This window comes from Bdellovibrionales bacterium, assembly GCA_016714165.1.
Taxonomy (GTDB): Bacteria; Bdellovibrionota; Bdellovibrionia; order Bdellovibrionales; family UBA1609; genus JADJVA01.
Genome location: JADJNU010000001.1, coordinates 1 through 115,343 on the forward strand (window position 1 = coordinate 1; position 115,343 = coordinate 115,343).

At 45.6% G+C, this 115,343-nt stretch carries 105 protein-coding genes (1 of these 105 running past the window's edge); 60 read left to right on the top strand and 45 right to left on the bottom strand.

The annotated features are described in order from the left end of the window. From IPJ71_00005 to IPJ71_00015, 3 genes are all read left to right on the top strand, one after another. Positions 1-613 (top strand): Fic family protein (locus IPJ71_00005; GenBank protein ID MBK7842066.1); only part of this gene is annotated, 613 nt, incomplete at its 5' end. A 663-nt stretch (positions 614-1,276) separates the two neighbouring features. After that, positions 1,277-1,714 carry a hypothetical protein gene (locus tag IPJ71_00010; GenBank protein ID MBK7842067.1) on the top strand — a complete coding sequence of 146 codons (438 nt, stop codon included), beginning with the start codon at positions 1,277-1,279 and terminating at the stop codon, positions 1,712-1,714. A gap of 292 nt (positions 1,715-2,006) precedes the next feature. After that, positions 2,007-2,408 (top strand): DUF393 domain-containing protein, encoded by a 402-nt coding sequence (locus IPJ71_00015; protein MBK7842068.1) that lies wholly within the window; start codon positions 2,007-2,009, stop codon positions 2,406-2,408. A 321-nt stretch (positions 2,409-2,729) separates the two neighbouring features. Here the strand turns inward: IPJ71_00015 and IPJ71_00020 are convergent, their stop codons facing one another. Beyond that, a complete protein-coding gene (locus tag IPJ71_00020) occupies positions 2,730-4,793 on the bottom strand; it encodes a hypothetical protein (protein MBK7842069.1) in 2,064 nt (687 codons plus the stop codon). 65 nt (positions 4,794-4,858) lie between these two features. After that, positions 4,859-5,377: a hypothetical protein gene (locus IPJ71_00025; protein MBK7842070.1), complete on the bottom strand. Its 519-nt coding sequence runs from the start codon at positions 5,375-5,377 to the stop codon at positions 4,859-4,861. Between the two features lie 333 nt (positions 5,378-5,710). On the opposite strand from IPJ71_00025, the gene IPJ71_00030 reads away from it, so the two are divergent. The 8 genes from IPJ71_00030 to IPJ71_00065 all read left to right on the top strand — a co-directional run bounded on the left by IPJ71_00030 (position 5,711) and on the right by IPJ71_00065 (position 13,388). Next, complete coding sequence (locus IPJ71_00030; GenBank protein MBK7842071.1) at positions 5,711-6,961, top strand: hypothetical protein; 1,251 nt, start codon at positions 5,711-5,713, stop codon at positions 6,959-6,961. Positions 6,962-7,084: 123 nt separating this feature from the next. Beyond that, entirely contained in the window at positions 7,085-8,491 is a 1,407-nt protein-coding gene (locus IPJ71_00035; GenBank protein ID MBK7842072.1) for an amidohydrolase family protein, read from the top strand. Then, positions 8,488-9,018, top strand: a complete 531-nt coding sequence (locus IPJ71_00040; protein ID MBK7842073.1) for an LOG family protein — start codon at positions 8,488-8,490, stop codon at positions 9,016-9,018. The genes IPJ71_00035 and IPJ71_00040 overlap by 4 nt, the downstream gene beginning before the upstream one ends. A 10-nt stretch (positions 9,019-9,028) precedes the next feature. Beyond that, positions 9,029-9,664, top strand: coding sequence for a GTP cyclohydrolase I (locus IPJ71_00045; GenBank protein MBK7842074.1), 636 nt, complete (start codon positions 9,029-9,031; stop codon positions 9,662-9,664). Further along, on the top strand, positions 9,661-9,927 hold the full coding sequence (locus tag IPJ71_00050; protein ID MBK7842075.1) for a hypothetical protein: 267 nt from the start codon (positions 9,661-9,663) through the stop codon (positions 9,925-9,927). Before IPJ71_00045 ends, IPJ71_00050 begins: the two co-directional genes overlap by 4 nt. Positions 9,928-9,955: 28 nt before the next feature. Further along, positions 9,956-11,107: a cupin domain-containing protein gene (locus IPJ71_00055; GenBank protein ID MBK7842076.1), complete on the top strand. Its 1,152-nt coding sequence runs from the start codon at positions 9,956-9,958 to the stop codon at positions 11,105-11,107. After that, positions 11,104-11,721 carry a cysteine hydrolase gene (locus IPJ71_00060; GenBank protein MBK7842077.1) on the top strand — a complete coding sequence of 206 codons (618 nt, stop codon included), beginning with the start codon at positions 11,104-11,106 and terminating at the stop codon, positions 11,719-11,721. The genes IPJ71_00055 and IPJ71_00060 overlap by 4 nt, the downstream gene beginning before the upstream one ends. Further along, positions 11,718-13,388: a hypothetical protein gene (locus tag IPJ71_00065; GenBank protein MBK7842078.1), complete on the top strand. Its 1,671-nt coding sequence runs from the start codon at positions 11,718-11,720 to the stop codon at positions 13,386-13,388. Before IPJ71_00060 ends, IPJ71_00065 begins: the two co-directional genes overlap by 4 nt. On the opposite strand, the gene IPJ71_00070 is transcribed toward IPJ71_00065, so the two are convergent. Beyond that, on the bottom strand, positions 13,385-14,041 hold the full coding sequence (locus IPJ71_00070) for a Crp/Fnr family transcriptional regulator (GenBank protein MBK7842079.1): 657 nt from the start codon (positions 14,039-14,041) through the stop codon (positions 13,385-13,387). The two genes, IPJ71_00065 and IPJ71_00070, sit on opposite strands and share 4 nt — an antisense overlap. A 396-nt stretch (positions 14,042-14,437) precedes the next feature. On the opposite strand from IPJ71_00070, the gene IPJ71_00075 reads away from it, so the two are divergent. Next, positions 14,438-15,784: a hypothetical protein gene (locus IPJ71_00075; GenBank protein MBK7842080.1), complete on the top strand. Its 1,347-nt coding sequence runs from the start codon at positions 14,438-14,440 to the stop codon at positions 15,782-15,784. Positions 15,785-15,860: 76 nt separating this feature from the next. On the opposite strand, the gene IPJ71_00080 is transcribed toward IPJ71_00075, so the two are convergent. Beyond that, positions 15,861-16,304, bottom strand: a complete 444-nt coding sequence (locus tag IPJ71_00080) for a hypothetical protein (protein MBK7842081.1) — start codon at positions 16,302-16,304, stop codon at positions 15,861-15,863. A gap of 288 nt (positions 16,305-16,592) precedes the next feature. On the opposite strand from IPJ71_00080, the gene IPJ71_00085 reads away from it, so the two are divergent. Continuing rightward, a complete protein-coding gene (locus IPJ71_00085) occupies positions 16,593-17,468 on the top strand; it encodes a hypothetical protein (protein ID MBK7842082.1) in 876 nt (291 codons plus the stop codon). Further along, entirely contained in the window at positions 17,465-17,911 is a 447-nt protein-coding gene (locus IPJ71_00090; protein MBK7842083.1) for a hypothetical protein, read from the top strand. Before IPJ71_00085 ends, IPJ71_00090 begins: the two co-directional genes overlap by 4 nt. Here the strand turns inward: IPJ71_00090 and IPJ71_00095 are convergent. Further along, complete coding sequence (locus tag IPJ71_00095) at positions 17,860-18,648, bottom strand: tellurite resistance TerB family protein (protein MBK7842084.1); 789 nt, start codon at positions 18,646-18,648, stop codon at positions 17,860-17,862. The genes IPJ71_00090 and IPJ71_00095 overlap by 52 nt on opposite strands. Before the next feature lie 93 nt (positions 18,649-18,741). Next, positions 18,742-20,097 carry an MATE family efflux transporter gene (locus IPJ71_00100; GenBank protein ID MBK7842085.1) on the bottom strand — a complete coding sequence of 452 codons (1,356 nt, stop codon included), beginning with the start codon at positions 20,095-20,097 and terminating at the stop codon, positions 18,742-18,744. Between the two features lie 224 nt (positions 20,098-20,321). On the opposite strand from IPJ71_00100, the gene IPJ71_00105 reads away from it, so the two are divergent. The 3 genes from IPJ71_00105 (at position 20,322) to phnE (ending at position 23,051) form a co-directional block, all read left to right on the top strand. Continuing rightward, positions 20,322-21,224: a phosphate/phosphite/phosphonate ABC transporter substrate-binding protein gene (locus IPJ71_00105; protein ID MBK7842086.1), complete on the top strand. Its 903-nt coding sequence runs from the start codon at positions 20,322-20,324 to the stop codon at positions 21,222-21,224. Next, entirely contained in the window at positions 21,224-21,991 is a 768-nt protein-coding gene (phnC, locus tag IPJ71_00110; GenBank protein MBK7842087.1) for a phosphonate ABC transporter ATP-binding protein, read from the top strand. The genes IPJ71_00105 and phnC overlap by 1 nt, the downstream gene beginning before the upstream one ends. 94 nt (positions 21,992-22,085) lie before the next feature. Next, on the top strand, positions 22,086-23,051 hold the full coding sequence (gene phnE / locus IPJ71_00115) for a phosphonate ABC transporter, permease protein PhnE (GenBank protein MBK7842088.1): 966 nt from the start codon (positions 22,086-22,088) through the stop codon (positions 23,049-23,051). 9 nt (positions 23,052-23,060) lie between these two features. On the opposite strand, the gene IPJ71_00120 is transcribed toward phnE, so the two are convergent. Then, a complete protein-coding gene (locus IPJ71_00120) occupies positions 23,061-24,062 on the bottom strand; it encodes a hypothetical protein (protein MBK7842089.1) in 1,002 nt (333 codons plus the stop codon). A 342-nt stretch (positions 24,063-24,404) separates the two neighbouring features. Between IPJ71_00120 and IPJ71_00125 the strand changes: the two genes are divergently transcribed. Then, complete coding sequence (locus IPJ71_00125) at positions 24,405-25,535, top strand: hypothetical protein (protein ID MBK7842090.1); 1,131 nt, start codon at positions 24,405-24,407, stop codon at positions 25,533-25,535. A gap of 51 nt (positions 25,536-25,586) precedes the next feature. On the opposite strand, the gene IPJ71_00130 is transcribed toward IPJ71_00125, so the two are convergent. The 5 genes from IPJ71_00130 to IPJ71_00150 all read right to left on the bottom strand — a co-directional run bounded on the left by IPJ71_00130 (position 25,587) and on the right by IPJ71_00150 (position 32,380). Continuing rightward, positions 25,587-26,621: a metallophosphoesterase gene (locus tag IPJ71_00130; protein MBK7842091.1), complete on the bottom strand. Its 1,035-nt coding sequence runs from the start codon at positions 26,619-26,621 to the stop codon at positions 25,587-25,589. A gap of 180 nt (positions 26,622-26,801) precedes the next feature. Next, complete coding sequence (locus IPJ71_00135) at positions 26,802-30,494, bottom strand: DEAD/DEAH box helicase (GenBank protein MBK7842092.1); 3,693 nt, start codon at positions 30,492-30,494, stop codon at positions 26,802-26,804. A gap of 72 nt (positions 30,495-30,566) precedes the next feature. After that, entirely contained in the window at positions 30,567-31,211 is a 645-nt protein-coding gene (locus IPJ71_00140) for a hypothetical protein (protein ID MBK7842093.1), read from the bottom strand. A 257-nt stretch (positions 31,212-31,468) separates the two neighbouring features. After that, complete coding sequence (locus IPJ71_00145; GenBank protein ID MBK7842094.1) at positions 31,469-31,837, bottom strand: hypothetical protein; 369 nt, start codon at positions 31,835-31,837, stop codon at positions 31,469-31,471. A 120-nt stretch (positions 31,838-31,957) separates the two neighbouring features. Next, a complete protein-coding gene (locus tag IPJ71_00150; GenBank protein ID MBK7842095.1) occupies positions 31,958-32,380 on the bottom strand; it encodes a hypothetical protein in 423 nt (140 codons plus the stop codon). A 23-nt stretch (positions 32,381-32,403) separates the two neighbouring features. Between IPJ71_00150 and IPJ71_00155 the strand changes: the two genes are divergently transcribed. Continuing rightward, positions 32,404-32,577 (top strand): hypothetical protein, encoded by a 174-nt coding sequence (locus tag IPJ71_00155; GenBank protein ID MBK7842096.1) that lies wholly within the window; start codon positions 32,404-32,406, stop codon positions 32,575-32,577. Next, the gene (locus IPJ71_00160) at positions 32,577-33,425 is read left to right on the top strand and encodes a hypothetical protein (GenBank protein MBK7842097.1); all 849 of its coding nucleotides are present in this window, start codon (positions 32,577-32,579) and stop codon (positions 33,423-33,425) included. The genes IPJ71_00155 and IPJ71_00160 overlap by 1 nt, the downstream gene beginning before the upstream one ends. A gap of 34 nt (positions 33,426-33,459) precedes the next feature. On the opposite strand, the gene IPJ71_00165 is transcribed toward IPJ71_00160, so the two are convergent. Then, on the bottom strand, positions 33,460-34,005 hold the full coding sequence (locus IPJ71_00165) for a hypothetical protein (protein ID MBK7842098.1): 546 nt from the start codon (positions 34,003-34,005) through the stop codon (positions 33,460-33,462). Positions 34,006-34,259: 254 nt separating this feature from the next. Here IPJ71_00165 and IPJ71_00170 point away from each other — a divergent pair, with 254 nt between their 5' ends. From IPJ71_00170 to ftsH, 3 genes are all read left to right on the top strand, one after another. Continuing rightward, on the top strand, positions 34,260-34,658 hold the full coding sequence (locus tag IPJ71_00170) for a CBS domain-containing protein (GenBank protein ID MBK7842099.1): 399 nt from the start codon (positions 34,260-34,262) through the stop codon (positions 34,656-34,658). A 46-nt stretch (positions 34,659-34,704) separates the two neighbouring features. Further along, on the top strand, positions 34,705-35,331 hold the full coding sequence (locus tag IPJ71_00175) for a hypothetical protein (protein ID MBK7842100.1): 627 nt from the start codon (positions 34,705-34,707) through the stop codon (positions 35,329-35,331). Between the two features lie 91 nt (positions 35,332-35,422). After that, positions 35,423-37,282, top strand: coding sequence for an ATP-dependent zinc metalloprotease FtsH (gene ftsH, locus IPJ71_00180; protein ID MBK7842101.1), 1,860 nt, complete (start codon positions 35,423-35,425; stop codon positions 37,280-37,282). 20 nt (positions 37,283-37,302) lie between these two features. On the opposite strand, the gene IPJ71_00185 is transcribed toward ftsH, so the two are convergent. Then, positions 37,303-38,442, bottom strand: coding sequence for a hypothetical protein (locus IPJ71_00185; protein ID MBK7842102.1), 1,140 nt, complete (start codon positions 38,440-38,442; stop codon positions 37,303-37,305). A 176-nt stretch (positions 38,443-38,618) separates the two neighbouring features. On the opposite strand from IPJ71_00185, the gene IPJ71_00190 reads away from it, so the two are divergent. The 4 genes from IPJ71_00190 to IPJ71_00205 all read left to right on the top strand — a co-directional run bounded on the left by IPJ71_00190 (position 38,619) and on the right by IPJ71_00205 (position 42,844). Then, positions 38,619-39,116, top strand: a complete 498-nt coding sequence (locus tag IPJ71_00190) for a hypothetical protein (protein ID MBK7842103.1) — start codon at positions 38,619-38,621, stop codon at positions 39,114-39,116. 109 nt (positions 39,117-39,225) lie between these two features. Beyond that, a complete protein-coding gene (locus IPJ71_00195; protein MBK7842104.1) occupies positions 39,226-39,999 on the top strand; it encodes a hypothetical protein in 774 nt (257 codons plus the stop codon). A 118-nt stretch (positions 40,000-40,117) separates the two neighbouring features. After that, positions 40,118-41,377, top strand: a complete 1,260-nt coding sequence (gene tadA, locus IPJ71_00200) for a Flp pilus assembly complex ATPase component TadA (GenBank protein MBK7842105.1) — start codon at positions 40,118-40,120, stop codon at positions 41,375-41,377. 210 nt (positions 41,378-41,587) lie between these two features. Next, positions 41,588-42,844, top strand: a complete 1,257-nt coding sequence (locus IPJ71_00205; protein ID MBK7842106.1) for a S8 family serine peptidase — start codon at positions 41,588-41,590, stop codon at positions 42,842-42,844. A 28-nt stretch (positions 42,845-42,872) separates the two neighbouring features. Here the strand turns inward: IPJ71_00205 and IPJ71_00210 are convergent, their stop codons facing one another. The 4 genes from IPJ71_00210 to IPJ71_00225 form a co-directional block, all read right to left on the bottom strand. Then, positions 42,873-43,628, bottom strand: coding sequence for a pentapeptide repeat-containing protein (locus tag IPJ71_00210; GenBank protein MBK7842107.1), 756 nt, complete (start codon positions 43,626-43,628; stop codon positions 42,873-42,875). Between the two features lie 94 nt (positions 43,629-43,722). Beyond that, a complete protein-coding gene (locus IPJ71_00215; protein MBK7842108.1) occupies positions 43,723-46,245 on the bottom strand; it encodes a hypothetical protein in 2,523 nt (840 codons plus the stop codon). A 209-nt stretch (positions 46,246-46,454) separates the two neighbouring features. Next, a complete protein-coding gene (locus IPJ71_00220; protein ID MBK7842109.1) occupies positions 46,455-47,051 on the bottom strand; it encodes a hypothetical protein in 597 nt (198 codons plus the stop codon). Beyond that, the gene (locus IPJ71_00225) at positions 46,975-47,883 is read right to left on the bottom strand and encodes a hypothetical protein (GenBank protein ID MBK7842110.1); all 909 of its coding nucleotides are present in this window, start codon (positions 47,881-47,883) and stop codon (positions 46,975-46,977) included. Before IPJ71_00225 ends, IPJ71_00220 begins: the two co-directional genes overlap by 77 nt. 300 nt (positions 47,884-48,183) lie before the next feature. Between IPJ71_00225 and IPJ71_00230 the strand changes: the two genes are divergently transcribed. The 4 genes from IPJ71_00230 to IPJ71_00245 all read left to right on the top strand — a co-directional run bounded on the left by IPJ71_00230 (position 48,184) and on the right by IPJ71_00245 (position 51,814). Continuing rightward, positions 48,184-48,471, top strand: a complete 288-nt coding sequence (locus tag IPJ71_00230; protein ID MBK7842111.1) for an RNA-binding protein — start codon at positions 48,184-48,186, stop codon at positions 48,469-48,471. Between the two features lie 198 nt (positions 48,472-48,669). Beyond that, complete coding sequence (locus IPJ71_00235) at positions 48,670-49,749, top strand: universal stress protein (GenBank protein MBK7842112.1); 1,080 nt, start codon at positions 48,670-48,672, stop codon at positions 49,747-49,749. A 29-nt stretch (positions 49,750-49,778) separates the two neighbouring features. Then, complete coding sequence (locus IPJ71_00240) at positions 49,779-51,191, top strand: MBL fold metallo-hydrolase (GenBank protein ID MBK7842113.1); 1,413 nt, start codon at positions 49,779-49,781, stop codon at positions 51,189-51,191. After that, positions 51,188-51,814, top strand: a complete 627-nt coding sequence (locus IPJ71_00245) for an ATP-binding protein (GenBank protein ID MBK7842114.1) — start codon at positions 51,188-51,190, stop codon at positions 51,812-51,814. The genes IPJ71_00240 and IPJ71_00245 overlap by 4 nt, the downstream gene beginning before the upstream one ends. A gap of 28 nt (positions 51,815-51,842) precedes the next feature. Here IPJ71_00245 and IPJ71_00250 read toward each other — a convergent pair whose 3' ends face one another. After that, a complete protein-coding gene (locus IPJ71_00250) occupies positions 51,843-52,976 on the bottom strand; it encodes a hypothetical protein (protein ID MBK7842115.1) in 1,134 nt (377 codons plus the stop codon). A gap of 169 nt (positions 52,977-53,145) precedes the next feature. On the opposite strand from IPJ71_00250, the gene IPJ71_00255 reads away from it, so the two are divergent. The 5 genes from IPJ71_00255 (at position 53,146) to IPJ71_00275 (ending at position 57,611) form a co-directional block, all read left to right on the top strand. Continuing rightward, positions 53,146-54,144: a hypothetical protein gene (locus tag IPJ71_00255; protein ID MBK7842116.1), complete on the top strand. Its 999-nt coding sequence runs from the start codon at positions 53,146-53,148 to the stop codon at positions 54,142-54,144. Positions 54,145-54,146: 2 nt separating this feature from the next. Next, a complete protein-coding gene (locus IPJ71_00260; GenBank protein MBK7842117.1) occupies positions 54,147-55,313 on the top strand; it encodes a hypothetical protein in 1,167 nt (388 codons plus the stop codon). Positions 55,314-55,441: 128 nt separating this feature from the next. After that, a complete protein-coding gene (locus IPJ71_00265; GenBank protein MBK7842118.1) occupies positions 55,442-55,717 on the top strand; it encodes a hypothetical protein in 276 nt (91 codons plus the stop codon). A 139-nt stretch (positions 55,718-55,856) separates the two neighbouring features. After that, the gene (locus IPJ71_00270) at positions 55,857-56,963 is read left to right on the top strand and encodes a tetratricopeptide repeat protein (protein ID MBK7842119.1); all 1,107 of its coding nucleotides are present in this window, start codon (positions 55,857-55,859) and stop codon (positions 56,961-56,963) included. Positions 56,964-57,032: 69 nt separating this feature from the next. Next, complete coding sequence (locus IPJ71_00275; protein ID MBK7842120.1) at positions 57,033-57,611, top strand: chalcone isomerase family protein; 579 nt, start codon at positions 57,033-57,035, stop codon at positions 57,609-57,611. 35 nt (positions 57,612-57,646) lie between these two features. Here IPJ71_00275 and IPJ71_00280 read toward each other — a convergent pair whose 3' ends face one another. Next, positions 57,647-58,282: a hypothetical protein gene (locus tag IPJ71_00280; protein MBK7842121.1), complete on the bottom strand. Its 636-nt coding sequence runs from the start codon at positions 58,280-58,282 to the stop codon at positions 57,647-57,649. Between the two features lie 180 nt (positions 58,283-58,462). On the opposite strand from IPJ71_00280, the gene IPJ71_00285 reads away from it, so the two are divergent. Both IPJ71_00285 and IPJ71_00290 read left to right on the top strand, forming a co-directional pair. Continuing rightward, entirely contained in the window at positions 58,463-59,173 is a 711-nt protein-coding gene (locus IPJ71_00285; protein MBK7842122.1) for a hypothetical protein, read from the top strand. Positions 59,174-59,414: 241 nt separating this feature from the next. Continuing rightward, entirely contained in the window at positions 59,415-60,341 is a 927-nt protein-coding gene (locus tag IPJ71_00290; protein ID MBK7842123.1) for a hypothetical protein, read from the top strand. A 259-nt stretch (positions 60,342-60,600) separates the two neighbouring features. On the opposite strand, the gene IPJ71_00295 is transcribed toward IPJ71_00290, so the two are convergent. Beyond that, on the bottom strand, positions 60,601-60,783 hold the full coding sequence (locus IPJ71_00295) for a hypothetical protein (GenBank protein MBK7842124.1): 183 nt from the start codon (positions 60,781-60,783) through the stop codon (positions 60,601-60,603). A 36-nt stretch (positions 60,784-60,819) separates the two neighbouring features. On the opposite strand from IPJ71_00295, the gene IPJ71_00300 reads away from it, so the two are divergent. Then, entirely contained in the window at positions 60,820-61,248 is a 429-nt protein-coding gene (locus IPJ71_00300) for a hypothetical protein (protein ID MBK7842125.1), read from the top strand. Positions 61,249-61,349: 101 nt separating this feature from the next. Further along, positions 61,350-61,880 carry a hypothetical protein gene (locus IPJ71_00305; GenBank protein ID MBK7842126.1) on the top strand — a complete coding sequence of 177 codons (531 nt, stop codon included), beginning with the start codon at positions 61,350-61,352 and terminating at the stop codon, positions 61,878-61,880. Positions 61,881-61,956: 76 nt separating this feature from the next. Here IPJ71_00305 and IPJ71_00310 read toward each other — a convergent pair whose 3' ends face one another. The 6 genes from IPJ71_00310 to rpsD form a co-directional block, all read right to left on the bottom strand. After that, positions 61,957-63,036 carry a hypothetical protein gene (locus IPJ71_00310; protein MBK7842127.1) on the bottom strand — a complete coding sequence of 360 codons (1,080 nt, stop codon included), beginning with the start codon at positions 63,034-63,036 and terminating at the stop codon, positions 61,957-61,959. Positions 63,037-63,094: 58 nt separating this feature from the next. Continuing rightward, on the bottom strand, positions 63,095-64,177 hold the full coding sequence (locus tag IPJ71_00315; GenBank protein MBK7842128.1) for a hypothetical protein: 1,083 nt from the start codon (positions 64,175-64,177) through the stop codon (positions 63,095-63,097). 52 nt (positions 64,178-64,229) lie between these two features. Further along, positions 64,230-64,376: a hypothetical protein gene (locus IPJ71_00320; protein MBK7842129.1), complete on the bottom strand. Its 147-nt coding sequence runs from the start codon at positions 64,374-64,376 to the stop codon at positions 64,230-64,232. Positions 64,377-64,473: 97 nt separating this feature from the next. Continuing rightward, positions 64,474-65,718: a hypothetical protein gene (locus tag IPJ71_00325; protein MBK7842130.1), complete on the bottom strand. Its 1,245-nt coding sequence runs from the start codon at positions 65,716-65,718 to the stop codon at positions 64,474-64,476. Between the two features lie 18 nt (positions 65,719-65,736). Next, positions 65,737-68,502: a hypothetical protein gene (locus tag IPJ71_00330; protein ID MBK7842131.1), complete on the bottom strand. Its 2,766-nt coding sequence runs from the start codon at positions 68,500-68,502 to the stop codon at positions 65,737-65,739. Positions 68,503-68,710: 208 nt separating this feature from the next. Beyond that, positions 68,711-69,343, bottom strand: a complete 633-nt coding sequence (gene rpsD, locus IPJ71_00335; GenBank protein MBK7842132.1) for a 30S ribosomal protein S4 — start codon at positions 69,341-69,343, stop codon at positions 68,711-68,713. 371 nt (positions 69,344-69,714) lie between these two features. On the opposite strand from rpsD, the gene IPJ71_00340 reads away from it, so the two are divergent. Then, entirely contained in the window at positions 69,715-70,860 is a 1,146-nt protein-coding gene (locus IPJ71_00340; protein ID MBK7842133.1) for a hypothetical protein, read from the top strand. 224 nt (positions 70,861-71,084) lie between these two features. Here the strand turns inward: IPJ71_00340 and amrB are convergent, their stop codons facing one another. From amrB to IPJ71_00355, 3 genes are read right to left on the bottom strand one after another with little or no spacing between them, the layout of a single operon-like run. Next, entirely contained in the window at positions 71,085-71,960 is an 876-nt protein-coding gene (amrB, locus tag IPJ71_00345) for an AmmeMemoRadiSam system protein B (GenBank protein MBK7842134.1), read from the bottom strand. Next, the gene (locus IPJ71_00350) at positions 71,933-74,707 is read right to left on the bottom strand and encodes a DUF3160 domain-containing protein (GenBank protein ID MBK7842135.1); all 2,775 of its coding nucleotides are present in this window, start codon (positions 74,705-74,707) and stop codon (positions 71,933-71,935) included. Before IPJ71_00350 ends, amrB begins: the two co-directional genes overlap by 28 nt. Positions 74,708-74,740: 33 nt before the next feature. After that, entirely contained in the window at positions 74,741-75,769 is a 1,029-nt protein-coding gene (locus IPJ71_00355; protein ID MBK7842136.1) for a CapA family protein, read from the bottom strand. A gap of 199 nt (positions 75,770-75,968) precedes the next feature. Between IPJ71_00355 and IPJ71_00360 the strand changes: the two genes are divergently transcribed. From IPJ71_00360 to IPJ71_00375, 4 genes are read left to right on the top strand one after another with little or no spacing between them, the layout of a single operon-like run. Beyond that, positions 75,969-78,071 (top strand): HAMP domain-containing protein, encoded by a 2,103-nt coding sequence (locus IPJ71_00360; protein ID MBK7842137.1) that lies wholly within the window; start codon positions 75,969-75,971, stop codon positions 78,069-78,071. Continuing rightward, positions 78,068-79,351, top strand: a complete 1,284-nt coding sequence (locus tag IPJ71_00365; GenBank protein ID MBK7842138.1) for a hypothetical protein — start codon at positions 78,068-78,070, stop codon at positions 79,349-79,351. The genes IPJ71_00360 and IPJ71_00365 overlap by 4 nt, the downstream gene beginning before the upstream one ends. Continuing rightward, positions 79,344-79,772: a response regulator gene (locus tag IPJ71_00370; GenBank protein ID MBK7842139.1), complete on the top strand. Its 429-nt coding sequence runs from the start codon at positions 79,344-79,346 to the stop codon at positions 79,770-79,772. The genes IPJ71_00365 and IPJ71_00370 overlap by 8 nt, the downstream gene beginning before the upstream one ends. Beyond that, positions 79,750-81,468: a hypothetical protein gene (locus IPJ71_00375; GenBank protein MBK7842140.1), complete on the top strand. Its 1,719-nt coding sequence runs from the start codon at positions 79,750-79,752 to the stop codon at positions 81,466-81,468. Before IPJ71_00370 ends, IPJ71_00375 begins: the two co-directional genes overlap by 23 nt. Here IPJ71_00375 and IPJ71_00380 read toward each other — a convergent pair. Next, positions 81,427-83,934 carry a hypothetical protein gene (locus IPJ71_00380; GenBank protein MBK7842141.1) on the bottom strand — a complete coding sequence of 836 codons (2,508 nt, stop codon included), beginning with the start codon at positions 83,932-83,934 and terminating at the stop codon, positions 81,427-81,429. The genes IPJ71_00375 and IPJ71_00380 overlap by 42 nt on opposite strands. A gap of 143 nt (positions 83,935-84,077) precedes the next feature. Between IPJ71_00380 and IPJ71_00385 the strand changes: the two genes are divergently transcribed. Continuing rightward, a complete protein-coding gene (locus IPJ71_00385; GenBank protein ID MBK7842142.1) occupies positions 84,078-85,004 on the top strand; it encodes a diguanylate cyclase in 927 nt (308 codons plus the stop codon). Positions 85,005-85,028: 24 nt separating this feature from the next. Here the strand turns inward: IPJ71_00385 and IPJ71_00390 are convergent, their stop codons facing one another. From IPJ71_00390 to IPJ71_00400, 3 genes are all read right to left on the bottom strand, one after another. After that, positions 85,029-85,460, bottom strand: coding sequence for a hypothetical protein (locus IPJ71_00390; protein MBK7842143.1), 432 nt, complete (start codon positions 85,458-85,460; stop codon positions 85,029-85,031). Positions 85,461-85,566: 106 nt separating this feature from the next. Then, a complete protein-coding gene (locus IPJ71_00395) occupies positions 85,567-86,184 on the bottom strand; it encodes a hypothetical protein (protein ID MBK7842144.1) in 618 nt (205 codons plus the stop codon). 64 nt (positions 86,185-86,248) lie between these two features. Beyond that, the gene (locus tag IPJ71_00400; GenBank protein MBK7842145.1) at positions 86,249-86,923 is read right to left on the bottom strand and encodes a TetR family transcriptional regulator; all 675 of its coding nucleotides are present in this window, start codon (positions 86,921-86,923) and stop codon (positions 86,249-86,251) included. Between the two features lie 211 nt (positions 86,924-87,134). Here IPJ71_00400 and IPJ71_00405 point away from each other — a divergent pair, with 211 nt between their 5' ends. The 3 genes from IPJ71_00405 (at position 87,135) to IPJ71_00415 (ending at position 91,207) form a co-directional block, all read left to right on the top strand. Then, entirely contained in the window at positions 87,135-89,729 is a 2,595-nt protein-coding gene (locus IPJ71_00405; protein ID MBK7842146.1) for an acyl-CoA dehydrogenase, read from the top strand. A 139-nt stretch (positions 89,730-89,868) separates the two neighbouring features. Continuing rightward, the gene (locus tag IPJ71_00410) at positions 89,869-90,354 is read left to right on the top strand and encodes a hypothetical protein (GenBank protein ID MBK7842147.1); all 486 of its coding nucleotides are present in this window, start codon (positions 89,869-89,871) and stop codon (positions 90,352-90,354) included. Between the two features lie 184 nt (positions 90,355-90,538). After that, a complete protein-coding gene (locus IPJ71_00415; GenBank protein ID MBK7842148.1) occupies positions 90,539-91,207 on the top strand; it encodes a PilZ domain-containing protein in 669 nt (222 codons plus the stop codon). A gap of 48 nt (positions 91,208-91,255) precedes the next feature. On the opposite strand, the gene IPJ71_00420 is transcribed toward IPJ71_00415, so the two are convergent. Next, positions 91,256-92,503, bottom strand: coding sequence for an alkaline phosphatase (locus tag IPJ71_00420; protein ID MBK7842149.1), 1,248 nt, complete (start codon positions 92,501-92,503; stop codon positions 91,256-91,258). 146 nt (positions 92,504-92,649) lie between these two features. Then, positions 92,650-94,482: a DUF885 domain-containing protein gene (locus IPJ71_00425; protein MBK7842150.1), complete on the bottom strand. Its 1,833-nt coding sequence runs from the start codon at positions 94,480-94,482 to the stop codon at positions 92,650-92,652. A 370-nt stretch (positions 94,483-94,852) separates the two neighbouring features. Here IPJ71_00425 and IPJ71_00430 point away from each other — a divergent pair, with 370 nt between their 5' ends. Further along, positions 94,853-95,896, top strand: coding sequence for a patatin-like phospholipase family protein (locus IPJ71_00430; GenBank protein ID MBK7842151.1), 1,044 nt, complete (start codon positions 94,853-94,855; stop codon positions 95,894-95,896). Positions 95,897-95,935: 39 nt separating this feature from the next. On the opposite strand, the gene IPJ71_00435 is transcribed toward IPJ71_00430, so the two are convergent. From IPJ71_00435 to IPJ71_00455, 5 genes are all read right to left on the bottom strand, one after another. Further along, positions 95,936-96,487, bottom strand: coding sequence for a hypothetical protein (locus IPJ71_00435; GenBank protein ID MBK7842152.1), 552 nt, complete (start codon positions 96,485-96,487; stop codon positions 95,936-95,938). An 88-nt stretch (positions 96,488-96,575) separates the two neighbouring features. Next, positions 96,576-97,940 (bottom strand): aldehyde dehydrogenase family protein, encoded by a 1,365-nt coding sequence (locus IPJ71_00440; GenBank protein MBK7842153.1) that lies wholly within the window; start codon positions 97,938-97,940, stop codon positions 96,576-96,578. 15 nt (positions 97,941-97,955) lie between these two features. Next, on the bottom strand, positions 97,956-98,765 hold the full coding sequence (locus tag IPJ71_00445; GenBank protein ID MBK7842154.1) for a type 1 glutamine amidotransferase: 810 nt from the start codon (positions 98,763-98,765) through the stop codon (positions 97,956-97,958). Further along, the gene (locus IPJ71_00450) at positions 98,762-99,955 is read right to left on the bottom strand and encodes an iron-containing alcohol dehydrogenase (GenBank protein ID MBK7842155.1); all 1,194 of its coding nucleotides are present in this window, start codon (positions 99,953-99,955) and stop codon (positions 98,762-98,764) included. The genes IPJ71_00445 and IPJ71_00450 overlap by 4 nt, the downstream gene beginning before the upstream one ends. 20 nt (positions 99,956-99,975) lie before the next feature. Next, positions 99,976-101,340: a glutamine synthetase gene (locus IPJ71_00455; protein ID MBK7842156.1), complete on the bottom strand. Its 1,365-nt coding sequence runs from the start codon at positions 101,338-101,340 to the stop codon at positions 99,976-99,978. 313 nt (positions 101,341-101,653) lie between these two features. On the opposite strand from IPJ71_00455, the gene IPJ71_00460 reads away from it, so the two are divergent. The 6 genes from IPJ71_00460 to IPJ71_00485 all read left to right on the top strand — a co-directional run bounded on the left by IPJ71_00460 (position 101,654) and on the right by IPJ71_00485 (position 105,976). Beyond that, on the top strand, positions 101,654-102,463 hold the full coding sequence (locus tag IPJ71_00460; protein MBK7842157.1) for a cyclic nucleotide-binding domain-containing protein: 810 nt from the start codon (positions 101,654-101,656) through the stop codon (positions 102,461-102,463). A gap of 56 nt (positions 102,464-102,519) precedes the next feature. Beyond that, on the top strand, positions 102,520-103,470 hold the full coding sequence (locus IPJ71_00465) for a hypothetical protein (GenBank protein ID MBK7842158.1): 951 nt from the start codon (positions 102,520-102,522) through the stop codon (positions 103,468-103,470). A 176-nt stretch (positions 103,471-103,646) separates the two neighbouring features. Beyond that, the gene (locus tag IPJ71_00470; GenBank protein ID MBK7842159.1) at positions 103,647-103,913 is read left to right on the top strand and encodes a type B 50S ribosomal protein L31; all 267 of its coding nucleotides are present in this window, start codon (positions 103,647-103,649) and stop codon (positions 103,911-103,913) included. A 268-nt stretch (positions 103,914-104,181) separates the two neighbouring features. Beyond that, positions 104,182-104,883, top strand: coding sequence for a hypothetical protein (locus IPJ71_00475; GenBank protein ID MBK7842160.1), 702 nt, complete (start codon positions 104,182-104,184; stop codon positions 104,881-104,883). After that, positions 104,834-105,301, top strand: a complete 468-nt coding sequence (locus tag IPJ71_00480; GenBank protein ID MBK7842161.1) for a GHKL domain-containing protein — start codon at positions 104,834-104,836, stop codon at positions 105,299-105,301. Before IPJ71_00475 ends, IPJ71_00480 begins: the two co-directional genes overlap by 50 nt. A gap of 114 nt (positions 105,302-105,415) precedes the next feature. Next, a complete protein-coding gene (locus IPJ71_00485; GenBank protein MBK7842162.1) occupies positions 105,416-105,976 on the top strand; it encodes a hypothetical protein in 561 nt (186 codons plus the stop codon). 24 nt (positions 105,977-106,000) lie between these two features. Here the strand turns inward: IPJ71_00485 and IPJ71_00490 are convergent, their stop codons facing one another. Both IPJ71_00490 and IPJ71_00495 read right to left on the bottom strand, forming a co-directional pair. Then, positions 106,001-107,044, bottom strand: a complete 1,044-nt coding sequence (locus IPJ71_00490) for a hypothetical protein (GenBank protein MBK7842163.1) — start codon at positions 107,042-107,044, stop codon at positions 106,001-106,003. Further along, the gene (locus IPJ71_00495) at positions 107,041-108,342 is read right to left on the bottom strand and encodes a NupC/NupG family nucleoside CNT transporter (GenBank protein ID MBK7842164.1); all 1,302 of its coding nucleotides are present in this window, start codon (positions 108,340-108,342) and stop codon (positions 107,041-107,043) included. Before IPJ71_00495 ends, IPJ71_00490 begins: the two co-directional genes overlap by 4 nt. A 378-nt stretch (positions 108,343-108,720) precedes the next feature. Here IPJ71_00495 and IPJ71_00500 point away from each other — a divergent pair, with 378 nt between their 5' ends. From IPJ71_00500 to IPJ71_00515, 4 genes are all read left to right on the top strand, one after another. Further along, a complete protein-coding gene (locus IPJ71_00500) occupies positions 108,721-110,385 on the top strand; it encodes a hypothetical protein (GenBank protein ID MBK7842165.1) in 1,665 nt (554 codons plus the stop codon). Positions 110,386-110,431: 46 nt separating this feature from the next. After that, positions 110,432-110,908 (top strand): hypothetical protein, encoded by a 477-nt coding sequence (locus IPJ71_00505; GenBank protein MBK7842166.1) that lies wholly within the window; start codon positions 110,432-110,434, stop codon positions 110,906-110,908. Between the two features lie 76 nt (positions 110,909-110,984). Continuing rightward, complete coding sequence (locus tag IPJ71_00510; protein ID MBK7842167.1) at positions 110,985-111,470, top strand: sigma-70 family RNA polymerase sigma factor; 486 nt, start codon at positions 110,985-110,987, stop codon at positions 111,468-111,470. Next, entirely contained in the window at positions 111,463-111,729 is a 267-nt protein-coding gene (locus IPJ71_00515) for a hypothetical protein (protein ID MBK7842168.1), read from the top strand. Before IPJ71_00510 ends, IPJ71_00515 begins: the two co-directional genes overlap by 8 nt. On the opposite strand, the gene IPJ71_00520 is transcribed toward IPJ71_00515, so the two are convergent. Together IPJ71_00520 and IPJ71_00525 are read right to left on the bottom strand one after the other, a co-directional pair. Then, positions 111,712-113,328: a protein kinase gene (locus IPJ71_00520; protein ID MBK7842169.1), complete on the bottom strand. Its 1,617-nt coding sequence runs from the start codon at positions 113,326-113,328 to the stop codon at positions 111,712-111,714. The two genes, IPJ71_00515 and IPJ71_00520, sit on opposite strands and share 18 nt — an antisense overlap. Before the next feature lie 135 nt (positions 113,329-113,463). Next, a protein-coding gene (locus IPJ71_00525) for a serine hydrolase (protein MBK7842170.1) crosses the window boundary here: on the bottom strand, positions 113,464-115,343 show its 3' portion. The gene runs 265 nt beyond the window's last position; only the last 1,880 of its 2,145 coding nucleotides appear in the window; the start codon falls outside the window, past its right edge; the stop codon is at positions 113,464-113,466.

Consider the following 115,343-nt stretch of genomic DNA (forward strand, 5'->3'; position numbering starts at 1 on the left):
CTTCGATACGCCAGCCCTAATGACGGAACTCATCGAATGGACAAACACACAAATCACCCGCAAAGAGCTGCACCCGCTGCTTATCGTCGCCGTGTTTGTAGTGGTGTTTCTGCACATTCACCCATTTCAAGACGGCAATGGGCGGCTTTCGCGAGCTCTCACCACGTTGCTATTTTTGCAGTTGGGGTACGGCTATGTGCCCTACAGTTCTTTCGAGCGAGTCATTGAAGAAAACAAAGATTCGTATTATCTGGCACTGCGCCGGGGGCAGGCAGAGCTCGAAGAAATCAATGCCAAGAAGCAAGCGAAATCCAAAATCAAGCCTGGCGGCGTGAACGATTGGATCACGTTCTTTCTGAAGTCCATGCAGAAGCAGAAGATTGCGCTTGAGGCGAAGATGAAAGATGAATTGGCGGCAACAAAGCTGCCGCGCTTGTCTTTGCAAATTGTGGAACTTATCAAGAGCCGTGGCGAAACCTCTCTTGGCGAAGCGGCAGCTATATTGGGTGCCAACCGCAACACCATAAAGGTACATTTCAAGAACCTAGTACATGACGGGCACCTAGAGAAAATAGGCGTTGGGCGCGGCATGAGATACCGGATAAGGTCCTAAATCGGACCGCAATGCGGCGATTCTGCAGCCAAGGATGACCTCTGTCTGGATGGCGGCTAAGTTCATGTTTTAGCGGTGTTCACTACGAACGCCCCACTATCGACCAGAAAGTGGCTGATATGAACCAAATAATGGTAGATAATATCCTTGCGTTAGAACGGATATTTGGAAACAAAATAGCAGAAAAGGTTTTATTTCTAGAGAATTAATCGAAAGGGCCTATAATCGATTCCGCTCAAAGAACGGCAGAAACTTTTTGAAATACGCGAGCGCCCACGAAATTTTATGAGACTGGGCAACCGAAGACATTGCTGGTTTTAGTCATTACCCAAATTCGAAAATCGATCTGCGTCAACTGGTCCATTTTTTCCATATGTGCATCCTTTTCCGAAGAAACAATCATTGAGGAGGGCTCAGTCATGATAGAACAAGCCATAACCACTCAAAGCACGGAAAAGTCCAAAATATTTTTGATGGCGCCTGCATTGTCTGTGACATGGAAATCAGCCATTACAAACGCAAAAATCCTGAGATTAAGGATGTAGTCAGCAATATAGCGCACTTCGAGACAGAGCTGCGGTACCACATGATTGGGTTTTGGATGACAGGAATTATGAAATGATATAATTATCAGGAAATTTACCAAATGAAAGGGTATGCCAAATGAAATTAAAAGTTTTTACACTTATGGTTGTTGCTTTTTGCGCTGTACGTAGTTTTGCTGAGGTTAGTATTATTGATAAAAAGGGCGCTGAGTTAAGACTGACGAAAGGCGAGGCGCAGTACATGACCCAAATAATTTTGGAGCGGCCGGTACTGGTTACGCAAGATCATTTCGAACTGGTTGTTCAAACCTACGGCCGAGACTTCAACCATAATGAAAAATATCTTACGACTGGAAAAGTGACCTGCAAGAAGGACGGTAGTGAGTGTATTGTTAAAGGCAGTGAGCTTAGAGAAGCTGGCGACGGTACTTGGTTTGTCCCTTCCCCTGGTTACGTTAGACTCTTTGGAATGGGAACTGTGGCAGAGCTAGACAAAAGGTCGTATTTTAAATGTGACCAAGTTTACGCAAATATTGCCTGCGACTTTAAATTATAAGTTTAATTCCCGTATGGCTGAATCTGTTGCTGTCCAGTTCACGGATTGTGAGGTTGGACAGCACGTTAACACTTGATACCCGAGCAAATCATTGAACCTAAACGCGCTGGCTTATAAAAAGCTGGCGCTTTTATTTTTAAAATCAAAAGTTGACGCATAAAAATTCTTGAAACAGCCGAAAATCGGGGCGGTTGGCCCAAGATTTTGCGAGTCAAGAGTCCTGAGTCCTGAGTCAAGTGGCGTTAACTTGCTATCATATTCCGAAGAAACAATCATTGAGGAGGGCTCAGTCATGATAGAACAAGCCATGACCACTCAAAGCACGGAAAAGTCCAAAATATTTTTTGATGGCGCCTGCATTGTCTGTGACATGGAAATCAGCCATTACAAACGCAAAAATCCTGAGATTTTTGAACTGGTGGATATCTCTTCGCCGATTTTTGATGCCAAGCCCTACGGTCTTACGCACGAGGAGGTCCAGCTCCACATACACGTACTTACCCCCGACGGTAGGATTGAGAAAGGGGTCGACGCATTTGCTCATACTTGGAGTCGTATGCCGATGTACAAACCTGTGGCGTTTCTGATCAGGCTGCCTGGGATTTATACGCTAGCAAGAATTTACTATAGGATTTTTGCATCCTATATCAGACCCCTGCTTCAGAAAAAAAGCAAGCAAGCGCCGAGAGCTTAGAACATGCCATCGACAAAGAAACACAGCTAGGTATCGTAGCACACGAAAAGGCGCATATTCTATTTTGGCATCAAGATGTTGGCGGAAAATCATTGCGCCCAGTTCTTAGGTTCGGCCAGTCTGTTAAAGGTTCCGACTACAGATTCGGCCCGATGCCGGGCCGACATCAACTCCAACACTGAGGCTCCCTATGGAGATTTTTCCGATCCCCACCTTCGAACTGCTAGCGATCGTGCGATCGTGGAGGATTATTAACTTTGGGAATCAGAATACGTGGCTACCCTACCGACATGAAGAATACCAAACTCAATTGCAATTCCGTTAATCCAAGAACCTATCAATGATGCGGAAGAATAGTGGGTCCCTCTTTTCATTTAAAAGATCTAAGCAACTGCGTGTGGTCAGACTTGGAAGAACATCTTCTTTTAATAAATTCCGGCTTCTGTGTTCCACAACTTGAGAAAAACGCTCTGGATCGTAGTTCGGCGCTGAAGAATCCTTCCTGGGATGCAGGCGGAGATACGCCCGAGCCGCTTCAACAACACTCAAAGTCCACTGACCTTGACAAAGAAGTGTATCGTTGAGCTTTTCGAAAGTCCAAGAAGGTAAGTCTTCACGTTTAAGAACACTGGGTATGAGACTCCAAACCTCTCTCGGCCATTTTTTGGCAGTTATTGCTTGAAATGCGGCTCTCGTAGTATTCTTGTCACCGATTAAAGCTGGGATTTTTTGCCAAATTTCTAGCGGCCAAACCTTTTGAGTTCGAAGACCACTCAACACGTTTGTTCTAACTTCCAACGATGGATCTGAAAGTAATTTTTCAATGATGCGCCAAACTTGGGGGGGATACTCTTTCATATACTCACTTTGCCAAACATGGCTGACTGCCTTACGAACCTCTGGATCAGAATCATCCGATGCCGTCACTAGGCTGTTCCAAAAGTGTCGACTGCGATGACTGCGATAATGCATTTCATTTAGAGCCGCGATACGAACACGAATATCAGGGTCGCTAACAAAGTGCCTGAATTGCTTCCAATAAATATTGGTTTTCTCAGTACCACTGTTATCCCAAGCAAGCACGGCCAGGAGACGCTTCCACAAGGGCTGTTGATAATTGTAGTTTGCGACGAGCCGATTGAGCATCGGAGGCCAATTTTTCAGGCGCTCTCTGATAATCTTGCTCATATAAAATGCACCCCGACCATTTTCAGAAACTAGATCTGCCAGAAAGCGATCCGAATCATCCGTCGTAGGCAGACTAAATAGTAGCACGGAATCAGTCAGGTTCACTCTCTCGCTTTTCTCAAGATTTGAAACCAATCGAGTGCGAAGATCTTCCAGTAATTTTCTTAATTTGCCCTTATCGAATAGGGCTACACGATCGAACTCTGACATCGTGGCCAACTGCCGGGCAGCGGTTTGAGTGTTCCAGTATTTAAAAACATCGAGAGGCTTCAGACCAAAGGTGGTATTCAAATCAGCAAACTGTTGCCGACTTAATACCTTTTCCCGGGGCATGAGCTTAAAAGAGTCAATTTCCTTTCCACCAATTTCTTTCAGATCGATCGCTAATCGTGCCTGAACCTCCGTGATACTCAGGGCCTCCAGATCCTCTGGATAGAATGTCGGTTCATCTTGATCAACCATATCGCTGTATAAAATGGCGCGATCGATGGGCTTGAGTTGGCCTACATCTGGTTTTGAGTAATATCCAAATTTCCCAGTCCGCTGAACTTCACTAATTCCCCGCAACTCATTTTCATTTAGGCTTACTAAAAGAGCTGGAGCTAGACGGGAAGATTGATAAAATGGCTCATAGCGGTACTGAGTCGCCTGATCAATTGTGTCCCAGCCCTCGGGCATTTGAACCACAATCGGCTGACCGCGATTTTCCTTTTGAAACAGTGCTTTTTCCATATCATCGCGGTTCACGACACTCGTCGCAGCTGCAGAATGCACGAGAACTCTCCGCGTTTTGTACTGGGAGACAGCCGCGAGCAAGGCGGTGCGACCATCCTGCGCACTTAGAGTTACACCATTGATCGTAATGATATAAGGGACTACTTCATTTCCTACCACGATTTCTGCTAATAAGAGATAGCCTCGGGGCGGATCCTTAGCATTCACATTTTTCCGAATCCAATAGACGTGAACTGAATCAAGTAAAGGATAAAATGGAACTGACATCATTGAGCAATCAAAACCGATTCCGCCACGTAGAAGCGCCATCGCCTTTGGAACTTCCTCTAAATAAATTTGAGAAGCCTTTGCAGTTCCGCTTTCGATTTTTGTGAACCCAGCAAGAACAGTCTTATCGATGAAGTCACGTTCGACTTCATCCGCCAGTTTGGAATAAATCGAGGATTTCAGCGGTACTCCCAAGTGGTTTTTAAAAAGATCTGAAAAAAGGCTTTCCAGTTCGCCGGGGGGAAGGTTGCTAACATTTTCTATAGCCGCAGAGAAAGGGCGAGAGGATGAAAGGTCCAAGGCCCGACCATTCTCTCTGTAAAGTAGCGAGAAACTTCAAGCAGAAGTCGCTGGTCGGTCACCTTTTGCAGGTCTTCATAGAGCGAAGTTAAAATTAAAGTGGGGTAAGTTTCTTCGAGTTTAAGCAGGCGGGTTCGAATCTCTATTTTAACTTTCTCAATGGCCTGCAAATCGTACTCGGAAGTACCACGCCCATCGCTCCAAGAAAGTCCGAAAATAGGGGCTGCGCGAACTTCATTGGCCTTACTTGCCAACGGACCAAGCTGGGCAGCGAGTTGTCCCGCGTCTTTGAAAAGGCGAAATACATTGGCCTTGTAGCGCACCTGCGATCTTAGAAAACCCGGATGACGAATGTTGACGGAAGAAACAGTCTGAACTAAGCCTTGTTTGGTAACCAAATCGGTGCGCCAATCCTGCAACTCGACTGCCCAACTGCTTACGCTCAATACAACTAAGAAAAATATACCTAATCGCCGCATCAGACATAGGCTCCAGATTCGTTTATTGAATTTAGCTCGGGTACAGCAAGAAATTAGCCAGATCAGACGTTCGAAAGTGAAGGTAGCGGGAATTCCAAAGCTGTTCCAAATCGGTGCTTATTCGGCATTAATCTTGCAATTCAATTCGAGGAATTTTGAATCCGTTTGTCTGTGGTTTCACTGCTCCAATCTAGCGTTACTGAAGGGTAGATTTTGCCATGTTTATACGGTAAAGCTGCGGTTTTTTGTCATTTTGTTCGTCATCTTGACGTTTATTGAGCAGTTTGCCTCTGGTAGCTCTTGCAGAGATTTTTACGAAAACCTGCTAATTTAGTGAAATTTTTGACTGAGCCCATTCGTGGTGATGATCCTTACTTTTTCCTTCCCCCTGTGAGTGCTGATTTCGTGAATTTTCCGATTGATCGGGCTGTTACAGTGAGTGGCTTTAATCCTGTTGGGGAGAGTGGAGATGGCTATTATTTGCTGAAAAGAATAGGTGACACCTGGCGAACAACGAAAGGGCCAAAAGAAAATTTTTTCGCGGTTGAAAGCGATCCGACTTGGATATTTTCGGCATTAGGAGCTAAGTTAGCTGGATTTTTGGGATTTCGTTTTGTCGATGCTTCAACCATACTTGTACCGAACGCTAGCTTATTTAATAAAAGGATCGCGATATTAAATAGGAAACTAGCGAAGAAGGGTTTTGAACGAATTCCCATCAAGTGGCTCTCTAAAATTCAAAAGCCCCCAGTTTCAAAATCAGACGAAGTTATAACCTATGCTGAACAATATGTTCGATCCTTTTATTTTGACCGCTCATCGCCTTTTGAAGAAGCAGAACTCACCCACGATGTGGCTCATCATTCGCTGGAAATACTTCTGACTGAGTCTCAGTTAAAGCCACACCTGGCTCGACTCGAGATGGCCATTGAATATTCAAAATTTTTAAGAAACTTCTTTTCTAACAAAACGAGGAAGGCTTATCCGCTTTTATCTCAACCACAGAATCGAGAAGCCATCATTGCCTTGGTATTTCAGCTTTTAGCTCGCGATAAGGACAATCTTTCAGGATTGCTACCAGTCAACTTATTGAAGCAGTTGCAAGTTTCTCAGGCTGAGGCCCCCCCTAATATTACTTACTTCAGGATCGCCGATGTGCATTTGGGCAGCGGCTATGGCAAACCTTTCAGGGGATCAATAGGTTTTCTTCCGGCGTTTGATTACACCTTGAATGGATGGTTCCAGTCGTTCCTAATTTATCATCTTATTCCGCTGTTGAACCCATACAGAGAGCCAGCTCCACCTGGAGCGGTTGATGAAGCGGGAATTAATGTCCTTTTAAAGTACACTCGGAGAGCATTTGGATCCGCTATTCAAGATTTAGGCAATAATTTTTTGAATTTTGATGAGGAAATCAGAGGGATTTCAAAAGTATTCCTAAATTCAATGAGAAATGGCTTGGGTTCCACTGTTTTGGTTAGATACGATGAAAATCTTGATATTATCGGCGGGATTGCATCTCCGGAACATCCCATCACGTCTTTTCGTCGACGAATAGAAGAGATGCAATCTGTTCTTCCATAAAATTGAGATTAAGGCGGTTGATTCGACTCCCTCAAAAGCATGATTTAAATCATATTTCACAATCACGTTAGCTCTTGTCTGCGAGCTGACAGTGAGTTTTCATTCTTGTTTGTGGGGGATTCAGTGTTTGATTTGGTTCTTAAAAATGCACAGGTGGTTACGCCGGTCGGTTTGATTTGCAACGGATCAGTTGGCGTAAAAAATGAGAAAATTGTTGCTGTGGCCGAGGGCGCAAGCAGCATTGGGGCCTCTCGTCGGGAAATCGACCTTGGTGGCAAAACGCTCTTTCCAGGACTGTTTGATCCTCATTGTCACCTTGGGAGTGGAGACGAGCGGACTTATGAGTACATGTCTGAGAGCTTTGGTAAAGACACGCGTGACTTTCTGATCGGCGGTGTGACCGCGATGGCCACAACAACTGTTCTGACTCGCGAGCCGCTTCTAGATAATATCAACAAAACAAAAAGAGCTGGTCAGGGAAATTCTTGGTGTGATTTCAGAGTGACGAGCGTTGTGCTGACAGATGAACATGTGGAACAAATCCCGGGAGCAATTCGAGAGGGTGTTCTCTCCTTCAAATTTTATTGCGGATATTGTCTTGATCAAGCCGAGAAAATGGGCATGAATCGAGAAGGTGTTCCACCTGATATGTTCTATCGGGCTTGCGAACAAGTGGCAAAAACGGATCCTAGGGCTCTCCTTATGATTCATGCCGAAGAACCACATGTGCGAAGGATGCTTGCACAGCGCTTGAAAGATTCAGGACGGGAGGACTTGATCGCCTGGGCCGAGCACAGTCCTCAGTGGTCGGAAGCTGTTCAAGTTTCCCTTTACGGAGAAATTGCGAACGAACTCAAAGTTCCTCTCTATGTTGTTCATATCTCGCGGGCACCAACGGTAGATATGATTGAATATTTGCGGTCCCGTGGTCATTTTATCTTAGGGGAAACGCTCGCTTGTTTTCTGTCGACCACAGCGCAAGATCGACACGAGTGTGGTTGTGGACTCAAAGCCAAAATCCAACCTCCAATTCGGTTTCAAGAAGATCAAGATCGCCTTTGGCGGGCGCTGAGAGAGGGATCCGTTACTTCCATAGGAACCGACACCATTCCTTACACCTCGAAATACAAAGGAGATCAGTCCTTTTGGAATTCAAGGCCGGGTTTAAATATCCAGACTATTGATACTCTTCCGCTCCTTCTTACCGAGGGCTTTCAAAAAGGGAAGATCGATCTCGTCACTTTGGCTAAGGCGCTTTCTGAGAATCCAGCAAAGTACTTTGGGGCCGGCCATAGAAAAGGACGGATCAGTCCAGGTTACGATGCCGATTTTGTCGTGATAGATTTGGAAAAGGAAGCTGATCTTGGGCTTGAAAGAATGCGCGGCCGCTCTGACTACTCGATCTGGGAGGGAAAGAGAGTTCGTGGTTTACCGGTCATGACAATTCTTCGCGGGCAAGTTTTTGCTGAAAATGGCGAAATCGTCGCGGAGAGGCCGCAAGGCGGATTTCTAGAGAGAGAGGATCGATGATGGTTCCTCTTCGATTTGGCAGTCGCAAACTGGTTATTGCGATAACGGGGCGCAAGGAGTCCAGTCCTCGCTATACCTTAGAACTTGCCAATGCTGCCATGGTGGCGGGGCGAATTGCTGCCGAGATGGGCTTGATTGTTTTAACAGGAGGGCTTGGCGGCGTCATGGAGCGGGCGGCGGAGGGCGCTAAAATTGCGGGTGGAGAAACAATTGGAATTCTTCCGAGCAATCATCACGATGATGGCAATCGTTTTTTGGATTTAGTGCTTCCGTCGGGGATTGGGATTGCGCGAAATGTTCTGATGGCCAGCGCCTGTGATTTTATGTTGGCACTTCCCGGTGGAACGGGAACGCTTGAAGAACTCTGCTTTGCTCTTGATTTTGATCGTCCGGTCGTCTCGTGGGGAAGCTGGGAGATTGAGGGAGTACGGACGGTCCCTTTTCCCAACGAGGATTTTCTGTTTCGAGAACTCAAGAATCTCGTTAATGAAAAAATGAAATCAAATCCGAATCACAAACAAAAGTGAGGAAAGCGCTATGACGGAATACTCCGCGGGAGAGTCCTTGCCCCCAAAACCTGTGGCTTTAAACGAAATAGAAGATGGAATACGGCGTCTCCTCATTGGTCTCGGGCAAGAGCATAAAAAGGAGATCATGGAAAACACACCAAGGCGGATTGCAGAAATGTATCAAGACGTCATCAATGCTCCTTGGTGTGATATCGAAATACCGTGGAAGTGTTTTCCCAATCGAGACAGCGACGGAAATAAACTCATGGACGATTTGATAGTTGTGACGGATTGCCATTATGTGAGCCTTTGTGAGCATCACTTGGCTCCAGCTTTTGGAGTTGCTCATTTTTCTTACGTACCAAATGAAAAGATCACGGGTTATTCAAAAATTAAAAAGGGACTCAACTACTTGGCTCGGCAGCCGCAGTTGAACGAAAGACTTTTAAAACAGACTCTTGATGTGGTGGAGAAAGTTTTGGAGCCCAAAGGCTGCGCCTTGATCTTGCAGTCAACGCACACTTGTCTGGCTTGCAAAGCAAACGCTCCATCCCAGGAAATAGTGACAGTCCAAGGATTTCGAGGATGTCTAAAGGAAGACCCGTTTCGCCGCGAATTCTTGTCTACGGCCTACGGGAAACGACCCGTGCTTGGAGCCGTATGAGTCAGAGGGATTTGCTTGCAGCGCGACTTCGTCAGGCGGTTCAGGGTTGCACGGTTCATTTGCATGGACCCATTCAAGCTTGGGCAGCTATTGAACAGGCCTGTGTTGATGGAACCGTTCAAAGAGATGAAGTGGCGATGCTGGCGATCGAGGCCTGCACAAATCGTATCAAGGACCTTCGGCAGGCCGGGGTTGATTCAAGCGATCTGAGAATAAAGAAGGAAGAGCTAACCCGAACCTTTATAGAGAAGTTACTACTATAAGCTAGGCACGAAGAAGGGAGACCTGGATATGGAAAAGAGTGAAATTCACTCGAGAAGGGAAGAGTTCCACAAAAAACTCCGAAGCAAAGAACTGCTTGAGGGGTATTCGTATGATGATGGAAAGGATTTTGTCACTAGGCCCTACTGGCCCTATGAGCCGAAGAATCGAATGAAGCCTCATCTCTGGCGCTGGGAGGAAGTTCGTCCCTTGATCATCCAGTGTGGAGAAATGATTGGACTCGGCCATGGTTCCACAAAATATGACCGTCGCGTGCTGGCACTTTCAAATCCCGGAGCAAATGGGGAGTTTACCATGTCTGGGACCCTATTCGGTGACTTTCAGCTGATCCGCCCTGGCGAGTCAGCTCCGAGTCATCGCCATACACCTTGCGCAACTCGATTCATTTTAGAGGGCAGCGGGGGGTGGACCACAGTTGCTGGAGAGCGAGTGCACGTAAAGCCTGGCGATATTGTTCACACGGGTCAGTTCCCCTGGCATGACCACTGTAACGAAGGAAAAGATGATTTTATTTTTCTAGATGTTCTCGATATTCCTCTGCTCTTGTTCACGGGCACTTCTTGTTGGGATTTTGATTATGAGACAGTGACAGGGAGTCAGGATAAGCCAAGCCAACCGCCACTTCCTCCACATCTCCAAAATGAAGTTTACACAGATTCGAAACTGAAGCTTTCGTTTAAATCACAATTGCAGCGAAATCCAAACGATTTTGCCCACCTCTCTTGGAAAGAAGCAAAAGGCTCTTTGCTGTCTCTGGCGGAAGAAAGAGGTTCCAGTTACGACGGAATCCGTCTTGAGCTACAGAGCAGAGACAGGAGTCGTGCGGTGGGACAAACAGTTTCTGTGCACACACAGTGGATTCGCCCCGATGAACACACGCTCAGTCATCGCCACACGGGGGCTTTCATTTATGTTTGTGCAGAGGGAGAGGGAAAAGTTTGTATTGATGACAAAGCGTTTGAGTTTGGGCCAAAGGATATTTTCGTGATTCCGAGCTGGCATTGGCATTCCTTTGAAAATGAAAAGGGCTGTTTTCTTCACTCGATCAGTGATCTTCCGTTAATTCAAAAGATGAATCTCTTCCGGGAGCAGCGAAAGAACAAAGAAGGAGAAATTCTTGATAGTGGCTGGACGAACTTATTGGATCCATTCGATCGATGACCACTTTAACGATACCAAAGTTGGAGGCGGCTCTTCTGATCGTTGATATGCAGAATGGCTTCGTGCACTCTGAGAGCAAAATGGGACAAAGTTTTTCGGGAACGGAAAAGCAGCGAGCAATTGTCCCTTCGATCCTCGGTCTGATTGATCTTTTTGCATCAGCAGGTATTCCGATCATTTGGAGCCAGCAAGAACATTTTTCGGATGACAAGACTCGGGAGAAGAGACTCATACGTCCGCACTCAATCAAACAAGGATTCTTGCCTTGTCTTCGAGGGACTTGGGAAACCGAAATTTTTGCTCCCTTAAGGGCGGCGATGAGACACGAAGATCATGTTGTACAGAAGCATAGGGCCTCCGTTTTCTACAATACAAATCTTGAAACGAAGTTGAGGATGCTTGGTACGAGGTTCTTATTTATCTGCGGTTGCAACACTGAGTTTTGCATCGAGAGCACTGTTCGCGATGCCTACGCCCGAGATTTTGAGATCGTTGTTGTCAGGGATTGCGTGGCGGGAATAAAACCAGAGTTTCACGAGAGCTCTCTTGCGGTCATTGAGTCCTATTTTGGCGAAGTCCTGACGCTCGAACAGATTCGGAGCCTCTTTCAATGAATCAGAGAAATGTGGGAGAAGCCCTGTTAAGGAGACTCAAACAACTTGGGGTTGATTACTTCTTTGCCAATCCTGGAACAGAGTTTGTTTCGGTGATTCGAGGATTTCAAGAAATGTCAAAGGAGTCGATTCCTACACCTATGCTGGCGCCTCACGAATTTCTGGCTGTCAGCATGGCCTATGGATATTATCTTGCTACGAAGAAGCCTCAGGCGGTCATGACCCACGCCAATGTTGGCGCAGCCAATGCCTTGATTGGGCTAATTGGAGCTTCTCGAATGAATATACCAATTCTCTTCATTTCGGGAATGACTTCGCAGAGCGAGCGCAAAACCTTTGGACATCGAGATAAACTCATTCACTGGTCACAGGATACCAAAGATCAGGGATCGATGTTTCGGGAATATGTAAAATGGGAAGCTGAAATTTCTGATTCTTCCTCTGTTTGTGATGTACTGGATCGAGCCTACGCAATTGCAATGTCAGCACCTCGTGGACCAGTAGCCATTAAGGTCTCTCGTGATATTTTAGTGAGCGATGAGGTCAAGTCATTCTCTGATCAGCTATCCGTTAGAAGTCATGCTCCCCCCATGCCTGACTCAGAGGTCATGGACCAAATCAAAAATGCGTTGGCGACAGCAACAAAGCCACTATTTGTGACAAACCGACTTGGAGCTGAAGAGTCTGCGGTAGCTCTTCTTCGCAATTGCTCAGAGAAACATGAAATAGGTGTGCTGACACCCGAAGATTTCTATTTGAGTTTTCCGTCTGATCACCCCAATCATTTAGGTTATCGGCAAAGTGAGGCGCTGAAGGAATCTGACCTTGTCTTTGTACTTGACACAGAGTCACCATGGTATCCCCTGGAGAATGGGCCCACAGGAGGGGCAAAAGTCATTCATGTTGGGCCAGATCCGCTCTTTGAGGCGATCCCACTGAGGAGCCACAGGGGGGATCTCTTTCTTCAATCCTGTTTAAAAACTTTTCTGACTGGTCTCAGCGAATTTGCTGCCACTGATTCTTTAATTGGCGCAAGACGGGATTGGATTTCGTTGAAGAAAAATGCAACAGCCAGAAAAACTCCCGAGGGCTCGACGCTCAATGCCGAGTCCGTTTCTTTTGTTCTTTCGGGAGTTCTCAATTCAGATACTGTTTTGATTAACGAGTTAGGGCTTGCACCAGATTATTTGCAGTGTCGGTATCCGGGAACCTACTTTCGATCTGGCTCTGCATCTCCACTTGGATGGGGGGTCGGTTGCGCGTTGGGACTTTGTCTGGCAGATCGAAGAAAGACGGTGATCGCATCAATTGGGGATGGCGTGTTTTTTCACTCTCCCATTTTGCCGACTCTTCTTCTGTCTGCCCGGTTGGGAGTCCCATTTATCATATTGGTTCTGAACAATGGTGGTATGCAATCAATTGCAAAAAGCGTCAGGGACCTTTATCCAAATAATTCAGGCGATTTGCCCCTCACTTCATTCTATGGGAACGAGACCGAATTTGAAAAATGCGCGGCGATGGTATCTGGGCTCGGGCTTCGTGCCACAACGCCGTATGAGTTGCGTCGGGCCCTTGCAGAGGGCATTGATTTTTGCCGGGAGCAGCGTCGACCTGTGATTATCAATGCTATTTTTTCTGAAGTTGGCAAGCCAAATCGATTTGTCTAGCGAGTGACACGACTTAACAGGCGATCAGAAAGAAAAATCTTCTTCCCCTGTTCTCTGAGAAGGTTCTCCTTTTTCCACTTTGATAGTTGACGGCTAACGACTTCTTGGGATGCTCCAACCATTTCAGCTAGCTCAACTTTTGAGATCTTGGCCGATAACGAGCGTCCGTCCTTGCATTCAATGCCAAACTTTTTGTCTAGCACACGAAACAAGGAGATCAATCGAGTTGGCACATTCAATTTCTGCTGTTCCAGGAGTCGCCGTTCTGCATTTTCTAGATCATGAGCGATCAGGCGGATCAGGCGGTAGGCAAAATCCTTGTTTGAACTGAAGAGGTGAAGAAGCGTTTCTGTGGAGATCAGGCAGACACGACTTAGTTCTTTGACCTGAGCTGAACCTCGGTAGGTTGGACTTGTAAAAATGGAGCGATGTCCGACCCAATCCCCATCAGTCACCAGGCGCACGACAACCTCTCGTGTTCCCTGAGTCTGTGTGACTTTTGCTATGCCAGAAGAAATACAGAAAATCCCTAGGACGGGGTCTCCAGACTGGAAGAGAAATTCACCTTTTTTAAAATTGTATTGTTTGATTCTAGAGCTGAGCTCGCAGAGTTCTGCTTTCGACAAAGCAGAAAGCGGATTTGATTCGTTCATGGGGCAAGTTAGGCAGTCATTTTCGCAAGGCTGAAAATTCTTTGTAGACATGGTGAAAAACTAGCATGATTGACAGCAATATCAACCCCTTGACTGTAGCCATTTTCGAATTTCTTAGAAATTTGCAGGTGTCCCGGTTTGAGACGCAACTTTGAGAAGCTCTATGTGATTCTTGCTGTGATCGATCCGGTTGACAGAGAAGAATTGGGTCGATCGAAGTTTCTAAAGTAGAATAGTATATTTCGGAGATTCAGTGGGGGAGCCATGAGAACTCAAGACCGTAAAAATTTAAGATTACAAAGTATCATAAGTCTTCGGGGTATTATCTTGTGTCTTGCGATTCTTGGAGGCCTCGTTTTATTTCAAAATTGTGGAGAATTTTTGAGGAAAGTGGGCATGAGTGGAAATTCAGAAGCTGAGAATCATGGACCTAACGGATCAGATCCACAGTCTCCGCCTGAGTCGGAGCCTACAACACCACCGACCCCGCCAGCTATTCCAGTCCGTTCTTCCACTTTTTCATTTATCGGAAAGAGCATTGCGGATTGCCCGCGCTCCGCCTCTTGGTGTGCTGATTATTGGCCACCAGCAGAGGAAGGAACTGTTTATCTTTACAGTATAAGCGAAATTCGCACTGACAGCGGCGATGAAATCATTCGCACAGCCTATCTCTACCGTCCGATAATTGTAACGAAGCCCTCTCCAGTGCTGTTCTTTCTTCACGGTGGGACGAGTTCTGGGGACGATATGTTTGAGAAAATCCCTTTTTCAAGTATTGCTGACGGTCGCGGACAATCAAATGGAGTGGCCTGGCTTAAGAATTCAGCGAATTGCAAATGGAATGCGGAAGGGACTGGGTTTGAGAATTCGACTGGACAAGCTTGCACCGGCCGACCTTCGATTTTTCGAAATTCACTTCCTTTCTTGGTCGTGTTTCCCAATGGTGTTTTAGACAAGGACTCAAATAGGGATCGTCATTGGCAGGATGGACGAGTGCCTTCTCCGGGATTTGGAGACACAGCTGAAAATCGTGACGATGTCGGATTCATTGATTCACTTATCGGAGTGGTGAGGAAAGAAGAAGCCGATGTGGTGGACTCGGAGCGAATTTATATCGGAGGCGCCTCCAATGGTGGCTTAATGACTTTGCGATTGGCCTGCAACACGTCCACTCCAGGTCTAACGGAGCTGTCTCGGGTTGCCGCTTTTGGCAGTTTGGTGGCGACAATGTCAGAGGCCGGATTTCGTGGGATAGAGGGACGAGAAAAATGCAGCAATGGGTTTAGTCCTTACCCAATTGCCCTGATGGTGGGGAAGGATGTCCCTACTCCCAATTGTCTGGTATATGGATGCGCGGAACCCAATGTTTCAGGCGATGAAAGAATGCCTTTTGGAGAATTGGGTGGGGTTTACTCCCCAAATTCGCCCGATTTGGGCTCGCTCATTTCATTTCCAGATGTAGAATTAAGCGTGAGACAGTATTTTAAGAATGGGGGAGCTGGCGTCGAAAATACCACATTATCAGAGGTTGGATATTTTACAAAAAGGCGCACTTATACCTACTCGCAGACCCTAGCTCGAATAGAGGTTTGGGAGACAGAGAGGGGGTATCACAATCTCTTGAGCACTCGGATGGATTTTGTGCCACCAGCGCGAATATGGGAATTTCTCAGTTCATACCGGCGATTATCGGATGGCTCGTTTGTAATTACTGAGCCGAGCCATTTGAGCGGTTCCTTCTGATTCTTGAGAGGCGGCTGCTAAATGCAGTTGCAGTTGTAGTTGCAGTTTCAGTCTCAAGATCTTTGCGTTTTGATATCTACCAAAGAGGAATAGGATGTTGTCTCTTTAGCCCAGACCGTGGAGTCATCACAATATTGATCCCGATCGAGTTCTTCTTTATTTGGGCCGATTGAAATCCTTGATAGGTCGTCCTGTTTTGAATCTTTGGTGTGTTTCGAAACCCGCGGATCCCAATCATGAAATTGCTGACTGAGGGCGGGCAGTCTGCTCTCAAGTTGAAAAAGACCTCTGAGTCGGAACCCCTGCCGGCCACGGCCGCATGAATTTGCACGTTTTGGCATTTGTAAGTAATTCCGAGAACCTGTTCCAGAGAAGCCATTATTTTCGGTACAATAAACTCCTGGAGAAAACTTCGATCTAGATTCGATAAAATGTAGAATTTCTGAGTTAACGGCTGCGCATGCCCGCGTGGGCCCATTGTCCAAGAGACGAGGAATACAAGTAGGACCATCAACTTCATTGCAATCTCCAGATAAGATAGCGGGTGTTGAAGAGCACGAGAAAGGTGAGATGCAAGAATCAGGGATCACGTAGTTTCAATATTTTTTGGCTTTGAATTGAGCAGAGGCAATAAAACTGTCACAAGATCAAGGTTTTCGCTGACCAATCCTTTGACAGGTTTGTCAGATATTCAGACGTAATGGAAAAATAGGAAGGCGGAAAGTGAGAAAATGAAAATTCGTTGAATTCTTGCTCTTTAAGACATACCAATCAGCCCAAATCTCTTGTTCCAGCGAAAGGGACCCTTGTGAATTTCCAAAATCCCAGAAAGTCTCTCCCTCTTATTATTTTGTTTGCGGTTTTTCAATTCACGGCTTTGGCGAGTTCGCCAGGCCGAAGTGGCTGCCGCAATTTGATCGTGTCACCAGGTATGGATCCTCAAGCTGTGGTGGAGTTGAGGCAGCTACACAATCGTTTGGCCCGTGAGTACAATGGACTTGAAAAGAAAAGTGAAGACGAAGACGAAGCAGTCGCTGAGTTCAACTCCCGGCTTGGTTTTCCGGAACAAAACCGAGATGCAATGGCCGGTCGAGCTGGCGCAGGCAATTCAAAAATTATTTCAGTGAGTCTTGATTCACCCGAAGGCCCTATTGGCTATGGTCTCAGAACGCATGGGGATCGCTCTCTTGAAAAATCCAGGCGCTCCGAGGTGCTTGGTCGCACAGGGGAGTTATACGATCAACTCAAAGGCAGAAAAGGCAAGGGAGACAGCAGGGCTCAGTTTGCACAAGTATATGTTGGTAAGGATCAGATTCGAAGCTTTCTTGTCACGATGGCCCGGGCCCTCAATAGGCATGTGAAAAATTCTCCCTCGGGAGGAGGTCTTGAATCTCGTCACTACGGGACGGACCAAGAGGGTGAAAATGCATTTGACTTTGATCTTGGATTTTTTGAAATCAAGACCTGTAGACAGGGCGGTCGTAACTTGTGTTCGATCAGATTGTTTTCAGATGAGCCATTCGTCACCTTTCCTCTGTCGGAACATTTGGTTGAGCCCTTTGCAGAATTATTTTCAATCTGGGTTTTCCCGGGGGAGCTGATGCTTGAGATCGCAAATGACATAATTCATTTTCAGTCTTTGGTAAACGGGGTCTGTCTTGGCTCTTTACAAATACGGGATTGACCTGGCTCGTCTCTTCTCCCGTCCATCTATCAGTCCAGGAAGCCGCTACAGTTCTGGTTGGCGGTCATGTTGCAGTCAACGCCCTGAGATATTTGGTCAATAAGTTCAGCTCTGCCTCTTCTGCATCTGCGAGTTCTCCTCAACCTGGTGAGATTGATGTCCCCAAGATCGCGAAGATATCCTTGGAGAAGAAACGGGCCCCTGTCATCCCCATTACTGCCCAGTATAAAATAATGATTGCGATGCTTGCTGACGTTGCAAGGGGAAAACGAATAATTGGTCCCACGGATCTCATCTATTGGAAGAACCAATATGTGTATCGCCCAAGGGGCTCAGGCTCTTCTGAAGATGAGAGCGAGGAGGATCATGATATGTCCATCGATATGATTCTTTACTCTCGCGATGGTGAGCCAGTTCTCATGGTAGTCAATAGTGAGGAGTGAGAGCATGAGGACCTGGAGATTATTATTCTATTTTGTGCCCCTGTGTTTTGGGGGCCCCCGGGGGCCGGGGGGGCGGGGGGGGCGCGGGGGGCCGGCGGGGGGGCGGGGGGGCCGGGGGGCGGGGGGGGGGGGCCCGGGGGGGGGGCGGGGGGGGGGCGGGGGGGCCGGTGGGGGGGCCGTGGGCCGGGGGGGGGGGGGGGGGGGGGCGGGGGGGGGGGGGGGGGGGGGGCGGGGGGGGGGGGGGGGGGGGGGGGGGGGGGGGGCGGGGGGGGGGGGGGGGGGGGGGGGCGGGGGGGGGGGGGGGGGGGGGGGGGGGGGGGGGGGGGCGGGGGGGGGGGGGGGGGGGGGGGGGGGTTAAAATCGGACTTAATCCCTAGAGCCTGAGCGATCTCACTCAGAACGACATCCTCTGAATCAACCAGTTTTCCGTCGCCCACAGCTGCGGCTCGACAGATTCTTACCACTTCTCGCGCCAAGTGATCTTGCCCGCATATTTCATTCAATCTCATTTTAGTTACCCTGACTCCGGCTTCAAAATCATCGGCAAACAAGGTGACCATATCTCTGAAGTATCGCATTATATCGTCAGCTTCAAATTGGGTTACAAATGGAGATTGCATCATCGCATGTTCGTACTTGAGCGCTTCGGTCATATCGACACCTTTGTCCGTGCTGGCCACCCACACATAGGCGCTGGCTAAAACCTTTAAATATTCGTCGGCTTTATTTTTATCCACAGTTTATTTCCTCTGGAGTTTCAGTTTCATTGCTGATTTACTGCTGAACGGATCGAAACAGACAAAATGAAATATCTGCCCGTAAATTCAAACTCAATGAATGACGCTCATCGTCTTCCAGCGACCCTGCTTAAATCGCAAAACAAGGATGGCCGTACTAATTATCGAGTACAAGGCAACAAAACACCATGCCCAAATCACCGCGTTATTCCAAGATTTGACTAAATAAGCAGGCAGGACCATAAGTGGCCAGGGAACTATGAAAGCGACAATCGACACGAATCTCGTGTCACCCGCTCCTTTCAGGGCAAGTGAAATATTCAGGTACATGCTATCTAGCAAAGTGAAAAATGCCATGATTTTTAAAAGGCTCGGAGTTATCGATTTTACTTCCATCCACAGGCCCGGATTTTCATGGTTTGTAAACCATGAAAGATAAAACTCAGGGACGGCAAAAAAAGTAAACGCGATGAGGGTCATGTACATGAGGGAGACACGAACTCCCGCCCAAGCGAAAGCCTCTGCCTCTTCTGGGTGTTTATCACCAAGATTTTGTCCCACCAAGGACATCACGGCCTGTGCCACCCCCATACATGGAAGCACCGACAGCATCATGACTGTCATCGTAATGCTGCTGCTTGCAAGGGCAGCTTCTCCGTTTGGCAATTGACCCATGATTATTAAGAAAACGGTGAAAGCGAGTCCTTCCAGTGCCCACTGCAAGCCGCTGGGGAGACTGAACTTTAGAAACTTCCTTAGAAGTTTCAAATTGATACGCATAGAAGTGGGGGCCTGAAATTTCAGGTTTTGATCGGACTTCCATATCTGATAAAACCCAGAGAGAGCGGCTCCCCAAGCAGCGATGGCTGTCGCATAACCTGCGCCGGCGATTCCCATAGCCGGAAACCCAAATCGTCCGAAAATCATCAGGTAGTCGAGGAGAGCATTGAGAATCAATCCAACCATGTTGATACCAATTATTTTTTTGGTTTGACCAAGCCCCGTAAAGAATCCGTTCGCCACGGCGACCAAGGCGGTTGGGAGAGCGGAGTAAGCGACCGATTTGAAATACTCAACTTCAAGACGTTGCATGTTGGCAGAATGTCCAATAAGGGAAAAAAACCAAGGAGAGAGCCTATTGAGAAATAGAAAGGCGAGTCCCCCACAGAGAGCGACATAAATCGCCTGCCACGCCACTTCTCCAATTTTTTCTGTTTCATCTGCTCCAAAATACTGGGCAATAAAGCTTGTCACATAAGCCGAAGTCCCCTGCAAAAGTGCCATTGGAACCCAGAATACTCCCATAACGGCCAAGGCCGCACCCAAGGATTCTGTCGATAGCAACCCCAAATAGATTCGGTCAATCGTGAGCTGGAGGTTCCAAAAACCATTGGCAATAATCAAAGGCCAAGCAATTCGAATGACTTGTTTCCAGCGATTTGTCTTCACTTCAGCTCCGGCCCAATCATTCCTTCCAACCAGGATCATAAATTAGAAAAATGTCAATTACAGTTCATTAAAAGTTTTGTTGGTATTAAGTTGGTACTAAGTTATCAATTTTGGATTTCGGTACAGCTTAATATCCGTGCAGCTTATAAACAAATAAATAAATAATAGTTTTGGATATTCGTTTTTTAATAGACCTTGGTTTGAGAATCTTGGAATATGCGTTCATGCGCTATCTTCTACTCTTTTCCTTAGTCTTTGGAATCCTGGCTTCAGGTTGCACCCGGAAGCGGGCTGAGCTCGGATCAAGTGAAAATCCAGTTAAGTTTTTCTTCGTCCCATCTGTGGACGTAAAAGTGATCGAAGATACTTCAAATGTTCTCAAGAAGTACCTGGAGTCAAATACCCCCTATAAATTTAAGATCTTGATTCCCCCGAGCTACATTGCCGTGGTTGAGGCTTTTGGAACAAACCGAGCAGATGTGGCTGTTGTTAATACGTTCGGATACATTTTGGCCCACGATCGATACGGTGCCAGGGCCCGATTGACGACAATTCGTTACGGAGAGTCAACCTACAGAGGACAGTTTTTGGCCAGATCGGATAGTAAAATTAAAAAGTTAGAGGACTTGGAAGGGAAGAAAATAGCCTTCGTCGATCCGGCCTCAACTTCTGGGTATCTTTTGCCCCTCAAGTATTTAAAAGACAGAAAGATCAAGCCCAAGGAAACGATGTTTGCTATGCGCCATGACAATGTGGTTTCTATGATTTACCAGGGCCAAGTCGACGCCGGGGCGACTTTTTATTCCCCCCCTGCCGAGGGTCGAATTCAAGATGCTCGTCGCCTCGTGGTGTCGCAATATCCAGATGTCGAAGAAAAGGTAAAAATAATTGAGCTGACTTCTTCCATACCCAATGATCCTGTTATTTTTCGTAAAGAGTTAAATGAGGAGATGGTTGAAAAAATCGTCACAGCTTTGCAAAACTTTACCAAGACTGCCGAGGGAAAGGATGCACTGGAGAAATTATCTTCAGTTAATGGGCTGATCCCATCCGTAGATAAGGACTACGATCAGACAAGGGAGATCCTCAGAGCTTTGGGCAAATCTGCATCCGAGCTTGTCAAGTGATGAAGCCCATTCTTTCAATCAAGAATTTATCGAAGAACTATCCCAACGGAGTTGCTGCGCTTAAGAATATTTCGTTTGACGTCTATCCTGGAGAGTTTCTCATTGTGATCGGCCTGAGTGGTTCGGGGAAATCGACTTTGCTTCGTTGTATCAATCGACTGCACGATCCTTCTTCAGGTGAAATTTGGTTCGGCGGTGAGCGAATTGATTCTGTTAAGGGGACCCGATTGAGAAACTTGAGGCGGGAGATCGCCATGATCTTTCAGCAATTCAACTTGATACCACGACACACGGTCATGGGCAATGTACTGATGGGTCGATTGGGCTCGTCCTCGACCATATCGAGTTTATTTGGAAATTTTAGCAGTCAGGATAAGTCCGACGCAGTCAAGTATTTGAAGCTTGTTGGCATCGAAGAGAAAGCCAATGTTCGTGCCGATCAGTTATCAGGTGGGCAACAACAGCGAGTTGCCATTGCCAGGGCCCTCTGTCAGAACCCGAAAGTGCTTCTGGCTGATGAACCGGTGGCAAGCCTTGATCCGGCCACTTGTCACCTTGTGATGGATTATCTGAGAAAAGTAAATCGGGAACTTGGAATCACAATTATTTGTAATCTGCACTTTTTGAGCTTGGTACGTGAATATGGAACTCGCGTGATTGCCTTGCGCGCGGGAGAGCTCGTCTATCAAGGTTCACCTAAAGAAATTGATGACCAGTGGTTTTCTCGTATTTATGGTGAAGGAGCAAAAGAGGTTCATGTTAATTAAATCGGAGAGTGTGAAACGTCTTGTTTTCGATTCGACGTTTTTTACCTATTCAGTTTGGGTGCTCATTTATTCGGTTCTTATGATTGTCCGGTGGATGGGTTTTACTGATGTAGAGCTTGACCAAGAATGGGCGATCTCTCACATGAGAAGCTTGACTCTTGCAACTGTTTTGGTTGGTAGTTTGATGTTTGGGATTTCCTCTTTGATGGCTCAAAGGAATTACGTGACCTTGGGTGAGTTTCTATTTGCCGACCCAAGAAGGAAGCAGATTGTAAATGATATCCCGTTTTTTCGCTCTTTCTGGGGACCTCATCTTTTAGCAACACTCCTACTCACCTTTTTGGTGAGTTTTAATGTCACTGAAGTATCAGTGTATGAACTGACTGATCCCGACGGCTTGGCCGGAGCCTGGCGTCTTTTTAGGGGGCTTGCAGATGCAAATCTCGAACTTCTACCCACTGCCATCGTTGAAGTGATCGAAACCGTATTCATTGCTTTTCTCGGTACGGCTATTGCGATTCCGATTTCTTTTTTCCTTTCGTTTATTTGTGCTAAGAATATCATGATCCATCCAGTGGCTTTTTTTCTCTATTTTACTTTGCGTACGATTCTCAATGTTATGCGCTCAGTTGAACCATTGATTTGGGCGATTATTTTTACCGTCTGGGTCGGGGTGGGCCCATTTGCTGGAATGCTGGCTCTCATGATTCATTCCATCGCGTCTCTGACAAAGCAGTATTCGGAGATTGTTGAGGGAGTTGCCGAGGGTCCGATAGATGGAATACGTTCCACGGGAGCAAATGCGATTCAAGTGATTTGGTTTGCGGTCGTCCCTCAGATTGTTCTTCCGTATATCGCATTCACCATTTATCGTTGGGATATCAACGTTCGAATGGCAACGGTGATTGGGCTGGTTGGAGGTGGAGGAATTGGCACTCTCCTCATTAAGTACCAAGGGCAAGCAATGTGGCGCGAGGTCGGCTGTATCATTGCCGTTATTGCCGCCGTTGTCTGGCTTATGGACACAGCTTCTGCCTATATTCGCGAAGCACTTAAATAAACTGGCAACTCAGAAGTATCTTTTCATCTTTGAGATATCAACATCAGCATTACTTTCCATTCTCTCTCGGATCACACTTTTTCGAAATCTGACAAATTCTTGATAAAATCCGTTGGCATCGATTGCAAAATTGAACCTGGTTTCTTTGTCAAAATCTCCCTTCTCGCTGGAGGTAACCTGACCGGCCGCAATTGCCACCAGTTCAGGATTACCCGTTTCGTTTAGAAGTGTAATCGCAGAACCAGATGAATTTTCCACTAGATCTCCATCGTGCATCAATAAATTTCTTCTCTGTGCGGGGTGGACGAATGGGTGGTTTTTATCAAATTCGTAAAGACGAAATGGGGAACAGTTTTTTTGTGGGACCCAATCTTTATCCCAATGAAATCCAACTGACATGGCTATGTTGGATAAGGTTTTCCAATGATTTCCTCGAAATGAGAGAGGTTGAATCCATTGTTCTTCTGGAATCGAAATCCCTTCGACCTGCTCAGATACGGACGAGGACAGTTGAATGAAAGCGTAGTCCATGCCATGCCCTGTGAAACCGCTCTCTGTTCCAAAATAAATATTTCTAATTTCGTAGCCTCTAAACTCATATGCTTCAGTAGGGATTTTTCGGAGTTTTTCAGGAATCCATATTTTGATATAGAAGACAAAGTCTTTCCATGAATCGTTCCTTTTTGATCGAAAATCACGAAATATGTGGGCAGCGGTGACGACCAAATCTCTATCAACAACGAGATGTCCTGTTCCCTGGCAGCGAGAGTGACTTTCAGTTCGACAGCTGCCAGAAGTGTTTAATATAATCCCCACTCCGTAGAACATCCGGTCAAGTTTGCTAGCTTTTGAGTCGTAAGGCAGGGGACAGCGACTGTCTTCACCCAAAATCGATGTATTGAGAAACTGCCAACCAGCGCCTTGTGCCTTTGTCTCTAATGAGGGGATGAACGAATTCACAAACATAAAGCAAATACTAAGCAGAAAAAATATTCTCCAAAATTGGGGCATGGACGCCTTTCTTTCACTGGAAGCGCATTGGGCAAGTTTACCAATTGGTTTTCCCTGGCTGCGACAATTATGCCATGAATATTCTCCGCATAAAGCAAGGAGAACACCAAGCTGACGAACCAGTGATACTGGATACACGGCAAAAGAATCGACAACAATGCAATAAACACAATCAATCGGATTCTCCCAACCATTAGAATCAAGCTCTCGGGTCGAAAGTCTTGAGACTTAAGTTGTGAAGAAACCTAAAAAAGAAGAACCTGTTGCGAACATCAAAATTGTGTCTAAGATTGGAACCAGGTTTAGTGTTCATCTCACTCGCAAGACACGGAAGAGATTGCAATGAAAAAATTGGGTTATATTTCTTTGGTGCTAATAGGTATCTTTGCTTGCAACGCCTCTCAGGCTCAGAAAAATGCAACAAAGGAGCATGTTCAAATGGCTGGGGTGCTCTCCCAAGTTGTTGAAAAATACAATAAGAATAGAAAAATTGAGATTGTCTTGAAAGATCTGGACAAGCACTTTTTTAGTTCCAGTGACCGGCAGTTTTTTAGACAGTATGTTTCAACAAATAAAATTGTTGAACTGCCTGAAATGAATTTGGATGGAAGGGTTCTTTCGTACAAAATAAAGAACAAGGTTGTGGCCAAATTGGAACTCGATGAGTTGTACCCAGCCCAATACCGTCTCAATGACTATCCATTGGATCGGTCGAAAATGACTTCTTTGAAAGAGGAAGTATCCTATTTGGAGAAGGTACTTGAGATGAGATCCTTGAAGTCTGAGGCCAGCTTTAATCCATTTTTTGAAGAAGCCTACGCCGGTGAAGTGGGGATCTGGCGCTCCATAAGTGTCGGCATAGGGTTGACGAAGGCTTATGTGGATGAAGATAAGCCCGGAGGAACTGAGGCTATCTCCTTCTTTCAAAGTCTTGAAGAATGGGAAAAGAAAACATTCGGTTCCAGGTCGAATTCCAGTCAAACAGTTGTTGATCTCCAGTGTTCGGGAGATGAAGTGATCATGACGGCTGTTACTCCTGATCATCTCGGCCTAGATAAGGAAGAAGTTACATATCGGTATCCATTGAATACGGGAAGCAGAGGGGTCATGGGTGAAATAGGTGTCGAATTTAAAAGTCAAGATAGGATGAGTTCATGCAAGGAGATTACAAAGGCAGAATCGGAACCCTGCAGATGGCGGACAATCATATCAACTGATCAATTGTTTAAACATTCAATGTATAACAGTCACTTTGATACCCTGCTGTCAGGCAGCAACCAGAAAGACATATCTGAAAAGTATTTTGGTCGTATTTTGCCGATGAATGTTTTACAGGCTGCAAAGTCTTGTTGCTTCAGGGATATAAGAGAAAGCGCCCGCTGCGCCTCGATAGTCGCCGACAATCGTGGATATAAAACTCAGTTTGCTGCTGATCCTTCTAAAACTAACGTCAAAGCCACAGGAGCCAAATAGAGATTTTTGGTTGCCGTTCAGATTTGGTTGCCGGAAAAGGGACTTTTTCGTTCAATCAGTATTTTCAAGTTGCGGGCTAACGAGATGAGTTTTTCTTGTCTTTAGATCATAGCGAAGCATGGCAACACATTGAGATTTAGTGCAAATTTCTCCCATTGGCGGAAGATTACCAACAGCGATTGTTCGAGTTGATCCCAATCTTGTCGTTCGATTCAAAGCATAATGAGAGTGTCCATGAAAATGAAATTGAGGTTGCAATGTCAAGATCAGATTTTCAATCCAAGAATGGCCTTTGACTTCAAAAGTGGGCCCTTGGTGAGTGAGGAGAATGGTACTTTGAGGCAGTTTGAATGAGGAATTAAGCTTGGCATTAGGCGGCGTTCCAGGTTCGCCATTGCTTGCTCTCGTTCGGAACTGACTTTCTGCCTGGGCCATCCTGGAACCAATTTCCCGACCAAAACTGTCGGTTTCGTTAATTCCTCCTACAGCTCCAACGAAAATTCTTTCATTAGAGATAAGCTCAAGCTCTTGCATGACTCCATCTGGAAGGATGAAAAAATGGTTTGCAAAAGACGAGGCTTTCGAAGCATAAAGAAATTCATCAAGGTAAAAATCGTGATTGCCACGGACAACAAAAATATTGCCCTCGATTCGATCGAGCTCACTTGAAGTTCCAAAGTATTTATTAAAAATACGATTGTCCCCAAGAGAAAATTCATTTATTTCGGTTCCATTTTTCTGATGCCATCTCGTATATCGAACGGGATCCTGATTAATCCCAAGATCGCCCAGTTGAAAAATAATTGGAAATTTGACCTTATATTCAATCTGCAGCTGCGATATGAGAGACAGAAAGCGATCGAGTTCTCCGTGAACATCTCCAATAAGGGGGATGTAGATAGAGCCATTGAGAATAAACTTCTGATCTCTAGGTGAAAACCTTCTTTCTCGGGATCGCTGAAACGGTCTTGTCAATTTTTCCCAGAGTTGAGGCAGGCATTTGCCCTCTTCGGCCCCAGCAAAAATGGAACAGGTAAGATGAGCGGAAAGCAAAAGGAAAGTTATTGATTGGAAAATGCTAGCCATAGAGACAAGCCATATCATGTTTTAATTTTCAAATCTCGCGTTGTGAAAAACATTTATGATTGGAAAGAATTTGTCCACTTCACACGGACTTAGCCCCCGTTTTTCCTTTCCAGCATTTGCCAGCAATCACTATTAGCCCCCAAATTAGATTCCATCAGACAAGCTTTTCTCAAGGGAGCTCTATTTGGCAATTGAAGTGGCTGATTTTGTCGCTACAAGTTCACTGCATTTGATTGAGTTAGCTGGAAGCTTCGCCTCGCTTGTTTGGTCCCTTCGTATTGTCGCTTCAAGGATTTCTCCGAGGTCGAGAGTTTCTGCGAGAGAGGTTTGTATTGCCCTGACCATCTCATCAACATTTCCACCGAGGTTCATTATCATCTCAACGATATATTTTCCCGCACTTAGTTTAGAGAGCAGGTGTTCAATGATCGTTCCTCTCTTTAAAAAATCCAAGATTTCTTTGCTGCCAGGCTGACCTCGTGCCGCGAGTTCTTCATATTCGGCCAGGATCGAGGGCGAGAATTTAGGAACCATTGCAAGACTGTAAACAAAGGGCTTGGCGTGTTGAATTTGTTGGAGACCAATTGAACGTTGGATTCGTCCCTGCACCTGGGTGTAATGAGGCGGACTTTCTGGTAATTGCACAAATATACTTCTCGTCGCGGCTGAGAAGTTCTGCCCCTCCTTTGCCGAGTAAATATTTGCTACCAAAATCCGTGTCTCGCTATCGTTTTGAAACTTCTCCTCCGCTATCTGCTTTTTTGCTGGAGAGGTTTTTCCATAGTAAGTTTGGACCCCAAATTTAGAATATCGCTCAGACAACTGCTCAATCATAGAAACATTTACGGCCCAGAGAATTATTTTTTCGTCATTATGCATGGACGTCTCTACAAGTCCATCTAACTTTCCTAAGAGGTCCTGGTTTTCAGCCAAGCCTACTGCCGTGGGGTCGTAGATGATCCTTCTGATAGAGGCGATTTTTTTAAAGAAATTATTGTCGCCAGAGACCGAAGGAGTTGAAACTTCATCCACGACAGCCCTTGTCTGTTCGTCTGTCAATTGGTAAGCGCCCAATTCGGGATTCTGCTCGCTGAGATCAATCAGGCGCGGCATCCGACTGAGTGGAGTGAATGGAGCAGAGTCAGCTGAGTGAGCAAGGTGAGATTCATCCTGCTTTTCTACAGTATTTGCGGATGAGGCTTGTCGTCCCAATTGCATAGAATAAAATTTTGATTTTGAGTCCTTATCGTAGGTGATGTCTCTTGCGTCATCCTCGCTAGGAGGTTCGAAAAATGGAAGAATATTTTTTGTTCGGCGAAGAGTGAAATCCATCATCGTCGAATGCAAAAGCTCCAATCCAATCTCATCCTGTAAGTAATTGGAATTAAATTCCTGAGCGGACGGAAAACGCTCAGGAAAGAGAAAATTCATTACAACCCACAGTTTTTTGACGTCGCTCTGGTACGGAGTGGCTGTTACAACCCATTTCCATTTTGGATTTATCAACTGCATTGCTTGGCTTCGAATTGTTGGTGAGTTGTCCATTAGCTGAGCCTCGTCAACAATGACGAGATCAACTTGATCTATCAGATGGGAAAATAGATCTGGTTGAGATATTGCCATCCTGCCCAAAATATCATAGTTGGCCACAATATATTTAACCGAAGAGCCTGAATCAATTGGACTATCTTGTTGGTCTTCTTCAACCAAAAGTCGGATTTGGGTTTTTCTCATTTCGGGAGCGTTTTTGCGTGTTGCCAGCATCAATACTTGTTCTGGATTGGTATAGGTATGGCCAAGAATGTGCCTTGCGACACCGCTCTTGACGTTGACCGTCGTCACATAGAGCACCCGTCGAATCTCATTTTTTTCAAAAAGTTTCTCAGATGCTGCAAGGACTTCAACAGTTTTTCCAAGGCCCACGTCATCTGCTAAAAAAGCTCGGGGGTGATTTGTCAAAAAGACAACGGGTTCCTTTTGATGGGGATAAAGAGGTTTCCTCATTCTTGGCAAAGCAGACTCTTCTATTGAGCGAAAATGATTTTCAACTTCCTGATAAACATCTTCCAAATAGCGCAGTATTTGAATTGGGCGACTCACTTTTCCTTCTCTAAAGTGTGTTTTTTCCTCTCGATCCTGACTTGATTCAGGAGAGCTGCGTAAAGCGTGCAATTCATCTGCGATTTGTTTCTGTGCCAATTCTACCAGTCTCAATGGAGTTGTATTTTTGCCGGAACTGCCCTGACGCCGAAACAGATGGATAAAGAGTCCGATTTGTTCTCTTTTTCTGAGATCACTTAAGTCGAGACGTTGGAGATCGTTCTGTGTTCGTAAATACTCAAGATACTTACCGATCGGAGCCAATCCTGTTTCGATGACCTTCTTAGCAGGTAGATACTTTTGATCTTGGCTGCCGAGAGCATCCTCATTTACGGGATCAATATTTCTGGCTGGGGTCATGTTAACTAATCTAAATCTTGTGTAATATCGCCCAACGAGTCCAATAAGATTTCCTCCTCCCATGATGTTTCTGTGCGAAAATCGAATTGCATTTACGAGCTGACGAGGGTCATCGGCAAAAATCTCAAACAGTGGCTCCAAATGGTGGGCTTGGACAAAATCCCTTATTTGGATGTCTGACATTTTCTGTACGTCAACAAACCCGTGACGCTGAGAACGCCACATTTCCAAAAGTCTATCGCGGGTAAAATCTCCATTTTCACTTTTGTGAGCGATCGGTGACTTTAGGAGAGCCTCATATCTTTTTAATAAGCTTTCGAGTGTGATGACATCGCTCCCCTTGAAAGCGTATAAATGGCTGGGTGATTGCATCGACATGTGCCAACGGGTCATTTTGTTGAGCTTTGGCTTTCCTTCCCCATCAGCAAAAAAGGAATCGTTCTGCCAAATCCATGTCAGAGCATCAAAAAGATTGTTCAAGATGGCCTCTGTGCCCAATCGGCTACTCGCCGATCGGCTCACCAGTTCGAGCGGAACAGAAATGAGGGGTCTTGAGACCACTCCATGTCGTTTCCCTTGCCAAAGTTCGATGACATCTTTTCGCGAGTATCTTTTTGAGCTGGGATCTTTCTTTGACAGGAGTTGAGATAAATTGAAAAGAAGAGTCTCAATTGTAAACACAACACCCGAAGTGAACTTGTAGTAAACTAAGATTCCCTTTGGGCTATACGTGACAAAATTGCTGAGATTTGGACGACCTTGGCTGTCACGAAACCTCGGATCGGTCCTCCATACAGAATCAAGAATGTCAAAAATGTCCTTCTGGACCTGATCCCAATCATTGTCTATATTTGGAAAGGCCAGTGCCCCCGGGACCTCGACGATAGTTTGATTTTTGGAAATAAGGGGGGGCCTCCCAAGACGCTTTTCTCTCCAGAGGTCAATGAGCTCACCGAAAGTTGGCTCATATTTGTTCCCAGAATGGCTTTCGGACGCTTTGGCAAACCTTCTTAACAAGCCAGCGAGACTGATCTCCTCAATCTTTATTCGATCAATTCTGTTCGGAGAATTCATAGGCGCATTCTTCTGAGCTTCCTTCGAAATGACGAGAAATTTTCTTTGTCTCAGTTCGTTGGTAAGAGTCAGTTCTTCGGGGCTCGTCGGTGCACTTTCGAGCTGAGAAGTGTGATTTTGTTGATTGATGGTCCGAATTGAGTCCAAGATATCGTACAAGGGTTCAAATCCGTGTTCTGCAAAATCCTCATTTGTTGGTGTGGCATTCCGGAAAGCGACAAGAGGCCATTTTTCAGGCAGTCGTCCCTCTTGAACCCATAAGCTAAGGAGGTCATCCCATCTTAGTTTTTTGCCTCGCCCACGAGCTGATTTGAACAAAATATCAGAATATTTATTCAAAATCTCTTCAAACCTAAAAGGAACACGCTGATAATTAAACCCCACCAAATAGGTTCTTTCTCTGAGTGGTTCTTAAAGACTGATCGCATTTAAGAGTGGATTTGTTTTTTGAGATTTTAACCAAGGATCTAAGTCCCAAATTCGATCGAGGTTGTCATATAAGTGTTTCATGATGTTCACTTCATCTGTCGTATCGGGAAAGGCCAATTCGATATCTAAACCGACAAGATTTTTAATTCGACCAGTGAGGCCGCTCCAAATAAATAGCAGCTCTGAATTTCTAGGTTCATCAGAAAAATAAAAGCCAGAGAATGCCTCTCGGAATATTTTAAATATCTGCCCCAATTGCAAAATTTGACCCGTGAACGAATATTTCTTTGAAAAAGCCTGCGACCTGTCGAGATTTCTCTCAATGATTTGTTGAGCGGCTATTTCAAAATTTGGATCTGAGGCGGCGACGGCATTGAGGATGTCACAAAAGTACTTCTCGATTGACAAGCGAAGCTTAACAAAATTTTCCGGACTTGATGGATTCCCGTATCTCGCTCTAATGTTTAAACGTATTGATGACTCGAGGTCGCGGTCAAACTGAATTCCGGTCTCAGGCGGCATTCTTTCGTCCAAAGCGAAAGAATGTGATTCGGTCAATACATTGAGTCCCAAAGCAGTTATCAAAGAAATGGTAGAATAAAGAAACAAACATCTAATTCCTGACACCCGCGACTCCATTCTGGCAACTTGTATTGATCCTCCCCCAGAGTTGGAAGGCCGAATAGTCTCCATTGCCACGGGGGGTCAGTTGCTGTCAAGCTGAGTTCTATGCCAGGTTTCCTGGTTATTGATGTTTACTTTTATTCAGCGAGAAATATGGAGCGATGTTGGAGAGATGTTGAGGAGGCTTTTGCCTCCTCAATGATTGGACATGGCGTCTGTTAGGTGACCCTGAATTTATCTATCTCGATGTCTGCTCAAGCTTAGTTTCCCTTGAAACACCTGGGGAATCTACCGCCAGAGACCGTGTAGACATTCTCACCAGTCGCTGACCAGCTTTCAATCTTTTTAATGCTGAATTCTTCTTGGCAGCGAGTTTCTCCCGTCCCGTATAGGACCGACACTTTTGCGGTATAGGTCATTTCCTCTGGACACATGGGTGTGGGTTTGCTCTCGTAGTAAGAGAATTCTGTTGTTACGGCAGAGACCTTTGTGACTCCCTTTAATCCAGCTGCGACAACGGTTTCGAGCTCCTTTTTCATTGCGGCCTGATCAATCGTATATGAGCAGGCATCTGCTGCGTGTGATCCAAAAATCACACCTAGGCTTAGAATAGCTAGAATTCTTGTCATAATCCCTCCCTTAAAGTTATAAATGTTTAGTATCAATCGTCCTCTACCTTGGAATTTTAGAAGATAATTGGACAAAGTAAACAGAAGTGGGTACTTTGCAAAGCTTACAGCATTCCTCTTTTAGTTGATTCCCTCTATTTCAAAATCCACTCCTGAGAAGGTCGGCCCTCCATCCACAGTGATGGGTCGCAGATCTGACGTGCAGGGAAGCAAGAGAAATTCCGAGACCAAACCTCCAACAAGAATAGTCACTTTGCCTGTTGTGGGGTCTTTTTTATCGTAACGAACAAGGGATATAAACTCTTGATAACAGGTTAATGAAAAGTCGACAGAAAGACGGGGAGGTAGCTCATCTGTAAGTGCAAACTGGTCAAAGGGAATGACTCGATATTGGATGGCTGCATCCACTGGATCCTGTTGGTCAGATCCTAAGGACTTAATTCTGTTCACACTCGTGCCGCCACCAGACCCAAAGCACATATCTGACCACACCGCGATAACAAGGACAAATGATAAAAAAAGAACAAATCTACTTTTTGACATAATGATTTTCCCCCTTTGAAGTCGTGTTTCCCTTATCAAAACAAAATATTTTGAAAGAGTTTGAGCATTCTCTGCTCGCACTTAGAATGCAACTGAGCTCATTTTCTGTGCAAGATTATTATTCTCATCAGTTGGCAAGTTGTGAGATATTTTCTCTCGAATTGGCGGATTTAAATCCCGTGCGAGGAGGGATGTGATGGATGTATTTGATGCGAAAAGCTACGTTGAGTTTGTAGAGGTGTCTTTGCGAGGAGGCCTTCCCGCTAGACCGCGAGGGATGATCAAAACAGTCGCTCAGTCGATCGGATGCCATTCCACATTTATCTCTCAAGTCTTGTCGGGTCGTGGGCACTTTAGTCATGAGCAGGCTCTGCTTTTTTGTTCGCATTTCAAACTTTCTGAGGAGGAATCCGAATTTTTTGTTGATCTCTTGAATCGAGATCGGGCAGGAACTTCAGAAGCAAGCTTGCATTTTCAAAGAATAATCAATCGGAAAATTTTAGAGCGAAGGAGCTTTCAAAAGAGAAATAAACTTCAATCTGTTTTAAAAGAAAATCAAGAGGTAAAATATCTTGCGAGTTGGATTCCTTCGGCCGTTTACGGGGCTGTGCATATTTCGGAATTGCAGACCGCAAAAAGGCTAAGCGATTATTTGAATATTGACACAAGGGTGGCGGAGGAAACTCTCACCTCACTACAAGGTCTAGGTCTTGTTTCAATGAAGAAGGACAGATGGGTGCCTACGGAGCACGATTTGCACATTTCTAGGGATTCAGCTTTCGCGGGCCATTATCACGGGAGTTGGCGATTGAAAACTGCCTCACGCCTGGCGGAATTACCGCGTACAATTCATCAGACACATTATTCTTCTGTCTTCGCCATTTCCAATCAGGTCGCAGAAGAAATAAGGGAAGTGATATTGCGGAACTTAACGGATATTAGAAAGAAAATGGTTTCGGCCCCATCAGAACAGCTTTTTGTTTTGTGCTTGGATTTTTATCCTATTTATAGTCAATACCTTGATCAAGAGTGTAAAAAATTTTGACCGGAAAATCGCCGTTCATCACGATCAAGGATCCTTATGGAATGATAAAAGGCAGCACTCTGTTTTCATCAAACAAGAGAATGGCCTTATCCACGATTTCGACAGCGATAAGTTGAGGTAAATGAAGCCATTCAGGGAAACGGCCCTTGATGGCCGTTTCCGCCCATTCTGTATCCTCATTTTTCACAAAAATTCTGCGGTTTTGTGTCTGGCCAATATAATGATTGCCAGAGCCTATCCTCTCAAGAATTCTCTGATTGTTAAATTCTCCCCTTTTGTTCTTTCCGCCCCAAACGGCCCTTGAGATATCCCCACTCAATTCCCAAAGCAGCGGAAAGTCATCTGCTGAAAATCCGATGGTCGAAAGGTATTCGCGGACCAGTCGGACGAGAGGGCTGAATTTATCAAAGGTAAGATGTCTTAGACATGCTTTGGTGGCTTGGGGACCATGATCTCGATCTTTGTCTGTTACGGGTGTGGCCAAGGACGAAGTAGAAAAGATCATCAAAAACAAAATCGAAAGCAAGCGAGGGGGGAGGAGGTATTTGCCAAGAATGGGTATGAAAGCTTGATTCGCCATAGACGGATGATCTCTTGCAACAAGTCAGCCATCAGTGCAGCCTGGGCTTTTTGTTGGCCGGAATGTGCCAAACCCTATTTTTTAACCGGAAGCCGGAAACTGGAAACCTGTAATTTGGCCTGCAAGCCCCAGAGACTGACAATTTAGGACACCACTTTAAAAATATCTTCATGCGCTTCCCTCAAACATGCTCATACTGGGAGCGTGGTTGTGGTGTGTGTTCTCAACTGAAGGCGTTTGCCAGGAGGTTTAAAATGAAGAAAATCGTTAGCGTAGGGGATCATATGACCCGTGTTCCAAAGTCGATTGGCTTTGATCAGTCGGTCGCGAAAGCGCAAAGCGTTATGAGGGATATGCATGTCAGGCACCTGCCAGTTTTGAAGGGGGGGAAATTGGTCGGTGTTTTAACGGATCGGGATATCAATCTGGTTCTCGGGTTTGGGGACGTGGACCCTGAGGTTCTGACCGTGGATGAAGCTTATACGCCTGAGCCCTATTTTACGGCTCCTGATGCAGCCCTGACGGAAGTCGCGGCCTGTATGGCGGAGGGCAAGTATGGCTGTGCTATCGTGCTTGAAAAAGGTAAACTGGTAGGGATTTTCACTGAAGTGGACGCCTATCGGGTTCTCTCAGAAATCTTAAGAAGGGAATAGCCAGAATAGTCAAAATAGTCAGATTGAGTGAGGTTTAAATAATTGCATGAAGGAGCGATCCAGTTCTGGTCAGAGTAAAGATCATGGTGACAGGCGTATCCGAAAGCTGCGCAGGCGCGACAGTAAACTGAGATATCGGGTTGAAAGCGGGAAAGTGGTTATAGATCTCCAGGTGCGGAGCCTGAATCAGCTTTTCGATTCCCGGGATCGTTCTCCCTTTAGGGAGCGAGATTTGGATGAAAAGGCCGTGGAGTACATGGTGAGCGCAGCAGAAGAAATTGGGGTTAAGGAGCCGCTCAAAATTGTTATTCATTACTCAAAGCAAATTGATGGGGAGTTGAGAGTTGATTCGGTGCCCGGTGCTATTCACAGTTTTTTTGAATACGAAGCCGATATACTGCGTCGAAGGGTTGCTTTGCTTTTTCAGAACGGGCGGGTTTCGTTGGGGGTTGGTTTTTTAAGCCTTTTCGTGTTACTGGGTTTGGCCGAATCCGTTGCAAACTCACATATTCCGTTGGGGAATATTTTGCGGGAGGGCTTCATGATAACGGGATGGGTCGCTTTGTGGACGCCCCTAAACACCTTTTTGTACGGCTGGTGGCCAATCAAGCAAAAGGAGAGGTGCTATGAAAAACTCTCTCGAACTGAAGTCGTTTTAGTTTGCGAAGCATAGCCGATCAGTGAGGTAGAAGCGAATTTAAGAGGCCAACCGGAAGCGTGCCGAAGAAATTGTTTTTTGGGGGAGAGATTGGAAAAATGCAAAGATGAGCCAACCAAACGCCAAAAATAAGTTTCAACCGTCCGGTTTGAATCCTTTGATATTGTGGGTTGGACTTATTATATTTTTCATTTTGAGCTCCTATTACACGAACACGAGCCAGGATCTGAAGACTTATACAGAATTTATCGAGCTTGTTGAAAAAGACCAAGTCAAAGAGGTGGTCTTAGATGAAGAGCGAATTCTTGCAAAACTAAAGGATGAATCCAAGAATGTGATCGCTTATCGGGTCGAGGATGAGGGCCTTATTCCTCTTCTGAAATCGAAGGGAGTGAAACTCGAGGGGTCTCCAAAGACGACCTTTTGGAGAAGCCTGTCTTTGTGGGTTTTCCCCGTGCTTCTTTTCTTCTTTTTATTTCGGAACATTTTTGCGGCTCAAGGAAGCCGCCTGATGAGTTTCAATAAATCCAAAGCAAAACTTTACATGGAAAAGGACATCAAATCCTCCTTTACAGATGTGGCCGGAGTTGACGAGGCAAAAGAGGAATTGATGGAGGTCGTTAATTTTTTAAAGGATCCAAAGAAATACTCTCGATTGGGCGGGAGAGCTCCAAAAGGGGTTTTGCTGGTGGGCCCTCCAGGTACAGGAAAGACCCTCATGGCCAGGGCCGTTGCGGGGGAAGCGAGTGTGCCGTTTTTCTCTATCAATGGATCTGAGTTTGTCGAACTGTTTGTGGGAATGGGAGCTTCGAGGGTCAGAGACTTGTTTGAGCAGGCCCGGAATAACTCTCCCTGTATCATTTTTATTGATGAGCTGGACGCTTTAGGAAAGGCGAGAACTCTTGGCGGTTTTGCCGGAGCAAACGATGAGAAGGAGCAGACTCTGAATCAACTTTTGGCGGAACTAGACGGCTTTGATTCGACCATTGGAGTGATCCTTTTGGCCGCAACGAACAGACCGGAAATCCTCGATCCAGCGCTGTTAAGAGCCGGTAGATTTGATCGGCAGGTTCTTTTGGATAATCCCGACCAGAGAGGACGCCTTCAAATCTTAAATATTCACGCCAAAAAAATCAAACTTGAGGAGGGGCTCAGGCTTGAAGAGGTGGCCTCAATGACTCCGGGTTTTTCGGGTGCAGACTTGGCCAATCTCGTCAATGAAGCTGCCCTCATTGCAACTCGACGAAATGCCGAAGGTGTTCAATTGCAGGATTTTGTCCGGGCGATGGAAAGGATTGTCGCTGGGCTCGAACGCAAACAAAGATTGATGAACAAGGATGAGAAGAGGAGGGTGGCCTACCATGAAATGGGTCACGCAACAGTGGCGATGGCTCTTCAATTTCTTGATCGGGTGCAGAAGGTGAGTATCATTCCTCGCGGTATTGGGGCTCTGGGCTACACTCTCCAGAGGCCTTTAGAGGATCGGTATTTGATGACCAAGGAGGAGTTAAAGCGAAAGATATCCGTCTTGCTCGCCGGGCGCGTTGCTGAAGAAAGTCACTGTGGAGATATATCGACGGGGGCGGGTGATGATCTGGTCAAAGCGACCAACATTGCGCGTGCAATGCTGACTCAATATGGGATGGGGCAAGTGTTGGGGCTCATGAGCGGCGAAGAAAGTGGTTCATCGCGATACCTGCAGGGGCCAGCCCACCAAAACCGAGGGATTCGGATTTGGAGCGACAGCACAGAAGAGAAAATCGATCTGGAAGTCAAATCACTCTTGGACGAATGCCGGGTGAACGCAGAAAAAGTGCTCAAAGATAACAGCAAGTTTGTCGAGGTTTGCGTCAATGAACTGATGCAAAAAGAGACTCTTGATTCGGCCGAGCTCGCTCGTCTTTGGAAGTCCTATAAAGGGATCTCAAAGACGGCAAGCTCGCCTCCAATATTGCCTAAGATCTAATTTTACATAAGATCAAAAAACTAAAAGGCACTGTTCAAGGAAATATCGGCGAGGTTCACCGGGCGGCCCGGGTCGCTCGCAAAACCACTCCCTCTTCCCGTCTCGGTCTCAGTTTGAGTCCATTGAGCTTTTGCGACCAGGGAGGGAGAAAAATAATAATTGAAACCCAGAATTTTAGAAGCCTGTTTGCCGGATGCGAGCTGAGGATTGGTTCCTTCCTGCTCAGAGATCGCCGAATAGGTGAGATGGGTCAAAATGGATTTGTTCTTCCCCCAGTAATATCCCAGCGTTGCATAATACGCGCCTATTTTTTCCAACTCAGCATTAGAATTCTTCTGTTGAACGTACTCGCCAAGCGCTAAAACTCTCTCTCCATCCCAGCGCAATCCCACATTGGAAAAACTGGCCAGGCCCAACTTCAGGGGAATCACTGTAGTCGTGCGTAGAGGATGAGGGGACGGGGGTGTTATGGTGGTGTCATCAGTCACGACAATCGAGGCATTCACGTGAGCTTGAAAATAGGCGAAGCGAAAACTCAACTCATTGCGTTTTAAAGTGAGGGTCGAGCCAACAAGGTCACGAGCGTCCAATTCAAATGTGGTGTTCTTATCTGTGTGAAGGTCGGAGTTTGCTCCTCCGCCGATCAGTTCAATTAGTAGATTTGTGGATTTTGGTAAGGAAAAAGAAAAAGCATGACTCATTCCCACAAATGAGGAAATTGGATTCGTGTCGTAGACTTCACCTGGGGGGCGGTTCCAGGGATAAAGCACGCCAACGTCGAGGTGATCAGAAATCAGCCAAGCGGGAAGCTTCTGTTTTCCAAGCCTCAGCGAGTAGATAGAATTGGGCTCCCAAGTTGCCAATCCCCAATCCAATTCTGGCTCAAAACTTCGGTCTCCACCGCTTCCCCTCGCCACCAGCTGAAGAGTCGCTGTCCAGGTTTCATCAATCGAAATCGTTCCGTTGAGTCCGGCTTTGCTATCGTTGTAGAGATTGAGTTGATCAGTCAGAGCGCCCCTGTAAAGGATTTCTGAATCAGTCCGATTTGCAGACAAACTCCAAAAACCGCCCCAACGGATCATGCTCTGGTCTGCTTGGGCCATCGAATGTTGAAAGAAAAATAGCCAATAACACAAAAGACATACCACGATTGATTTCACGAAAGGCTCCATTATTTTATAACTAAATTTCATTTATAATCGGGTGACACAACTGCCATGATTGCAAGGCAAAATGTATTGGTCAAATCTTAATAATATTAAAAATATAGGACTTTTTGTAAAAAGTATTGATTTCGTGGCTCTATCTGAAATTATAATTAAATTGAAATTGGTTCTTGGATCTCGACGTTGCTGGGTTATTCATTTACGAAAGCTTTATTTTGGGGTGGGATGTGAATTTTCAGGCCGTTCGAATTGCGGTGATAAGTGGCATGCTGATTTTAGGGAAAGTAGCTTCGGCTGAAGCTACTTATTACGTGGCTGTAAACGCAAGTAATAAAATTGGCGAGATCTCCCAGGATAAACTTGAGAATATTTTTTCTGGAAGATTGATTTTTTGGGAATCGGGAGGTCGAATTCGGCCCTCTTTGATTGATGAGGAGAGTCCATCTGGTAGGGCCTTTTTAACCCAAGTTGTGAAGATGGATTCGAAGCAGTACATTGATTTTTGGCGACGCAAGCTGTTTAGTGGGAGGGGCCTGCCTCCGAGAAGTTTTAGATCCGAGAAAGAACTTATTCATTTTGTTTCTGAAAATGAGGGGGCGATTGCTGTCCTCTCCTCGCTCCCTGGCGCCGCCGAGTCATCCATTCGCATTGTTGAGGTTATCCACTAGAAGTTGGCCTCACCGTATTTTAAGGCGTTATCCTTGGCCCAACTAAGGTCCTGATTTTTGGTTTCCGACCAGTCCTAAATTCCAGATGGAAATTTCCCGAATACAGTTTATGGGTTTCGTTTTTTTCTTTTTAATGACAGGCTTGATTGTCCCGTTTTTGCCGCCTCATGCCTTCGCGGAAGTCAGTGGCACCCGAAATGACATGGTTGCGGGTAGTGAACTCATTCAGATTTGTCACGAAAATGGAGGAGTTTGGAAGAGCACAAGATTTGGCCAAAGAGGCTGCCTCTGCCCAAACGGGCAATATTTAATTAACGTCTATTTCGACGTGTGTGGTTCTGTTTCAAAGACATCGAGAAGGAGGCTTCTGACAGATCCTTCTGGCGGACCAAAGTCAGAGTGGGCAGAGAAGGGAGCCTCATGGGGGTTGAGCAGCAGGAAGAGGTCTTTGAGTAGTCCCAGAGAAGTGGTCATGGAATTCGTTACGGACGTTAATCGGGGAGATATTGATTCAGCGATGGGTCTGGTTAACGACCATGAAGTTCATCCCAGCCGTGAGGTGGCGGGAATAGATGAGCTCTTAAGGAGGTTTCGTAAACTTGATTATCGAGATTGGGATTTTGTGATTCAAAAATTCTACAGTGCGATCGCAGAACCAAATGAGGAATTCTCTGGTTGTCTTTACTTGGAGGAGTCAGTGACAACGATTGTTAACGGCCTGGACACCAGTCGAGGTCTTGGAAAGATGCATATTTATTGCGTTGATTACTCCGCAAAAAAGATGGGTCGTCATCCCATCTCCCAAGCAAAAAAACTCTGCCTTTCCTATCGTCCAAAAAAGCCAAATTTTGTTTGTAAAATAGGATTTTTTCAAATGACTTAGGTTTGAATTTTGTATCTTCCCCGCTTGCTAGGGCGCAGCAAGCCTTTAGAAGGCTTGCTAAAATTCCGAGAAAACCTTGTGGCTTATTTTTTAGTAAAATTGGGGTGGAGTTCTTCATTTGAAGCAGCCTGATGGAAAAGTTGCGAAACTTACGAGTATTGATCAAGAGGGAGCATCAGTTCCTCAGATGGTGGACTATCTCTTTGATCTCGCGATTCGTGCAGGTGCAAGTGATATCCATATGGGATTTAACAATGTTCCTGGAGACAAGCAGAGGTACCTGCTTCGCCTAAGAGTCGCCGGGCAGTTGAGAATGGTGAAAAGCCAATTCATCAATATTCACTACAATGAAGTGGTGGCCCGGATCAAGGTTTTGGCTGGCCTCAATACGACCAACATTGGCGTGCCTCAGGATGGACAGATTGTTTTGGAGAGACCCAATCAAGAAAATATCACTTTGCGATTGGGTATCATTCCTGGTCCTGAGGCTGAGGAAATCTGCATTCGAATTCAACGCAATGAGAAGTTCATCGCCATGGACCAATTGCTGATGACTGAAACGATGTACACATCAGTTCAAGATATGATTCGTCGGCAGAACGGAATGATCGTGTTAAATGGTCCAGCTGGTTCGGGCAAAACGACAACAATTCTCTCATTTCTTCATGAGTTGGCCGGCCCAGAAAGGAAAATTATCACGGCGGAGGATCCCATTGAAAGGCGCCTGCCTTACGTCAACCATATTCAAGTGACTGAGCGAGCTGGGTTTGCAGAACTGAGCCGCAGCTATATGAGACAAGATGCCGATGTAATTTTTCTCGGTGAGATTCGTGATGCTGAGTCGGCCATCACGGCTGTTCAGTTGGCTCAAACGGGTCATTTGGTACTCACTTCTCTTCATACGCGAGATTCAATTGGTGTTATAGCGAGGATGCAGGCCTTCGATGTCAGTTCGAATTTTGTCGCCGACACGCTGGTCGGTTCGCTAGCTCAGCGCCTCGTTCTTGGCCTGTGTCACTACTGCAAAGAGGAATATGAGCCAGAATCGCGAATACTCGATAACATTTCTGAAATTCTAAAGCCGCCAGAGGATGTCCGGTTTTATAAAGAGGGACCGGGCTGTGAAAAATGTGTTGTTGTTGTCAATGGCGAAGTGACGATGAAGGGAACGACGGGACAGGTGCCGATTTTCGAATTGCTTCTTGTGAACGGCGAGATTCAGGAGGCCATCAACCGAAATAGGCCGCGAATGGAAATTCGCGAAATTGCGCGCAAATATGGTATGGCAACTTTGGGTGAGGAGGCGCTTCTTCGAGTTTATCAGGGGTACATTGATCTTGCCTCCGTTTACGGGACCGTATTTTCTCCGCGCGATTAACATTGAAAGTCGGAGCGCAGACATGTTTGATCTGTGTTCGTCTCTGGGTCTAGCTCTAAATCCAAATCCAAATCCAAATCCAAATCCAAATTTAAATCCAAATCTAGACCTAGAACTAGACCCTCGGCCTGACTGAAAGCAATTTGGTCCCAATGACGATGAAGAGGGTATTATCATTGAATCTCACTGCAGGTCCGCCGGAGGTTTTATTTGAGTTGCCGATTTATCTTGGGGTTCTTTCTATTGCACTTCCTTGCAGCCTCAATAGCTCGTGCGGAAAGATGGATTTTGGTCAATCCATCGATTCAAAGGATTCAAAATCAAAAAGTCTTCGTTCGTCATCAGCTGAGAATTGGTTCCACTCAATTTGTGGTAATTGAATCTGATCATATCAGCTCTTTGGCCTTTGATTCCTCCTCATTGGCTCGACAATTTGGAGCCGAAAGCGTTCAGCCGGACTTTCCAATTGGGTGGGCAAGTTGGTTGCGTTCTTCTTCAAAAATTCCTTCTTCTGAGATCGAATCGGATATTTCGGAGAAGGCCTGGCACTTGAAGAAATTATCTTTCACCACTTTGCCATCTGAGAAATCGGGTAGAGGAGTCACCGTCGCTGTGATTGATACGGGGGTTGATTACACACATCGCCAGTTATCAACGCAAATGTGGGTCAACAAAGCGGAGATACCCTCCAATCGCATTGATGACGATCACAATGGGTTTGTCGACGACGTTTATGGCTATGACTTTGTGAGTGGTGATCCTGATCCAATGGATTCTCATTCGCATGGAACACATGTTGCGGGTCTTGTCGCCGCTCTTCCCTTTGGAGTCGGAGCAGGAATTGCCCCTGAAGCAAAAATCATGGCAGTGCGAGTGCTCGATAACAGCTTGTCTTCAACTTTCTTATCTGATGCCGCTCAAGGAATAATTTACGCCGTCGACAATGGAGCTCAAATTCTGTCGAGTTCGTGGAGGGTTTATAAGAGCTGGAATGGATATGAACCTTCAGAAGAAAACTTGCTTATCTTGCGCAAAGCCATCGAGTATGCAGAAGCCCGCGGGGTGATATTTGTGACTGCAGCGGGAAATGAGGCTTTGAATCTAGAGGACCAAGAAAATAAAATATACCCAGCTGGCTTTTTGGGTCTCGAGAACATGGTCGTCGTGACCTCCTCCGACAAAAATGACCATCTCTCTCTCTTTTCCAATTATGGAACCAAAAGTGTTGACGTGGTAGCTCCTGGAAGTAATGTGCTGTCGACCGTTCCGGGTGACAGGTGGCGGCAGATGAGCGGAACTTCCATGGCCGCTCCTCTCGTTGCGGGGATTCTCGCGCGGGGTTTGAGTGGTGGATGTGACCCCTTTCGACTGATCGATCGACTTTTTGAGACTGCCAAACTGCGGGATTCATTTTCAAATAAGGTCATGTCAGGATTTATCAACCCAGTTGATTTATTGAATGATTAGGTGAAAGGCCTTCGAATCCGAGCTTCGGCTATCTCTTAAAAATCTTATGACCCATAAAAACCTCCATGAACTCCTCCGAACTCTGAATTGTCAGTCCAGAGAAATCAACATTAGCAACTTTTAGGTCACGCAATTTGACTCCGGAAATTCGAGTGCCAAGAAAACGACAATTGCGAAATCGAGAATTTGAAAAATCGACGTCTTCCCAGACAGAATCGGCCATGTTTACAGAATAAAATTGTGCGGACCCGATTCTCACCCTGTTCCATTCAACATCTCTCAATGAAAAATCACTCATTCGGGTGTTTTCGATAATGGAAGCATCTCGAATAGAGAATCTTTCAATATGGCTTCCCTCGACTCGGGTGGTGAGAATAAAACTTCCATCAAGGAGATAAATCTGGTTGAGGTGACTTCCGTTAAATGTGACTTCTTGAAGTGAACTTTGTCCTTTGAGCTCAAGATCGTTGAGAGTACTGCTGTTGAGTGAATTCTTAATCATACGCGAATGACGGAGAGAAACATTCAAAACCTGGGAAGCTTTAAGATGGTTGCCAACAAAGCGGCTGTGCTGAAGGTCCAATCCCATTAGGCAAGACACGCGTGCATCATTGTTTTCAAATTGACTATCATGAACGAGCGGCGGCGCAAACTGTGACATGGTGATTGCGTTGCCATTTTCATCTTTAAACCCAAAACGCAGTTTCTGAATTTCAATTTCCTTCCGAACGCTTGCAATCACGCGGTCTTTAAAATCTCTGACTCGGTGAGAAAACTGAATCATGTTCCGATTTCCTTTATTGCTCCTTTCTCTCTCGGACTTTAGACAGAGGCAAGAAAAACCATTCTAAAAGTAAAAAGGGGGTCAGCCTGCCATTCTACTGACTGATGAGCTCAATGGTACAAAAAGATCTTTCTCCACTGCCGGTATCGCTGTCTATTACGCGAGAAGTCGGGCCATCATGCGATACCTCAAACCAGGCATACTGTCCGGCCGTCATTCTCACTGTGGTGCTCCCATCTAAAACCGGGAAGTAGGCGACTGTGCCAGCGCCACCCCAGCGAGAGGCAATCATCGTGCTTTTAACTCCATTGTTCCACAGGAATTCAAGGTAAGCTCCCTCGGAGTTTAGCATGCTGGAAAGAAATTCAATCTTTACCGAAACGCGATAGTAGCCAGTGACAGGGGCAGTAAAATGCCAGGCACCTCCTGTAATGACCAAGCTTCCCGTGTCATAATCCATAGTATTAAAATTAACACGAGGAGCTGATGCTGTCGGAACATTTTGGTCGGTCGTTAGCATGTAGCGGGCTCCGATAAATGTCGTTCTTGTATCGACGTAGCTCTTTGTTGCAGCGTCTTGGGCTGCCGTGGGATTGGCCACGTTGATAACTTTATTGGATCCGACGTCAAGATCACTTGCAACGACACGCAGTTTGTTGACCTCAACAGTGCCGTCTGAATCGTAGATTCTCATGCGAATACCGTTTTGGGTTGAGACGTAGTAGTTGTTTGAATCATTTACGTAGATTCGATTATTGGGCCCACTGCCGGAACTGCGAAAATTAAGGCCAGAGGTGCTGGCTGTCGATTGCATGATGAGGGCATCGGTGCTGTTCGAATAGATTTTGAGTGGAGAGGAGGGATCGGGAGTTCCTCCGACGCCAAGCTTGCCATTAACGGTCAAATTATCGGCAAAACGAGCGGGCCCGACGACATCGAGCGGAAAGCTAGGTGCAGAGGTGCCAATTCCAACGTTTCCTGAGGTTCGAGAAACGTTTCCTGACGACGATTCCCACAAATCATTGCTCGGAGACCACTGTATTCCATCGTACTTCAAAACTTGATTTGCCATCGGAGCAGTGGCCGACACAATCTGGCCCCGTAGCTTTGCGACTATAGGACCTGGAAAGGATCCTGACAAGTCACCTGAAGCAGGTCCGGAAGTGGTGTCGTAGTCAGCCACGCAGGACCAGGAATAGACGGGTCCTAAACTCATCTGAAGTTTTTGGGCGGTGCCACAATTGGGAATCGATGAGTTTTGCAACCATTGAGAACTCGAGCTCCCAAAATCTGCTTCAACAGAGGTTCCGTTAAAATGAAGGCCCGTGCCCAAATTGAGTCCCACGGTGGTCGTATTTGATGTCACGGCACTTGAAAGCGGAAGATTAAAAACAAAATTTTTCGTGCTCAAGCTCTCAGCAGCGGTTCCGTTCCATGCTCTGACTGCACTCAGATCCGAGTTATACCAGGTCGTTCCTTGGTTGGACACGCTGAGCGAGCCGATGAGCGTCGTTTCCTGGGAGTTATTCATGGTCCCAAGCTGGAACTTTCCTACTGGACTGATCTTAATAGAAGGCGTGTTAACCACCGAGGCTCCGCCGAGATCGAGCTGGCCCATACCGTTCATCTGCAAAACCTGGTTTGGACCAGTGCCCACATTGACGTTGATGGTTCCTGAAGTCGTAATAGTGCCAGCGACTAGTCCTGTTCCAGCCGTGATCGATGTGACGGTGCCACCTGCGGGCACCGTATAGGCTTCCCACCTATTGTTGCTCGTGCTCCAACGAATTGACTGTCCATCTGTCGGTGTGGGAGCAGAAAAATTCTGACCTCCCAACTTGCCATCACTGTAACTTTTATTTACAGCTTCATCGCCGGAAATTGGTGTTGCTAACTGTGAGAGGCGTTGATTGTTCATGGTCATCGTGCTGGTGGGATTCCAATTGGATCCGTCGCTCTTGGTATAGAGGGCCGAAGTTCCGTCAGCAAGTTGGTTAAGGGCCGTTGCACGACTTGAAAGGCCTTCAAGATTTGTCTGAGAAACTGAACCCAGCACTTGAATGAGCTCGCTGGGAGAGATTCCCTGAATTGTCTGGGCAACAAAGGCCGAGGGGACAGAAGAAAGTACGTAGTCAGGTGTGATTTGTTGTTCGCCACTGACTCCGTCATTGACATAGACGCGCAGATGCCTGGCAGCTCCCGAGGTGGGAGTGTATCCTGAAACGCAAGGTGATGCGGCAGGAATTCCAGTTGAAACCATATTGCTAAAAATCGTGCTCATTGCGTTGCCAGGGTCGGAACCGCTGCGCTTTGCATCGCCGAGAGTGGATCCAATATTCAGTGAAAATCGTCCGATATTTTCTGGATCGATACTCGATAAATCTACGTTCATTTGAGTTTCTTCATAAAGCATGCAAGTGGACGATGGGTCCCAGATTTGAAATCGAAATGATGCAGAATTGCTATTGTTAGGCGTTCCGGAGGAAGTAAAAAGACGACCATCTAGAGTGAATGTTAATTCGACATCACCCGCCTTTGCTTTTAGTCCGACAGAGAACGAAGTCATTATCAGAACCAACGAAGACAGAATGATAGAAAATCGACTGCCTGCTTTCACCGAATCATTCCCCCAGAAACGTACCAAATAATGGGATCAACCACTGAGCCTCGCCAATAATCACAACCGCGAGCGCCCACACAGCTTATCGGCTAGACTTTGGTTGAGTTAAAGTGGCCCTCCCAGATTTCATAAATGTGTGCCAAAACATTGGAGCAATGGGTTTTATTGAGATTTTGCAAAAACTTGCCCCAGGTTGAGCTGGTGTATCACCGCACTGTGCTGCCTTCGATTCGATAGTTAGGGCTGGACGAGGGCTGGGTGTTTCCAAAACTGATACGAGCATCAAGCTTGTAGTTGCCTGAAGAGGTGGAGCCTGAACCGGAGGATACATTTCCCAAAGGAGCCTTGCCCGAATCTACAGGTCTGTAGAGGACATTGACTGTACTGGCACCACTGGGGCCAATTTTCGTGGAGGAGCGAAGGCCGATCTGAAAAGTTAGTGGCTGGGTCAATTGGCCCCAAAATCCGAGCTGAGTGAGTCCCTTGAGGTTGATGGAAAAGGAGTGGCTTGATTTTTCACAATTTAACGAAGGAGGTGCCACCGAAAACTCTGAGGCTCCCGCCCATTGACTCAGATCTTTAAATTGCACCTCGATGTCCTGCACTCGTTGGTCACACTCACCCGACAAGACAATGGTTTGAGTAGGCGAAGTCAAAGTGATCGTTGTCGTCGACTTTCCTGAGAAAGTGGGATTGGGTATTCTATTTGATCCCAACTCTGAAAATTCAGGAACCCCACCTTCGCATCCGAGGAGAAAGAGAATGAAAAATCCAAAATGGAGACAAATTCGTATTTGTTTCACTTAATGCGCATCGGCAGAAGTGAGTGAATTTTAAAGCCTGTCGCTTTTTGATTTCTTGGCGCCTATGTTGAATTGTTGGAGTTGGTGTGAATTGGGATGAGTTGATTTTAGTTGGTTCATCTTGACTCGACTCATCTTGAACCGACTCATTTCTCTCAAGAATATGAAGTCCTTGAAGCCTGAAGTAAAATGGGAGAAGGCGTTCAATGAATGGCAAATGCAAGTGTCCACTCAAAATTTCTTTTTTCGAAATCCATCCTGTCGCTTCGAACTCTCTTGGCGCTATTCGAATTTTCCTTCTTAATAAGACGCTAAAGAACGTGGTTGATAATAGTGAAACCAGTGAGGAGCTAATTCCGAAAGAAGGGCGGTGAAAGACGAGACTGTATCCCTTTTCTAAAGCGATCAGATGAGACTTTAATTCTTTCATCGAGAAACTCTTTGTGATTCCTGGAAAGACAATCACTTCATGAAGTGCATGTTTGACTCCGTAGCGCAGGCACGAGGAGAGAGAATCAAAGGGGTGGGAAGAGGTAGCAGGAGATGAGACAGAAAACGCTTTCACATAGGAATAATTTTGTGCAAGCCCAATCGTGATCATTTTTGAATGATCAGTTGAGCCGTAGTCAACATATATGATTTCAAATGAAATTTCTGAATTTTCCAATTCACGGGTGATTTCGGCAAAATTTGCCAAAAGAAGACTTTCGCTATTTTTAACTGGAATGATAAGGGAAATAGCAGGGAGTTTGGACGTAAAATCGGGCCTTGGAGAAAGCAAAGGTTCAAGTGATTGAGCTGAAATTCTATGAGACTTTTCCTTCGAAGGCATGAGGATATCCCAAAGACAAAGGATAGCATGAGGCGGGATCGCAACCAACCGGATGAGTCGAAATCAAGACCATTCAAAGGAGAAGTTGCTTGATCACCAGAGACTTTCGTCTCACGAATTTTGCCATGCGCAAAACGGAAGACAATTTAAGTCGGGTCAGTATTTTCGTCGAGAAATGCAAATGGGGTTGTGTTCAACGAGAAAAATTTGTCATAATGAAGAGTCTTGTGAATAAAATGATTGGGGTGGATATTGTTTTTTCCTGAGAATTGAGTGCTGCATCCACGGATGGGAGGATGTGTGGCCAACAAAGTCTATGTGGGAAATCTTTCATATGATTTAACTGATGATGCTTTGCGAGCTATCTTTGTAGCCTGTGGAGAGATTCTCGAATTAAAAATTGTCAAAGATTTTTATACTGGAAAAGCGAGGGGATTTGGTTTCGTGACATTTGGAAAACCTGAGGCCGTTGAAAAGGCTGTCGCCCTTGATGGCACGATGATCGGGGGTCGCAGTCTCCGCGTCAGTGTCGCCCAGGACCGCGGTCGAAGTAGCTCTTTTTTTCATGGCCGAGGGGTGTCGGTTTGAGTCGAGAATTTTTTTTGCTCATGGTCTGGCCGTTAGCGATGGGAATTGATACCTTACGATTACGGAAAAGTTGTCTCAGCAGTTGAGTCTGAAAGACTAAAGGTATATCCTCTGCCACCCAAACTGTGATTTATTGGACAGAAGTTGTTCTCTCACTTTTATTGAGAATGGGAGATGGGAGAGCGAGAAAGGCAAACCATGAGCAAAAAGAACACTGGAAAAATGACAGCTTCAAAAAGAGCGACAGATCTAAAAGGGTCTGCTGGAAAACGAAGGAGTGAGGGAGGAAAACTTAAAAGGAAGGAATCTCCAAAAAGCAAAAGATCTTTTGCTTCTTCCAAATCCAAGGGTTCTGATCTTTGTCGTCAAATTATTTGGGCCGTTGATCCTTTTAAGGCAAGTGGGCCGAGTTGGTCGAAGCTAACTTCCATTGTAAAGGCACTGTCCTTAGAGGGAAAGACCCCTGTTCAACCAGTTTACGTATTGAGTCCAAGCAATTTTAATTTCACGGGAGAGTTTTCCGGACCTTGGGTGTCTGTGTTTGAGCCAAAAGTAAGAGAGGCATTCACCAGGGTCCTTTCTGGTCTCGGTATTCCGTCCTTACTTGAGCCTGAGATTATTTTGAATAAAGAGAGTTCAATGGCTTCCAATGTGAGCAAGCTTTTGAAATTTGTTGAAAGGAGTCAGGCAGAAATTTTGGTCATGAACAGTCACGCGCGCACAGGATTGGCCCGGCTTTTTCTGGGGTCTTTTGCGGAGACTGCTCTCATGGCGACGAAAGTGCCACTTATTTTGGTTAATCCCGAGACCAAGTCAGTGACTCAGTTTAAAAAGGTACTCTTTCCCACGGATTTTTCTGCGTCTAATAAGAAGGCCTTTAAGAAAGTTTTGGTGTTTTGCAAAAAATACGGTGCACAACTGATCATTTATCATAAGCTCCCGGATCCTATTGAGCCAATGGTTCAAACGGGAGTTTACATGGCGGGAGGGGGTTGGGTTTCCGTGCAACAGTATATCGATTTGGAATCTGCTGCGAGGGAGAAGGATAGCCAGGGTTTAGTTACTGAAGCCGCTAAGGCGGGGGTGGTTGCTCAATTTTTTATTGAAGAAAAGCCTGGTTTTATCACTGATTCAATCAATCAATACATTTCTCAAAACGGTGTTGATTTGGTTTCAGTAGGTTCAAAATCGGGGCCAGTTTCGTCTGTTTTGGTGGGTAGCATCGCAAGACAATTGGTTCGAGAAGCCAGCTGCCCGGTTTGGGTTGTTCACGTTTAAGAAGAGTGGTTGTGGTTATGTCGAGAAAGCTGCGTGTTCAGTTTTTAGGTGGTGCAGGCACTGTCACTGGAAGTCGCACTTTGGTTCACTATGACAAGTTTCGAATTCTCGTGGACTGCGGGCTCTATCAAGGGCCTAAAGAGATTCGGCAACTCAATTGGGACATTTTTCCTGGGGCAAAAAATCTCGATGCAGTTGTTTTGACTCATGCTCACATCGATCATTCTGGGTACTTACCCAAGCTGGTCAAAGAGGGCTTTGCGGGCCCTGTCTACTCCACTCGTTCAACAAAGGACTTGTGCGAAATCATGCTATTGGACGCGGCTCATCTCCAAGAGGAAGATGCGAGATACGCCAATCGAAGCCGTCATTCCAAACATGATCCGGCCCTCCCACTTTACACAACCGATGATGCTGTCAGGGTGCTGAGGCACTTTCAGCCTCTGAGTTTTGACGATTGGCATGAGATGGTTCCGGGCTTGAGTCTGCGTTTTTTGAGAGCCGGGCATATTTTGGGTTCGTCTATTATTCAATTTGCATACGAAGGAGATCACGGTTCGCGCCTGATCAGCTTTTCTGGAGATCTAGGCAATGGGCGTTCTCATATTATTAAGCCTCCCGTCGCTCTGACCGAAACAGATTATTTGGTGCTCGAGTCGACCTACGGAGATCGAGTTCAGCCGAGAGAGGATCATGTTGATTTGCTTGGCAAAATAATCAAGAAGGTGTTGGGACGAGGAGGGACTCTGGTCGTTCCCGCTTTTACTGTTGGTAGAACCCAAGAGCTGCTTTACATCATTCGTGAATTGGAGAGCCAAAAAATCATACAAAAAACACCTGTTTACGTTGATAGTCCCATGGCACTGGATGCGACTCAGGTGTACATGAATCATCCGGAAGAGCTGCGGCTTGCATTTATCGATGGACAATTGCAAACGCCTCTTTGCACGACCTCCTATGAAGCTGTGAGATCCTCTGACGAGTCCATGTTGTTGTGTATGGATACTTCTCCAAAAGTTGTTATATCGGCGGCTGGAATGCTGACGGGGGGAAGAATTCTTCATCACCTTAAAGCAAAACTGCCAGATCCGAAGAGTGCCGTTCTATTTGTAGGGTACCAAGCTGAAGGAACAAAGGGCTTGCTGCTAAAACAAGGTTTGACTAATGTTCGGATTCACCACCAGTTGGTGACCGTCGAAGCTGAAATCATATCGGTAGATAGTTTTTCCGCTCATGCAGATTCCGATGATATTATGGATTGGCTCAAGAATCTTAAATGTCCTCCACGAGGTGTGTTTTTGAATCATGGAGAACCAAATGCCTTGCGATCACTCCGGTATCGAATCATTCATGAGTTGGGCTGGAAAGTTGTGATTCCTCAGTTGAATGACGAGTTTCTGATCAATGGTCAGAAGAAAAATCTTGATCTGGAGAGGCAATGAAAATAGTTCTCACGGGAGGTCCTTCAGGCGGAAAGACCACGATGGCTTTGTCTATTACAAAATCATTTTCTCGTCGAGTGACAATGATTCCCGAAGCTGCAAGTATTTTGTTTAGCGGCGGATTTTCGAGGCGTAGTTTTCCCGAAGCGATTAAGCTTCAGCAAAAGGCAATTTATGCGGTTCAGGTCGCCCATGAAGGAATTTTCGAGATAGAAAATGTGAAGCAGAACTTATTGATTTGCGACCGCGGCACATTGGATGGATTGGCTTATTGGCCAGAGATGCAGGAAGATGGATTTTTTAGGGCCGTTGAATCGACATTGGAGCAAGAATTGAATCGTTATGACTGGGTTATCCACTTAGATACGGCCGGGGCTGAGTCCTATGACAAGGATAACGTCGTTCGCATCGAAAATCACAAAGAGGCCGACTTAATTAATCAGAAGATAAAAAAGTGTTGGGCCGGGCATCCTCGTCGTTTTATTATTCCGAGCACCGAATCTTTCTTTAAGAAGGTGTCGGCTGTGATTTCCATTGTGGAATGTATTCTCTCCAATCAGGACTATGATTCAATCTGTAAAAGTCTCCCGATTGATGTTCGTAATGGTGTTTTTAGAAGCTAATTTCACAGAACGGCTTTCTAAGAAAATCTCATTGTGTCCGTGATTCTTTTTTTCGAAGCCAAGCCATAATTGGCCAGTGATCGCTGACCCCTGACGGAGAGGCCTCAGAAAAACGCGCCGGTGTGAGCCAGCGGCTGACTTGGTATTTGTTTTGATTTGGAATATAAATGGACTTTGGATCGACGTACCATTTGGCTGAGCCCGCTAGTGACATCTCTTTGTGAAAAAGGAGGGCATCTAAAAAGGACCATGATTTAGCCGGAGCAAAATAGTTTGTTCCCCGGCAATCCTGACATCCAATAAGATGAGAGATTTGCCATTGAGGAGCCAGTCGGAGTCGAAATTGGCCGATCTTCTTTTCCTCCTCTGATGAAATATTGAAATCACCTCCCGCCACAGTCATACGATCGCTGGGCAATTTGCTTTTCAGGCGAATGAGGTGGTCGATTGCCTGCTCTCTCCAATAAAAGGGATTATGAGGGGAGGGAAAGTGGACACCGAATACGGTAAGTATCTCGCTATCAGGGAGGATGAGATTGACCTGTAAGATCCCCCGGCTTCGGGCCATCCATGTCTGGTCCTCAACACTGTTTGCTTTAAACGGAATGACATGTAGCTTTGCAGGTTCTGAAGAATTTTCTGGTAGGCGAGATAAGAGCCCAATATCGATTCCGCGCTTGTCAGGTCCCTCGATCAGGATCAGCGTTTGATAGTTAGATTTTTTTAGGTATTGATCGCGCAGCATTTGGAGCACTCGAATGTTCTCGACCTCTTCGAGAAGAAGAATATCAGGTCCAAGGCCTCCGTTGACCTGCAAAATCACCTGTGCCAAACGCTCGAGCTTTCTCTGGAGAACTGACTCTGACCAATCCATTTTCAAACAAGTGTCCATATGACGTGCATTTGACTCTTTGCAATTGCTTCGATGTTCACTTGTCTGCTTCTTTGAAAGGGGAAGATAGTCGAAATCCTCTCGATCTGTATCGTGCTGAGTATCGAAAAGGTTCTCCACGTTGTAGGCCATAAAACTGAGGACGTTCTCGTGCTGAGAATCCTGTGACTGATGATGCACCGTCGTGCAGCCCAAGAGGGCCTGCAAAAGCAGCATTAATGTCAATCTCGATTTGAGTTTTGGAATTAAGAGCACATTCATGTTTCTCACTTTTCACTCCAGCGCGGCTGCGTTGAATTCTCGAAGTCCATTAGGCCTTATGGGACATCCAATTTCAATCAATTTGCCTTGCAAGGCAAATCTATCCGTGGGAGAAATCGATTCGCAGGCATTTTGATTACGATAAGTGTCACCAGAACCATTTCTCGGGGGATTAGTCTTGAAATATTGGGGTCGAAGAGGTCGATATTTCCTCTTTGTTCTTGCGATACACGGTTTTCTTGGAGTGGGTCATAGTCAAGAACTGCCGAGTTCTGCCGATTCACGATTGGCGACGGAGGAGGTTCCAGAGGCAACTCAGGATTTGGCGCTTCCACCTCAACGACGAACTCTCATTCCTATTACCGAACAAGATACGATGAGTCGAAAGAAGTCGCCGTTTTCTTACAGTTATTTTAATTGGGCAACTGTCAACTCGAGAGATTACCGGAATGGGGACGGGCAGTTTTCATTTTATAATTTTGTCGGTGTAGACTACCGGCTCAATTACGAGAGCAAAATTTCTTTCCGGCCCGTATTTTTTCTCTCCAGCGCGGGAAGGAATTTTTTTGGTGAGGATGTCGGTTCTGAAATTGCAATAGGTGATCCCTACTTTCAATACTCTCATTATGATATCGCCTTGCTTCCTGGCGATATTGGTCTCTTTGGTGCATTCAGATTGTATGTCCCTCTCAGTGATGCCTCAAAGGTGAACAAACAATTGACTCGTACCGAAGGTCGATTTGTTTTTACGACTCCAGTTGGGAGAGGGATTGAGCTGTCTTATCATTTTCATCCGGGATATTACTTTTACGCACGTCGCGGGACAACAAATCATTTTGGTTTTGCAAAAGGAAACAAGCAGGCTGAGCTTGAGCATTTTTTAGAGTTGAGTGAAAGACTGACAACTGAATTGGGATTTAGCCAGCGAGTGGGATTGACCCACCAGTGGATTTATGATGTTCCGTCAATGGATTTAGCGTCCAAGCGGGATGAGTTTCTAAATCTGAGTTTTATGGTGAGCTACAGTGTGAGTTCAATCAATTTTCTCGCGGGCATCATCAATGATATAAAATTGAGAGAATTTAAGACTCCCTCAGCAAAGCTTCGGCAGAAACCATTGGCTTTATTTCGGGAGGAGGAACTTCAGTATTCACTGATGACTTATGTGAGGTTTTAGTTGTGAGAAGATGTTCTTTGCTCATCTTAGTTGTCCTAATTCTTTTTGGATATTCACTTCGCCTTCTCGCTGCGGACGAAGCCGAAGTAGTCTTGAGCTTGGGCAAAGGTCAGGTGAAGATCCAAATATATGGTCTTGAGGTTCCCACTGACTTAAAAAAGACTTTGGAAAGAGAATTAGAACAGGATCGACAGTTGTCTGATCGTGTGATTTCTTCGGCCGTCACAGAAATCAAGTTGCAGGGAGATGTGCTGGACTCTGTAAAGGATAAATTGAAGTCCGGCGAGCCAGAACAGTCCGTTGAGGAGATCATAAACCTTGTGCATCTGCAATTGAATGGAGGCAGTCCTGTTGTCTCTGGATCAGGGGTAGATGCGGGGCGAGAAAATCAGCGAGTCGTTGTTGGAGGGAAGTTTGAATTGGCTCAAGGAGAGGCGCTAGAAGAATTGGTCATACTTGGTGGGCAGGCCGAAATCAGAGGCAAAGTGGCACGCCTCACCGTAAAGGGTGGGCAGGTGCGGATTCATTCATCGGCCGAGATAACTGAAGAGCTTGTTAATATTGGTGGAGACCTTGAGATTGATCCAGGAGCAAAGGTGCACCACGGGACCTCTCAGGTATTTAGTCCCTTTCATCGTTCTTTTGATTTATTCCTAAACTCTGCGAATGAGTTCAATCTTTTCGACCTGGTTGGTAGTTCTATTTTTTTATGGGGATTTCGATTTTTTAAAATGTTCTTTCTTTTGTGTGTTAGCCTTTTGGTTGTCCGACTGGCTCCCGATCTTTTCCTTGAGGTTCAGCGAAATCTTCGGGAAGATTCTTTTGGAGCTGGATTAGCCGGTTTTTTGTACCTATTGGCCTATCTTCCTGTCGCTCTTTTTTTGGCCGTTACAGTTTTTGGCATCTCGCTCTTGCCCGTCCAATTTCTGTTGACCGTTTACCTCTCCGTCATGGGCTGTGTTGCCACAATGAAGGTGATCGTCAATCAATTGGGAATTGGCAGAGGACGGCACGAGCTAATGGTTGTGAGTCTTGGTATTCTTATTTTTGAAATTTTCGGATGGATTCCCTATGTTGGGGCTTTGGCCCATGTTGTTATCACTGTGCTAGGGATTGGTGCGAGTTTTTTGGTTATGTGGGAGCGAGTTCGAAGGAGGAGCTTGGCTTGACGAGGTGTCATTATTTTGACTGATCAGTTAGAAAATGACGTTTTTTTGGTGGATTCGCACCGGAATGACGGCTGCAGCAGCAGACGCAGGACCATAAAAATGATCGAAACTAATCAGCAAAGGATTCTGTGATCTTTGGTGAACTCGGCGGTCGAGTTCAGAAAGCTCAAGTCGAGTCTAGTCTCTTCAAGAACAAACACTTCGATTTAGTGGACGAAATGGTCCATTGTTCGGGTTGTTACGCCACATTTTGGACATTCAGCATTTTCCACCAGACTCTGAGCATCGGGCTTGAACAGAACGTGGATAGTGAGGTCAGTCTCGCACAGGGGACATTGATTTTGTATCTCAATGAACAATCGATGGCGCTCAGGGCATTGACTGTTAAATTGTGTCTGGTCTAAATTCATGGTGTTATCTCCAATGGGATTGATTGGTTTCATATGCAAGAATGGCTCACCAACAAAAGTCGAGTCCTTAGGTTTGAAAGTTTGAATATCAATGCGTTTTTTAGAAAATTGCCCCCAGTGTGGAAGTTCCAATTTGAATCAAGACAATCCCTTCGGGAAGATTGAGTGCCAGAATTGCTCTTGGCTCGGAGATGCGAGCGAATTTTCCAAGAAGTCTCATAAGAGCTGGTCTAAATCTGCTCAGAGGTGTCTTTTTGGTTTGTTTTTGGGCTTCACCCTGTTCTTTGGTGTTCAACTCGTTTTGTGGCAGAAGTTCAGCATTGAGGCTTCTTGGTTGATTCTGAAGCGTGCAATAGGCCAGGCCACCCTTGAAGATTGGCTCAGCATGGGAGCTATTTGTAACTCTCTTGAGAAATTTGATTGTTCGGTCGATGCATTCTCTGAAGTTGTGCAGCGCCAACCACGTCAACGCACAGCTCTGGCGAATTTGGCTATCGCCCACTGTCATCTTGGAAGTTGGAATGAATCTAGAAAGTATTTTGAAGCTTATTTTTCGCTTGGGGGAGAAGCGTACGACACGATGTTTTGGTATGCCCGCTCCCTTATTCGTTTGGGAGAAAAGGAAAGAGGAATCGAGTGGTACTACAAAACTTTGACAAAGAAGCCGGACTACCTTGAAGCACTTACGGAGCTTGTGGATCAGCTAGTTGGCATGGGGAGGGCCGAAGAGGCTCTCTCTCTCGTCGGACACCATGAAGATGGGCACCCAGAAAAGGATGTTTTTTGGGGACAGAAAGTAATGAGCATAAATTCCTTTTTGCAGAGCCAAGAAAACAGAAAGGATCGTACTTCGACTGTGGAATTTCTAGCTCCCTCATTGAACGGAGATCAATATTATCTTCCTTTGTGGATGGCCGAAAAGGGACTTGTTAAGTTTATGCTCGTAGATGAATCTCAGCCAGATTTGATCCTGCCTCGATCGACGATTGACGCGCAACTGATTCGTGAAGTCCTGACAAAACGCAAACTTCGTGATTTTAGTGAAGTTGATCGTTTGGAAATTCCGCGGTTAAAGATCGGGCCGTGGTGGATGAGTAATGTCACGGTGTCGCTTTGTGATGAATGTGAGTTGAGAGTGGGCCGGCAGATGTTGGATTATCTTAAGATGAAAGAGTGGGTAAAATTCGGAGTTGAGTTTTTATCTTTCTCAAATGATGAAAGCGATTCTAAGGGTAAATAGCTCGGCGGGCAAATATGAGAGAATGAAAAATGGAAAAAGTTTTGGACAGTAATAAAGGGGGAGAATTCTATGAAGATGCTTGTTTTTATTTTCGTTTTAGTTTTATCTCTGACAAATGCCGCAAAGGGGTTTGCTGCTGAACTTGAAGGCGTAAAAATGGAGGAAAGTCTCAGCTTGGCGGATAAGACACTTAAGGTAAATGGGGTGGCCCTTCGTAAGGTTTCTAAATTTGGAATTCCCATTAAGGTTTATGTGGCCGGATTGTATCTAGAAGAAGAGAGCGACGATGGAGATAAAATTATTTCAAGTGATAAATTGAAACATCTTGAAATGGAATTTGTTCGCGGTGTTGAAAAGGAGCAAATTACGGAAGCTTGGTCTGAGGCCGTTTTCAAGGGTTGTATTCTCGATTGTGATGCTTACAAGGAAGCTTTGAAAGAATTTAATAGTTTGATGGGTGAAATGAGAAAGGGACATCGGATGTCTTTATCTTTTTATCCGGATCACCTGGAAGTTGATCAAAAAGGCCGAAACCCAAAAAAAGGTTCGATCGCGAGCAAATCATTTGCCAAAAATCTTTTGGCAATTTTTATCGGTCCTAAGATGTTTAGCCAAGAGGTTAAAAATTCGCTGCTTGGGAAAAAGTAGTCCGAGCTGTTTTATCTTTGCGATGAGAGACTTATTTAGTTTTCCAGAACCTGCAGTCGAAGTGGCGTTCTTTTCATTGCTTCCGAAATTAAAGAGAGCGCAGATTTTTCGTAGACCTTAAAGAAATCTTCGTTGAATTCGGCCAATTCAAAATCGAGCCCTTGAGAGTCAAAATCTGTGGTGAAAGTCACGAATCGCCCATCTTCTGAAACATCAATCTGAACATTTTTTCTTGAGTTCCCGCTCTTTACGTTGACCGATTGAGGACTCAATTGTTCGCGTAACTGAACATTTGTCGAACGATAGGGCAACTCTAGCGTACAAGAATAGCTGAGCGAATCTTCTTCTCTCACAAGGACCTTGCCACAGATCTTGTAATCGGTTGGAGTAAATCGAAATCGCTTCAATTTTAGGTCAAGTGGGGTGTAAAGATTTTCGCCCTCTTGAGCAGAAAAAAAGGCCTTTTTCTTGAGGTTCGTGGTCTTTACTTTTACCGCATAACTCATCAATGGAACTAAAAGAGCAAAGCTCAAAATTACGAATCCAAGCAGTTTCCTCATGGCAATCTCCTCAAAGTATGGCTGAACGATCAAATCTAGAGCAAGGTCTGTGCCTGTCTTTTTGAGGCTCTGAAGAAAATAGAGAGAGAAAGGAGCTCTGTCTGGGGCCATTAAGGGTCTTTAGGGTGACCATTTCCGGCAAAAATCTCGGGCGCGGCTTCTTCCAAGAACTTTCTTTTGCCTCCACAGCATTTGCCGTCTTGGCACCCACATTGCTGGTTCACACCCTTTTTTACTAAAAAGTAATTTTATGAATCAATATCTAGAGAAGATGGAAGATGGAGAAATAAAATGGGACAAAAATCAAATTTTAGTTTAAATCAATGGCAAATTTTGTGCATTTTTCTAATCTTTCTGATGGGTGATTCAATCATTCTAGCAAGTCAGTCATTAAAACTGAGTTTGGACCCAAAGTCTTGTGCGAAAACTATCAAAGAGCAACGGAAGAGAAAAGAAGAGCTAAGGCAGAAGATGTTACTTGTGAGGAATAGATTGAATTCTCAGGATGTCATGGAGAAACTGGGTTTGGAAGCGGGAGCGTCTGTCGGAGACTTGAAACGAGCTTACCATAGCATGCAGGTTATTGTAACTCTGGAAAATGGAGCCACTCCCGGTGAAATTAGAAATCTTAATGAGGCTTATACCATTCTCCTTCCTGAATTGACTATTAGCTCCAGCAATGCAGGATATGGCGATATTTTTGAGTCAATTTTGAGTTTTAGAAAGGGTGAGCTCAATGGTGAAGCGCTTGTACATCATTTCTATCTGGGCTACGTAAAAAACATTCTCATGGGAGACACGGGTGACAATTATACATATACAGAATTGGTGCGGCAAAAACTTCCTGATCTCTTGCATGACTATCCAGCGCTCAGAGGTCTCTTGAGCAATTACGGTCCTGCCAAGCCTTGGTTATCTCATATCGAAAATGGATCAGAGAAATGGTCCAAATTTTTGGGCTGGATAGAAGCAGAGAAGATATTTGAATTAAACCGGCCATAGTTGTGTGAGGAACCGGGGAGTTTCGACGGAGAGCCTCCATTTTACTATAAAGTCTCCTAAATATTGGTTAAATTCGTTTCCTTCAATGGTACATTAATTGCTTCTTCTAAAAGTAGACAGAATAATTGTTAAAATTCTGGGAGAACAAACTTTCCGTGAGCTGATTTTTGTCAGCTTTTTAAAGGTATTACAGGCTAAAAGCGATATGGATCGGATTAATTATATGTCCAAAATATATTTGTTGAAGCAATTATTTTTTATCGCTGCTTTGATCTACGAAGTCATCTGTTCTGCCAATTCGGAGTCCATAACTTTGAAGGGTCTGTACTTTGAAAATCCTCAAGGGTACAACGATTCCGTTGCATCTCTCGTTCCAGGCAAAATTCTTGAATTTTCCTCCTTAAAGTTTAAAATTTTAAGTGTATTGACTGGTGGGAACACAACCAAGATATTGAGAGTCGCCAGAGTCGATGGAACTAATGAACGATCTGTAATTCTCCGCATTCCTCCCCAGTCAGGGTTTTTTAGAGAAATTCCATATCTAGCTTATCTAAACATGTTTATTCAAAATCATCGTCTCCTTTCTAAAACAGGATTTGTACCGTCAATGTATTTTTTTGCGCTTGACGAATTTGCTATTGTTGAAGAGGTCAATCCCGATGTTTCAATGGTGGATTTTGTCTTTAAACCAGATTCCTTTTCAAAGAGAAGGCTTAAAGAGATGGAAAAAGGGATAAGGGAGTTTGCTAAAGCTATGGCTCCCTTCAGAAGAATTGGTGATTTGCGAATGGATCAAGTTTTTTATGATCAGTCACAAAAGAAATGGTTTCTTCTTGATTGGACTGAGACCAAGTTGTTGGATGGCAAGGTGACCCCAAGGGAATTGTTTGCTGAGAATTGTTTTGATATGGATTTCTTGGAGAAGACTGTCTTACAATTTGGGAGTCGCTTTGGGAATAGATTGCGGATGTATCAGATATTGCTTCTCATGAGAAATGCCCTAGTTTCTGGTCGAATTGATATGCTTCAAAAGGGCCATAATCCAATTTCAGGAAAAATTTTTGAGATCATTCCTGATAGCACTAAAATCTATGAATCCATTCAACATGAACTTGAAGGGAGACAGACCATTCTTCAGAAATGTGCCAGAATTTTAGGAATTAAATAACCCGGTCTAGAGTATCCGCTCGAATGGACTGAATGGATTTTAAGTTTTTGAAAGTGCACCCACTTCTTGACTCTATCTGGTGTTGAGTCAATTCAGAAATGGACTGGCCTACCCGATCCGGCGCAATAGTTCAGAATCGCTCGCTAATGGGCCCGCGTGAGGCGGTGGTCCTTCTTCTAAATGATGAAAATCAAAACGATTCAGTAACGGACCACAGACGCAATTCTTGAGAGGGATCTTTTCAGCCGATTAGCCGGTCCTATGATCCAGTGATGCGTGCCAATGTTTGAGGGCCCCCGGGATTTGATTTTTGTCTATTGATCTGATTCACCAAATGATCGGCATTTGTCAGGGACCGCCTGGCACCTGCCATCCAAAAAGCCATGCGATACATGGCATGCCATTTGCCATGGTCTAATGCAATATTTTGAATCGGCCGCATACGCTCTCATTTTTTCTCTACCCCGGGGTGCATCTTATGATACCTAGAAATCCTAAGAGTCTTAAAATCAGTGGCAAAAGAAATGCCTTAATTTTTGCATCTGTTACTTTGCTCTCCTTTTTTGCAAGATATGCGGAGGGGGTTTCGATTGGGCCTCCTTCTCGAAAATACCCAACGGTTGATGCTCCCAGGTGTGCAAAAGCCCTTCAATTGCATCCAAGAAAGGTGAGCGATATCAAGGGAGGGAAGAAAATTGAATTTGCCTGGCGCGATACTCGCTACTGGATTGAGGTAAGGAATGAAAAAGGAGAAGAGGGCGAGAATCCTGTGGAGTGGAGCAATCATTCTTCTGATGCTGATACACCTGGATTAGCCAAAATTGCCCCAGTAATGGGTACGATCCGCATTGATGAGGGGAAGCCATTCTTCATCTCGATACGGCCTGGGACGGAGAAGCTTTTATAATTCTTTCAAAAAAAGATGACCGCATTACACTCCGTTCTTATATAAAGGAATATACGCCAACATTTGATTCAGAGGACAACCCGGTGCCTCGAGATCCAAAATTGAAAAAACCCGTATTTCATTTGCTACACCAAGCTGCTTTTCCAGGGGTTCACAGGGGAGATCTGTCTTTTTATTCCCGAGAAAGTACCAGTTTGGTCGTTGGAGACATTGGCCGCAAGTTTTTTTATGTTGCTAAACCGAATAGACAGATTGAAATTGCCATGGCTTATTCTGATATAGTTTCGGAATTGCCCACTCAAATAGTACAGAACAGCACTTCAGAAATAAATTCCAATCATGTCCGATATCTTGACACCGAAGGGGAAATTCGTTTTGCCAAAGTCTATCCCCTTTTCAATTTTGTCCAAATGGCCGTCCATCTTCCAAAGCAGAATTCACGATATCCTTGGACTGCAATATGGATCAAGGATTGGACTGAAGAGAAAGGATACCTTGTCAGTGCCCAGATGTTAGACTTCCTCGGAATCTCGATGGAGAAGGCCAAATTGCTATTGGCTGGGGACGGAATACTGACAAGGGAGAAATTGGAAGGTCTCTTCGGCCCTCTATTTTTTGGAGCGAATCCCTAATCTCACTCAGTTCAAAGCCGCGTCTCCACCAACCATACATACTTTGGCAATGGCTAGGACTATCGAACTTAAGGATTTAGGGTTCCCGGACGCCGATTTGGTCAAGTGGGATTTCTCGGAATCCTCGTTGTTGGTTTAGTAGTCGACCCATTCCAGGAATATGACCTGACCCAACGATGACAAGTAATGTGTCAAGAGATGGATGTTGCTCAAAGGCCTTGAATAAATTGTTAACCATCGTTTTATTTCGGCCACGGCCAAAACTAATTTCGAGCGTGTAATGGACCACAAGTGCAACAACATCATACTTCCCTAAAAGGCGCCTCATCCCTTCAGCAAGTGCAAACCCGCCAACGAGGGCGCCTGCGGTTTCCAGTGCAAGAATTCCGTCACCGGAAGCCAGAGAACTCCCGAGCTCGTCGCAAACGGCAAAACCAATCGCACAAAGCCACGCGGCTAAAGCTCCGGGTATAGCAACAGAGCCAATGTTTTCGGCTAGGTTAGGCTCATGGCCTTCTTCAAGATTAAAGACCAATGGGCCATTTTTAGCTTCAACTGCCAACAATTCGATGACCTCAAGAAGTCTTGAACCGGGGATTGTTATGTCGCCCACTTTAACCTGAAATTCGTCGGCTTCGCTCATTGATAAAGAAGCGAGTCTATTATCTTCGGCGAATTTTTTCAGTTCCTCGAGAAGATTTCGAGTGAAGTCACGGTCTGCGGCGTCTCCGATTGTGCTCCCTTCACTGAGTTTACCAAAACTAAAGACTTTGAAGGCCATTTGCACGGCATCAAGCGAAAAACTAAGAGCTTTTCCTCCCCAAGTCTTAGAGGTATTGACACCCTCAATTCCATAGGCTTCGAATTTTTCGATGACTTGTTTAGCAAGGTCGGAGTTTGCTTTCTCTTTAACATGGGTCTCACCGAGAAACACGACGGCCCTTCGTTTTCCGTCTACTTCGCCGGAGAAAACGGCGACCTTGTAGTGGCCGTTAATTTTAGCGGCTCGTTGAAGGATTTTGAGTTGGTCAGCTTCCAGTAAGTTTGAACAAGCGCCCTTGCTGGAGTGAATATCTTTTTCATCAGCGACACTGACCTGGGGTAAGGCCAAGGCCACAAATAGAAATAAGGTGACTTCTACAGATCTCTGCAACATTCTCGAGTTCCCTTTCTTGCTTTTTTGAATAGATAGCGGGTGGTGAATGTGCTACCGCCTACCACCAATAAAATGATTCCCCATTGCGGAGAGCCTCTTGCCCTTTCTTATATGTCACAAGAGCTCGGGAGCATGCGCCACAAGTGATGGGCATTGTCACGAGCTGCACGAGGCCTCCCATGACTCCTCCGAGCATGATTGTTCCCATAACGGAGTCAACCAGAGTCGCAGTTTGATAGAACCTTCCAAGAGCCAAGCAGACGCCAACGCAGGGGGTAGATAGGGCGTAGGGAATAGCAATGATTCTTGCTATGTAAAGGGCTGTATCCTTTGCTGTTGGTGGGCCATGGAGTTCTGGGAGCCCGCGACTGTAATCTTTGCTCTTGAAATCACCCGTGTTCGACGCTTGACGCGCCTGAATTCTGTTTTGGCGGGCTTGCTGTTTGGTTTCTTGTCTCTTTTCCAGCCATTCTTGGAGTTTTCTTTGCTGATTTTTCCGATATTCAACTATTTTTGCTCCAAGTGCATAGAGACTTCGCGCAAGAACTCCTTTTTCAATACGGGGCTCCACTATTGTGTCAAGGCTGGGGTTTGGCGACGGATGCGCAAGGTCCCCCTCACTCATTGGTGGCTCTGGCTTTCTATCCAGGATGAGAGGAGAAAAAGATGCGGCTCCCTCCGTATTTCCGTCGGATGTAAGCCTTTGGATTTCGCTCCTGAGATCCGCGAGGATGTTTGCGTCGCTATTGACCTCTCTTGCCTCCTCGAGCACAGCAAGAGATACTGTCTTCTCAACTTTTTCAAGTGCGAGGCGAATTGCTTCGAATGTTGCCATCACTTCGGCAGATGACATTGAATAGCCGTCTGAATTTCTGAACGGAGTTGGAGACTCAGAAACTGGAACGAGGGTAAATCTTTCCGGGTTTTTGAGGGCCTCCAATGCAGCCTGAGCCGCTACATTGTCGTTCTTATCCAGAGCATTTCTCAGCGTCTTATATGCGAAAAAGCGAATGACATTCCTTTGGTTGACGGTCAATATGGGTCCGCTTTCATCTGATGTCTGAGTTTGAGCAATTTGGAGATTTTCAGATGTATGGATCTGGGCGACAACTTTGCTCAGGCGGCCCAAAAGTAATTGCAAGGCCTCTGTTTTTCGGGACTTTTTTGCTCGTCTGAATGAGGTAGAAAAATCTTTAAAAAATGGATCTTAGCTCTGAGGCGATTGCGGGGGGTATTTGATTTCCATCAAAAAGTGGATCTCTGGAAACAGCTGCCTTTGCTGGATAGGTGAGGCCGATGGAAATCGCGAATGCCGCCAGAAGAAGTGCAAAAAAGTTCATTCTCATTCTCTCCGGGTTAAGGATTTTAGAATGCTGCGAGCATCGTGCCAAAGCCTATTTCAAGTAGAATAGGGGGGGAGTGATGAGAAGGAAAAGATTACTTTCCGCTAAATTTTTTTCCGATTCGGGGTATCTGCACTTCAGCGCAGGTTCCATCGCCGCTGTTATTGGGTTTGTAGAAAATCTTGTACCCTAAATATTCGGTCAGCAATTGAATCTTCAAAAGTCCAATGCCGACGCCTACGCGCCGGTCGTCATTTTGATTTGAATCGCCAATATTTCTGATTGAATTGAAATGGTGCCTAAATCCGTGATCGCGAAAAATGATAAGGTATTTATCAGGAAGGATTTCAGTGAGAACCTCAGGTCTGGGATCCGAAAGAGAAGAGCTTTCGTCGCCCTGTTGGCCAACCGATTTTGCTCGGCGCTGATTGGCCTCGCTCGCATTCATCAAAATCTCTTGAAAAAGTTCGTTAACAAGAACTCGTTCCATCAAGATCGTGAAAGAAGAATTGCTAGGCGAATAATTGACTTGAATTCCTTTCCAACCAGGAAAGAAAAAAGTGAACAGTGACTCCACATCATAAAATTCTGGGTAGTCCTCCCTTGAATCCATCGCGCGTTGAAATGCACTTTGGATCAGAGTGAGCTCAAGGCCGGCTCCCACCAAGTAAACCAAATGATTTTGCAGAAAAGAGGCCCGTAATAGGTCAGGACTCGCAACCCTCATTTCGCGAATCAAATCCTGCAAGACCATCACTTCGTTTTGAAATGTTATCCAAATCTTCAGAGCTTCTGAATATTGGGCTTGGATTTTGCCAACAGAAAGCGGCATGGTGTTGTAAAAGTAGTTTTCGCCACTTAAGCTTATTTGTGAGATGTCGCCTTTAAGGTCCTTTTTGGTCTCATCGAGTGCGGTGAGACGAGGCGCCACGAGCCTATTGATCAGCTTCGATTTGGATTGGGCGAGATTTTGCAAAAAAAGTTGATAGGATTTAATTTGTTGCCGAATTGAATTAAGAATCAGGTTTCCGCGTTTCATTTCAAAATCTAGAGTGACTGGAGTTGCAATGACGTACCCCTGCCAATCCACTTTTGCTACAGCCCGGTATTGCCTGCTCAGCGCTTCGATTTCTTTTCGACGCTCATGAAGGGAGCGGACGACAATCTTTATTGCCGCAGACACTGCATATGGGTGCCGAAGTTGTTGAGTGAGATGAAACGCACAGGTCGAATTTGAGCTTCCTGCTTTCGCGAAGGAAGCTCCCAGGACGATGGAAGCGAGTTTTAAAAAAAGGACCACCCGAAGGCAGAAGATTTTGAAGTGATCGAAGCAAGGCATAACCACTTCATAATCAACTTAGGCACTAATAGCAATGGGATCCAACACTGCTATTGATCTGAGTTTGACTGCCTCCCGGTCCGCCGCTGGCACCATTGCTTTCAGTGCCTGTTCCGAATATCCACCTGTTACATCAGGAGTTCCGAAGCTGCCCGTGCCCGAGCAGGCAAGTCCAAAGACATGGCCGCCACCGCCACCGCCACCGCCACGAGCTGTGCCGGCCCCTGTTGCATTCCCTCCGGGTCCCCCGGGGGCATAAAGACTCAGGCTCGTAGCAAGGTCCTTTGTGCGGATCACAATTGTGCCACCACCGCCTCCTCCTCCTGAGTCATCGTTCGAGACAACTGTATGGCCTCCATTCGAACCGCCAGCTTGAATAATCGATAGCCCAGTTCCACTTGTGCGAAGAATTCGTTTTGCACTGATAAGAACGGCTCCACCTCCGGCCCCGCCCTGAGAGCCGGATGGATTTCCTGAGCCGCCTCCGCCACCGAAGAAGATTCGAAAATTTGGATCACAGCCTCCTCCGCAAAAGAGAGAGTCCAATCCTTGACCGCCTTGGCCACCAGCGCTGGTTCCAGAGGAGCTTCCGCCGTTTCCTCCCGGTCCGGCCCCGCCGCCGCCGCCGCCGCCATACAAACTCATAGCTCCACCGGCGTTACCCACGTAACTGTTTGTATTGTTATCGCTACCCAAATAGCCAATTCCAGTTGCGGAATTCGCGGAGAACATCCCCCCTTGAAAACCACTGCCAGCAGACGTGAAAATAAAATTATAATTACCGACATAGGAAAGGTCGTTCAAAACTCTAAAGGCAATCAGCCCTCCGCCTGCAACGGAAGTCGTCAGTCCCGCTGCATTCATCATAACTACAGAGCCAGCAGCATTGAGTGTCAGGTCATAAAAATTTGGCACCCGCTGAACGAAAATTCTGCAAACATCTGTTCCTGTTATGACACCAACTGATTGAAGGGCGGTGGAGGATATGGCCGCGCCATTCAACACAAGAGGGGCTTTTAAAGTGATAAAAGCCGGAGAGGAAGTTGCCGATGCCACTCGATTGAATCCAAAATTGCCCGGCCCAAGTTCGGGTCCGCATCCATTGGCCCCACTATCCAATAGAACCATCCAAATGATTTCATCTCCACTTTCAAATTCTGGATATGGAGTATTAATAGGTGAGGCACCTAACCCCAAGGTTCGCCCATCAGGAGACACTGAGTGCACTTGTCTTTTAGCCATTAGAACTTTTGTGCTGCCGAGAACCGTCGTATCATAGTCTGGACTTGAAATGGAGGAGGAGATCGTGCGGCTGCCATCCTTTCCTGTTCCAAATTCCTGAACACCGCTGCCGATGTCATGGACTTCTGCGGCGGTTCCTGGAATGAATTTTTCGCCTTGATCAAATGGGCATATAAAAGCGATGTGATTGTACACGGTGGCTTGTGGAAGGTCTTGCATCAGAAATGACTCGGCAAGTGGGCCACTAAGCCTTGCTGTTTCTGTAAAACCAAGAGAGGGAAGTTGGGAACAATCAAAGCGATCCCCTCCGACATGAAAATTGGAACTATTTGGGTCGAATCGTTTGAAAATTTTAACCCCTGCCATAGCTCCGGGTCCAACAAAAACGCCAGGCAAAAACTTCCAGGAGATCTGTGAGGCACTGATATGAGGCTGATAAAAACTTGTGGCCTGGGTCGGACCATGATTGCTTGATGCGTGTTGGAAGGCGCGATCAAAGCCAAACAAAGCACTTGTCCAATCTCCTTGAAGCTCATAGTGCAAAAGAGAGAGTTTGTTGACGTAATCTGTTCCAGATGTGCAGGGAGTCAGGTTCTTGCTGACTCCGCCTCCCACGCGAGAGAAATGCCCGGAGTTGGTGGTGTTTCCAAACCATTGGAGAGGGGTGGTTCCGGTCGCGTTCAGCCAAGCCTTTTCAAGGCCTAAGGCGTCAGCAGGATCATAGCAAGCGACTTGTGTTGTGGCTCCTGGCCCCGCAAAGCCCAGAAATATACCTCCGGCAGGGAAGAGTTCGTAAGGAGCAGAACCATCATGATTTTTATCCGCATAAAAAGCCGGATACTTCGCGCGAACCATGCGATTGCTCGCTTGGAAGTCGGGGTGGTTAAAATTAAGTCCAGAAAAAAGGAGCTCTCCCGTCTCTCGAAGCTTATAGTCCAGGGGCGTGGTTTGAAACAAATGCACTTTCATCCATCCACCGAGAACAAAAGAGCTATCAACAACCATCGGCGGTCTGTCTGATGGCGGTTTATAGATAAGGTCGAGCCACCCAGTAGGACCTGTGCCATCAGCTCGCAAATACCGAATTCCCGCCTCTGCACTTTCTTCGGATGAAAAAATTGAATTTACACTTATCTCAACGGCGTTGTCCCCGTTGACGATATTGATTCCTTTGTCTCCATAAGAGAATGCGGCCCTACCGTCCAAGTCCTCCGATACAATCAATACCTGAACAAGCCTATTTGGACCTGCGTCAACGGGAAGTGCAAAAATAGCGGGAGGATATTCGGTCTGACCATCTGGGAGACAATGACATGACTCCCAGCCTCCCGTAATTAATTTCGGACCTCCGTGGACATTGATAGCCACCTTGACTATCTTACCTCCCGCACTTTTAGAGGTCGGTCCTTGGCTGTAGAGGTCTGCCATGGAAAGGCTGAGTTTTGTATTTCTCCCGTTGTCACGCGTGCAGCCCCAAGATGCCGACAATATAAATAGACCAATAACCAACGCTTTGGGACGAACAAAATTTGAGTTTTCCATGCCTAGATTATCGGTAGGCTTGGATTACTTCCACAGAGGTCCACCTCGACTTAATTTGAGAATCAAATGATGACGGTCACTTGCTCTTCCTGAATTGAGACTTATGAAGAAAAAATCAATTAAGATTATATCAATAGATAATACCAGCCATCGCAAGAAGACTGGTATCAATTAGGCAAACAAACGAAGAACAATACAGAGTCCGAAATTAAGCTTTCCGGGCAGCGTAATACTCCGTAAACAAACCGGAATCAAATTGGAAAGGAATATGTTCAAGCCCAGGTACGGCCTGCACGATACCCACTTCCGCACCATTCTGATCCTCTTTTCTGAGAAAATCAGGAATTTCCAGGCGAGGAGCCTGTTTTGCGCGAAGATAAATCTGATTCTCAGCCGCCTTCGTATTTAAGCTCACTTTGGTCCCTGCCTTTAATACACAAGATCCGACGGTGAGGGGCTTGCCATCAACTAATACGTGACCGTGGCTGACCAACTGGCGGGCTGATCGAATGCTGGGGGCAAAACCAAGACGGAAAACAATATTATCGAGGCGACTTTCCAGGAGACCGGCCAACTTTGACACCCAGTTGGTACCTGAACCACGCTTTGAGTCGCGAATGAATCGACGCAGCTGTTTCTCGCGCAATTCGTAATTGCAGCGGATTTTCTGTTTTTCCTCTAAGCGAAGAGCAAAGTCAGAATACTTTCGGCGACGATTGCCGTTTTGACCTGGGGGATATGGCCTTCTCTCAAGGGCCCCCGCTTTACCCAAACCAGGAAGTTCAACTCCCAAACGACGTTGAATTCTATATCGCGCTACTTTGCCCACTTTTTTGCTCATTACCTAAACCTCTTCTTTGAGCGGTCCAATCGATTTATCCCTCTATCCAGAGGGATGCATATACTAAGAAATTTCATAAACATCAACGCTCTTTTCCCATTTGGAATGAAAGCATCCAGTATGGAGGGCTTAAAATTCATTTAGGTGAAGGGCGAAAGGCGGAGGCTAATGTGGAAGCCCTTTTGGGTCAACTCCTGAATTAAGACACAATATTTGAGGCAGGCCTGTCTCAATGATCGACAGAAAACCTCAATTTTACCTATTTTTTGAATTATGAATTTATTTTAACACGAAGTGTTATAGGATAGAGGAAATCAAGTAACCGATTGAGTAGCAAATGAAGCTATTGGGTGGGTTACAGAGGAGACTATATGAGGGTACTGGCGCGTTTGTTGACCCTGATGCTGTTGTTCTTATTGGCTTTGCCATCCTGTGAGGAAGGCGATTCGGTGGTGGTCGATCCAGATGGCGGGGGCGACACCGTGGTGGATATTGTTCCACCTTATATTCCTCCAGACCCCAGTACTTATGTCTGCGATCCGTTTGAGGAATCAACGGTGGGCGATCGAAACCAGGGCTTGGTTGCGTCTCTGTTTTACACCTTGCCCGGAGAGGCCCATTATACAAAAGCAGTCGATTATGTCAACAATGCCCACCCCGTGAGCGATGTGAGCCTCTTTTTCAATCAGTTAAATGTTCCGACGCGACCCTTTGATCGTGGGTTTATTACCCGTTCCGGAGAAGTCATATCGACTCCACAAGGAGATACCTTATATGAGTATTTTGGAATCAATTTTCGATCTTATTTAACACTGGAGGAAAGTGATCCAGAAGGACTCTATCAGCTTGCTGTTCTTTCTGATGATGGTGCAGTCCTTCGGATGAAAGACTCCTCTGGGAACTGGCAGACCATCGTTGATAACGATGGCACTCATCCGACGCGCATGGGTTGTGCAACTGAGCCTGTGGACATGAGGCATGATTCATATATCCCTCTTGAATTGGACTATTATCAAGGGCCTCGATACCATATATCTTTGGTGGTCATGTGGCGCCCCTGGAATGGGAGCGCAGCGGATTCTTCCTGCGGAAAACAAGGCAACGGTTTATTCTTTAATTCCCAAGTTGATCCTCCAGCCCCTCAGGCTGCCTACAATGCTTTGTTGAGCCGCGGCTGGAAGGTCGTCAGTTCTCCACATTACCGTCTTGAGGCCCCTAACCAAAATCCTTGCAATGAGCCAGCTCCACATGTGGAGGACTATGTTGTATCCAATGTGACTTCAACGGGAGTTACGGCATCCTGGTTGACGGATATTGCAGCAATAGGAAGGCTTCATGTTACAGAGGTCGCCACGGGTGTAACCACGGTCTACACTAAAAAGGGATTCGCCGTGAGACATTCGATGACGGTCAATACTCTTGCTCCAAACACTCTTTATCGAGTGAAGTCTTCCTCTGAATCCGGCTCAGGTTTGATTACAGAGACAGACTATGTGGAATTTCGGACTCTCAGATAGTGCATGTATACTTGATTGTTGTTCCAAACTCCAAGGGTCCCTGGCTGATCCAAATCCCAGGAATTCAGGATCTTCAAACATGCGTCCGGCAGCAGCGCTCCCGTTGGTAGCACTGCACCAAGCCGAACTCGATCCTGAACCCCTGAGAGTTTGATCAGCCGTCTCCGTGCGTCCTGGATAGGTTCTGTAAACTGTGACCATCTTAGGTTCTTCGGTGCGGTTCCTCATCTATAAAAGATATTAAAATAACTCGTGCAGCTTGTAATATCGAGTTTTCCAACAAGTTTTGCCGAGTTGGTATGCGTGCCAAAGATGGGTTCTTTACCCTGAGTCAGCTTGAGAAGCGTGTAAAGGCCCGGTTTGGAATCGATATCGAGATCCCACACCTTTCGATAGTCTCCCGAGCGGATGACACTTTCCGTGCGAACATCCTCCTGATCTGCGGCATCCGATGTTTTGTAATGGGAAAAATCCATGCTCAAAAGAACGTATGTATCCTTATCTGCCACATTTCGAAGGACTTCAACCAAGCGGTTTAAAATTCCAATGTTTGCACGTCTATGGATTATAATTGGAACGACGTTTGCCAACGGGAAAAAATGCTTGATAAACGCGGCTGGAACGCCAATCGAATGCTCTTGAGCGAAAGCTTCAGAATCATAGACTGGAAGACCTAGGGCATTTCCAATTGCCGACGCAGCAGCTAGATCCGCCTCCAGGGTTCCGAACGGAGTTTTCCACGGCAGATTAGACAATGAAATTGACTTCGCGCCATGATGAAAATGGTCAGGGCCAATGATAATGATCCGTTTGGGCGAAAATGATTTTGCGACAGCACGAAAATGCTCGACAAGAAGAGGTATCGCCAAAAGGTGATGAGTTACAATTCCAAATTTAAAGGCCTCATTTTCTTTAGCTAGTTCCTCAGAAATTCCATGTTTTTTAAAAGCATCCTCAAACCAGCCGGGTTGATCAGAGAGGGCCGAAAACAATTCGGTTCTCGCATATGAAGAAGAAGCAAGAAGCGTTGATGCCAATATCGAAACTAAAATCTGAGAGTATTTGGTGATTGTTATTTTTTTAGAAATAAATCGTACCACTTCGGCTGCTCCGGGATTTGTACTGAGTTCGGATCCGATGCGTAAACGACCGCCTTCCATTCGTCATCATTCCATCGCTTGGTATCAGCCCATTCATAGTAGCTATACACATAACCTCTACTAATTCGAGTTCCACCGGAGTAATCCTTCACTAATACATAAGTCACCATCGGATAGCCGATAGCTCCCATTAAAACCCGTCCTTCAAAGGCATCCGTAGCGAGATCAGCTACCAAAGCCATTTGAAGTTCTTTCTGATGCTTATTGTAATCGGCGTCAAAATCTGAGGGTAGCAACAAGCTCGCATTGAACTTGTATGGCATGTTTAGAATCCAGTCGTAGTCTTCATTCGTGATGGTCGCCTTTTTTACTTCCTTTGTCGCAATTTCTTCGGCCTTTTTAGCCAGTTGACCAATTGTTATGAGTTTGTTTTTATACTCGTCTACTAGGACATTAGCTTTAGTCAGCAGATCAATGGTCAGATTCACGAGCTTCCCGAATCTAGAAAAAAACTCTGGATTTGGCTCTACATATCCCTTCACGATAGGTGGCGCATACTGAGCGGGTGGCCCCCCTTCCCCGCCGCCTCCCTGCTCGGCATATGACTGTTCCGCGTAAAGAATTGTATCGTGTTTAAGCTCGGTGTACGAGGCAAGACTCGTGTTCAAAATTTTTGCTGCCCACCCTTCAGAATTCGCAAAAAATTGTTGAGAACCGACGGGCAAGAATTGAGCAGAAAGTAGATTTAGCCAAGAACTGTACATCGATTCAGACCACATACCTGCCGGGAGGCCCGCCACAAACTGCTTCGATTTCTCATATTCAGACTTATAGTTTGGGATCTCATCAAACCAATTCTTGGGAAGTAAATCGAATGCTTTTTTTGAACCCAAGAGCGCCATGACTTCAAGAGCGCTTGGGAGATTCTTAGGCATATCGTCTGATCCAACTGCCGGTGCAGTTAATCGCTGATACAAATCGGCATCCAGCGTGTAGCGCTGTCCGATGAGTTTGAATCCAGCATTTTCATTTTTTCGTTCCGCCGCAGTTTTACCTGTTCCAGTCTGGCTCGACACTATGTTTGGAGCTGGAAGATCTTCCTTGGCCTTCTTTTGAAAGGACTCTAATTTTTGTTCGTCAGCATAGTCCTCGATTTTCGTACTGGGATCAAAAACACTATCGATCCATTTCTTAAACTGAATTGAGGTTGCGCTCTCTATTTTTCTGACTAGAAAATCGATCGCTGAATAGAACTCGCTCCATCTTGAACGATAAACACTATCCATCAGTTTCTTAAACTGAATCGGGGTTCCGCTCTCTGCCTTTCCGACTAGAAAATCGATCGCTGAAGAAAACTCGCTCCATTTACTAGATATCTTGGGATCTTGAAAAACAGAGTGGGTCAGGAGAATTGCAGCAAGAGTCGCTGAAGAATTATCCAGAAGAAAATTTTTCCTGCCCAAATGCATTTGAGCTCTGAAATAATCACTCAATTTTTCAGAGACCGTATAATGACCTCGAACTTTGTATTGAGAATAGTCTTCTTTATAGCCAGGAAGGTACTCGTGTGTTTTCGACGGTTCTTCGGCAGATGGGATCTCCTGAGAGGCAGCTGAAATCCTTTCAACCTCTGCCTTTACGTCAGCCGTTATTTCTGGATTTAGTTGTAAATTCGATTTTAGCAAAGTCGCCGCGACCGCCGTAAACCACATATTTCGTTTCGCAGCTTCTTTTACTTTTGGGTTTTTTGAGTTGCTGTAAAGTTCCGACGAGGCTGTGTATAAGTGCTCGACCACTTCTTTAAGGAGAGGCGAAAGCTTCGTTTCCTCTATCTTCTGCATCATGCGATCAATGATCAGGTGCAGAGCGTGAAGATATAAATCACTAGTTACAAATATCGCCCCGCGAGGTTCATTTTCATTCTCCTGGTAATAGCGGTCGACTAAATCATCAACTGCGACCACCCTAGGTTGAAGCCTCTGAATATAAAAACCAGACTTTTGGAAGAGCGCCTTATCTTGTTCTGAGAATTGCTTTTCAGGAGGATTTCCGCCTCCTTCCTCTGGAAGATTTCTTGACAGGCTGGGGATTTCATTTAATTCAATCTTGCCTTCGTCCATCTGCGGATCGATAGCTCGAAGTTCTTTCTCGTTTAACCAACCTATTCTTTCCGGTATCGGTCCTTCAAACTCTTCATTTGAAGTGTCGCTAAGAAAATTGAACCGATACCAATGGTCGCCTCCTTTTGTGTATTTTCCGGTTGAAGTGATAACCTCTCCCTTTTTTAATTCTAGAACCTTTTTGGCCTCTTCGTTCGGTTGTAGTCTGACTGAGCCTGCGTCATTCAGGATTACGAACCTTTGGTCTGATTTTTCGAAAGCGGGTTCTTTCGTAAGACCACGAGCGGGAACAAATTGGCAAATCATGTCCTGAATCCTAAATTTTTGGTTGTATTGCGCTCGCTTGATAGGAGGCGAAAACTGGATCCATTCAGGCTTGTCCTTTACCGGCTTGCCTGAAATTGGATTTCCAAAAATAATTCCATCTCCTGCAGCATTCATGACTGGATTGTTATGGAAATGAAAATCAGGGGCTAAGGGATTCAGTTTCTCGGGTGTCTTGTCGGGGATAGCTTCATAGATAGGCAACAAATCGTCAGTGACGATATAGTTGGCTTCATCCGCGGCTAGCGTAAGAATTGGGTAAAGCCCAAAAAGAAACAAAACCGAAACCACGCCTTTTTTCATAGTCGCTCCCAAATTTTCTTAAGCCTTTAATCTCTAATGTATTTTAAGAATACCCCTATTCTTAGGGAAACCAACCAACATATTGACGGGAAAGGTTGGTTTTTCATCGTCCATCTTGTGCCTGGGCAAGTAATCTCGAAGGACCAAGGGGTAGACCGCCACTTCGGAGATTTTCTTGTTCAGAAAACTAATGCGCAGTGCCACGCTTTCGGTGGAATGGGCCAGCAGGCGCTCTGTCTGATCAAAAATAAAGTTTCCTAGGCTGTAGGCAATGACTCCATCTTGATACCACTCAATTCTCTGCAAGACGTGAGGGTGATGACCTATCACGAGGTTTACGCCGGCCCCGATGAGCTCATGACCTAATTCAATTTGCTTGTCATTGGGAGTCAACACTCCTTCGATTCCCCAATGGAGAGAAACAATCAACACATCGACCACAGGTCTGAGTGCCTTAACGTCCTCCATGATTAACTTTGAAACTAAGGGTGCCGTTCCCTGATACGATTTAGACATGAAGTCTGCCTTAGCGGAATCTGCTGTATAGGCCAGAAATCCGATCCGATTACCATTCGCTGTTAATATTATCGGCTCTCTTGCCTCACTGAGACTCTTCCCTGCACCTAGCGCCTTGATATTATTTTTCAAAAGCGCCTTCCGTGTTTCGGCGACAGCCGTAATTCCAAAATCCATACAGTGGTTATTTGCAATCGAGAGAACATTAAAACCAAGCTCATCCAACAGATGCGTCGAAGAGGTTGAAGCTTTAAACGTGTACCTTTTCTTCACTTGAGGTTTCTTAGAATCACTAAGACACGACTCTAGATTGCCGAATACAATTTCAGATTTCTTAAAAATCGAAGGTGTGATGTCAGGGAGATCAAAACCTGCAGGATATTTTGCAAATACATGTCGACCAATCTGAATATCGCCCACCGCGACAATAGAAAATGAACTGGATCCAAAGGCAAAGGGAGACATCGCCACAGTGCCGATACAAATGGAAAGGAGAACGCAGAATCGCATCCTAAAATTATAGGAGCATCCGATTAGGGAAGTCACCCCATGGCTTGGATAACAAACGAGTTTTTCCTCCTTAACTCATGGGATTGGACTCTCGTGGTCAACATTCTAGTAGGCTGGGTAAAATCAGTCTCGACCAGACAAAAGGTCTGTTCTCTCGGCCTGTCGTTTCAAATTGATACCAAATATGAAATCCCAAATTCAATCGTCCGATAGGGAAGCAGGAGACGCTATTGAAATGAAAGTCATATTTTCGATTCGTTACAAATTCTTGTTCGTCACGACTTTGTTGTTAGTACTGAGCGTAGGGGCTTACTTGGGACTGGCAGCTAAGATTCTGAAGGAGGATAAAACTGAGCTTGTGTACGATTACAATCGAAGTGCAGTTTCAAATATGGCTTCAGATATTGATACGTATTTTAAAGGTGTGGCCGATAAAATCAAGATTGTGGCGTTCTTTTTCAATGAGAAACGAGGACGGTCATCTCGCCTGATGCAAGAACTCCTGGAGAATGACGCCGAAACTGTATTTGTTGGAGGAAGCAACAGCTTCAAATCACTTGATACATCGCTTTTCATGAATAAGGTTTTCATGGAAACTTACGGTCTCAATGATGGTTTTTTTATGGAGACCCTTCATTTGCAAAAGGCCATACCATTTGATCGGATTCGAATCGATGGCGAGGCGGTTTGGAATTCAACGATACAAGATGGTCCTCCGCTCATAGGATTTGGTCGAAGTGTTGTAGAAGAAACTGATTCGGGTGTCCCAGTTCGGCAGTATGCTGTGATTAGCTATTTGCGGGCCGATAAAATAATGTCCTCTCTTGGGCGTGGAAGTCTCAATGAGGTCTTTATCACAAACGCACAGGGTGAGGTTCTTGTTCACCCTCTGATGGCGGTCATGGTCGCGGGACTGAATCCGGACGCTTTGACTCAAAAGGCACTTCAACATCCACTTAGTACCAGCGTTTTACCAGCCGAAGTGGATGGAGAAAAAATTCTTGGAGCCTTTTCAAAGGCTTTCAATAAGAAGATCGTCATTATTTCCAGGGTAAGCGAAGCAAGAGCATTCAATGTGGTTTATCGCTTGATTTATCGATCTTTGTTTTTTGCGCTGATCGTATTAACTGCTGCGTTCATCGCGGCCATTCTTTTTTCACGTTCACTGACAAGTCCCCTGGAAACCCTCATTGGCGGGATGAGAAAGGTTTCAAATGGTGATTTAGGCATACAGATCATTGTCAAAACCAGGGATGAAATATCGCTTCTTGCGGATTCGTTTAATCGCATGATTCGAGACCTAGGGCATTCAAGAAAAGAATTGGAGCACATTAACTCAGAATTGGAGAACAAAGTAAGAGACAGAACACGTCAGCTCGAAATACAAAATCAGGCTGTCAAGAAGGCCCAGGAGGCCTTGTTGCGTACGACACGTCTGGCCGCTGTTGGAGAAATTGCGGGACGGGCGGCCCATGAAGTGCTCAATCCTCTAACTGGTATCATGTCACGAATTCAGAAAATTCAAATACGGCTGCAAAACCATCAGGGGGGAGAAACTCAGCTTTTAAGCGAGATTTTGAAGAGCTGGGAAGCCGATATCTCAAACGGTGGAATGGCAAAACTAGTTGAGAGTTGGAGCACACCCTCCCAGATCATTGAGGGAGCGACTCTCTTTGAGGAGGATCTAGAAAATATCAAGACGGTCGGCAATTCATTGTCTGGGGAGGTCGGAACGACATCTGCCGACGTCGACTTCTTGCTCAAAGAGTGTCAAAGAATCAATCGAATCGTTCAGTCAATGAGATCCTTAAGCGTGGTCAAAGGAGAGTCCAAAGAACATTCGATTGAAAGTTTAGTGAGAGAGTCAATTCATATTATGGCTGATCTGGCATCTCAAATGAATTCAGAAATCAAAATGTCGGTGGGAGATCGAAAAGTCACCGTCTTGGTGGATGAAGATGAGTTCATTCAAAGTATGACGAATTTGATTGGAAATTACTTGCAAGGGATTAAAGCACGTGAGTCTGGACCGGGTGGAATTGCATTTAAGGGATTGGTTGAAATCAACATAGAAACATTAGAAAACAAAATAAAAATTCATGTGAAAGATAACGGTGTTGGAGTTGAGCCAGATCATCGGCAGAGACTATTTGAAACCCAGTTCTCAACGAAGCCCCGCGAAGAGGGGACTGGCTTGGGACTAAACATCAGTCGGAGATTCATTCGTTCATTTGGCGGCGACATCTATTTGCAGGACTCAGAATTGAAAGTGGGAACTGAGTTTGTGGTCGAATTGCCGATACATTTAAAATCTACAGAAGAAAAGGTGTCAGCATGAAAAAACTGGCCAAGAAGTGGATTGAAGGTCAAGAGGCTGATCTCGTCATTGGAGTTGCCTACGATTGGAATAAAAGAATCTTAGTTGTTGATGATGAACCAGCGATCCGAGAAACTTATAGCGATATTCTTTGTCCACCAGCAAGAAAGACATTACCTTTGCGGTCAAGTCGGTCTGCTTCAAAGCCTCCAAACGAAACGGATCCTGGATTTGAATTTGATGTGACGGTTTGCGAGTCTTTCGAAGAAGCTTTGGAGGCATTTCGGAAGGCAATGAGTGAAGGGCGCCCGTATGTCATGGGATTTTTTGATGTGATGCTAGGGTCGGCAAAAGATGGATATGATTTAGTCAAAGAGATGCATTCTCACGATTCAGATCTTTATGCTGTTTTCGTGACGGCTTACAATGATCGGTCAATTGAGTCCATCAATAGTCTTTTAGGATCCAAGATGGTTGATCGTTGGGATTACATCAATAAACCATTTTCTCAAGGCGAGATTTTACAAAAGGCACGCAACTTTGTAACGCTATGGAATTTAGAGAAAGAGAGCGAATTAAAATCTAATCAATTGGCAGAGGCTCAGGATCGTCTGCTGACCAGCGAAAGAACAGCAGCTGTGGCGGCGGTGGCGAGAGGGGTGACACATGAGTTTGGAAATATTTTGATGCAGATTATGGGAAAGGCGGATCTGGCGAGAAAGAAAAGCGAAGCAGAAATGCGGCGCGCTCTTGAAACTATTGTAGAGGCTTCTCAGCATGCGAGTGATATTTTAGAGAAGTTCAAAAATCTATCGACAACCGATGAGTCAATAGGTCGCCACGATTGGGTTTTTGTTCATAACATTTTGGAAGAGGCGCTTGATCTATTAGATCACCAATTTAAAACCACAAACATGAAGGTCTCCATTGTTAAAAAGGATGTGGTAAAAATCAAAGCTTCGGCCACGAGTTTACTTCAGGTTCTGATCAACTTATCCATAAATGCGATCCATGCGATGGGAACTTCTGGTCAAATTGACTTCTCAATCATTTTAGCGGACCCCTGGGTAGAGGTAAGAGTTCGAGATTATGGTCCAGGCATCAGAACAGACCTCATGGAAAAAGTACTTGAGCCATTTTTCACGACGAAGGGAAAAAACGGGACTGGACTCGGATTGTCAATTTGTCGTGAGATTATCGAAATTGAACATCGAGGAACTCTGACTCTTAAGAATCATCCCGTTAAGGGTTTGGAAGCGATCATTCGTTTGCCAATAAATGGCGGAGATTTGGATGAATAGTCCCGTCTGGGATCTTCCTTTATTGGTTGTTGATGACGATGCCATGGTTCGAGGGGTCGTGGTCGATTATTTAAAAGATATTGGTTTTACGAGCATTCTTGAGGCCAAGAATTCTCAACAAGGTCTCAAAATGATTCAAAACTCAAAATTTCCAATCGGCTTGGTGCTTTCGGACTGGGAAATGCCAGGAGTGAGTGGATTGGTACTTCTTAAGGCATTGAGAAAAAATCCGCATCGCAAGGGCACTCGATTTGTGATGATCACAAGTCAGCGGTCGATGGAAAAATTTAAGATCACTCAGGCCGCGCAATGGAAAGTCAACGCATACATTATCAAGCCCTTTACCTGTGCCGTATTGAGGGAAAAGATTTGGCAGGTTATGGATTGGGAAGATAGCGATGAAAGAAAAATCAGTGGCTAAAAAATTTCTCTTTTTAGCAGGTCTCCTCTTGACCGGATGGACGGGGGGCCATGCAAGAGCTCTGACATGGAATGATGAAATAACTTCTCTCACCAATATTGAAAGCCACAATATGTTTTTTAATCAGGCTCAGGGTTTGCTGAGCCCTTTTCTAAGACTAGAGGGATGGGATTCGGGATCTGGTCCTGACATGACCCCACTAGATATGGGCGACGGATCTCTGGGGGCGTTTTCGATAGCGACTCTTTCATTATTTGGAACTGTTGTTGGTTCTACGGTGACGATCAACACGGATGCGGCGGGATTTTATCCACTCCAAGTAACTTCATTTGATCTTCCGGCTGGGTATACACTGCGCGGAGTTGGATCCAATCCGCTCGATATTCGGAGTCAAACAGATATTGTTGTATCTGGGATCATTGATTGTTCCGGAGAAAGCGGAGAGGCCATCGGTTCAAATAATTTGGTGACATCGCAAGGTGGAACGGGTCATTGCGGAGGAGGGGCGGGCGGCAATGGCGGTTCGACAACAGTTGATCCAACAGATGGAAGTGCGGGGGGAGCGAGTCCCACAGGGGGGCTTGGCGCGAGCGCGGTCAACGGAGCACCTGCTGCCACAAACATTGGCGCGACGGGGGGCGGAGGCGGAGGGGCCTATCGTCAGCTTGGTACCCCTGCAGAAGACGGCTATGATTCTGCAGAGACTATCTGGGTCGGAAGTGCTGGAGTTAATTTTCGCAGTGATTCATTTGGTGAGATTGGTGGAGGCTCAGGGGGAGGCGGTGGCAGCGCTTACAATGGAAGTGATGTGGCCAATCGCTCAAATGGAGGAGGCGGAGGATCTGGTGGAGGTGTTGTCTTGCTGAGGGCAGTTCGTGACATTACCGTCTCGGGCTCCGTTTTGGCGAGAGGTGGTGATGGAGGTGGTACAACCGGGACACTTCGAGCTGGTGGTGGAGGTGGTGGAGGTGGTGGATCCATCGGGGTGTGGGCCGGAAGAAATCTGAGTTTTACGGGCGTCATTTCTGCGACAAGTGGAAATGGCGGGGCATCAGGCATTGATTCAGCTGATTTGCCAGTTGGAAATTTTCCGCGTCAAGGAGGCGGCGGAAACGGTTCTGAAGGACGAACTTGGATTACGGATAAAGATAAGTGCACGGCTGGGGATTGTCCTTCGACGGAAGTACCAACGACACTCCTAACTGATGAAGGTCGAGTTCTTTATCAGACGGGAACCTTTACAATTTTGTCAAAGGTCATTGATCTCAGAAATTCGCAGCCTATTTTTACTTCGGCGACTGTTTCAGGTCATGTCGGGACGGGAAGCACCATCGGAATTGAAATAGCCAGCGGCTCAACGGATGACTTCGATGCCACTGGTTTATGGATCAGCTCATCGTCTCTGGCAGGTCAAATAATGGGCAGATATATCCGGATTAGACTCACGATTGACAATCAGGACACGACCACTGCGACTGTTGTTGATTCGATCGCTATCAATTATGAAGGGCGCTTGCAGGAGAATTTTAATCTCACCTCCACTTGTGGTGGGATAAACGCGAATACGGGACAGTCGCCTGGCATCTTGATGTGGATTCTTTTTATGGGCTTGCCAATGGTCCTTCTTCTGGGATGGAAGTTGTACTTGCAAGATCTACCATTCAAATCCAAATCGCAGCCCGGCAGATCCCCCTGAATTGGTCTTCGATCCGGAGCCCCACTCGTAAATAAGATTGAGCTCCATCCCCGTGAAAATCTTCATTCCCCAAGCAGGAATTGAGTAATCCAGACGATGCGTCCATTGAGACGAATTTATGATATTTCCCGTGGTGACCCAGAGGGAGGACTCAACAAGAATTCGAGGACTCATGAGTGTTGTGAAATACCCGATGGACCCTCCGTAGTTTAAAATGCTTTTCCAGGTGACGGTCTCGAGGTCAGTTCGTTCGAGAATTCCATCTTGCTGAAAGGAGGGACCAAATCCCCAATTTTTGTGGGGATAAAAGTAAAGAACACGCAGGAGACCGGTCGAAGTCTTGAGGTCTTGTTGGAGTGGAAGCTGGCTTTTTTCCTTGGGTTGCCAATCAAAGGATCTGAGTCGAAGGTGAAAAAGGGTACGCCCCTTTTCTCTGAGGGGAATATTGATGGCGAGATCGGTTGTCACTTTCGACCATCCCTGCAAATGCCCTTTAATTTGATTTTCGCCAATTGGTCTTAAATCAACATATTCAGGAACGAAAGCAAATTGAAGGGAGTACTCTCTCTCGTTCTGACTTGGCTGTTTAACGACTTCCGCGATTTCTGGCTGGATTGTCTGCGGAGTGGGAGATTCCTTTTGCGTGCCTAGGGAGGAATTTTCCTCTTTTGGGGGAGAAAATTTTGTTTTGAGTTCCTCACGACTTGCTTTTTTGGTTCCCTCTGGCACAGCAGGCTGACCATTTCCAGATGGCGCAATTCTGGTTTCGAATTCCTTTCTGAGATCAATCTCAGCCGCATTGCTAAAGAGGCCCATTCTTCCATTGTTTTGGCCTGCAGCCACGCGCCAATAATAGACTTGTTTAGAAAATGAATCCCAAGTGAACGATTCCTTCATAACTTTTTGAATAACAACTGGAATTTGGAAAGTGGGGTCTAGCGAAATTTCAATGATATAGAAGTCGGCACCGGGAACGGGCAGCCAATTAAAAACAGGCGCATGACTTTTCTTTTCTGATTTTGCTGTATTGAGTTCAGCGGCATCAAGTTCTGGAATTAGAACGAGAGAGAGTTTCTTGGCAAAGTTAAGGGTTCTATTCACGAGATAAGAAAACAGGTGGCCGTTTTTTGTTTTTTCTTTGAATGAACCCTTAGCTCCCTTTTTAGGCTCAATCTTATTCTCCGAATCTTCTTCGAATTTCGTTTTCCTCTTTTTCTCTGAATCCATTTTCAAATCGAAGCTCGCTGGCTCTCGCGAAGATGGGCCGATCAGTGTTGGTGCAGCCAAAGGATCAAGGGTTGAATAGAAAAGTTGATTGTAAGAAGGAGCAATGAGAAATCCCTCATTGTCTTCACCCACAATGCGCCAATAGAGAGGTCCCTTCTCTTTTGATTGAAATTGAACTTGAGTCGAAGTTACAACCTCTTCATCAACTAGGACTGCGAAGTCAGGGGCTAATGAAGTCTGGAGATGATAGCGCACCGCTTGACTTGAGGGAGACCACGAAAAGATGTCTCCCACACCAAATCGGATTCGGTCGCGAGGAAGGGGTGATAGGTAATTAATTCTTTTGCTTGGCCAGACACTCACGGGGAGTGAGGATGAGATTTGATCCCCTCGAGCGAGACTGAGGAAAAATGTACCGTTTCTGAAGGGTAGGTTAATTTCTGATTGATCAACCCCCAAACTGATGGAGGATTCCTCTCCTTCTTGACTCACTATTCGAATTGAGTCGGCCTTTCCTATCCACTTGAAATGTAAAAATACCGGAGACTTGTGAGTGTAGACACGATAGAGTTCCTTTTCAACTTCCCAGGCGAGTTCATCAGTGATTGATTGGCGGTCTCTGATTTTTCCATTATCAATAAGGACCCTTTGACCAGCATCGAGCGAGCCAGCGGTAGGTTCATCTTGCCGATCTTCGGTGCCATTTGATTTCGGATTGATCTTGACATGTCCAGATGCAACTTCGACCTCTATTTTTTCGTCTCCCACACTGCGAAGATTTATATCAGACCCTGCACCGGCCTCAATGACGAGTTCTCCTGCCTGAAAGTCAATCTTTTGGTCCTTCGTTCGAGATCTCATCGTTCCGCGCGCAAATTTCAGCCGAAGGTGTTCGTCCCTTCCCGCTTCAATAGGTTCTAAGACGACAAGCGTGTTTTCGTGGAGTTGAAGTTGGATATCCTCATTTAGTTCAATTTTGGCGGAGCTGTTAGAGAGAGTCAGAAGTGAATCAAAGGAATAGAGCTGATCCTTTGGGACAGATTCCTCCCAAATTAAAGATCCTCTCGTTTTGCGTCTCACGTTTTGATTGATTTGCAGAATAGATCCGATTTTCTGTTGATTGATTGAGAGAGAATTCAGATGCAAGGGATCAAGCGGTATAATTCCAAGATCTCCGAGCAACAAAGCAACCTCAATGATTAAGAGAGTGGTTGCTCCTGACAATAGATATCGATCCATATTCATGTATCTATTCGGAATATTTTCACTTCTACCTGATTGGCAGAGGCAACAAAAGGAAGATTTTCTTTGGGAGGCTGGACCTTAGTCGCAAAAAGAGGATGCATGGGTTTAAGAGATAATTTTTTCGGTACAATGTAAAAGTGAAAAATGACAGTTCAAGGGTCCATAAAATTTTAATCGTCGAGGATGATGCAACAGTTCTTGATGTGACAAGTGAGGCCTTGGTCCAAGCCGGATTTTTGACCGAGCGGGCATCGTCCGGAGAGGCGGCCGTTGCAAAGATTGAGGAGTTTAAGCCTGATTTGATTCTGTCTGACCATGATATGCCGCAGATGACCGGTCTTGATTTGCTTAAGACACTTCGCGCCAATAAGAACTATGTGAGTGTCATTTTCATTTCGGGTCGCTCGGAACTCAGGACAATTTGTCAGGCTCTGGAGTTTGGAGCCGACGATTATCTTCGGAAGCCTTTTAGATTTGAAGAGCTCATCGCTCGCGTAAGGGGATGTCTGCGAACCAAAGAGGTTCATGAACAACTTCAGATGGCCAATGAAAGATTGCTTGAAATGGTGGATCGGGACTTCTTGACCGGTCTCTATAACATGCGCACGATGTATGAAAAAATTGACTTTGAGCTAAAAAGGGCTCGTCGGTATGATCGGCAAATTGGCGTCGTCATGATCGATATGGATTATTTTAAGACCGTAAATGATCAAAATGATCATTTGTTTGGCAGCTACGTGCTGGCCGAGATGGGTAAGATACTTCAAGTAACGGTAAGAGAAAGTGATTATGCCGCTCGCTACGGGGGAGATGAGTTTCTTATTGTCTTAACCGAAGTTGACCAAAATGGGGCCGGAATTTTCTGTGAGCGACTCAGAACGCAGATTGAAAATCACACATTTCGAAATGAAAACTCCAGTATAAACTTGACTATTTCCCTCGGCTACGTCGTTAGCCAAGGTGAAAATGAAGTTGATGCCAGAACAATGGTTCGTAAGGCCGATCATGCGCTCTACGAGGCCAAGAGACTTGGTCGAAATCGAGCATTTTTTGGGTCCTTATAGGGATTATGTGAGCAGATAGATCTGCTATTTTTTTTGCACCTGCGCTTCTTCTTCGGAAGAGGCACCTTCCCACCACTTCTTCCACTCGACAATTGCTCTATCGATCTTTTCCTGAGAATCCTGTGGATCGATCTGCGGTCCCTCTTTGTAGCGAATGCGAAGGACTGATGTCATTCTCTGTAGAAGGCTGGCATCTTGAGTTTTTTCGAGGGCTTTTACCAAAACACCGAAGTTCTCGATTGAGGGCTTTTGGCGAATAGCTTGAACGATTTCTTCTTTAAGTTTGGGATCTTCGCCCGCGTTGGTTAGCACGGAATGATATATATGCTTGATCGCGGGAGACCAGGCAGATCCGAGTTCATGAACGGCATTCACTCTGCTGTCGGGAGCTTGAGTGTTGTCTTTTATGATAGCGAGATTTCTCGCGTGTCGATCTCGCCATAAATCCGTTGACATATCCATCAGAAAAGAGAAGGAGGAAGATGCAAGCAGCCAATTCAGCTCTGGCCTTTTGATTGCCCACAAATTGTCATTTAGTCTGAAAAACTGATAAATCTTGTCATCAGTCCTTAACGTAAATTGATTGGTTCCCTTTGTTGCGAGAAGACTCACTCGGCCTGAAATGTCGTATTTTATCAAGCGATTCCAAAAGTTGATTAAAAATAACCCACTCAGTAAAAAATGCGGAATCTTTGTTTATCCAATCAGAGCCTTGCTTTTCGAATTCTGCAAACAGGGCGCCGTCCTTTTCGATTTTCAGGTTTGAACCTATCTTTATATGTCCTTGATTTGGACCTGTGAACCAAGATCGATGAAGTGGCAAATAATAGATCCCATCTCCATCCATATCACCGCACTTTTTTCCTTCAGCAACTTGTTTGAGGGACAAATAAAACTGACGTTTAATTTTCTGATTACCACGCTGTGCCTCCGCGACCAAATCTGGCTGACCCAAATTTTTGGGACACTGTCCCTCAATTTTTGCATCAAAGAAGGGAAAGAATTTGGTCAGTTGTTCTAAGGTCACCACGGACTTTCCAATAAAGTATTTTCTTTCCCTTCGATTGATTGAAAATGTATCGTATCGAGAGCGGAAAGACCATTGATCCATTGCGTCTGCAAATGTAGTCGAGGACCAAAATAGCAAATTAAAAATGAGAAAAATTTTCGACAATTTCATCAATAGACCTCCCCTTTGCCCTTTTCGCCATGCCATTATTTCATGAATTCGATTTTCATTGCAATCATTTCACCTCAACCATTGAATGCTTCAGTCGAGAAAAAATCTCGACAAGTTGGGATGAAATTCGATTGCGCTCTGAAGGGTCTTTGAGACTGCGACCAAAGCTTTTTTCATTGATGTGGTCCAACCTCAGTTGACTGGAGAGGCATCCAAAAAACAGGCTCGCGAGAATATAAGGGTCAAAGGATGAGCTCACAAAGCCCTTTGATTGGGAATCCTTAAAATAATGGACGATCGTTTCGATGAGATTGAGGAAATTTTCCCTAAATACTTTTTCGGCCGGAGAGTGAAGCCGATCGTACTCGCGAATAATGATAAGGCCGATATCACGATCCTCTAAAAAAAGTTTGAAAAGGCTCTCCGCGAATAGTTTGAGGCGTAGGCGATAGTCTTGGAAATTAGCGGGAGACGCGAGGAGGTCGCGAGTGAATTGCAGGCGTGTGGAGCCAATTTCCTGCAAACAGGCTCGATAGAGTCCGGCCTTTCCCTTGAAATAATAGCTAATCATACTGGAATTCATTTTCGCTTCTTTTGCTATATCACGTATGGAAGTTCCGTTGAGACCGCGGCGTGCAAAAAGTCGCTTTGCGGCCGTGATCAGAGTCCTTTTGGAGTCTAGGTCCAGACCGTCCTTTGGTCGAGACTTAATACGTTTCCCTGCTTGTTTTTGGGCCAAAAAATCCCCTTTTTCGAGTCAATACTGGACTTTGATTGGTGTTACAAAACGACTAAGAATCGAGTATTAATCAAAAGACTGAAAAGTTCAATCAATTGATTGAATTCAAAAAGGTATTGAACTAAAACCTAATTAAACCAGCGAAGTGAGTTTCTCTTTCTTTTGGGAATGAGTTTTGTGGGCGCTAGACTTAATTGAGCAGGAGGCAATTGTGATACCATTCGATTTTTTCTACGGTATTTTTGATAATCAGGATCCAATTTGGGTGGCGTGGGTTGCGACAATTTTGGTCTTTGTTACGATTGGATATCTCGGCGCTCCTATATGGGCTTGGTCTGTCGCAGGCTTGTTAACGCTTGTGGGCTGGGGATGCCCTGCTATTTTGATTTATGCGGTCGCCGCTGTTTTGCTGATAGCAAATTTGAGGCCTCTTCGTCGAATTTTGATTTCTTCGGTCGTAATGAAAGTAATGAAGGTTCTTGGAGTTATTCCCAAGATCAGTGCAACTGAGAGAACAGCGCTGGAGGCTGGTGTTGTTTGGATGGAGAAGGAATTGTTTTCGGGGCGTCCGAATTTCAAGCTCCTCATGAGTCAAGCTTTTCCAAAACTCAATAAAGAGGAAGAGGATTTTCTCAATGGGCCGGTTGAGGAACTTTGCAGGATGGTTGATGATTGGAAAATCTATAAAGAGCGAGACATTCCTCCCGAGGTGATAGATTATATAAAGAAGAAGAAATTCCTGGGAATGATTATTCCTAAGGAATATGGTGGATTAGGATTTTCTCACTACGCTCACAGTCAGGTGATTCATAAAGTTTCTTCGCGATCTGCGGCCGTAGCTATTTTTGTGATGGTACCGAATTCCTTGGGACCGGCAGAACTGCTGAACCACTACGGCACGAAGAAACAAAAAGACTATTATTTACCTCGTCTTGCAGTCGGGGATGAGTTGCCTTGCTTTGGGCTCACTGAGCCGACAGCGGGAAGCGATGCGGGATCGATACTTTCTTATGGAATATTGTTTAAGGGCGAGGATGGCAAAATTTATGTTCGTATGACCTGGAAAAAGCGCTGGATTACTTTGGCTTCAATTGCAACGGTGCTCGGGGTTGCATTTCGCCTGCGCGATCCTGAGAATTTGCTGGGACGAGGTGAAGATTTAGGTATCACCTGTGCCTTGGTCCCTGCAAAGACAAAAGGGGTTGTTCTCGGGCGGCGCCATGATCCTTTAACCATTCCTTTCAACAATTGTCCCATGGAGGGTCACGACGTTGTCGTAAACGCTGAGGATTGTATTATCGGCGGCATTGAGGGAGCGGGCAAAGGGTGGAAGATGTTGATGGAGTCGCTGGCTGCGGGCAGAGGGGTGTCTCTTCCAGCGCAAGGAACGATGGGTGCAAAAGTATCAGCCAGGGTGGCCTCCGCTCATGCCGTGGTTCGTAAACAATTTGGTGTTTCTCTTGGAAAATTCGAAGGCATTGAAGAGCCTTTAGCACGAATTGCTGGCGCCACCTATTATCTTGAAGCCCTTCGCAAGTACGTGTTGAGTGCGTTGGATCAAGAAGTGAAACCACCTGTTGTAACAGCCATGGCGAAGTACATGGCGACCGAAGGAATGCGCAAAGCCTTGTCGGACGGAATGGATATCATCGGTGGACAGGGGATCAGTATGGGAGCTCGCAACCTTCTTGCTATTCCTTATATTGGTGCGCCTATAGGTATCACTGTTGAAGGTGCTAATATTTTGACCCGTACGCTTATTATTTTTGGCCAGGGAGCAATGCGTGCACATCCCTTTGCTTTTCGTGAAGTGGATGCGATTGAAAAAGGTGATTTGAAAGAATTTGACCTCGCGTTTTGGGGCCATATCGGACATGTGGTTCGAAACCTGTTTCGCTCCGTTGTTTTAAGTCTCACTCGCGGGCGATTTGCCTTTACGGGCAGGCCTTTTGCGGTTCGTCGGTATGCCCAAAAATTGAAGTGGGCCTCTGCCTCTTTTGCTATTATGGCTGATGTTGCAATGGGAACTCTCGGTGGTCAGTTGAAGATAAAAGAGAAATTGACTGGCCGCTATGCTGATATCTTGAGTTGGATGTTCATAGGAACTGCGGTGCTTCGGCGATGGGAGGCAGAGGGCTGCCGCAAGGAGGACCTGCCTTTCGTGCACTATTCAATGCGACATTGTTTGGGGGAGATACAAGATTCTTTTGATGGAATTTTTGGGAATATGCAAGTTCCTGGCTTAAGTTGGTTTTTTACGCGTCCAATGAGATGGTGGTCTCGCCTGAATTTTTTCACTCAGGGACCGGACGATCGTTTGAGCCATCAGGTCGCTTCTCTCATTCAAATTGAGGGAGAGCAGAGAAATCGTTTGACTGACGGGATGTACATTCCAAAGGGGACAAGCGACGCCCTTGGATTGTTAGAGGCTGCCTTTTCAGCTGCTCATCGGTCAGCTGCGGTAGAAGCAAAGCTTCGTAAAGCGGCAAAAGATGGCTACCTCCCTCGGAAGAGACGGCCTTCTGCTTTGTTGGATGAGGCTCGGCAAAAGGGCATTATTGACCAGGCGGAATATGATGTTATTTTTGAGGCAGAGAAACTTCGCTTAAATTATGTACAGGTAGATGATTTTTCCAATGAGGAACTTGTGGCAGCGAGAGGTATTCCCGCGACGGAGCACAAATTTCATCTTCCTGAGGAGCCTGCATCCGGAAAGTCATCAGATGGCACAAATGGAAAGTCAGCTGCCGGCGGTATCGGCCTAAAGGTGGGCAAGGAAAACTCGGGTCAGCCTGGACGGGTTTAGATTCTTGTATTAAAGATCACTTCGTTTAAAAACCAAAGCCAAAGCCAAAGCCAAAGAAAAATAGCTTTGGCTTTTTAATGGCGCACTCTTTGCAAGAACAGGACGAAAACTTTCCTGAAATGTTCCTTTGGAGGAATCAATGAAAAAAATGCTTTTGATGTTTTCGATCTTGTTAACTTTTCCTGTTTGGGGCCAGTCCTCTGGCCAAATATTGGAATGTTCCAATCTCAAGACGAAGGATAATAAGGACGGTCCGGTAATTCGAATCGGCATGTATCCTGTCAGCTTCGATAATACATTTTTTTGGGTCAGTATTGAAGGAGTGGGTGCTTCGAGTGCCTTGGGATATCAGGTTGGGAGCAGGGAAATGTCTTACGTGGAAACAGACGGGGCCATGAAGGTCGAGTGGAAGGGGCAATTGGAGGAAGGCGCAGAGAGAGTCTTCCTTTCGATAGATGCGACCAAGAGCCAAACAGAAGGTACTTTTAACATCACTTCGTTGACAGTCCATTCGGCGCTGATACCACAGGTCATGTTGAGGACAACTTTGGGACAGTACGTTGGAAGGTTCGAGAATGGGAACTGTCGTTTCATTTCGAGCACTAGAAAATCAACTCCAGATTGAATATCAGATTGAACTGAAAGCAGGTCTCCCTAAAAATGACCACTCATTTTGGGTCGCTGTAAAACAGTTTTTCAAAAAAGGCGAAATAGACAGAGTAAGCCTGTTCTGCTCTGGCCTTACGAGTTAAGGGCGAGAACGTCCTTTGCATTACCCTTTTGCAGGTGGTTATCGGGTAGGAGGGGTTATGTATCAGATTGGATTGGTTGGGAAGCCGAGTTCATTGCGTCACAAAGTGAATCAAATTCTGAGTGCTAATTTTGATTTTCACGTCCTTGTATTTTCCAATTCAAGTCAATTGGTCATGGGATTTAATCACTTTAGTTTTAGTGCCTTGATTGTGGTTCTTGATGGTCTTCAAGTAAGTCAGCTAAATCAATTAAAGCTAATTGACAGGAATGTGCGACGTATTCCAATGATTTTCATTGCCCCTGAGATGTCTCCACAGGTTCGAGCTAGCCTGAAAACTATTCGTTATAACAGCCTTTCAATATTGGACGGACGAAGCGAAGTGAGCGGCCTTTGCCCTGTCGTTGCGAAGATGAACGATGGGCAACCCGTTTTAAATAGGGCCTATGCCCGGTATGAGACCAATCAGGTGGGCGAGCTTGCCATGGGGAATGAAGCAAAGGGTCGAGTTCGCATTGTCAATCTCTCTTCAGGCGGTGCCCAGTTGGAACTCAAAGACGGCAATTTTGGCGAGGGCGATGACATTGTTTTAAATGTGAGGAGTTTGAGAAAAACATCCTACGGAATTCGTGGAAAAATCAAGTGGCGTGATAACAAAACGAAGCGTGCCGGAGTCGAATTTTGTCTTCCCACTGAAAACCAGAGGCCAGGTTTGACCCTGGTTTAAGAATAATTAAAACACGATCTGGTGTAGATCTGAAATAAGGTGTCTCAGTTAGGGCTTCAATTGAGTTTTCCGAGCAGGATCAATGAACAATCTAACTGCCAATTCAAAAATTTGAGTATTTTCGATGGTACCATGAATTTGATCTGCGCCGGGACCCATAGCGAAGAGATCTACATCGGAAGAAGTATGAGGAGCCTTGGGCTGGCTGACATCTCCCGGCACATCAGTGGATAGTCGAACAACTGGATACGAAGTTCCAGAAGATTTAAGGCCCTTCACCAGAGGAATATTGAACTTTCCGGAATCAACTTCTTTTGTCCATAATCCTCCTTCAGGAACAGGATCATTTATGGCCAAGCCACCCGTATCGTGATCGGCGGTCACCAAAATGAGAGTCTTATCCTTCAGTTTATTTTTTTCCAGCCACTTGATAGTATGATCAATAGCCAAATCCAGCTCTCGAGCAGCATACAAGGCCTGAGGGATATTCCGGCTGTGGAGGGATTCGTCAATATCCTCCGATTCGACCATCAAGAAAAATCCATTTTTAGAGGCGGAGAGGCAATCAAGGGCCAATTCGCTCAGGTTCATGAGCGTGAGTGGACCCGTCGAATCTGTTTCAATGGCGGGAGGGAGTGACTCATCCGCAAAGGCTCCAATAATATTCTGATTCGCCCCCTCACACTTTTTGGCGGAAAACACATTTCTTTCGATGGAAAAATGCTTCCTCAATAAGCTCTCTTGGGATTTAAGATCCTTCCAACCTCCTCCCATTATCAGATTGACAGGACTCAGGCTTAAGTCCTGAACAATTCTCTCTGTGTTTTTGCGGCTATCAACGTGGGAGTAAAAGGCCGCGGGCGTCGCATCAGTGACGTGAGTCGTTGTGAGGAGACCCACTCTTTTTCCAGTCTTCGCCGCCTTTTCCAAAAGGGTTGCCACGGGGACGCTCGGTTTCTGGCTATTCGCGTCCCTGATCACTGACAGCGCCCCATTTGGGGCCTTCTTTCCTGTGGCCATTGCTGTGGCGGCTGCTGCCGAGTCAGTGACCCAGTTCTCCAGCGAAGAAGTTTTTACCTTTGCTGTGTGTGGAAAGCTATCTATTGTGAGCGCACCGCCTTTTCCATAGAACTGCAGGCGAGTGGCATTGATAACATTTGACCCCATTCCATCGCCAATAAAAAGGATTAAATTCTCAGGATTTTTCTTCGAAGGAGCGGCGCTAGTGGCAAAGGTCAATTGACTGATTAAAAATAAAACGAGAAATTGAGATCCAATTGAGAGAACGCCGGACATAAAATCCCTCTTTTGATGAGTGGGTGAAAAAACTCACCAGCGGAAAGATAGTGGAACCTTCAGATTCACACAATCAAAAAGGGTGAATTTAAAAAAAAATTCAATTGCTGTCATGCCAATACGTGAGACCTTCGAGTCTGGTTTGATCAGCCCCTCGATTGAAGTTCAATCCATGACATGACTTTTTCCTCCAGGATATTGAGAGGAAGAGAGCCATACCGGAGGACTTCATCGTGAAACAGAGGGAGTTCAAACTTGTCTTTGAGTTTTAGTTTCGCTCTTTCTCGGAGGTCCAGAATTTTTATCATTCCGATCTTGTAGGCGATAGCCTGCCCCGGTGAGATGAAATAGCGTTCCACTTCCACCAATGCCTCGCGTTCATCAATCGGAGTTTGGTCCGTTAAGTACTTGATGGCTTGTTCTCTGGTCCACTTTTGAAAATGGATCCCAGTGTCGACCACGAGGCGACAGGCCCTCCAAAGCTCCATCGAAAGACGCCCAAAATTTGAATAGACGTCACTGTAGCTGCCGAGTTCCTTAGGAAAATACTCGGCATAAAGTCCCCAGCCTTCGATGAAGGCAGTGGATGAGGTGTAGCGTCGAAAACGAGGAAGTCCTTTCAATTGTGTCGCGATTGCGATTTGCAAATGGTGGCCTGGTAGGCCTTCGTGATGCGCCAGAGCTGCCATTGCCCATTTTGGCAGTGCTTTCATGTTATGCGTGTTGAGGTAGTAGATTCCGGGTCTTTTTCCGTCCTCTGATGGACTCTCATAAAAAGCAAGGCTCGCCGATTTTTCACGAAAAGGCTCTACGGATTTCACAATTAAATCGACATTTGGCCTCATCGTCAACAAACGGGAGAGGTTCTCATTCATACCTTTAATGAGATTCTCAACCTCTGAGATATACTGGTTTCGCCCGCTTTCGGTATTAGGAAAGTAAAAGAGGGGACTGTTTTTCATGTAGCGAAAGAAGTCTTTCAGATCTCCTTTGAAGCGCAATTGCTTCGCAACCTCACTTATTTTAGATCGAATGCGAGTTACCTCAGATAGACCCAAAAGATGAATTTCCTTAGCGGATAGGTCGGTTGTTGTGTGCTTATGGAGTTGAGAATTGTAGTAAGCTTCACCCTGTGGAAGAGCCCAGACGCCATGATTGAATTTTGCTTTTAGATCGAGTTTCGTCCAATAAGCCAAAAATTTTCGATACGCAGGAGCCATGTTTTTTTGTAAAGCGAGGCTGAGATCGTCAGAAAGTTGCTTTTTTGTGAGGTCGGACAGGCCCTTCACTTTTGAAATCTTCGCCGTAAAGTCTTCGTAGATGGGATTCGTAATTCTAGGGTCATTCGTGAGAGGAAATCCTCTCAACAAATTTTTGGTGTCTCTTTTTACTTTCTCAAAAACAAATTTGGGTGGAATTATCCCTTTTCGTTCGCGGATTGCCATACCTTCTAGAACTTGGTCCATTTGAGTTGAAAAAGCAGAAACTCGTGAGATATAAGCGAGAGCTTCATTTTCATTTTCGATTGTGTGTTTGTTGATTAGAAATGCGGGAAAGTTTGATTGATATCCAAACATTTGGTTGAAAGGATGGGAGTGAAATCTCCATTCATATTCACTCAATTTCTGTTTTGCTTCGGTTTCAAAGAGACGGTAGCTTGTTTGTTCTTCGCTGCCAAGAGAATCAAACTTAAAAGAATGGAGTTCCTGGAGAGTTTTCTTGGTTCGCTCGTTTTCAATTTTTTGAAATTCCTCTGAATAATCATCTAGCTTGTTGTAATCAGTTTTAACTCCTAATTCGGTTTGCAATTGGGGTGAGTTTTTTAGCTCGGTTTCAAATGACTCTTCAAAAAATCTATTGATTCTAGCTGACTCACTTTCTGAGTCAGACATTTGTGGAGTTTCCCTTATCTGATGGTGGCAAGACGAAAACAAAACAAAATTCAGAAAAAAAATAGAAGCTGCAAACCAAGGCGCCATATTGATATCTCCCCATTCTGTGAACGTATGTCTCTGATCTTACTTGAAAAACAGAGAGACGGTGACTCGAATTTAGTTAACTCATTGTCAAAGTCAACGGAAGATTTGTGAAGATGATTCTAGTACTGTTAATGTTAACTGGAACCTTTCTTTTTTGTTTCTTTTATTTTCACAATTATCGATTGAGGAGTTTCAACAAAGAAATTTTGAGGAGAGAAGCTCTGATTGATACGATCCGCATTTCGTCCTGGGTTGTTGATCAAGAATGCGATGTCCTGTCGATCGACCTGTCGTTAGTCTAAAAATCACAGAATAAAAAGAAAATGGAAAGTATTCATAATACAATGGAAAATCCAAGGGAGGGATTGCTATGTATCCGTTTTGTAACTTGGTGTTTGAAGGTGGAGGAGTCAAAGGCTTGGCCTATGTGGGAGCAATGGAAGTTCTCCAAGCCGAAGGGATATTGGGTCATATTCACCGAGTCGGGGGAACCAGTGCGGGGGCAATCAATGCCACTCTATTTGCTCTAGGGTATTCACTTTCTGAACAGAATGAAATATTGCGTGGGATGAATTTCAAGGCCTTCATGGATGATGAATGGGGTGTTGTCCGTGATTCGGAACGATTGCTGACCCACTTTGGTTGGTATAAAGGTGATTTCTTTCATCAATGGATTTCAAAACTGATCGCCGAAAAGACGGGAAGCCCAACCTACACTTTTGGTGATCTTTGGTTGGACGATGGTCCTGAACTTTATATGTGTGCCACGAACGTCTCAACTGGCTACATGGAGATATTCTCTCACGAGCTGACTCCAGCGATTACCATTGCAGATGCAGTTCGTGCCTCAATGTCGATACCACTTTTTTTTCAAGCTGTTCGCGGGGCTTCGGAAAGTTGGCTGATTGATGGTGGGGTGCTCTGTAATTACCCGATTAAGCTTTTTGACCGTCTAAAGTACATTTCGCCGATTGAGCAGGAATCCTACGCTCGATTCACTGACTACTACAAGGAGCACAACTCTTCGAATCAAACGAACAAATCCAATCCTTGGATTTACAATCGCCAAACTCTCGGGTTTCGATTGGATTCCAAAAAGGAGATCGGGATATTGAGAGATGAGCAAAAACCTGAAGTTCGGGAAATCAATGATCTATTTGATTTTGTTAAATGCCTCATGAGCACTTTGATTGATGCTCAGGACAACAGCCATCTTCATTCAGACGACTGGCAGCGAACAGTTTACATTGATACCTTAGGCGTTGGAACGACTGACTTCGATATCAGTGACGGAAAGAAGGCGGAATTGATTGCTTCGGGAAAAGATCATACGCAAAAATATTTGGATTGGTGGAAACGTGAGCCGGAGATCGTAAATAAGCTTGCTCCGGTCTCCACATCCAAAGTTTCTTGAGTTTCTTAAAAAAATGATCAATGAAGTCAGCAGATCTTTTTAAAAGTTCAATGCAAAAACTATATAAGGGAGGCTGTACGAATTCGTGACGTCCACAGTTGTTTCACTTCCTCCCGTTTCATACTTGGTGTATTTGAGGTTTCGATAGGTCAGTTGTGGGCCAATGGCGAAAGTGGTGTTTATGGACCAGAGATAAGCGAGATCTATGCCGATTCCACTGCCTCCGGTGAGTTGGCTCGTCGCGCTTTGCTCGTCTTCAGCACTCAGAAAATAGTGTGCGGTCAACTGCCAGCCGCTCGATCTGTAACCAATGGAGACACCGAGATAATTGTCCGACACGTCGTTTGTTCCGTCATCTTCGCCCACAACCCCATAGATGCCACCAAAATAAAGTCCGCTTGCCATGGTGTAACCGAATCCCAAGTCATAATTTAGTTGCGTACCTTTTCCTGTCCCGCCCCCGATGTCAGTAAAGTCGTATTTTTGTGTTGAGTGAAAGACTGCGGCATTTATCGAATACCCAGCTTGATCTGCGGCGAAGGCCTCGAAGGACAGAAAAAAGAGCGTCAAGGTGACAACCAAAATTCTCATAAATGCAACTCCTTGCTAAAAGTGTGACTTCTCCCACTCATGTTGCCACAGGATTGGTGTCAGCCCAATCAGATTTTGATTCCTCCTCTCAGTAGACCAAGTGCCAGGCTTTGGGTTGTAGAAATGAGCGAATTCCAAGAAGAGAGAGTGTCGAACCGATTCCCGATCCTTTACGACCGGTCCATGGAAGACGTGGGCTGACACGATCACAGCAGTTCCAATAGACTGAACCAGCATCGAGCTGCTCAAGTATCCCTTCCGCCTCTTCCCTCTCTGCCGTATAAACTCCGGCTGTGAGTCCATACGTAGAATCGTTCATCAACTGAATCGCTTCTTCGTCGCTTCTTACTCCTTGAATCCCAATGATGGGTCCAAAACTCTCCTCCATCATGACTTGCATGCTGTGATCGACTTTGGTCAAGACCGTCGGTTCAAAAAAACCCGAGTGCTCAGACCAAACCTTTCCCCCGGTTAGAACTTGTGCTCCCTTGGAAAGAGAATCGGCAACCTGCCTCTTTAAGATTTCAATTTGTTGGGGTCGAGTCAAAGGGCCAATGTAGGTTTCTGGTTTTGACGGATCACCTAATTTAAAATTATTTACCGTCTTTAGAAAGTGATAGTTAAAATCTTGGTAAACTTCTTCGTGAACATAGATTCTCTCAACCGAACAGCAACTCTGACCGGTGTTATAAAAGGCGCCATCTGCGATCCCCTCAGCCGCTTTCTTGACATCTGCATCCGGTCGAACATAGACGGGGTCTTTGCCTCCCAACTCAAGTTGGGTTTTTATGAACCTGCCTGCAGTTATTTGGGAAATTGCCTTTCCGGTCTCATTGCTTCCAGTAAAAAAAACACCCTGTATATTCTGTTTGAGGAGGATTTCTCCTTGAGTACGGGTTCCCACGACGACACTAAATACCCCGTCGGGGAGACCGGCCAATTTGAGGAGTTTCTCAAATTGAAGTCCTGTCAAGGTGCTGTATTCAGAAGGCTTATAAAGTACCGTATTGCCGGTGAGAATCGCTGGGATAAAAACATTCGTGCCAACAAAATACGGATAATTCCATGCTGAAATGTTAGCTATAACTCCAAGTGGTTCCCAGGTCATTTTTTCTTCATTCGCTGGAGTGGTCAAATATGTTTCACCTTTTAGCGCTGATTCTATATTTTGAAGAAAAAAATCCAATCGTCCCTGAGTGCCTTTTATTTCATTGAGAGCTTGTTGAATTGGTTTTCCCATTTCCTGAGACAACAGCTCGGCCAAGCTTTCGGCCCTATCTTCAAGTAAAACACGAAATCTCCCGATGATTTCCATTCTTCGCACCAGGGGGGAGCGACGCCACTGATTGAAAGCTAAGGCTGCCCTTGTTGCCTTCTGTTTGATTGAGGCCTCAGTATCAATGGGAACCTCTTGAAGTAATTGAAGCGTGTAGGGATTGACTATCCTTAGCATTGTTCCAGTCTCCTGTTATTTTCTAGCATGTTGGTGAGCAATTTTATTGAAATTTGCTCGGCGATTTTCGATAGCTTTTAAAAAACTTTTCATGAGCTGATTTTCGGAAAGCAGATCCGCGGGCCCCGCCGTGAATTCGGGGTGCCACTGAACACCCAGGATAAAAGGTGATGAATCAAGGGGAGAGGGTCGCATGGTCTCATGACGGATGGCTTCGATGACACCATCCTCAAGGCTAGTTGCTTCAACAATTAATTCTTTTGCAAGTTTTTTTATTCCTTGATGATGAACAGAGTTTACCTTCGCCACCTGCGTTCTCGGATAAATCTGGGACAGAAATCCGTTTGATTCAAGGTTGATCTGATGCCAGTGTTCATCGTAAAGGTTTTTGTCTCTATGAAGTTTTGTTTTTTGATTCTGGGTGTTGAGGTCCTGGTAAAGAGATCCCCCTTCTGCGACATTCATGATTTGAAGGCCCCTGCAGATTCCGAGAACAGGAAGTCCGATCGCCTTTGCCTCGCGGTAGAGTTTTATTTCGTACTGATCGCGAATTTTGTCGCCAGGCCATTTGTCGCTGATGGGCTCTTCAGAATAGCTCGAAGGGGCTACGTCAGCTCCTCCATGCAGAATCAGACCGTCGGTGAAATTCAGGATCTCCTTGGTCGTTAAGCCGCGAGATTCTGTTGGGAGCAGAACGGGAAAAGCTCCATGGTTCATTACCCAGTGAGCCATCGACTGTTCAAAATAGAGAAGTGTTTTTTTTGAAAAGGTCGCGCGCTCAGGATCCGGATGCAGAAAACAGGAGCTAATTCCCACTCGTATCATTCTAGGGTTCCCTCGTAGGCGTTCCGAAAGATGAGGCGAAAATCACCCTCTGTGACTGGCACGGGGTTTGTTTGATGGCATCCGTCCTGAATTGCAACTTCAATCAAGTTGTTTAGCTGATCTTTTCGGACCCCAATCTCTTTGAGCGTGTGAGGAATTCCAATTTCACGTCGGAGCTCGATGATCCATTTAATAAATGTCTCAGGGGTTGCCGGAAGGATATTTGCCGCCTGAGCGAGACGAACAAAGCGATCGGGAACGGATCGACTATTAAAAAGCATGGCGTAAGGCAGAAGGACTCCATTTGCCAATCCGTGGTGTGTGTCGCAGACTGTGCTGAGAGCGTGCGCGCATGAATGAGTCACTCCGAGACCTTTCTGGAAGGCGACGGCCCCCATGTACGCAGCATTCATGATCATCCCTCGCACATTCAAAAAATCCGCTTTGTCTTTTGGTGGCGTCTGAGCCATTGACACACAGGTTTTTAGATTTTGAGCGATGAGACGAACTCCCTCTAGGGCAATACCATCTGCCATTGGGTGAAATCCAATGGCTAAGAAGGCCTCAATCAGATGAGTCAAGGCATCCATGCCGGTTGTGGCTGTGATATCGGGTGGGAGAGAAAGCGTCAGTTCAGGATCAACGTAGACCTCGGAAGGAAGCAAGCGTGGAGAAAAAAGGATCTTTTTAACCTTTGATTGATCATCAGAAACCACTGCGGAGCGACCAACCTCGCTTCCCGTGCCAGCAGTTGTGGGCAGGGCAAAAATGGGTGGAATCGGCTGATCAATGGGAAGTCCATTTGGCTTCCCATCTTCGTAATCAAAAAGGTCTCCGGGATGATTGACCATCAACGCGATCGCCTTTGCCACATCGAGTGCAGCTCCTCCGCCAATCGCAATAATGACTTCTGACTTCGATTTTTTGTAAAAGCAAACGCCTTCAGTTACCTGAGATTTTACGGGATTGCTCCAAATCCCATCAAATACTTCCACGGTGATACCTGACTGCGAGAGATTTCCTTTGAGTTCATTCAGAAATGGGAGTTTTGCGACTCCGCGATCTGTCACAATCAAGGCATGATGGAGCTTACCCTGCTGAAGTGACTTCGCTAGGAGACGGCGAGCCCCCGCGCCGTAGTGAATTCGAGTTGGGTAGTTAAAGTGCGATATGAGTTCCCCATTGTTCATTGATTCATCTCCTCAGGTGATTAAATAATTTCGAGGTAGCGGCGACGCTCCCAGTCCGTTACAACTGATTGGGACCTTCTCCATTCCCAGTGTCGTGTCGAAGTGAAGTGGCTGACGAAATCTTCACCGAACAACTCAAAGGCTATACTTGAACGAGCCATATTGTTGGTAGCTTGATAAAGATTGTTCGCCAGGCGAGTTGATTCGGTATCGCCGTATCCGTTTCCGGTGACTTCAGGTTGCAGTGTGAGCTCATTTTGGATTCCGTAGAGGCCGCTGGCGATTGCAGCTGCAACGGCCAAGTAAGGATTAATATCGGCCCCGCCAACTCGGGTTTCGAGGCGGGTCGATGTGGGGCGGCCAGATATCACGCGGAAGGCAGCTGTTCGATTGTCGAGACCCCAGTTGGCCCGAGTCGGAGCCCAATGTCCCTCAACGAGGCGCTTGTAGCTGTTCACATTGGGAGCGAAGAGGGGTAGGATTTCTGGCAGGCAGTGCGTTTGGCCAGCTAAGTAGTGTTTAAATACTTTTGACATTTTATTGGTGCTTTTTGGATCATAAAAAACGTTCTGTTTTTCATCGATAGACCAAAGACTCTGGTGAATATGCCCTGAGCACCCAGCTAGTTTTTCATTCCATTTTGCCATGAATGAGGGAATGATTCCAAAGCGGCATCCAATCTCCTTTGCTCCGCTTTTGAAGAGAACGCCTCGGTCAGCAGCGGTCAACGCGTCGGTCACACTGATCGCGGCTTCATAGACCCCCGGACCAGTCTCAGTATGAAAACCTTCAAGTGGAATCTGAAAGGCTTCCATTTCATCCATGAGGGCATTGACGTATTCGTTTTCAAAACCTGTTCTGAGAAGAGAATACCCAAACATTCCAGGTGTGAGAGGTTCGGGTTGATCAAAATTCTTGTCATGGAGGGATTGGGGAGTTTCTCGAAAATTAAACCACTCAAATTCCAATCCAACGCGCGGGAAAAATCCAAGGGCCGCTGCTCGCTTAATCACAGATCTGAGCAATTGTCGCGGACAAACGCGAAGGGGTTGCTGCTGCTCATCGAGAAAATGACCAAGAAAAAACGGGATATTATTATCCCAGGGCACTTCCCTGTAGGTAGATAGGTCCAACTCAACAAGGGCGTCGGGATAGCCGGTGTGCCAGCCTGTGAAGCGCACGTTATCGTAGACGGCATCTGCCACATCCCATCCAAAAATAACATTGCAAAAACCAAAGCCATTTTCAATGGCAGAGAAGAACTTCTCCTTGTGGAGGTATTTTCCGCGCAAGACCCCGTCAATGTCTGTTACAGCTACCTTCACCTTGTGAGAGGGTGACTGGCGAACTTTTTCTAGAATTTCCTTTTGACTGGTATCATTCAAGGTGACCTCCTCTTATTGCGAACAGTACAAGATGGACAAATGACGAGTTTGATTTGACAGTTCGTTGCGGCGTGAGACCAGATAAAGATAGTAAAAAATGAGGGGGCCGTCCAGGTGTAAAAGAGCTCAGAATTTGACGAGTTGAATGAAAATGAAGCGCCACGTTATATCGACCAAAGGCCTGAATCGCGGGGGGCTGTTTTGGAAAGTGAGCATTCTCGGACATTTAACTAAGGAGACAGAAAAAAAGGGTCGATAGAATGGATGACTCTATGTGAGTTTTGCGAAGCGCGGTCAAAGAACAGGATAACTGATGAGTCGTGGGGCAAAAAAATTAGATTCAGTTCAGGATGCAACTGCGCCCTCCTCTATTTTGAGAGATCTGCATTTCTTCAAGCATTTTCCTGATCACCTTCTTGATAAATTGGGTCGTGAAGTTCAGATTAAGACAGTTTCAACGGGATCAGTTATTTTGACTCAAGGACAAATAAATACAGATCTTTTTATTCTTCTGTCAGGCAGGTTATCAGTCTCGGTCGATGGTGGTGTCGTTGCGAGATTGGATAAAAAGGGCGACTTGGTGGGTGAAATGAGCGTTATTACGCATCAAGCCGTAGCAGCCACCATTACGGCTGAGATGGAATCGCAGATTTTAATTTTGAGAGGAAAGGATTTTCTGGCCTTAGAGGGTACGAGCAGTGATGGATTTCAACATGCCTTGTTCCGTGTTTACGCCCATGATCTTTCGAATAAATTAAGAGTAACGAATCAAAAGGCCAAATATTTTGAAGATCTAACGACAAAGCTAACTCAGGCTCAAGACGATCTGCGTGAAGTCAATAAGGGCTTAGAACTCAAAGTGGCCAGTCGAACTCTCGATTTAAATAAGCGCACCCAAGATCTGCAGAAATCGCATCAAAAGCTTGAACAGCAAAATGCTGAATTGATGGCAAGCCATAAAAAAATGGAGGAGTTGTATTTTACTCGGGAGTTAACCTTTCAAAAGTTGGAAGAACTTTATAAGAATTCATTGATTCCCCTGCAGATGACTTTGATTCAGATCGAGCAAAACAGTGTGGGGGGAGTCAACAGGATCTCATTAAAACGGCCTCCCATGAGTTGAGTGATGTACTTAATTTATTAGAACCCGTGGTTTCAATCTATTCTTCACAAAAGGCCATGAAGAGCAAAAGAGTTCTTCTGGCAGAATCTAACATGAAGTATCAGATGCTCGCCAAAATGGCTCTAGGGGGGACAGGGGTTGAGTTGGACATAGCTTCAAATATTGAGGAGGGGAAGGCGGCCCTGTCTGGGAAATCCTATGATATACTATTCGTATCAGCTGAAATGCTTGAGCTTTGCGATTTATCTCAGGCCTTAAATCCCTCTATACAAATGGTTTTCATGACCTCTGATCGCATTGATCAGTATCTCCCAGCTCTGAGGGAGCATAAAGTGATGCCGCATATTGTCTCTCGAGATGAAAATGATCGCACTTTTACTATAAAGAATATTGTGACTTCAGTCGCTAAGCTAGCGAGCGGTGATATCTTTGGGGTGAGCAAATATTTGGCTTGGGGTTCTGACTTGAAGAGTGTTGCCGTTTCAAGGAGCGACAAGAGGGATCAATTAATTGAAGATATGAACCTCCACTTTGAGAAGCTTGGAATACGTCGAACAGTGAGAGATCGGGTTGCCACAGCGCTTGAGGAGATGTTAATGAACGCGATCTATGATGCTCCCGTGGGCAAAGATGGAAAGAGCCTCTATAACCATCTTTCCCGCCTTGAATCGGTTTCTTTAAGTCCTGAACATCAGGCTTCTCTTCGTTATGGAACCGATGGAATGATTTTAGCGATTTCTGTCGAGGATCCATTTGGCTCACTCGATGGCGATACCATTCTCAATTATTTGGATAAGTGCTATGGTGGGGTAGGAGAGGAAACGAGTCACGACGGCAAAGTGCCGAAAGGGGGAGGCGGCCGTGGTCTCCATCAGATTATTGAGAATTCGGATTTGGTGGTCTTTAATATCCACCTTGGGTTTAAGACCGAAGTGATAGCCCTATTTAATGTTGATCCAAGAGGTGTTGGTCAAAAGTTTCCCAGTTTTCATTTGTTCACACAATAGGGTAGCCAATCCCTCTTGATGCCGTAGAAAGCCCTTATCTAATTAATTTTATTGCGTAATTTCAATATTTTGTCTTTTGTGATGAGATTAAAATGGGCGTTGCGCTTACAAATCAATAGTGTTAGATTGCCGCGATTCTTAAGGAACATTAAACGAGCGGATCGAGAGTACAAGCCATGAAAAAAGATATTCATCCAAAAATTCGGGAAGTAGTTTTCAAAGACGTTTCATGTGATTTTTCATTTAAAACCCTATCGACAGCCAGATCCAAAGAAAATATCAAATGGGAAGACGGGAAGGAGTATCCTCTTGTGACGGTGGATATATCCAGCGCTTCCCACCCATTCTATACTGGGAAACAGCGTCTTATTGATACAGAGGGACGCGCTGAGAAGTTTGCTAAAAAGTATGGACGCAAGACCGGGGCTGCGGGCGGTAACTAGGTTCGCTCGGTTCAGGGCCGGACTTGTCCAGTCAAAAGGGAGGGTGAAGCTTCTGTCATAGCCCAGAGTTGAACCTGGGGTAGGACATCGCATTCTCCCTCAGGGATGGTTGACTTTTCTGAGGTTTTCTTCATTTTATTCCAATAATAAACAAACTTTATTATAAACACAAAATATTTTGCCGATAGCTAGATGAGGATTGTTTATTTCTTCTAGTTTTGGTTTTTTAATTTCTTGAGGTTAAGGTCTGGGAGTGGGAGTGGGAGTTTTGAGACGATTCAAGAAACAGGCCGCTTCATTGGAAATAATGGACCGGTTTCTTTCTAACAGTGACTCTCTACAGTTGCGTGATTCACTCCTATTCATCTTGGCTCAGCTTCCTTTTCCGGCCTTGTTATTAGATCCGACGGGTGCAATTTTGGGCATGAGCAAGAGCGCACAAAAAAAACTCTCTGAATTGAACTGGACCGAAGTGACCAATGGAGCAAGATTTGGAGAATTTCTTGACCCCCCCAAGAATGACTCGCTGAAGTTTTCTCTGACAAAGACAAGTAGTTTTTTTGAGGAAGTGACTTGGCGAGGGCGAACTGATGAAAAGCCAGTGCAATTAGACTTTATTTATTGTTCTTTCTTCTGGTTTGTGACCTGGAGAGAACCTGAGGCTAGCCTGGTTGAGGAGCTTCGTGAGCGATTTGAAAAGAGTGCTCCCCTTATTTCGGTAGGAGAGATGGCCGGAAGTATTGCCCATGAAATTAATAACCCACTGACGATTCTTCTCTGGCAGGCAGGGCGTTTGAAAATGCTTTCAGATCGCGGAAAGCTTGATTCTGGAATTGTTGATAAAATCAGTTTGGAAATTGAGCAAACAGTTTCGCGCATTGTTCGAATTGTGAAGACTTTAAAGACCGCCCTACATGGACATGAAGGGCAAAAAGCTAGAAAAAATAGATATTGGGCAGTTGATCGATGAAATATATGAGTTGAGTTTAGCTCGACTCAATAAGCTTGAAATCGAATGGAGACATCACCAGTGGGTAGGGCCCCTGGTCGTTATGGCGCAACCAACGGCCCTTTCTCAGGTCTTGCTGAACCTTGTTAGCAATTCATGTGATGCTCTCGAGCAATCGCGCGCGGACAGGTGGATTGATATTAAGTTTGTGGAAAGGGGCAGTCAGCTTGAGATTCAGTTTTCTGACAGCGGTCAGGGGCTTCCACCTGAGGTTTATTCCAGACTCTTTGAACCTTTTGTGACGACGAAGCCTCCAGGTAAAGGAACAGGCCTTGGCTTAGGCCTGTGCCGCAAGTACATGCAGAACCAGGGTGGTGATTTTAGATACAATCACTTGAGCCCAAACACTCAATTTATCCTTATACTCCGCCGTATTTAGTTCGCTCGGGGTAATGCCGCACAACGATAGAGCGCAATTTCAAGGCCTCACATTGACTCGGTTAAGGGCCTCCTTTATTTTTGAGACAAAGTTTGAGATGAAGGAGATGTGAATATGCAAAGATCCCGTAGGTTCTGGCTTCTGAGTGTTCTGGTGTTTTTCGCAGCGATGAGCCGGTGGCTTCCGCACGCACCTAACTTCACTCCTGTGATGGCGATGGCCCTTTTTTCAGGAACATTTTTTCGCCGTTGGCAATACGCATTGGCCGTCCCCTTTCTGGGATTATTGATTTCGGATTTTGGTTTGGGATTTCATGACCAAATGGTTCCAGTTTATATCAGTTTTGCTTTGGCAGTCGGCATAGGGCATTGGATCGGATTGAGGGGTGATGCGGCCAAGACACTAGCAAAGCGGCTTCCTTTTGGAGTTGTTTCCTCGAGTCTTGTTTTTTTCCTTGTTTCAAATTTCTTTGTGTGGGCTTTTGCAGGGATGTATCCTTTGACTTGGGAGGGATTCGTTCAATGCTATGTAATGGCAATTCCTTTTTTGCACAGTGAACTTTTGGGCAATCTTGTGTTCAGCTTCGCACTCTTTGGTTCCTTGTACGCGGTCAAATCTTTGGCCCCACAGTTGTGGGGTCGGACCGAGCAGAGCAGAGCAGAGCTTAGCAGCTGAGCGGCGACTCCGTCGCCCAAAACACTAAAAGCCGTAGGAATAGGATGGGGGCTCCCATCCTGCCGACTTAAAAAGATGGGTGACCAATTCTCTGCGAACTTCAATCCAGGACTTCACTCCTAAGGATTCTTTTCCAAAGTTGAGATGACGAAAGGTGCCCTTAAGGATTGAGGTGCTATTCGAGGTCTCTCGGACGGTCCAAGCGGAGAGTTCATTTTGTTCAATAAAAGATCTGATTCCTGAGGGACTTACAAGTTCATCGTATGGATCAATAAAAACAAGGGTTGGAATATTTAAGCTTTGATCGGCGTTAGAGTGCAGTTGATCTACCAACCGAAAAAGGCTTCGAAAGTTCTTCATTTTTATTCCGTACATGACCCGATATGGTTCGGGGATAAAGCTAGGAAGAGAAAAATCTTCGCCGAAGATAAAAAACAGACGAGTCAAATATGAATAGAATCTAAGCGAAATAGCTGGGGCGAACAAGACCACGCCATCTGCTCTGTAAGTGTCTTCTATCTTTTGAGAAAGAATCTCTTCGTAAAGCGCTCCGCCCAAGGAGAAGCCAACATAAAAGCTCGGTAGATTTCCCAATTCTTTGGCTCGTTCTTTTGCGACGCAGAGGCTAGCTCGTAGGTGACCGGCCCAGCTGACGTAAGGTTCAACCCCCTCATCAGTTGTGAGAAGTCGATGTCCGGGAAGTCCAACTTGAAGAACTTCGCCGCCAAAATCTTGAAGAACTCCTCTGATGTCATCCATCGTACCTGATTTAAGATCGAGTCCGTGTGTCACAACTGCGACAAATTTTGGATCCTTGTTAGCATGATGCCACTGGGTTTTAAGTTCTCGAGTCGAGAGGTTATCCCAATGAGGTTGAAGGTCGTTGATTGTGAGCTTTCGATCACTGCAATGAAAGACCCCAAAAGTGGGATCGTAGCCCAAACCTTCGGCATTTCCTCGCAGAGGGGGAAAAAACAGAAAAAATAAAGTCGCGAAAAGACTTAAAGGTATCGCTTCCCACGAGCGAGAAAAGACGATGAGGTTTGTGATGAGCTTGCGTAATATCAAATTAGAATTCCCGCAATTGTCGCCGTCATAAAGGTTGAAAAGCTCCCTGCTATTACAGACCGAATTCCCAATTCTGCCAAGTCAGATTTTCTTGTTGGAGCCATTCCGCCTATGCCGCCAATCTGAATAGCGATGGAGCAAAAATTGGCGAATCCACAAAGAGCATAAGACAAGATGATCATCGTCCGATGGCTGACTTGTGCAGAAATCTCTGAAAGGTGCAAGTAGGCGACGAACTCATTAAAAACAATTTTTTCTCCGAGCAAGGTTCCGGCCATTCCGCACTCGGCCCATGGGACACCCATGAGAAACGCGATGGGCGAAAACAGCCAACCAAGAATAACCTGGAAACTCAGTTCTGCCGGTTTATTCCCCCGAATAACCTCTGGAATTGAGCCAATCCCCCAATGGTCAAATCCAATCAAATGTCCAAATTGAATGAATAAAGCGTTCACCATTGCAATGAGTGCAATAAACGCTAAAAGCATGGCCGCGACGTTGAGAGCTAAGAGCAATCCCTCATTGGCTCCTCGAGCGGCGGCCTCAATCACATTACGATCAATCATTTCTTCGCTTGATTTTGGGAGCTTACCCAAAGTTTCGGGGTGAATGGTCTCGGGAATCATGAGTTTGGCAATGACGATCGTGGCCGGGGCCGACATCACACTCGCTGTCAGGAGATGGCCTGCAATATCGGGAATGCGGTCTTTGAGAAGACCCACGTAGGCTGCCATCACTCCGCCCGCAACAGAGGCCATCCCTCCCACCATGACAGCAAAGAGTTCGGAACGAGTCAGAGATCCCACATAGGGCTTGATAACGAGAGGTGCCTCCGTCTGCCCGACGAAGATATTAGCAGCTGTCGAAAGAGATTCCGCTCCGCTAATTCCCATGGTTTTCTGCATGATGTAGGCTATCCCGTTTACAAGTTTTTGCATGATGCCGAGATGATAAAGAACCGTCATGAGTGAAGCCATAAAAATAATGGTGGGCAAGACCTGAAAAGCAAAAATAAATCCTGATTTTTGAACATTCAGCAGTTCGCCAAAAACAAAACGACTTCCCTCCTCAGTGAAATCAAGGGCTGCCACAATCGCGGTATTGGCTATATCAAAAATAAAGCGCAAAGGGCCGGGAATTCCAAGAGCCGGAATACCGAGGACAGAGATGGCGAGGAATATTTGAAGGACCATGCCCCATCCTACGAGTCTCCAAGATACCTTATCTTTTCTTTCGGACATAAAAAAGGAAATGAGGATAAACCCCGTTAGACCAAAAAAACCTATCCATCGTTCCATAATATATTTCCTTCGTTGGATTCGACATCTCTGTATCTTGGTTTGTGAGAGCCCTCATCTTGTTTAGACCCGCAATTTCGCAAAGTACACAGTTAATTTTATGGGAACTCTCGATCGGGTTCTCAACGAAGACTTATGGAGCAGGGGCCAAAAGGGGGCTATGAAGCTTTGAATTCAGAGGCTCCTCCATATTTTAGTGTCTCAAGGTGAGACAGAATCTTCCAATGTGACGATATTTGGCTTTATCTTTGATACACTCTATCAATGTACGTTTGTTAACCGGGAACATCCTGGGCTACCCCTTTTTTGCAGATTAAGACACTGTGAATTTGGATGTGGATAAGGTTTGAGACTGTATTTGTAGGCTTGGAGGATTTCATGAGAATGGATTTGCTTTGTAAGGTTTTAATGAGAGTTCTTGGAGCTGCAATTGTTGCCACAGGGCTTGTCTTCCAGGCTCAAACCAGCAGTGGGGAAGAGGGTTCTGGAAAAAATGTGCTGGCTCCTCCAGTATTCGAAAAAGGTGAGGGTGAACGAGCAGAGATCTATGAGGAGATTTGTAGAAAACCTGCGGTGGGAGAACATTATAGAACATGTGTTATCGAAACCAATAAGGTTTCGGCTGAGGCAGGGGCAGTTATTTTGTCAACCCAAGGGTCGTCTGCGGAGGGGATATCGGGCGGGGCACAGGGAGGGACTTTTGCCGAGGGGTTTGGGGCTGATTTGAATTCGATTGCAGCGGATATCTGTGTTGCTGAGGGGCGCAAATGTTTCATTGGTTGTAGAGAAGCGAAAATGACACTTCTTAAATTCCTCTCCGAAGCCCGATCGCGAGTGCCTACGCAATCATCAGCATTAATGCAGATTCAGTTGAACATAGGTAGAGCCGAGAAGGGCATGGGGATTTGTCGGAAATACTTTGGAGAAAAGGTTGCTGCTCTTGGTGGGAACGCTGACATCCTGAATTCGGCAGCATCGAGATCTGCAAAAGTAGCGGATGTGACAAAATCTGGGGCCGGCGGAGGTGCGGGTGGTGCCCTTTCAGAGGGAGGTGGGTCATCTAAATTTGACCAACTTGGAGGAGGTTCAGGTTCGACACAACAGAATGACAGCAGTGGAGGTTCGAGCATGAGTCCCTGGCTCGTAGGTGGAATTGGTGCTGCTGTTGGCGGCATTGCGGGCTACATGTTTGGCAAAAACACGGGCGAAGAAGTAGGCTATGAGGAAGGAAAAAAGGACGCCGAAGAGGCTGCAAAAAAAGAGGAAGAAGACAAGGATGGTGATGGAAGTGCAGATTGCGCAAAGGCTGAGTCCGCAACCAAAACAGAGTGCAAAGGTACTTTTTATGCCAAGTGTGACAAGGATCCTGCAGCTGAAGGATGTTCGGACTTTGCGGATAGTTATTGCAAGACGACAGATCCTGTTCCAGATGCTGCCTTTTGCCGCAAGATGAGCGCGGCAAATTACTGCTCAAAGAGCGACAGCATTAATAAGGGAAATTGTATGAGCTGTCGGGAAATTTCGAGTGGATTCACTGGGCAATACTCGCCTGAGGACTTAGCCAATTCCTGCGCTGTTTGCTCTGGAGATCCCTTGTGTTCGACGAATGGTTCCTATTTTGCCTATCGTGCAGCGTTTGGCAGCACAAACCTTGCAGGCGGCAACAGCTTGTCTCCGAATTTGCCAGCCACAGCTGGAACTGGGAGCGGGGGGGCAGGGCCGGGGGGAGTACCACCTGGATCCGGTGGGACTGGCAATACTGGTGGTGGTACTGCTGGCAGTGGACCTTTTGGCCAATCCTTGACTGGAGGAGGATCTTTGGCAGGTGGTACAATGCAAGTTCAAAATTCTGGTCCGAATCAATACCGAATTTCAAGCTCACACGGTCAGAGCAACTTTCGTGTTCACTCTTCGATCATTCAGCGGTTTTGCCAACAAGGCTCAATGGTTGGTTGCGGCCCTTTAGCCGGTGTTTCTGGAGCCAGGGGAGTTTCAAGCAGCGCAAGTGAAGTGGAGGGGTCAGTAGGAGCCGGAGCCCAATAGGGCTTCGCCTTTTGGCCAGGGCATTATTTTGGGAAGTGTGGGTGTTATGCGTAGGGTTCTTTTGATTAGTACATTATTGTTTGGATTTGAGGTGAACGCAGAAGGCCAGTCGCCTTCGGTGCCTATTCAAGATATCACAGTTGTAACGATGAGTAAGGATGGCGAACTAAAGCAATTTTCTGAAGCCTATGCGATTGAGATTGCGGCTATTTTAGAATCTCCACTTCATCGCGAAAATTATTTTCCTATCAATCTGGAAAAATCAACTTGTTCCCAAGTTGAGGAAGATCTTGGGATGGAAGTAAACTATTTATTGGAGTTGCCAATCATGATAGGCTCTCTTGTTACATCCAAAATTCCGCTCTTGAATGAGTCGCAGAAGGAAACCCTAAAGAGAGTACCTTTTTGTGAGCCCTATTTACTTGATTTAAAGATAATCGCTCTTCAGCTCGATGGGTGGAAGTTGGTAAAAAGAGAAATTTTGCCACCCAATAAAGTCCCGTCTAAAGCCAGGAAGAGTTAAGCTCTCATTGAACAATCCAACTAAAATAGATTACAATCGACTTTATGGCACTCAGCGGAAGGTGTAGAGACTTTCGATGGTAAGTTTTGAAGATCTTTATAAGCAACACGCAAAATTGGTTTTTACGGTTGCAAATCGGATAGTTCTATCGGTTCCTGTTGCGGAAGAGATAGTTCAAGAAACATTTATTAAATATTTTGGAAAATTGAGTGAAATAAGGCAAGAGAATCCAAAATATTGGCTTGTGAAAGTTGCAACAAATTTGAGCCTTGACGAAATCCGTCGAAGAAGATCCAGAGGATCGGAGCTAATTTCGACCCTCAGTCGGGCTCTCCCCTTATTTGTTACGACCATTGGAACAAGGGTGTCCAACCAGCAAAGATCCCAATTGATTCTTGAAAAGTTAAGCTCTGATGAGAGAGCTCTTGTTGTCCTCCGATTGACATATGACTATAGTTACTCTGAGATAGCTGACATTCTTGAATTGCCTGAAGGGACAGTGAAATCAAAGATTTCGCGACTCCTCGAGAAGTTGCGAAAGGAGGTGAAGGAAGTTGAGTGACATTGATGAAAAAGCAGAAAAGGAGTTGCGTCAATCGATGGCCCTCAATCCTCTTGAACTGGATGAAGAAAGCAAGGGCAGAATTTGGATGGAAATCCAAAAGGCCACTTCGAGTAGCATTCAGGTTGGGAGCGTAGATTTTCCTCGTAAGGATCGAGAATCTGTTTTTCGCTCGACGGCCCTTCGCTCTGTGGCTTTTAGGTATGCCCTTTCTTTGATTTTGCTCTTGGTGGCCCTCCTGTTATTCATTTTTGTTTAAAATTTTTATTTGGCCGCCGTTGATAATGCATGACAGAAATCTTGCTTTTCTGGAGAGGTCAGCATTATTTTTTTCATTTATGAAGTTAGAGCACTCCTCTATTATTTCATTTTTTTTCAGCAAGAGGCATTCAGTCTGCAATTTTGCAAACGACGGAGTGGTCAGCTCTTTGCTATTTAGTCTGAAGTAGCAATCATCATAGATGATTCGGGCAGCATGAATCTGCTCTTGGCGATGGGGAGTTGAAGCTTGAGTATGTGGTTCGGGAATGTGAAGATTTATGCATGCTGGGAGGTTCGGATTAAAGTCAGCATGGCCGCAATCTTCCTTGCAGATCCCGCACCGCTTTTCCAGGAAAGTGCATGTTGAATCTCCGCATGATACGGATGGGTATTCTGTTGATATTTTCATCAAGCGATCGCTGATCGCTTGATGACAGACCGAGAGGTTCAACTTTTGGTCACCTTTTGAAGCTCTCGCGCGCAAACCAGCGCAGGGGGAGTCAAGCTTGTTGCATGGGTAATCTTGACATTTTTCCAGGAGGTCCACATAAGGGATTCTGGTTGGTTGGTTTTTTTTAATTTGCATCGGGCTGCTTTGTTTTGGTGGATTCCTCACAGGATTTGGCTGATGAGATTGGATATTGCTACTGCTATTGGCAGGCTCTCTATTTTTAGTGGGGCTCCAATGAAAAAGAGAGAAATAGGCGGCTGAGATGAGAAATACAAGTGTGGAGAGAGCCAACACTCCCTTGGAGATTCGATCTGGTTGATTTTTTTTATCATCGCCTAGCTGTACATTTCGTAACTCTTTCTCTAAATATAGAGAGTTTGAGTATCGATCAGACGCGGCTTTTTTTAAGCACTTGAGAATGATTCGATCCACAGATGAAGGCAATTTTTTGTTGATTTGAGAGGGGGGCAGTGGTTCAAGATAGGATATATTTGAGAAAGTCTGGCCCATGGTATTTCCGAGGAAGGGATGTGTTCCTGTGAGCATTTGGTAGAATATGATCCCCAAGGAAAAAATATCAGTACGCAAATCTAATGTGTCACCTCGAATTTGTTCTGGAGACATTGAACAGGGGGAGCCAGTTAGATTCTTGGTTAAATGCTGCTGAGAACTTTGATCTTTAACAATTCCAAAGTCCATTATTTTGATATTTTCATTCGAGTCGATCATGATGTTTGCGGGCTTAAGATCTCTATGAATCAAATTTGCAGCGTGTATGGCATGTAGACCTTGGCAAATCTGGATCATTAATCGCAGTGATGTTTTAAGGTCAATTTCCCTATTTTCTTCAAGAAGCACAGTGAGTTCCGAGCCATCAACATATTCCATGCTAATGTAGGGATTTTTGTCATCGGGACAAACATCAAAAATTCTTGCAACATGGGGGTGATTTATTTTGGCGAGATAATGAGCTTCATTTATGAAACGGCGATAGACCTCTGGTTGAATCTCGTCAGCAGGTATATTTTGGGGGAGGGTCTTGATGGCAACCTGCATGTTCAAATAAGGGTCATAGGCAAGATAGACATTGCCCATAGCACCCTTGCCAATTTCCCTCAATACTTGATATCGGCCTATGTTTTTCACTTGATAATATTCTAAACGAGAGTGGAGTGGTCTGCACGCAGGAACTGAGGATGATTGTAGGCTGGACGGCAGCCTGGACAAGATGGGAGAGGAGGGATTTTTGCCCTTCTTGACCTCTCCTTACTCGCCCTTGGTCTAATTTGGATTGGCAATCGCTTTAATGATATCGATGGCCATGGGTTTCACTTTGGCAGCACCTGCGTTTGACATCACAATAACCCCGATATTCAGGTCTTTGCGCCACGTGATATAGGTCCGGCTGGAAGCTGTTGCACCTTCCTTATAATAGAATGTCGTTCCGGTTTCGTCTTGCTTAATGTCAATAGCGTAACCAATGGAATGATCGGGTTCGATTGAGCTGAGAGGCGTTGTTGCCAGCCCAATGGCGTCTTTTAGGTGCGATTCCCGCAACCCAAGCAGGTGTTCCAAGAGTTTATTCATGTCATTTGCAGTGGAAATGATTTCCCCTGATCCAGCTAAGGAGCCCATGTCACTGAAGGGTACGGGCTCAAAAAGGGGTGGCGCTGGCTCTGTTGTGAGCACTCGGTAACCCTGCGCCTTGCGAGCCGTCGTATTTCCTATAAATAAGGGTGTGTTGGTGCCCGTGTCATCCATGCCGAGAGAACGGGAAAAATTTATTTTTAATAGCATATCAAAGCTTGAAGCGCCAGAATGGTCCTCGAGAGCCATGCTGAGCAATCCAATTCCAAGGTTTGAATAGACATAGGTTCCGATGGTTGCTGGATCCGGTCGACATGCATTAGCTCTAAGACATGCGAGAAGGTGCTTTCTTTCGTAATTTCTGGCAGGGGACCAGAGGATGGCATCACCAATTCCATCTCCATCTTCGTCTCTAAAGGCGATCGTATTCTCAGGGAAAGAAGGCAGCCCTGAAGTGTGGGAGACGACTTGCTCAAGCGTAACAGTCGGAGAGAAAGCTGATTTGATTGGGTCTTTCAAGTAGGACACGAGATTCATTTTTGGATCCATGCGTTTGGAGACGACTTCTTGAGCCAGGATAAGGCCGGTAAAAATTTTTGAGACAGATCCAATAGCATAGAATGTATCCCCATCAGGTGTGACACTTTCTCCTAATTTTTTGGTGCCAAATCCAAGGACCTCAGAATACTTTGGTGAAACGATTCCCACGACCAATCCGGGTGACAAGGTCGTGTCTGAGCCCGTTGGGTCGACCATGGGAAGCACGATATTGGAAATTTTAGATTTTAAACTTTCTGGAATGGACTCGACAGCTCTTGGAGCTGTGGGAGCTAATTGTTCGGTTAAAAAGGAAATGACGGCGGAGGATAGCCCATTATTTTTCTCGGTGCCATAGTCTAATATCAGTTGCGTGTGGTCTTTGTCCTCAAAATGATGGTGCTGACACAGTCGTTTGCCTGAAAGCAACTTATCCTTAAAAGCGCCAGACCCTAGATTGCTCACATTTTGTGGACTTCCATCCTTAAAGCCAGCAGATAAGAGGAGCATTGGTGGTGTGACTGAATCGCTGACATATTCAGAGGGAGAAGCCTTTTTTTGCTCTTCTTCTGTTTTGCCAAAGATTGTTTTTAGGGCACTGATCTCTTCCTCTAAGGAAGTCCCTGCCATCAGGCGGATAGCTAAGGGAATATCATAGGCATGAAAGTCGACAGCAATGACCGCCTTGATCTTGCCTGGACTGACCTCTTGTTCCTGAAGGTACCTTTTGTTGCTTGCAGTGAGAGTTACCAAGTGAGCCCCCGAGGAGAAGCCAAGCAGAACTATGCGAGAGCTATCTCCTCCAAATTTTTCTGCATTGAGGCTTATCCATTTCACTGCTCGCGCGACATCCACGGCCTGTTCTTCATAGGTGACTTTATCTGAATTTGCGCCTGTGGCACTGAGTTGCAGATTAAGTGCTCGTCGGTTGATACTTGCGATCACATATCCATTTTCAAGGAGGGATTTAGGAAGCTCCACATTTTTCTCTAAGTTAGCCTTGTCTCCATCGACGACCCCAGGGCCTGCCCAGCCTC

What these genes read in the sequence shown, in the direction of transcription:
- rpsD (MBK7842132.1), bottom strand. Translation starts at nt 69,343, where the DNA reads ATGAGCAAAAAAGTGGGCAAAGTAGCGCGATATAGAATTCAACGTCGT.
- IPJ71_00370 (MBK7842139.1), top strand. Translation starts at nt 79,344, where the DNA reads ATGAATAGTCCCGTCTGGGATCTTCCTTTATTGGTTGTTGATGACGAT.
- IPJ71_00280 (MBK7842121.1), bottom strand. Translation starts at nt 58,282, where the DNA reads ATGGCCCCAGACAGAGCTCCTTTCTCTCTCTATTTTCTTCAGAGCCTC.
- IPJ71_00065 (MBK7842078.1), top strand. Translation starts at nt 11,718, where the DNA reads ATGAATCAGAGAAATGTGGGAGAAGCCCTGTTAAGGAGACTCAAACAA.
- IPJ71_00150 (MBK7842095.1), bottom strand. Translation starts at nt 32,380, where the DNA reads ATGTCAAAAAGTAGATTTGTTCTTTTTTTATCATTTGTCCTTGTTATC.
- IPJ71_00275 (MBK7842120.1), top strand. Translation starts at nt 57,033, where the DNA reads ATGAAGATGCTTGTTTTTATTTTCGTTTTAGTTTTATCTCTGACAAAT.
- IPJ71_00435 (MBK7842152.1), bottom strand. Translation starts at nt 96,487, where the DNA reads ATGAGAATTTTGGTTGTCACCTTGACGCTCTTTTTTCTGTCCTTCGAG.
- IPJ71_00055 (MBK7842076.1), top strand. Translation starts at nt 9,956, where the DNA reads ATGGAAAAGAGTGAAATTCACTCGAGAAGGGAAGAGTTCCACAAAAAA.
- IPJ71_00360 (MBK7842137.1), top strand. Translation starts at nt 75,969, where the DNA reads ATGAAAGTCATATTTTCGATTCGTTACAAATTCTTGTTCGTCACGACT.
- IPJ71_00195 (MBK7842104.1), top strand. Translation starts at nt 39,226, where the DNA reads ATGGGTTTCGTTTTTTTCTTTTTAATGACAGGCTTGATTGTCCCGTTT.
- IPJ71_00425 (MBK7842150.1), bottom strand. Translation starts at nt 94,482, where the DNA reads ATGGCGCCTTGGTTTGCAGCTTCTATTTTTTTTCTGAATTTTGTTTTG.
- IPJ71_00285 (MBK7842122.1), top strand. Translation starts at nt 58,463, where the DNA reads ATGGGACAAAAATCAAATTTTAGTTTAAATCAATGGCAAATTTTGTGC.
- IPJ71_00300 (MBK7842125.1), top strand. Translation starts at nt 60,820, where the DNA reads ATGATACCTAGAAATCCTAAGAGTCTTAAAATCAGTGGCAAAAGAAAT.
- IPJ71_00410 (MBK7842147.1), top strand. Translation starts at nt 89,869, where the DNA reads ATGAAAAAAATGCTTTTGATGTTTTCGATCTTGTTAACTTTTCCTGTT.
- IPJ71_00245 (MBK7842114.1), top strand. Translation starts at nt 51,188, where the DNA reads ATGAAAATAGTTCTCACGGGAGGTCCTTCAGGCGGAAAGACCACGATG.
- IPJ71_00070 (MBK7842079.1), bottom strand. Translation starts at nt 14,041, where the DNA reads ATGAACGAATCAAATCCGCTTTCTGCTTTGTCGAAAGCAGAACTCTGC.
- IPJ71_00120 (MBK7842089.1), bottom strand. Translation starts at nt 24,062, where the DNA reads ATGCCCCAATTTTGGAGAATATTTTTTCTGCTTAGTATTTGCTTTATG.
- IPJ71_00470 (MBK7842159.1), top strand. Translation starts at nt 103,647, where the DNA reads ATGAAAAAAGATATTCATCCAAAAATTCGGGAAGTAGTTTTCAAAGAC.
- IPJ71_00480 (MBK7842161.1), top strand. Translation starts at nt 104,834, where the DNA reads ATGAAGGGCAAAAAGCTAGAAAAAATAGATATTGGGCAGTTGATCGAT.
- IPJ71_00320 (MBK7842129.1), bottom strand. Translation starts at nt 64,376, where the DNA reads ATGAACTTTTTTGCACTTCTTCTGGCGGCATTCGCGATTTCCATCGGC.
- IPJ71_00210 (MBK7842107.1), bottom strand. Translation starts at nt 43,628, where the DNA reads ATGATTCAGTTTTCTCACCGAGTCAGAGATTTTAAAGACCGCGTGATT.
- IPJ71_00485 (MBK7842162.1), top strand. Translation starts at nt 105,416, where the DNA reads ATGCAAAGATCCCGTAGGTTCTGGCTTCTGAGTGTTCTGGTGTTTTTC.
- IPJ71_00045 (MBK7842074.1), top strand. Translation starts at nt 9,029, where the DNA reads ATGACGGAATACTCCGCGGGAGAGTCCTTGCCCCCAAAACCTGTGGCT.
- IPJ71_00025 (MBK7842070.1), bottom strand. Translation starts at nt 5,377, where the DNA reads ATGCGGCGATTAGGTATATTTTTCTTAGTTGTATTGAGCGTAAGCAGT.
- IPJ71_00395 (MBK7842144.1), bottom strand. Translation starts at nt 86,184, where the DNA reads ATGAAATTGTCGAAAATTTTTCTCATTTTTAATTTGCTATTTTGGTCC.
- IPJ71_00505 (MBK7842166.1), top strand. Translation starts at nt 110,432, where the DNA reads ATGCGTAGGGTTCTTTTGATTAGTACATTATTGTTTGGATTTGAGGTG.
- IPJ71_00420 (MBK7842149.1), bottom strand. Translation starts at nt 92,503, where the DNA reads ATGTCCGGCGTTCTCTCAATTGGATCTCAATTTCTCGTTTTATTTTTA.
- IPJ71_00310 (MBK7842127.1), bottom strand. Translation starts at nt 63,036, where the DNA reads ATGTTGCAGAGATCTGTAGAAGTCACCTTATTTCTATTTGTGGCCTTG.
- IPJ71_00130 (MBK7842091.1), bottom strand. Translation starts at nt 26,621, where the DNA reads ATGGCTAGCATTTTCCAATCAATAACTTTCCTTTTGCTTTCCGCTCAT.
- IPJ71_00165 (MBK7842098.1), bottom strand. Translation starts at nt 34,005, where the DNA reads ATGGCGAATCAAGCTTTCATACCCATTCTTGGCAAATACCTCCTCCCC.
- IPJ71_00175 (MBK7842100.1), top strand. Translation starts at nt 34,705, where the DNA reads ATGAAGGAGCGATCCAGTTCTGGTCAGAGTAAAGATCATGGTGACAGG.
- IPJ71_00330 (MBK7842131.1), bottom strand. Translation starts at nt 68,502, where the DNA reads ATGGAAAACTCAAATTTTGTTCGTCCCAAAGCGTTGGTTATTGGTCTA.
- IPJ71_00450 (MBK7842155.1), bottom strand. Translation starts at nt 99,955, where the DNA reads ATGAACAATGGGGAACTCATATCGCACTTTAACTACCCAACTCGAATT.
- IPJ71_00495 (MBK7842164.1), bottom strand. Translation starts at nt 108,342, where the DNA reads ATGGAACGATGGATAGGTTTTTTTGGTCTAACGGGGTTTATCCTCATT.
- IPJ71_00445 (MBK7842154.1), bottom strand. Translation starts at nt 98,765, where the DNA reads ATGATACGAGTGGGAATTAGCTCCTGTTTTCTGCATCCGGATCCTGAG.
- IPJ71_00510 (MBK7842167.1), top strand. Translation starts at nt 110,985, where the DNA reads ATGGTAAGTTTTGAAGATCTTTATAAGCAACACGCAAAATTGGTTTTT.
- IPJ71_00500 (MBK7842165.1), top strand. Translation starts at nt 108,721, where the DNA reads ATGAGAATGGATTTGCTTTGTAAGGTTTTAATGAGAGTTCTTGGAGCT.
- IPJ71_00465 (MBK7842158.1), top strand. Translation starts at nt 102,520, where the DNA reads ATGAAGAGCAAAAGAGTTCTTCTGGCAGAATCTAACATGAAGTATCAG.
- IPJ71_00015 (MBK7842068.1), top strand. Translation starts at nt 2,007, where the DNA reads ATGATAGAACAAGCCATGACCACTCAAAGCACGGAAAAGTCCAAAATA.
- IPJ71_00295 (MBK7842124.1), bottom strand. Translation starts at nt 60,783, where the DNA reads ATGCGGCCGATTCAAAATATTGCATTAGACCATGGCAAATGGCATGCC.
- IPJ71_00170 (MBK7842099.1), top strand. Translation starts at nt 34,260, where the DNA reads ATGAAGAAAATCGTTAGCGTAGGGGATCATATGACCCGTGTTCCAAAG.
- IPJ71_00375 (MBK7842140.1), top strand. Translation starts at nt 79,750, where the DNA reads ATGAAAGAAAAATCAGTGGCTAAAAAATTTCTCTTTTTAGCAGGTCTC.
- IPJ71_00225 (MBK7842110.1), bottom strand. Translation starts at nt 47,883, where the DNA reads ATGCCTTCGAAGGAAAAGTCTCATAGAATTTCAGCTCAATCACTTGAA.
- IPJ71_00415 (MBK7842148.1), top strand. Translation starts at nt 90,539, where the DNA reads ATGTATCAGATTGGATTGGTTGGGAAGCCGAGTTCATTGCGTCACAAA.
- IPJ71_00340 (MBK7842133.1), top strand. Translation starts at nt 69,715, where the DNA reads ATGAGGGTACTGGCGCGTTTGTTGACCCTGATGCTGTTGTTCTTATTG.
- IPJ71_00350 (MBK7842135.1), bottom strand. Translation starts at nt 74,707, where the DNA reads ATGAAAAAAGGCGTGGTTTCGGTTTTGTTTCTTTTTGGGCTTTACCCA.
- IPJ71_00040 (MBK7842073.1), top strand. Translation starts at nt 8,488, where the DNA reads ATGATGGTTCCTCTTCGATTTGGCAGTCGCAAACTGGTTATTGCGATA.
- IPJ71_00365 (MBK7842138.1), top strand. Translation starts at nt 78,068, where the DNA reads ATGAAAAAACTGGCCAAGAAGTGGATTGAAGGTCAAGAGGCTGATCTC.
- IPJ71_00145 (MBK7842094.1), bottom strand. Translation starts at nt 31,837, where the DNA reads ATGACAAGAATTCTAGCTATTCTAAGCCTAGGTGTGATTTTTGGATCA.
- IPJ71_00460 (MBK7842157.1), top strand. Translation starts at nt 101,654, where the DNA reads ATGAGTCGTGGGGCAAAAAAATTAGATTCAGTTCAGGATGCAACTGCG.
- IPJ71_00060 (MBK7842077.1), top strand. Translation starts at nt 11,104, where the DNA reads ATGACCACTTTAACGATACCAAAGTTGGAGGCGGCTCTTCTGATCGTT.
- IPJ71_00380 (MBK7842141.1), bottom strand. Translation starts at nt 83,934, where the DNA reads ATGGATCGATATCTATTGTCAGGAGCAACCACTCTCTTAATCATTGAG.
- IPJ71_00235 (MBK7842112.1), top strand. Translation starts at nt 48,670, where the DNA reads ATGAGCAAAAAGAACACTGGAAAAATGACAGCTTCAAAAAGAGCGACA.
- IPJ71_00080 (MBK7842081.1), bottom strand. Translation starts at nt 16,304, where the DNA reads ATGAAGTTGATGGTCCTACTTGTATTCCTCGTCTCTTGGACAATGGGC.
- IPJ71_00105 (MBK7842086.1), top strand. Translation starts at nt 20,322, where the DNA reads ATGCGCTATCTTCTACTCTTTTCCTTAGTCTTTGGAATCCTGGCTTCA.
- IPJ71_00325 (MBK7842130.1), bottom strand. Translation starts at nt 65,718, where the DNA reads ATGCCTTGCTTCGATCACTTCAAAATCTTCTGCCTTCGGGTGGTCCTT.
- IPJ71_00010 (MBK7842067.1), top strand. Translation starts at nt 1,277, where the DNA reads ATGAAATTAAAAGTTTTTACACTTATGGTTGTTGCTTTTTGCGCTGTA.
- phnE (MBK7842088.1), top strand. Translation starts at nt 22,086, where the DNA reads ATGGGTTTTACTGATGTAGAGCTTGACCAAGAATGGGCGATCTCTCAC.
- IPJ71_00125 (MBK7842090.1), top strand. Translation starts at nt 24,405, where the DNA reads ATGAAAAAATTGGGTTATATTTCTTTGGTGCTAATAGGTATCTTTGCT.
- IPJ71_00430 (MBK7842151.1), top strand. Translation starts at nt 94,853, where the DNA reads ATGTATCCGTTTTGTAACTTGGTGTTTGAAGGTGGAGGAGTCAAAGGC.
- IPJ71_00075 (MBK7842080.1), top strand. Translation starts at nt 14,438, where the DNA reads ATGAGTGGAAATTCAGAAGCTGAGAATCATGGACCTAACGGATCAGAT.
- ftsH (MBK7842101.1), top strand. Translation starts at nt 35,423, where the DNA reads ATGAGCCAACCAAACGCCAAAAATAAGTTTCAACCGTCCGGTTTGAAT.
- IPJ71_00390 (MBK7842143.1), bottom strand. Translation starts at nt 85,460, where the DNA reads ATGTCAACGGATTTATGGCGAGATCGACACGCGAGAAATCTCGCTATC.
- phnC (MBK7842087.1), top strand. Translation starts at nt 21,224, where the DNA reads ATGAAGCCCATTCTTTCAATCAAGAATTTATCGAAGAACTATCCCAAC.
- IPJ71_00050 (MBK7842075.1), top strand. Translation starts at nt 9,661, where the DNA reads ATGAGTCAGAGGGATTTGCTTGCAGCGCGACTTCGTCAGGCGGTTCAG.
- IPJ71_00440 (MBK7842153.1), bottom strand. Translation starts at nt 97,940, where the DNA reads ATGCTAAGGATAGTCAATCCCTACACGCTTCAATTACTTCAAGAGGTT.
- IPJ71_00160 (MBK7842097.1), top strand. Translation starts at nt 32,577, where the DNA reads ATGGATGTATTTGATGCGAAAAGCTACGTTGAGTTTGTAGAGGTGTCT.